The following is a 115,343-nucleotide window of genomic DNA, read 5'->3' as shown; positions in this document are numbered from 1 at the left end:
CGCAGGCCGTTTTCCCCTGGACCATCGTCGAAGACATGACCTAGATGGGAATCTGCTACTTTGCTGCGCACTTCTGTGCGAACCATCAAATGGCTGAGGTCCGTCTTTTCCTTCACGGCGTAATCGCGAATCGGACGTGTAAAGCTGGGCCAGCCACAACCGGAATCGTATTTATCCTGCGAACTGAATAATGCTTCACCAGATACGATATCTACATAAATGCCTTCTCCGTGGTGATCCCAAAAATCATTTCGGAAAGGTGACTCTGTAGCGCTATTCTGAGTGACTTCATATTGAAGTGGCGTCAGACGTTCTTTTAAGCTTAGTTTGTCTTCTTTATGTGTCCAGTGGGTTTCGATAAAATCCTCTCGGCCGGAACCCTTACGGTAACGTTTGTAGTGACCCGGGTTCTTACGATGGTAGCCCTGATGATATTCTTCGGCAGGATAGAAGGTTGCTGCCGGGAGGATCGGGGTAACAATCGGGCTAGCGAATCGGCCGCTTTCTTGCAAAGCTGCCTTGGAAGCCTCTGCTTGTTGCTTCTGCTCTTCAGAATGGGTGAAGATAGCCGTTCCGTAAGAGGTGCCGCGATCATGGAATTGTCCACCCGCGTCGGTTGGGTCAATTTGCTGCCAGAATAACTCAAGCAGCTTGCTATAAGGGAAAATTTCTGGATTGAACGTAATTTGTACGGCTTCAACATGTCCTGTAGTTTCGGAGCATACCTCTTCATAGGTAGGATTCACTGTATGCCCGCCAGTATAGCCGGAGACGACACTAATAATGCCTGGCAATTCCTCGAACGGCGAGACCATGCACCAGAAGCATCCACCTGCAAAGGTTGCTTTTTCCGCCTTGGAATTTATATGGTTAGTCTGATGTTCATTCATTAATATCCCTCCATTCATGTAATGCAATTAAATAGATCACAATCTAATTATAAAGCAAATAACCACAGCCTGCCAGCTTCCGCCAAATAAGCTCTCTGTTACCTAGTGTTTTTTACTTCCTGTGAACTGTAACGAAAGCTTAGTCCGGCTATAATAAGCACAATGGCATAAACAATAATGGCTATAATCGCATTACCTGGGTTCTGGAACAGTTGATCCCCAAGGAAGGCATACAAGGCGATGCCTGGGATTTTTCCAATAGCTGAGGCAGCAAGATAACCCCAGAAGGGCAGTCCGGCTGCTCCGGCATAGATGTTAACTGCTGTCTGCGGGATAATCGGCAAGAGACGTGCTAAGACAATAGAAGCAAAGGGCCGCCGTTCTATGCCTTTTGTGAATTTTTCGAGTAGGGGAATAGAAGTCAGATAAGCTCTCGCTTGATCTTGAAATAAGAATTTCACTACGCCAAAAAGGAATGCGGCAGCAAGGGTTGTAGCTACCCAGCAAATTAAAGCACCTGCCAAACTTCCGTATGCATAACCAAAAAATCCGATGACCGCTTTGTACGGTACAACTGGAAAGAGAGCCAGTAAAGTTGCGATCCCTATAGAGCTGAAAAGATTATGATCCTCTTTCATCCAGCTAAGGATGTCATATCTGTAGATAAACGCAAGGATTGTGCCCGAAACATAAAGAATAATCGAGAACCATTTTCTCATAGCTAATATACCCTTTCTTCCACTCATTCATCTCATCATACGGGATAAAAAGTAAATATTGAAGTGAAGATCATTGTCGGCGAACGCCAAGCAGGTATAATAGCATTTATAGAGAACAAAGAGAGAGATAAATTCTTGAATTATAAAGAGGGGAGTTAGATCATTGATCGTTTCTGCACGCAAAAGAGTCGCCATCATCGGGATTGGAAATATCGCCCGCAAAGTATATTTGCCACTGCTCTCTCAGCATGGACAAGTTGAGGTAGTGGGGGTTCTCAGTTACTCATCCACAACAGTAGAGCAAGCTGTTAAAGCCTACCGTTTTCCTAAAGGTACGACAAATTTGGACGAGCTGTTGTCTTGGGATCTGGATGCAGTATTTGTGCATAGCCCAACGACGACCCATTATGATATAGTAACAAAATGTCTCGAACATGGGATTTCGGTGTATGTAGATAAGCCGCTGTCCTATGATCTGGAAGAATCCAGAAGGATGGCAGAGCTGGCAGAAAATAAAGGGCTGCTGCTAGGCGTGGGCTTTAATCGGCGTTTTGCCCCAATGTATGTCACTGCCAAGAGTTGGCTCGAGGAAGCCGGAGGCATTAGCCATTGCCACGCGATTAAACATCGCACGAAGCTGCAGTTAGGCAGCAGCCGTGAGACTGTGCATGACGACTTGATTCATATGCTTGATCTGCTGTTATGGTTATGTGGAGATCAGTATGAGCTGCTTCGCAGTAATCTTCAATCCAATGGAGAGGGGCGACTTGTGCAGGCATCTGGAATGCTGGGTTGGGAGCAGGGCTCAGTGGGGATGTATAGCATGCTTCGTGAGGCGGGTGTTGATTTGGAGAAGCTGGAGCTGCACGGTAATGGACGTTCGGTGGAAGTAGCAGATCTGGACCAAGCCATCCTATATGAAAAAAATGCTTTGCCACGGACCCAGAGCTTTGGAAGCTGGGATACGGTGCTGGATAGAAGAGGTTTTGGTGGAGTGGTAGATCATTTCCTGAACAATATAAATACACCAGAGTTATGCAGTATTGCTGCTTCAGCAGTTCTGCCTAGTCATAGATTGGCAGCTCAGCTTGCTGAATGAGGTCTCTAAGAAAGGAGTAAAATATGGAAGACAACCGTAAATTAGTGGAGGAACAAATCATCGAAAGCTATAAGCGTGAGGAAGAGATGATGATCCTTGTATTCGCCCAGTGGTGCGTGAATCAAGGACTCGACCCGCACAGTTTGTATTTACAGGCGTATCCACAGCAAGAAGGGAATGAAGCCTTGCGAAAAGCGCTTGCCCTAACGGTTTCTGCGGAGGAAGCAGGGGATATTTCCGATGACACAGTTCTGGGCGTACTCTCCTTATTCGGAAATGATGACTTGGCGCAAATCGTGACAGAAGCGATCTCTAAAAGGGAATCTAAAGCACATACAGGGGATTGACAACGAGGATATAATGATAATGTCAGATGAACTTTTTTTAGTAAACGATGTTCATCAGGGATGAAATGTGTTAATATTATATATACTAACTAATAGTAAGTTTCGCTAGTGAGAGGTGAGAACAATGGAAGAACATCAAATTTCGATGTGTCCCAGATTTGAGACAGCCTTCTCTTTCTTAGGCAAACGTTGGAATGGACTTATTATTCAGACATTGATGAGTGGACCGAAGCGGTTTAAAGATATTTCCGGCCTCATTCCTTCAATGAGCGATAAGATGCTGTCCGAGCGGATGAAGGATTTGGAAGGTGAGGGTATTCTGGTTAGACATGTATACCCGGAAACACCTGTGCGTATTGAATATGAACTAACAGACAAAGGCCGTGCGCTGGAGCCTGTTATGCAGCAGATTCAGTCTTGGGCTGAGAGCTGGGTAGAGTAGAAATCAAAGTCGTGTTGTGGCCCTTTTTCCTGAAGAACGGAGGAGGGCTTTTCAATTTTTAAATAAAAACCTTGCACAGATCGAAAAAATCTGTAATATAATAGAAAAAACGTTGTATGTTCCTTGCATGGAAACGCTTGCAATATTGGTTTTTGCTCAAATCTACTCAGCTGGAGTACAGGCATAGCAAAACTATTAGGAGGCGAGGGAGATGAAGACCACCCTGTTTTCCCGGGAAATAACGTATGGAAAAAAGGATGTTGCTGAGCTGGAGAACGCTTCGATCAAAGTACAGCTCATCTATGACAAGACGTTGTTCATGCTGCATAGCCATCTTCCAGATTCCTTATGGGATGCGTGGATTGGCGTGCCTTACAGCATTATCTCTTCACTCTACAAAGGCAACAATGATAGCGGGACTATTTTTCAAAAATGGATTCAAAGTCCTTCTGGCTGGAAATGTATCGGCTGTGAACGGCATTGTCTGGAGTCGACGGAACCTCTTCAAGAAGTGAATGTGGCGAGTAATCAACGACAATATAAGTTCCATAATGGCATTCGCCAAAGCATGGTGCTACAAGCCCTAATTTGGTCTATGTACGAGAATACCGTATTATTCAAACCCTTTTTAGGGGATGAGCCCTTTTTTGATGAAGATGATTTGCATACGATATCCTCTTATTTCGTGCCAACTTACCTTAATGATCTACGTCTTCTGGAGCAGTCTAAGCCTTGTAAAGAGTACAAAGATCAGAATATACAGATTTATCAGGAATGGATATCCGCCCCTGACCTTGTCCTCAAATGGAACGGAGGCCTAACAGAAGGCAGATGGATGACTGGTGTTTATATGGATCACTCCCGCTTTGCTGGCTTAGGACCTTATTTGAAGGACGCAAAGGGTAAGCGAACGTATATGCAGGCTTATGTTCAATAGAAGATACAGATTTGGTGTGATCAAATAGATGCGCCTCTTCAGAAAATGTCTTAGGTATTTCGTACTAGGATATTATTATGAAGAGGCGTATTTTTGCTATATATTAGTAAATTTGGCTGTTGATAGGGGGTCTATAACAAAGAATTAGATGAAAAACGACAAAGTTCACAGTAATGACTATATCCAGTGATTCAGTTATAGGGTATTATTACCAAGCGGAGAATGCATTGTAAGTGGAGTAATGAATCTGTTTTCGATTTCCTTTAATAACCATTTGAATTAGAAAAGGCAAACCTGCACGAAAGTCAGGGACGCAAAGCCACGGGCCTTATTCGAGCATCTAAGGATGCTAAAGAATGGTAGCCGGGCCGCTTCTTCTAGTGGTTTTTTTGTGTGTTTTTTTATGGATACCATTTGAACTTATTCTTAAATCGGAGGACATTATGACAAAAAGAAAGAGATTAATAAGTAAATTATTATGCTTATTGTTGTTAATTCAGCTGTTTGCTCCTTTCCTTGGTGGGAGTTCCATGAAAGTCCTTGCGCAAGGAGAGACAATTAAAATTCAATTTCAACCTATGCAATCGCATACTCCAGAGGGTTTTCTCGCTGATTACGGAGAAGTATTCTGAGTGAAAAACAACTATGCCTACGGTTGGACTACAGATCATACAAATTCCACTGTTACAAGAGCTACTTATGATGACTTGCAAAACAAGTTTAATATGAGTCAGAGCTCGTACGGAAATCCTACTCTCGATACATTGACATTAATGCATCCTGACGGGATGTGGGAGATCCAATTAGACAATGGTATCTATGAAGTAGCTGTAACTGTGGGTGATTCAGTATATGGAAGTAGGAATGCGCTGGATGTGGAAGGCACTATATTCTGGGATGGTCTATCGTTAGACCCTGGAGAGCATTCTACATTGAAGAAAAGTGTTACTGTAAGGGATGGAAAGCTAAGCTTGAGTCAGATTAATAGTCCTAATGTAGAAACGGCATTAAATAATATCGAAATTTCTATGGTTAACATGTTCACTCCCACTCTTGCACAACCCCGTATCGCTTTGCCAGCAGAAGAAAATAAGATAGCCGGGAACAAGGTATTGATGTCAGGGACGATGGTCAATGTACATAATATAGCTATTGGGGTGAGGATAACAACCTATTAAGTCTGAATCTATATACGTATGCAAATAATGATCCGATACAATTTTTAGATCCGACAGGACATTGGGCCAAAGGCGATGAGGGCCTAAATATACAAGCGCAAGCGCAAATTATTGCTCTGACAAATGCGTATTATAAAGCTTCTACAGCAGTAGAACGTGAGGCTATAGCTGCCCAGGCTAACATAGTTAGAAAGGCACCAGCCCCACCAGCTACTCCTTTGCAGTTCCAAAGCAAAGAAATTACTAAAATCGTAGTTCAAGGAGTCTCCACTAGAGGTTTTGCGTCAGAGAAAGAGTGGAACCAAGCTCTTAAAAAAGTAAGAATCCTAACCTATACATCTAATTCACATACTGATACACTTCAGTCAGGCAAAAGTATAGAAACCGATTATAATCAGGTTAAAACAGTTATTGGCCGTACTAATATAGCTGTAACAACAAATTATTCATTAACGATCAACACAAAAACACAAAAAGGCACGGAAACGGCCAAAGCATCGCTGCAGATGAATTATAATGTGACAGCTGATGAGTATAGGTTTCTTACAAGCGTAGGTATACCTAGTTTGGAGCAGGCATTATATGTTTTGGACGCTGTGAAGGAGAACAAAGGAAAAGTAACAGCAGGTATATTGAAAGATGCTGGTCTCAAAGTGCATAAAGGTTTCTTGTGGACTAAAATAGGTGGCTCCGTGGATGGGGTCGCAATGGTCTATGCTTTAAGTACTAAAGGCCTGTCCCTTGCCGAAGCCCAAGAAATGTACAGACAAGAAGTGATAAATCCCAATATGCAACAGGCATTAGGCTTGGCTGCAATGGGGTTCACAAACGGCATGTTTAGTTTATCAAAAAAGAGCTCAACACCGAGTACTGTTAGTAAGGTAAAAGAGCCAGTTAAACCGAAGCAGTCAAATACTGCTAATAGTAATAAGATAGAGGTTAAGGCGAAAGAGGGCACGGGTAATGGTGCAGATAACATTGCTCAATATGCTAAGTACAAGGAGTTATTAAAAACAGAAGAAGCCGCAAACCCAGTAGTTGATAGTTTAAGGCAAACAGGTCAATTGCCTTCTAACTATATTACAAAATCTGTAGCTGAACAGAGTGGTTATAGACAAGGGAAAGCATTAAATAACTACGTTCAGGGTGGTCAAATTGGTGGAGACGTATTTGAAAGTTAACTTCATCGGAACTTATAAGTAAAGGAGTGAAGCAAATGAGCACACACGAAGATGATTTAAGAAAAGAAAATGTGACCTTACAAGTTAGCAATATTCAGGATTCAAGGGAACTTCATTTGCTCTTGAAAAGAGAACTTGATTTTCCTGATTTTTACGGAATGAATTGGGATGCTTTTTGGGATGCGATTACAGGGCTAGTTGAATTACCAGAAACTCTGAGTTTTAATGGGTGGGACAAGCTTACAACCGTCCTTCCTGATGACTCACAAACCCTGAGTGATTTATTACGCAAATTCAATGAAAAACATCCTTCTTGGCACTGTAAGGTAGTTTATAAATAAGCTTCACTGAGCCTTGAGTTTTTTCTCAAGGCTCTTGTTTCGGAGGGGCTACCCAGTGCCGAATGAACCCATCATTCAACCAATAACACACTTAACCCATCCAACTTCGTTCAACAAAGAGATACAATTTTCGTGAGTACAATCACAAGTCAAAACTCCTTTCAGGGTTAAGGTGAACAGGTAGAAAAGATTTTTCAGAACCTGATCACATATCCCGAGGAGGAACTATTATGGAAACTAAACAACCTAATGATAGAATTTCGGATTTACAGCATAAGCAATCGGTGCAACCTGGATTTACTCCAGATGCCCTGGTAAAAGATATTGTGCTGCAATTCCCAAAAGCTGCGGATTATTTCAAGTCCAAACGGATTGATTTCTGCTGTGGAGGCGCCAAACCTCTTGCTGAAGCAGCTGTAGAGCGTGGACTAGATCAAGAGATGATCATTAGTGATCTCAACAAGCTGTTCGAGGAATATCCGGTACCTCAAGAAGAACTCGCATGGAACACAGCACCTTCTGCAGAGTTAATCGAGCATATCGTGAGTAAACATCACCATTACCTGCGTGAAGAGCTGCCCCTGATTAGCCAAAATGTAACTAAGGTATACCGGGTTCATGGCGGAGATTCCCCTCATTTAGAAGAGTTATATAGTTTGTTTAATGCACTCAAGGAAGATCTGCTTCAGCATACAGCTAAAGAAGAGGAAGACGAGTTTCCAAAATTATTAGCGTATGATGCCAATCCAAGTGAAGAAGGGCTGACCATACTTCGTGAGGCATTAGTTGACCTTGAGAGTGAACATGACACAGCAGGCGAACTATTGAGACAAATACGCAAAATAACAGCTGATTTCACCCCACCGGCTCATGCTTGTACAACCTATCGTTTGACTTATGCCCGGCTAGAGGAGCTGGAGAGCATGACTTTTGAACATGTTCATCTGGAGAATAATATATTGTTCCCTAGATTCCAGTAGAAAAAATGAGTTTTCATAGAGTCCCTTAGGGGACTTTTTTTATATTTGAGAACAAAGCTTATTTACGTTATTCTTAAATAGACAGTATGCATAACTTACTACAAGCCTGAGACGCTGTGTGGTCATTAGGCGGGACAAGGCGGTGTCACTATGCCCACGAAATATATGTGGAGGTTGTTACTAGGATTAGTCATCGTATTCATAATAGGTGGGTGTTCCACTCTTGCTGACATTAATAATGAAGGGAATAATGGCTTAGCAGGATCAGACGGGCCTACGCTTTCGCTTATCGTTGCGGGAAATGACTTGCTTACCAACCCTTTGGACAAGCAGCTTAGCGAGAGCTACAGAAAAGGGATAACGATCTTTGACCTACTGAAAGGTAGTGGGAAGGCCACCTTTTCTGAGGATAACACAAGCATTCTAACGGTAAATAATATTTCACTCGGTCCAGGAATGAATTGGGAGCTGCAAATGGATGGGGAGACCATTGGACCTGAGGATTGGGGTCGAACAGTCGGGCATGAATCAAAATTAGTAATTACGGCGATGTCTAAGGAACAAGAGGAACCCCTTCAAATTGTGTTGTTGACCGTGAATGGTGGAAGTGAGCAAGTGAATTTGAATCATTCATATGTTATGGGATTTACTGAAGATTTAACAGTGAGAGGTTTGTTGAAGAACAGCAGTGTGGTGCAGTTGACCGAAGACAACAAAAAGGTGTTATCCATTGGTGATTATACTCCCCTTAGCAATGAAGTTTGGAAGATGAAGGTGAATGGGAAGCAGCTGCTTGAGAATGGAATGGACATGAAGCTTAGAGTGCAGGATGAATTGGAGATTTTATTGGCTATACGTTAAAAAAAGTACATAAATGCCAGATCTACGGTTGCTCAGAACCCGTGATCTGGCTTTTTTAATTGGAAGTTATAACCTAATAAAGTTGTCTTATTTTTATGTGAAAACATTCACATTTAATGTGACTGTAATCACAATCTCTCTTAAATTTTGAAATGTATAATTCCATTATGTAGAAGAGAAGTTGAAGCAAAGTTCAACAAGAACGGATAAGACTGAGGAGGCACCTAACCATGGCAGCGAAGAGAGAAAAATTAGTATTAGTCGGCAACGGTATGGCAGGCATAGGTACGCTAGAGCAGATATTGAAGCTAGGTGGAGCTTATGACATTACGGTCTTTGGAAGCGAACCTCATCCCAATTATAATCGGATCATGTTGTCCTATGTTCTCGAAGGCAGCAAAACCATCAATGATATCATCCTAAACGACTGGAATTGGTATGAAGATAACAACATTACCTTGCATACTGGAACAACAGTTACGCGAATTGACGAGCATTCCAAGCAAGTAATTGCGGATAACGGTATGGCTGTTTCTTACGATAAAGTGATTATTGCAACGGGTTCGAATTCATTTATTTTACCTGTGCCTGGTTGTGATAAGGAGGGCGTAGTGGGTTTCCGGGATATTGCAGATTGTGATGCGATGCTGGCTGCGGCTAAACAATACAACAAAGCAGCGGTAATCGGCGGGGGCTTACTTGGTTTGGAAGCGGCAAAGGGTCTTGTGAACCTTGGCATGGACGTTACTGTAGTGCATCTGATGGAAGATCTAATGGAGCGCCAGCTGGATCGTAATGCCTCCTCTATGTTGCAGGCTGAGCTAGAGCGTCAAGGCGTGAAATTTGCTATGGGCAAACAAACAGTAGAATTGACCGGGGAACAGAGAGTAAGTGGATTACAATTTAGTGATGGCACTTCACTTGCGGCTGATTTTGTAGTTATGGCTGTAGGCATCAAACCGAATATAACTGTGGCAAAAGAAAGCGGAATTGCTGTTAATCGTGGGATTGTAGTGGACGATTATCTGCAGACCTCTATGCAAAATGTATATTCCATTGGCGAATGTGCCGAACATCGCGGAGTTTGTTACGGATTAGTAGCGCCGCTCTTTGAGCAGGGGATGGTTCTAGCTAAACATCTCTGCGGAAGCGACACAAACCCATATGAAGGTTCTGTTGTCTCCACCAAATTAAAAATTTCCGGAGTGGATGTATTTTCTGCAGGTGAGTTTATGGATTCTCCTGAACATACTGTAATCTCAAGCAAAGATGAATGGAAGCGAACCTATAAGAAAATTCTGCTCAAAGACAATGTCATTGTTGGTGCAGTCCTGTTCGGGGATGTGACAGAGTCGGCTAACCTGCAAAAGTTAGTAAAACAAGGCGCTGTAATGACCGATGAAATTTATACAGAGGTTATGGGTACGGGCTGCTGCGGAAGTGGAGCCAAAAAGAGCACATCCGTAGAAGCGATGGCGGACGAAGAAATCGTTTGTGGCTGTAACGGGGTTACGAAAAAAGCGATTGTGGATGCGGTCATAGAAAATGGTTTTACTACTGTGGACGAAATAAAAGCATGTACAGGAGCGACGCGCTCTTGCGGAGGTTGTAAACCGGTTGTAGAACAAATTTTACAATTTGTCCTGGGTGATAGTTTTGAGCAGTCTGCCAAGCAAGGAATTTGTAGCTGCACAACGCTTAGCCGGGATGAGATTGTTGCTGAGATTACAGCTAAAGGTCTTAGTACTACTAAAGAGGTTATGCATGTACTGGGTTGGAAACAAGAGGAAGGCTGCTCTAAATGCCGTCCGGCGATTAACTATTATCTGGGGATGATAAATCCGGATACACATCAAGACGAGAAGGAATCACGCTTTGTTAATGAACGTATGGGAGCCAATATTCAGAAAGACGGAACCTATACCGTTATTCCACGCATGTACGGCGGGGTAACGACACCGGAGGATTTGAAGAAAATCGCTGATGTCTCCCTTAAATATGATGTGAAAGTTGTGAAGGTGACGGGTGGGCAACGCCTGGATCTAATCGGGGTGAAAAAAGAGGATCTGCCGAAAGTATGGGAAGAGCTCGATATGCCATCAGGTTATGGTTATGCCAAGTCGCTACGTACCGTTAAGACTTGTGTGGGTTCACAGTTCTGCCGTTTCGGCACACAGGATTCGCTGGGAATGGGCGCGCTCATAGAACGTAAGTATGAACGTCTTGATTTTCCTGCCAAGTTTAAAATAGCTGTCAATGGCTGCCCGCGTAACTGTGCGGAATCCTGTACGAAGGATATTGGCATCGTCGGTAATGATGGCGGTTGGGAAGTGTTTATCGGCGGTAACGGTGGGATCAAGCCACGGATCGCTGACTCCTTCTGCAAAATAAAGACCGATGAAGAGTTGATCGAAGTGTGCTCCGCTGTGATGCAATATTACCGTGAGACCGGCAATTATTTGGAGAGAACCTCCGAGTGGGTTGAGCGTATGGGACTTGAGCAGATTCAAATGGTCATTTTGAATAATGAAGATAACCGCAAAGAGCTGGCCGCACGGATTGACTTTGCTCTGACTCAGGTTACGGATCCTTGGAAAAAAATGCTCAATGACAGCAGCACTCGTACTGCGCTTTTTGAAGAAACAAGAGTCTAGCGGATATAACACACACAGAAGGGGAGAGACCAATGAATAAGACCACACAAACGTATGCAATAGGATCAGTACAGGATTTCCTGCTGCAAATTGGCCGCGTAGTGATTGCTGGAAATATTGAACTGGCAGTGTTCCGTGCCTCTGACGGAGCCATCTATGCAGTAGAGAATCGCAGTCCTCATCCTAAGGGGGGCCCGCTTGCTGAAGGGATCGTGTCAGGTCACTATCTGTACGATCCACTGTACGATTGGAAAATCGATCTGCGCACGGGTGAGGTGCAGGCACCAGACCAAGGTAGTGTGGTGACTTATCCAGTCACACTGGACGGAGAGAAAGTTACAGTGAGCGTGTAGACACCGAAGATTGTAGTAATAGATTTAATAGAAAACGGTGGGGTGGAGTATTATGTTTACGCAAAGTGTGGAGAGCATCGTAGAGACGGCAGTCAGTAAGCGGGACAAAATGAATGAAAGCTTGCCAAGATATTTTCTAGCAGCCCTATTGGCAGGTGCTTATGTAGGCATTGGGATTATCCTTATTTTCTCCCTAGGAGCACCGCTAGCGGCTGCCAAATCTCCTTTCCAACCGCTTATTATGGGCACATCCTTCGGCATCGCCCTGACGCTTGTAGTATTTGCAGGCTCAGAGCTGTTTACCGGGAATAATATGTTTTTTACTGTAAGTACACTGGCAGGCAGAACCAGTATCTGGGATACCGTTAAGAACTGGATTCTTGTATTCATCGGGAATATGGTAGGTGCAGTGATTTTAGCACTTTTAATTCGTGGGACTGGGTTGTTCAGTGCTGCGCCGCCGGAGCATTTGATTTTTACAGCCGCTGCTAAAAAAATGAGTCTCCCGTTCTCTGAGCTGTTTTTTCGTGGGATCCTATGTAACTGGCTGGTCTGTTTAGCGCTATGGATGTCCTCACGCGCTAAAAGTGAATCTGCTAAGCTAATCTTAATCTGGTGGTGTCTGTTTGCCTTTATCGCAAGCGGATATGAGCATAGTGTGGCTAATATGACTCTGCTTAGTGTTGCTGTGTTGCTTCCAAATCATCCGGAAACCATTACGATAGCTGGATGGCTGCATAATATGATCCCTGTAACTTTGGGGAATATCATTGGTGGAGGCGTATTCGTCGGTATGGCCTATTGGGTGATCTCACCAGTGCGTGGTGCTCGCAACAACCGTTAAGATCCATTATTAATTAACTATATTAGAGCTGAACCGATCTTGGGTTTAGCTCTTTTTTTGTTGAATATAAAAAAAAGACACCTGCATTAGGCGCCTTGGACCACTCTATTTTATATTATGCAGAATAATTGGGTCATGTATGTTTCATTGAGGTGAATAGAGGGTATATTATAACGGAATTAGATCCGGCAGATTTCGTTCGGACACAATTCGCAGTGGCAAATTTCTTGCAGCATGCCAAGGTCCTTGATGACAATCATACCGTTCTCATACTCAACAGCATCTTTTTTACGCAGGTCGCTCAGCATCCGGTTAACACTTTCACGAGTGGCACCGATCATGTTGGACAAATCTGTATGCGTAATTTTTTTGTTGATAAGGATATTCTCACCGTCGCTGCTCTTCTCACCGTAGGTGTTGCCAAGACGAATGAGCGTGGAGCAGAGTGCACCTGGTTTGCCGTACATCATTAGATCACGGAATTTAGTTTGGGTGAGACGGTGATGAATACCCATCCATTTCATAAAGTCGATAGCAAAGTCACAATGTTGGCAGATGAGAATTTCTAGATCCTTTTGTTCGATGACGCCAACTTCACTTTCTTCAATCACTTCGGCTGTAAAGCTATGCTTAGTGCTGAAGAATGGATCTGCTTGACCTACCATATCACCAGCTTGATACATATAAAGAATGAGTTCTTTACCTTCATCAGTAGATTTAGTTAATTTCACACGTCCACGTTTGATATAAAACAATTTATCCGAGTAGTCGCCTTCCCAGAATAGATGTGAACCCTCTGGAACTATGCGCTCTTTCATTGTAACTAGAAGTCTGTTGAAATTCTGTTCGGAGAAACAGTTTGTATTTCCGTGGGCTTCGATAACATTGTAATGTTCTTTTAGCATAATCGACATCCCCTTTATTCCCTCAGTTTTTCAGTAAATTTTAAATTAATTATACCTTGAAAATCCCTCGAATTGGTTATAAAAAATCGTTTAAAAGTGTCGAATTTTCAACATTGTGATAAATTTCACTTCTAAAGTGTTCGATGTAATATTCTTTTTAACTAAAAAAGAGTAAGTGATCTCACGTTTATGATATATGAACAGCGGCTATCCATTATTCTCAAATACTGGGTTAATCGCTGTTTTTTTGCGTCCCCGTTAGATTGTAACATATAACACAGTTGAAATTCATGTTCAAGAAATTAGTTTTATCTCAACTCCGTATAAATGCACACATCTTCATTACGGTCGGACATTGGCTCTACTGCTATGCAGCGATATCCTGAAATTGGAGCAAAAATCAGGAGAAGGAGAAATCATATATGGCAAAAGTAGCAGACAAATATCTTAAGGTTGATCCGTGGGCAATTATTGAAGAGGGCTTTGATCCAGAGCGAAACCGGACTTCGGAATCTATTTTTTCATTGGGTAATGAATATATGGGTGTACGGGGATATGCAGAGGAAGGGTATTCAGGTGACACCCTGCAAGGAAGTTATTTTAATGGATTAAATGAACAATTGGATATTGGCAATCACTACAAAGGGATTATTCGCTCGCTGAGATATATGGTGAATGCGGTGGACTGGCTGTATACACGTCTATCTGTAGATGGTGAACAGCTTGATTTAGCAAAAAGTAACGTAACGGATTATGTGCGTAGGTTGGATCTTCGTAAGGGTACGTATCGGAGAGAGCTAGTCTGGCATCTAAACGATGGCAAGTCGCTAAAAGTAGTCTTTACACGTCTGGTCAGCATGACTATGTCTCATTTGGGGTTGCAGCGGGTGGAATTTGAACCCCTTAATTTCTCGGGGAGCGTGGACATTTGTGCAGGTCTTGATTTCGGCATTATTCATGAAGAACGCGGCGAATGTATGTGGAACAGTCTCCGCAGCGGAGTAAGTGGAGCGTCCTCTGCTATTATGGCGAGTACCGTGAATACTGGGAACAAGCTGTTCTCAAGCTTTACCTTACAATCCTCGCAGCCGTTGCAGCTTACTGCTGTCGAGAGTGATAAGTTTGTTGGTCAAAATTTCACCCTGGACCTTACGAAAGGAGAAGTCTCCTATTTTACCAAACTGGTTATGAACTATTCGGATAGTGATTCTGCCCATACAGCTGAAGAGCTGTGGAGCAAAGGTCTGTCTCTTGCTGAAACCGCAAGCCAATTGACGGATACTCAAATAATCGCTGATCAGACAGCTTATTGGAAGGGCATCTGGGAGACAAGTGATATCCGAATTGAGGGCGATCCTGAGAATCAACAGGGTATTCGTTTCTGTATCTTCCAGCTTTATCAGACCTATCATGGCGATCATCCCGGTTTTAATATTGGTGCCAAAGGGCTGACGGGGGAAGTATATCGTGGGTTGGCTTTTTGGGATACAGAATCCTATTGCTTACCGTTCTATATGTTCAATAATCCAAAGGCTGCCCGGAGCTTATTGGAATTCAGATATAAAACATTGCCACAGGCTATGCAGCGCGCTAAAGAGGTGGATTGTGAGGGAGCTTGCTATCCTATTGCTACTATAGATGGAACAGAAAGCTGTGATCTCTGGCAGCACTCTAATCTTCAGCTTCATGTAGGGACTGCTGTTTCTTATGGCATTTGGCATTATGTCAAAAATACCGGTGATAAAAGCTTCCTGCATAGTAAAGGGGCTGAGATGCTGATTCAGATCAGCAGATTCTATGCTACACGTGGTCAATGGGGGCAACGCAGCGGGGAATATGGTTATTTTGGCGTAATGGGTCCTGATGAGTTCCAATTGATGGTCAATAACAACTGTTACATTAATCTGATGGCTCAACAATCTTTTGAATACACCCTAGAGACTCTTCGGGAGATGAAAGAACAAGCTCCTGCTGCTTTTGCAGCTGTGGTAGAGAAAACAGAACTTCATGACGAGGAACTCACCGATTGGAAAAATAAGGCGCAGCATATGCGGATTCCGGTTGACGAAGTGACAGGAGTTTATGAAGAGCATGATGGGTTCTTCGATATGCCACATATTGATATTCATTCGATTCCGGTAACAGAATTCCCATTATATTCGAACTGGTCATATGATCGTTTGTATCGCTATGACATGATTAAGCAGCCGGATGTACTTATGTTTATGTTCTTGTACAGCGGACAATTCTCTAAAGAAGCGAAGCTGGCGAACTACGAATACTACGAGCCTAGATGTATTCATGAGTCTTCGCTGTCACCTTCGATCCACTCCATTTTGGCAAGTGAAATCGGCAAACCCGAGGAAGCATATTCGTTTTTTGAATTTGCTACTCGACTGGATTTAGACAACTATAACCGCAATACCCGTGAAGGGCTGCATACTACCTCAATTGCTGCTGCTTGGATGAATATTGTTTACGGCTTTGGCGGAATGCGATCGGATGGAGCGCGTCTGTCCTTTCAGCCAACCCTGCCAGAACGCTGGGATGAATATAGCTTCCAAGTGTTGTATGAAGGAGTGCTTCTGAGAATTGTGGTCGACAAAAATTCAGTAACAATCACTGCGGTTAATGGTGGAAGTACCGAAATTATAGTGTACGGACAGTCGATTACAGTGGATGCTTCCGGAAAGACGCTTCCACTAGGTGAAGGGATGCTGGCAGGATGAACTGGATCGTAAAGGATAGTTGTTTTGATAAACAGCTTGTGACGACGAACGGTAACAAATATATGTTAGGCAACGGCTACATGGGATATCGCGGCACACTGGAGGAATTCAGTAAAACCGAGCTAGCAGCTGTCACCCTCGCAGGTCTATATGACAGAGCAGGAGACAAATGGAGAGAACCCGTTAATGCCCCTAATGGATTGTTGACCAAAATTTTCTGTAATGATCAGCTCTTAAGTGTGCTTGACCGTGAACCGGTCGCTCATACTCAGGAGTTAAATATCCGAAATGCCATTCATCATCGGAGCACTGAATTTGCTGTATCTGACGGAGGGACGTTGACGTTTACCGCAGATCGTTTCGTAAGCCAGGATAATCTTCACTTGCTCGTTAGTAAATACTCTATTCGCAGCACACAAGACTGTCGAGTAGCCATTGAGACGGGAATTGATGTAGATGTGTGGGATATCAATGGACCTCATCTCTACGGACAAACGGTGCAATTGAAGGACGAGGTGCTGATCTCTTCATCGGTTAGCGGAGAATTGAAGATTCCGGTGGTTGTGGCGGAGAGGGCGGTATTCAGTTTTGGTGAGGAGCTACTGGAAGATGGTGCTGCTGTTCGCCGGATTTCTTTTGATGCCCGTGCGGGTGAGACGTATGAATGGTTTAAGTATGTAGCAGTCTATACTGGACTTGATGCTGATCAGCCGGAGACGGAAGCTGTTAAATCTGTCCATGCTGCTGAGGCGCTGGGTTATGAGGCGTTATTTAAGTCTCACCGTCTGATATGGGATGAGAGATGGTCACACAGTGATGTAATCATCGAAGGTGATGAAGCTGCCCAATTTGCCTTGAGATATAGTATCTATCAGCTGTTAATCATTGCGCCTACAGTTTCGGAGAAGGTGTCTATTCCAGCCCGGGGATTATCGGGTCAGGTATATAAGGGAGCTGTATTTTGGGATACGGAAATGTTTATGTTGCCGTTTTTCCTGCACAGTGATCCTAAGGTAGCGCGGAACTTGATGATGTACCGGATTCATACATTGGATGGTGCTCGCCGTAAGGCAGCGGAATATGGATTTTTGGGCGCATTTTATGCTTGGGAAAGTCAGGATACGGGAGACGATGCCTGTACTTTGTTTAATGTGAATGATGTATTTACAGGCCGGCCGATGCGCACCTATTTCCGCGATAAGCAGGTTCATATCAGTGGTGACGTTGTGCATGGGATCTGGAAATATGTTCAATTCACAGGGGATGAAAGTCTGCTAACTAGTGGAGGAGCAGAGGTGATCTGGGAATGCGCTCGCTTTTTCTACTCTTACGCTTACTATAATTCGGTTAAACAGCGGTTTGAGATTCTGGATGTTACAGGTCCGGATGAATATCATGAGCGTGTGAACAATAATGCTTTTACGAATGCACTGGTTAAAGAGACGCTTGAGATTGCCTTGCGTACGGCAGCCTTGCTGCAAGAGAAGTATCCTGAGGACTACAGTCAATTGTCCGCTCAGTTTAGCTCAGGGCCATTCCTGAAGGAGTTCAAAACGATGCTGGATAGCTTTTATGTTCCACAGCCTGATCCTGCCAGTCTTGTTATTGAACAATTCGACCGGTACCTCACCTTGGAGGATGTAGAACTAACAGAACTGAAATCACGTGTGCTTAATAAAAATGAGTATTTTGGCGGCGGCAATGGCTTAGCTACCACCACAACCATACTTAAACAAGCAGACGTTGTGTTGATGCTGAATTTGTTCAAGCACTCCTTTAGCAAGGAAGTGAAACAAGCGAACTGGGAATTTTACGAACCGCGTACGGAACACGGATCAAGCTTAAGCCCTTGTATTTACGCTTTGGTAGCTGCTGATATTGGTTCACCGGATTGGGGCTATCCGTATTTTATGCGTACGGCTACCGTCGATCTCACCGGCGAATCTAAGCAATATGTAGGGGATCTCTACATCGGAGGGACTCATCCGGCTGCGAATGGTGGTGCTTGGATGGCTGCGGTTCTTGGCTTCGCTGGGTTGGACTACGATGGAGGGGTTGTGCACATCAATCCATCTCTGCCGCAACATTGGCAGTCCGTTCAGCTTCCGGTTACCCTGCGCGGCGATACCATCCAACTGCGGATCAGAAAGGATGAAGTCACTGTGATCACAGCTGCTGATTACAGTGGAGACTTAGTATTCTCGGTGCGAGGCGGAGAAGGCAAGTCTTGCTCCGCAGGTGAGACCCTTCGACTGGCCTTTGACGAAACGGGATTATAAATATTAATACACAACGGAGAGGAAGCAAATCAATGTTGGAAAATATGAAAGGCGCCATCTTTGATCTGGATGGCGTGATCGTAGATACAGCCAAATATCATTATTTGGCGTGGGCGAGTCTTGCAGATGAGCTTGGCTTTAAATTCACGGAGGAGGATAACGAACGGCTTAAAGGTGTGAGCCGGATGAGATCACTTGATATCCTGCTGGAAGTGGGTGGCCTGGAATTTAAGGAAGCAGAGAAGCTGGCAATGGCGGAGAAGAAAAACCGCCTGTACGTAGAATACATTTCTCGACTCGAGGAATCGGAGCTGCTGCCTGGAGTGAAAGAATACCTAACAGGATTGAGATCACGTGGGATTGGGATTGCGTTAGGTTCAGCCAGTAAGAACGCTGAGTTTATTTTGAATAAGCTGAACATTACAGACTTATTTGATGCAGTTATTGACGGCAACAAAGTGTCACTAGCCAAACCGGACCCAGAGGTGTTCCTGATCGCGGCTCAGGAGATAGGCTTGCAGCCGGATGAATGTGTTGTGTTTGAAGATGCTGAGGCAGGCGTTCAAGCAGGTAAAGCTGCTGGGATGGAGGTTGTAGGTATCGGCAAACCTGAGGTGCTGAAGGAAGCTGATCTGGTCGTAAAAGGATTGTATGAGCTGCTGACAGACTAAGGCTCTAAATGAACATGGGACCGACTCCAAAGTAGCGGATGACTTTGGGGGCGGTCTTTTTTTGTGCAAAGTCTCTGTATTTAGCTAGCTCAGACTTTCTATCGGACCCCATAGTCGCTATTAGCCATAAATCGGCTCATTTGCGAGCCTATCGGACCCCATAGTCGCTATTGGCTCGAAAAGTCCTCGTATCGCGCATGTTTGGAACGAATAACGCCTCTGGAGTCCGAACCTCCCCGTAAAAGCAGGAATTTGTTCAAATAGCTGCATCTGAGTCCGATAGCTTATCATGAAAATAGTGTGTGTTGGAATGCAAAACGTCGAATAAGTAGCTGAGCTGCACATTAAGTAATTCAGATAGTTAGTCTAAAGCTCAGACGGAGATCGGACCCCCATAGTCGCTATTAGCCGTACATTAAGTAATTCAGAAAGTTAGTCAAAAGCTCGGACAGTGTATCGGACCTCATAGTCGCTATTAGCCAAAATTACGCTCATTTGAGAAGATATCGGACTCCATAGTCGCTAATGGCTCGAAAAGTCCTCGTATCGCGTATGTTTGGAACGAATAACGCCTCTGGAGTCCGAACCTCCCTGTAAAAGCCAAAAATCAGCCCAATAGCTGCATCTGAGTCCGATCGCTCAACGTGAAGAGGGTGTGTGGGAATGTAAACGCTGAATAAGTAGCTGAGCTGCACATTAAGTAATTCAGATAGTTAGTCTTAAGCTCAGACGGTGATCGGATCCCATAGTCGCTATTAGCTGCATATTAAGTAATTCAGAACGTTAGTCAAAAGTTCGGACAGTGTATCGGACCTCATAGTCTTTATAAGTAATAATCCGGCTCATTTGAGAACCTATCGGACTCCATAGCCGCTATTGACTCGAAAAGCCCGCGTATCGCGCATGTTTGGAACGAATAACGCCTCTGGAGTCCGAACCTCCCCGTAAAAGCCAAAAATCAGCCCAATAGCTGCATCTGAGTCCGATAACTCATCGTGAAGAGGGTGTGTGGGAATGTAAAACGCCGAATAAGTAGTAAGTCGCACATCAAGCAATCCAACGCACAGTAAGCACCACCATCGCACATCAAGCAATCCAACGCACAATAAGCACCACCATCGCACATCAAGCAATCCAGACGCCCAACAGACAAAGCACATTCATGTATTGAAGTACTTGAGTATTCAAGTGTTCAAGAACATACATCGCACTTCTTCCATTTAGAGTTCATTCCTCCTAGCCCCACGCAGTGTCCTTTACGTCGGCCTCCCACTTTTTCTGTTTGCGGTTTTTAAGAGTTCCGTTGATGGAGTTGCGAAGTGGAGGTTTGGAGCTGGAGAAACGCCAGTGGTCGCCTTTATCCTCGGATTTCTACCGCTCAGCGGTATAAAATCAGGAAATCTGAGGATAACAGCGATCGTAAGCCCAAACGCTCTACGTAGTGGCGAACATATCATCGTGCTCTTTTTATCCGCCCAACAGAAAAAACTACATACAAATGAACATAAAAAACTTTAAAATAAACATATGTAAGCGTTTATCACTTTGATATAGTTATTGAACCCGGAGGTGTATCTCGATGTTGTCTAGGCTGATTAGGCCGATTTTGAAGCTAAACGTCAAACAACAGCTTATCCTGCTGTTTCTGATTATGATCTCGCCGATTCTGTTTTTGAACATTTACGGGAATATGAAGGCTGAGCAAATTCTGAAGCGCCATGTGACGAATGCTTATGTAGAGCTGAACAAGCAAAACTTCACCATCATTAACCGAGATATCGATACCGTAAATAAAATTACTACCACTGTAATTCAAAATCCTCTGATTCAACAGATTAATATGACGGGTTCGGATACCATTCTGGAGCGGGTTAAACGTTATGAGACGATAGAGAAGCTGTTGGTCAGTTACTCGCAGGGAGCGGAGCGTGGGGACGGCATCTATTATTCCCTTTATATATACGATCCCGAGGATTATTATTTTTTTGCACCCAATTTCCCACAGGTTAAGAAGGCGGGGGTATATTTCTTTTCCAAAGCGGAAGAGCCCTATTGGTTCGAGGAGGTTGTCCAGAAAAAGGGTCGCGGATCTCTAAAATTTACAGGGAAGCTAAGTGCACAAGCGGAAAACTTGAAGACTCTTACCTATATGAGAGCTGTCAATAACATCTCCAGAAAAGCTGAGACCATTGGGGTTTTAGTCATTACCAAAATGGACGCAAAAATCGGAGAATCCCTTAAATCCATATCGTTGCCTGATGGTGATATTTACTTAACAGATCTGGATAATCGTGTACTCGCTTCTACTACGAATAATACTGGTGAGATCATTACGCTGCCGGAGACGGTCGTTGCTGAGGATTTGGAGGGAACCGTGGATGTTATTACCTCGGATTTTATTTATGTGGTCAATAATAACCATGCCTTAGGACAGAAGCTAGTCTACAAAATCGCCGTAAAAGCGCTGCTGCAGCAACAAAACGAAATGAAAAGTGTGATTCAATACATAACTGTGGCCTATGCTGTTTTTGGATTAATCATGATTACTTATTTCTGGCGTTCATTAATGACGCCTTTGCAAAAGTTAGCTTTTTTCGTCCGGAAGTTTGAGCCAGGCAATCGTGTCCCTGAGACGCCAAAAAGAGGGAGTAACGATGAGGTCAGTGTGCTGATTGGCTCTACCTATGACATGGCCCGCAGGCTAAATGGACTAATTACTTATAAATACCAGATGGAGCTAAAACAGAAGGAATCACAGCTTCAACTGCTCTATCAGCAGATCAATCCGCATTTGCTCTACAACACTTTGGAGAGTATTTACTGGAAAAGCTCGCTGGAAGGTAACGTTGAATCCGCCGAGATGATCAAGGAATTATCCAAGCTTATGAAGATTAGCCTCAGTCGGGGAAGGGAGCTGATTAGCCTTGAAGAAGAGCTGGAGCATGCAACGGCCTACATCAAGCTGCAGCAGCACCGGTATGATTATATATTTCGTGTAGTAATGGAGATTCATCCAGATACGAAAAGAAATCTAATTCCTAAAATTACCCTGCAGCCGTTAATTGAGAATGCTATTATTCATGGTGTCAAAAATATGGGCGAAGATGGGGAAATCATCATTAGTGCAGTTTGTGTGGACGATACCGTCGAGATCACTATTGAAGATAACGGCTATAAGACTGTTGATTATCAGGCCATCGAAGCTGTGCTGAATGACGACAGTCCAAATCCGGCCAGCGGTTACGGGATTCGCAACATTAACCAGCGTATTCATTTACACTTCGGCTCTGATTATGGCATCAGCTATACCCCTCGTAAAGAGGGCGGTACATTGGTGACGGTTAAGCTTCCGAAATCAGAGAATCAGGACTAAGGAAGGGGAGCATACAGATATGTTCAATATATTAGTTGTGGATGACGAACCCTTGATTTGTAAAGGGCTGAGCAATTTATTAGCTTCTTCGGGGTTAAACATAGACCATATTTATACAGCAAACAGTGGTTTTGAAGCGCTGGACTGCATTCGGATGGAGGAAATAGACCTGCTCGTTACTGATATTCAGATGGGCGCAATGAGTGGGATTGATCTAATGCAGCATGCAAAATTGGCCAAACCCTGGGTACAGACCATCGTGATTTCTGCACACGAGACGTTTCAATATGCGCAAATGGCCGTTAGGCTTGGAGCGAAGGATTATTTGATCAAACCTTTGAACAGTGAGCAATTTCTGGATTCGGTGCGAAATGTGCTGCTTAAGATGGGGAAACCATCACCAGAATTGGATATTTTCATGTCAGGAATTAACGAAAGCTTTCGGCTGGAAGAGCCGCTTCCGGAATACAGCAAGTTATTGAATGAGCTGCTCATTGAGCCTGAAGGTGTACTGTGTGATGCAGAACGCTTGCAAAAGCTGGATAACCTGAAGCTGCAAGGGCCGTATTTTTCCGTCTTAAAAATTAAGGTACCTCTGGCTGGAATGAATCAGGAGAAGCACTACACCCTGCGGGACAGACGGCTTCTTTGTTATGCCGCGCTGAATATCGCCAAAGAGCTGATGGATCAGGAGTGGAACTCGACAGCCTTTTACGCAGAGGATGAAGAGATTACGATCATTATTCAGTGGGATGAAAAAAGCTATGAAGATTCGTCTGCCAGCCAAATTAATAGGCTAGATATCCTTGGCCGTAGTCTTCATTTTAATATTCAAAAATATCTGCACTTAAATGCAGTTATCGGCATCAGCCAGATTCTCAAGGGTCTTTCTTTTATGGCTGTATTGAACCGTCAAGCCTCCAAAGCCATTCTCTGGAATAATGAACACAATGACCATTATGTGTTTTACTACGGGGATTTTAATTGGAACAGCTACACAACCGATCCTTCAGTAGAAGAGCTTCATACACGCAGCAATCTGATTGTAGAGAAAGCGAGAGAGTATATTGACGAGAACTATGCGCAAAAAGGATTAACCATCCATGAAGTGGCTAAGAAAAACCATGTCAGCCCCAATTATTTGAGCTATCTGTTTAAGAAAAATACAGGTTACAACCTGTGGGAATATGTAATTAAGCTGCGGATGGAAGAAAGTCGGGAGATGATTTTGAACACAGATCTTCGCAGATACGAAATCGCCGAGCGTGTAGGTTATGAATCACCGGAGCATTTTAGTAAAATTTTCAAAAAATATTATGGGATTAGCCCCAGTGAATTGAAGAAGTAAAAACACATACTACTTCGGTAGATTTAGACATGTTCAGTACAACCCTCATTTTCTACAATTTAAGGTAGGAAGCATTTTGCGAAAAATGCTGAAAGAAAAATGGAATGAGGGAGCCTGATGAATCAAACCGCAGTTGTATCCGAAAATCCGCCGGCGCTGAAGGGTACACCTTACAAGCAAAACCGCTGGAAGAAAAACTTTTGGGGATATATGTTCCTCGTACCTGCTGTGATTATTTTTGTAATGTTCTTGTGGGTGCCAATTTTTAAAGGCTTGTTGTACAGCTTCTACCATGTTGATTTTGTAAAAGGGAATAGCTTTGTTGGCTTTGAGAACTATGCTAGAGCCCTTAGTGATCCGGATGTTTTGACCGCGTTAAAAAATACAGGGTATTACATGCTTCTATGTCTTATTATCGGGTTCTGGGTTCCGATTGCTTTTGCTATTATGATCTCGGAGCTGAGAAGGTTTGGGGGCTTTGTGCGGGTAGCGGCTTACCTACCTTTTGTAATGCCTGGTGTGGTGCTATATGGACTCTGGAGATGGCTTTATGATCCTGTGGGCCCAATCAATGCAGTATTAAGCTCGCTTGGTGTGGACCAGGTTGCCTTCCTGACAGATACAAGGTGGTCGATGATTTCCCTTGTTTTTATGGAGACGTGGCAGCAGTTTGGATCAGGGATGTTAATATACTTGGCTGCTGTACTCAGCATTCCGCGGGATTGGTATGAAGCAGCTGAGATTGATGGGGCGGGTGTGTGGGCACGTATAAAGTACATCACATTGCCTTCGCTACGTAATTTGATCATTTTGATGTTTATATTACAGATTATCGGGACTTCACAAGGGTATCAGTCACAAATGGCGCTGCTTGATGGTGGGCCGAATAATACTACGCTTACCTATGCGCTGCTGATCGTAAAATATGCTTTTACGCGACTCGATTATGGAACAGCGACTGCGCTTGGCATGCTAATGTTCATAGTCCTAGGTGGTTTGGGCATTTTACAGTTCAAGCTTAACAAGGAGGACAACTAAGATGAAGAGCGCAGATAGAGGGATTCTCTCAGAACATGATTTGAAAAAAACAAGCAATAAGATCGTTTATGGCTTGATGTGCGTGGTTATTTTGATTATGGTGTTTAGCATGCTGTATCCGATCTGTATGACGTTATTTAACGGACTGAAATCGAATCAAGAGGTGAACTCATTCCCACCGCATTTTTTCCCGCAGGAATGGCACTTCAGCAACCTTAAAGAAGCGATGAACTACATTGATCTGCTGATGTTCCTTAAGAACACTATTTATATTTTTGTGGGGAATATGGTCGTGACACTAGTCGTATTGGGAATGTCTGCTTTCAGCATTTCTCGTATGAATGTTCCTTACAGAAAGGCAATTTATTTCTTTTTCCTGATGACATTGTTTATTCCGGCGACCAGCTACATGATTCCCAACTTTGTCAATCTAAAAGAGCTTGGATTACTGAATCAGTACGCTGCCTTTTGGCTGCCGGCTGGTGCGAATACATTCTATTTTCTACTCTTAAAGAACTTTTTTGATGGGATACATCCTGAAATTTTTGAAGCCGCGCGGATTGACGGCTCCTCTGAGCCGAGAAGCTTTTTCTCCATTGCAGTGCCATTGTCGGTTCCGATATTTGCTACGCTGGCGATCTTTATCTTTTCTACTGCATGGAATGACTGGTTCTGGCCATCTCTGGTTATGCACAGTGAAGAGAAATATACGCTCGCGACAGCAATCTATAAATACGTTATTAATGTAAAGGCACTTAATACGAATATTAAATTCGCTATCCTATTTATCGTATCGTTGCCGCCGATCCTTGTCTTCCTGATCTTCCAAAAGTTCATTATGCGTGGCGTCGCATTATCAGCAGTTAAGGGATAAGCGCGGATCGACGAATTTAGTCACGGATCGTAAACATGCACATGAAAGGAATATAAATGCACCTCGTTTGTAAACGATTTCTCTTTTATGATCGATATGTAAGATAACTATGAATTGAAAAGGGGAGTTTCAATGCGTAAGTACTCTAGCGTGCTACTAAGCCTCCTTGTGGCCGGATCATTGTTAACCGCATGCGGCGGTAACAACAATAACGGAAACACAACAGGAAACAAGGAAGGGGAAGCGACTACTGCGCCAACGAATGCTGCAACAGATAATGCTGGCAGTGCTACAGCAGCGCCAACTGATGATATCACACAAAGAAAAGTGACCATCAAAATTCACTATCCAACCCCTGACCTAACCGAAGTTAGAGCACAGGAAGATGACAAGATCAAACGTTTCCAAGAGGAGTATCCGAATGTTGAAATCGTCAAAGACGATTGGCAGTACAATGTAAGTGAAATCGGCATCAAAATGGCAGCGAATGAAGCTCCAACCTTCTTTAACACTTACGCTACAGAAGCAAAATTCCTAGTTGAAAAAGGCTGGGTAGCTGACATTACGGATCTGTGGAATAAATACGAATTTAAGGATCAAATTAACCCGGTTCTCCAAAACCAATTTATCATTGACGGAAAAGTATTCGGCGTAACTCAAAAGGGTTATGTAACAACCACAATGATCAACAAAAAAATGCTGGATGAAAAAGGCGTTGCTGTTCCATCTATGGATTGGACTTGGGATGATATGCTGAATACCGCGAAAGGCGTAGCTGATACCAAAAAAGGGATTTCCGGTATTGCTCCAATGGGTAAAGGGAATGAAGCAGGCTGGAACTGGACCAACTTCCTGTTCGAAGCTGGCGGTGAAATTCAGAAGATTGAAGGCGGTAAGGTTGTAGCTACTTTTAATTCTGAGGCTGGGATTAAAGCGCTGGATTTCTACAAGAAACTTAGATGGGAAGCAAACGCGATTCCTCAGGATTGGGCACTGGGCTGGGGTGATGCTGTAGGCGCATTCCAACAAAGTCGTACAGCAATGGTAATGGCTGGATCTGACGGTGTTATTGAGCAAGCGTTGAATCAAGGCGGTCTGAAACCAGAAGATGTACTTACGTATCCAATGCCTGCGATGGAAAAAGGCGGAAAACACACTGGGGTACTTGGTGGTGACTACCTTGTAATCAATCCAAATGCAACACCAGACGAGCAAGAAATGGCATTCCGTTATATTACATTTGATTACTTCTCCGATAAAGGTCTAGAAGCACTGGATGCGGTTCTGCAACAACGTACAACGGATGGCAAATACTTTATTCCGCCGCTCTTAGATTACTATTCTGCAGATTCTGACTTCGGCAAGAAAACAAAAGCTGTGTATGATAAATATACAAATGTATATCAATACAGCCCTGATATTTTAGGCTTGCTGGACGGTAAACCGGAAGCACAATACAATACACAGGACTACTACGCAACCATGTCCAATGTAATACAAGAGCTGTTCTCCAAAAAAGGAACAGATTCCAAGACACAGCTTGAAGCTGCTGCCAAAACAGTGCAAGAGAAATTCTTCGATACAATTAAAGTAGAATAGGCAAGGAAGAACAGAACCGGCTCCTTTAGGAGTCGGTTTTTTTATGTTTATATTATTGATATTTTTATAAATCAACACGACGGATGGCTTCCGACTATTTTTTAGAGGGTCATGAGAAAAATAGAATGTCAACAAAATTAGATTTGCATTTTTAAAATATTTTTGCGAGCGGAAAGGTAGAAAATGGGTATCGGTTCTTGTCTTTTTAAACATAAACTTTAGATTTAAGGGATAATACAGCATAAATAATGGTAAAAAACCTATAATATGATCGAATGAAAGCGCTTTGAAAACAAATCAAAAAAACTTTATACTTTGTGAAAGATTTCACTATACAAGGTGGAAATGATGTGATAAGATAAATGTGTAGAGAAAAACAACCTAAAAATTGACAGGAGGACGAGGGAGATGGCAGTTAAGAACGAAGTCGCCGCCCAAGTTAAACAAACTACCGCTGAAGAGTATATTCAGACTTTGGTGGATAAAGCGAAAAAAGCACATGAGGCATTCATGGCGCTGGATCAAGAGCAAGTTGACACAATCGTTCATGCAATGGCGTTGGCTGGACTCGACAAACATATGTACCTCGCTAAATTGGCTGTAGAAGAAACTGGCCGCGGGGTTTACGAAGACAAAATTACTAAAAACATCTTCTCGACAGAATATATCTGGCACGGAATTAAATACGATAAAACAGTAGGCGTTATTGAAGACAATGCTTATGAAAGCTTCCAAAAAATTGCTGAGCCCGTCGGAATTGTAATGGGTATCACACCGGTAACCAACCCTACATCCACCACGATGTTTAAAGCGTTGATTTCGATTAAGACACGGAACCCTATTATATTCGGTTTCCACCCATCTGCGCAAGAGTGTAGTGCAGCAGCTGCTAGAATTCTTCATGATGCGGCTGTAAAAGCTGGCGCACCTGAGAATTGTATCCAATGGATTGAAATGCCAACGATGGACAAAACAAACGCTTTGATGAATAACCCTGACGTTGCACTTATTCTTGCAACTGGCGGTTCTGCAATGGTAAAAGCAGCTTATAGCTGTGGTAAACCAGCTCTTGGCGTAGGTCCTGGTAACGTACCTGCATTCATCGAAAAGAGCGCGGATATCGATCAAGCCGTAACGGACATCATTCTTTCCAAAACATTTGATAATGGTATGATCTGTGCTTCCGAGCAAGCTGTTATTATCGAAGAACCAATCTTCGATCAAGTGAAAAAGAAAATGATCGCTAATGGCTGCTACTTTGTTAACAAAGAAGAAGCTGCCAAACTGACTAGCGGCGCTATGAACGTTGATAAATGTGCAGTTAACCCAGCAATCGTAGGACAATCCGCAGTGAAAATTGCTGAAATGTGCGGCATTCAAGTTCCTGCCGGCACTAAGATTCTGGTAGCAGAACTTGAAGGTGTAGGCACTAAATATCCATTGTCCGCTGAAAAATTGAGTCCTGTGCTTGCTTGCTACAAAGTTAAAAACGCAGATCAAGGTATTGAACGCGCAGCACAAGTTGTTGAATTTGGTGGTATGGGCCATAGTTCGGCTATCCACTCCAACAACGAAGAAGTAATCATGAAGTTCTCCAACCGTCTGCAAACAGGACGTATTCTTGTTAACTCGCCTTCCACTCATGGTGCGATCGGCGATATCTATAACACTAACATCCCTTCGTTGACGCTGGGCTGCGGATCTTATGGTCGTAACTCCGTGTCGCAAAACGTTACAGCAATCAATTTGATCAACGTGAAAAGGGTGAATCGTCGTACCGTGAATATGCAATGGTTTAAAGTACCTGACAAGATCTATTTCGAAAAAGGCGCTACTCAGTACCTGACCAAAATGCCTGATATCACACGTGTCGCAATTATCACTGACCCAATGATGGTTAAGCTTGGATATGTTGAGAGAGTTGAACATTACCTGCGTCAACGCCAAACTCCTGTAGCGATCGAAGTGTTCTCGGAAGTTGAACCAGATCCATCAACAACTACAGTTGAAAAAGGTACAGCAATGATGAACAGATTCCAACCGGACTGCATCATCGCACTTGGCGGTGGTTCCCCAATGGATGCTGCAAAAGGAATGTGGTTATTCTATGAACATCCAGACGCAGACTTTAATGGTCTGAAACAAAAATTCATGGATATCCGTAAACGGGTTTACAAATTCCCTAAACTTGGAAACAAAGCTAAGTTTGTAGCGATTCCAACTACTTCGGGTACAGGTTCGGAAGTAACATCTTTCGCAGTTATTACCGATAAAACAACTGAACAACACACTAAATATCCTTTGGCTGACTACGAGCTAACTCCAGACGTAGCTATCATTGATCCAGAGTTCGTATATAGCTTGCCAAAAACTGCTGTAGCTGATACAGGTATGGACGTATTGACACATGCCATCGAAGCTTATGTATCTGTTATGGCGAGTGACTACACGGATGGTCTGGCAATTAAAGCAATCCAATTGGTATTCCAATACCTTGAAAAATCGGCTCTTGAAGGCGACAGAGTTGCCCGTGAAAAAATGCATAACGCATCAACACTTGCTGGTATGGCCTTTGCTAATGCTTTCCTGGGTATTAACCACAGCTTGGCGCATAAATGGGGCGGTCAATATCACACTGCTCACGGTCGTACTAATGCGATCCTTATGCCACACGTTATTCGTTACAATGCTAAGAAACCTACGAAGTTCGCTTCGTTCCCTAAATATTCACACTTCGTAGCTGACGAGCGTTATGCAGAAATCGCCCGTATTCTGGGATTGCCAGCTCGCACAACTGAAGAAGGTGTAACTAGCCTGATCAATGCTATTCGCGACATGAACAAGAAACTGGGTATCGAAGAATCCTTCCAACAATTGGGCTTTGATCCTAAGGATTTTGAATCCCGTGTAGATTACTTGGCTGACCGTGCATTTGAAGATCAATGTACAACTGCCAATCCTAAGCTGCCACTGGTATCTGAACTTGCAGATGTATACCGTAATGCTTTCTACGGAAGATTTGATAATTAATATTTGGTTAAGTAGATAATAGGATGGTTGTGGATTAGATATAAGTGACAAATATCACCCGAAAGGTGATATTTGTCACAGTCTATTTATAGAAAATAAACTAAAATGTTTATATAAACAACGGTCCCATATATGGAACAATGATTGTGAATTTTCGAACAACCATATTTTTCTTGGGATCACGAGACACGGGATCAACCTTCAAGCCCGCGATCTCTACAAATATAATATAAATATAGATGGAGGGATTTAGCATGTCGGTGATTGAAAAAGATGTACAAGAAGTGAAATCCGGTTGGAGAAGTTTTGCAAAAGGTAAATGGTCCAGAAAAGTTGACGTTAACAACTTTATCGCAAGCAACATTAAGCCTTATGAGGGAAACGAAGAATTCCTCGTAGGACCTACTAGTAACACAACTGAACTGTGGAAGATTATTTCCCAATTGAGCAAGGAAGAAAGAGAAAGAGGCGGCGTATGGGATGTTTCCCTAGATACTGTCTCCACAATCACTTCACATGCTCCAGGCTACATTGACAAGGACAAGGAACAAATTGTAGGCGTACAGACTGATGCTCCTTTCAAACGTTCCATCCAGCCATTCGGCGGGATCAAGATGATGGTTGATGCTACGAAGGCTTATGGCTTCGAGCTTCCACAAAACATCGTTGACATGTTTACGAACATTCGCAAAACGCATAACCAAGGCGTATTTGATGCATATACACCAGACATGAGAGCTGTGCGTAAATCCGGCGTAATTACAGGTCTTCCTGATGCTTACGGCCGCGGACGCATCATCGGCGACTACCGCCGCATTGCTCTGTACGGTATTGATTTCCTCATTAAAGACAAAAAACAACAACAAACTGAGCTTGAAGTAGATTCCATGACTGAAGATATCATTCGTTTGCGTGAAGAGCTGTCTGAGCAAATTCGTGCACTTGGCGAATTGAAAGAAATGGCAGCTGCTCATGGTATGGATATTTCCAGACCGGCGACCAACTTCAAAGAAGCTACTCAATGGGTATACTTCGGATATCTGGCAGCAGTTAAAGAGCAAAATGGTGCGGCGATGTCCCTGGGCCGTGTGTCCTCTTTCCTAGACATCTATGCAGAACGCGATATTGCTGAAGGTACTTTGACTGAAGAACAAGTACAAGAAATCGTCGATCATTTCGTAATGAAACTGCGTATCGTGAAATTCTTGCGTACACCTGACTATAATGATCTGTTCTCCGGCGACCCAACATGGGTAACTGAATCCATCGGTGGTATGGCTGAAGACGGAACAACTCGTGTTACCAAGAACAGCTTCCGTTTCTTGAACACCCTGTACAACTTGGGTCCAGCTCCGGAGCCAAACTTAACTGTACTGTGGTCCGAAAAATTGCCTGAAGCCTTCAAAAAATATTGTGCCAAGGTTTCCATCGAAACTAGTGCAATTCAGTATGAAAATGACGATGTAATGCGTCCATACTGGGGTGAAGATTATGCGATTGCTTGCTGCGTATCTCCAATGCGTATCGGTAAACAAATGCAGTTCTTCGGTGCTCGTGCCAACCTGGCAAAAGCATTACTGTATGCTATCAATGGTGGTGTAGATGAAAAATCCGGAGCACAAGTTGGACCGGAATTCCCAGCGATCACTTCTGAATATCTGGATTATGACGAAGTAATGAAACGTTTCAAACCGATGATGGAGTGGTTGGCTAAGACTTATGTTAACACTTTGAACATCATTCACTATATGCATGACAAATATTCTTACGAACGTATCGAAATGGCGCTGCATGACCGTGACATTCTGCGTACGATGGCTTGTGGTATTGCTGGGCTGTCCGTTGCAGCTGACTCACTAAGCGCAATTAAATACGCCAAAGTAAAACCTATTCGTAACGAACAAGGTATTGCGATCGATTTCGAAACCGAAGGCGAATTCCCTTGCTACGGTAACAATGACGATGCTGTTGACAGCATCGCAGTAGAATTGGTTGAAACCTTCATGACTATGATCCGTAAAAACAAAACATATCGTGATTCTGTGCCGACTCAATCGGTACTGACCATTACTTCGAATGTAGTGTACGGTAAGAAGACAGGTACTACACCTGACGGACGTAAGAAAGGTGAACCTTTCGCACCAGGTGCTAACCCAATGCACGGACGTGACAAGAAAGGCGCCTTGGCTTCCCTGAACTCTGTAGCTAAACTGCCTTACTCCGATGCACAAGATGGTATCTCTAATACGTTCTCCATCGTACCTAAGGCACTTGGTAAAGACGAGGATTCCCGTAAGTCTAACCTGGTACACATGATGGATGGATACTTCCATAACAACGCTCAGCATTTGAATGTTAACGTATTTAACCGTGAACAGCTGATGGACGCTATGGAGCACCCAGAGAATTATCCACAATTGACTATCCGTGTATCCGGTTATGCAGTTAACTTCATCAAGCTGACTCGTGAACAACAAATGGATGTAATCAACCGTACATTCCACGGTTCGATGTAATTTGTTCCTGTCATGAAGATCTTTGAATTAGTACTACTATTGAAATAATTGCAAGGAAGATACCGCCCTTGTCTCAAGGGCGGTAATATCTTGTTTGAGAATTGTTAAAATTTTAAATTTTATTGCCGCGATATAGGGATATGACAGTCTCAAGGACAGGGATCTTCATCGTTGAAAAAGGGACTGTTAGTCTGGCGTGGCGAAAGGATGACATCCTATGATTAAAGGTCGCATACATTCTTTGGAAACCTTTGGAACCGTTGATGGACCTGGTATTCGATTTGTCTTATTTATGCAAGGCTGCTTGCTGAAATGTCAGTATTGCCATAACCCTGATACCTGGGCTTTAGATGAAGGTAAAGAAATGACTCTAGAAGAAGTGCTTTCGGAAATCGAGCCATATATAAACTACTATCGTTCATCCGGTGGCGGGTTAACTGTATCCGGTGGAGAACCAACCTTGCAGGCGCAATTTGTAAAGCAGTTATTTACGGAAGTGAAGAAGCGTTGGAATTTGCACACCACATTAGACAGTAATGGTTACAACGAAGGTGACAAGATTAATGACTTATTGGATGTAACAGATTTGGTTATGCTTGATCTGAAGCATATTGATGAAGAAGCGCATATCAAATTAACCGGTAAATCCAATGATCGAACTTTGAAGCTTGCACGCTGGCTCTCAGACCATAATCGTAAGATGTGGATCCGACATGTATATGTTCCTGGTATTCATGATCGTGAAGAGGATCTCATTAACTTAGGTCGTTATATTGGAACCTTAAATGGCGTCGAGAAATTCGAAATCTTACCTTATCATCAGATGGGTATCTATAAATGGGAAATGCTCGGCAAAGCTTATGAACTGGATGGAGTACCTTCTCCAACAGAAGAAGAAGTGCAACGGGCATACCGCTTGGTCGAAGAAGGTCGTAAGCAAACGGCATTGGTATAATAGATATTTATTTTTAAGAGAGACCGTACCCTCAGTGGTTGATCACTGAAGGTGCGGTTTTTTGTTATGAGGAAGTAAAAAGGGAGGGGTTAAAGCTCCTCTGAGGGGGAATTTTATATTATTCCTAATAAAGACATGCTATAGTTACACGTGGTTTATGGGGTAGATAATAAATAAATATGTCAGGTAATATGACTAATTTAATATTTTAATTAAATGTTTTTAAAGAAAAACAAACTTTTGTGATGAGAAAAACAAATGAATAAAGCGATTTAACATTTTAATGTTATAAAATATAACTTATCATGTAGTTGATTCCGCTTACATTAGAGATTTTTATCCCTATAGTGGATGAATCTTAACCTTACGATAATGAAGTCTGTTTTCTATAATAAGAAGTGTAAAGCACATCAATATATAGGGAGGGTCACAAGAAATGAAAAAAAGTATGACTTTGCTATTGTCCCTGATTTTCGTATCATCAGCTTTACTGACTGGTTGCGGAGGCAACAACAATGCGTCTTCTAACAAAGGAGATGGAAACGCTACCGCGACTAACTCAGCCGCTACAAATGCTCCAGCAACAGAAGAACCGGTAAATAACGAGCCATTTGAAATGACGATTCGTCACACTCAAATCGGTGCAGACAAGCAGAAACGTCTGGCTATTCTCGAAGAAGTAGTTAACAAAGTACAAGAGGATGTACCGGGTCTGACCTTTAAACTCGATGGGGTAGATTCAGATGTAAACCGTAAAGAAAAATTGCGTGGTGAAATGGCTGCGGGTAATCCACCGGAAATCTTCGATCTGTTCGGTAGCCCTGACTCCAAGATCTATGCTAAAGAAGGTAAATTACTTGACCTGACTCCAATTCTTGAGGAACTTGGAATTAAGGATAAATTCTCAAATCTAGATCCTTTCACTTATGAAGGAAAAATCTATGGATTGCCTATCGGTGGTTCTGGTGAAGGTTTCTTCTATAACAAAGAATACTATACAAGCAAGGGCTGGAAGGCTCCAACAACATTTGCTGAATTGGAACAACAATTGGCTGATATCAAGGCTGATGGAAAAGTACCTTTGGCTGGTGCATCCAAAGCTGGTTGGGTACCACTTATGTTAGCTAACCACCTGTGGTCACGTTATGCAGGTCCGGATGTAACTGCTAAATTTGCAACAGGCGAAGCTAAATGGTCTGATCCAAATGTAGTAAAAGGATTTGCGAAATACAAAGAATGGGTTGATAAAGGCTACTTCAAAAAAGGCGAACTTGGCTTTGAATATGCTGAATACACAACACAATTCACTAGTGGTGAAGCGATCCTGCTGTATGATGGTACTTGGAAATCCTCCGTATTTAAAACGGGCCAATCTGGCGAAGGTTTGATTGGTAAAGTTGGATTCTTCAACATCCCAGCAGTTGAAGGCGGAGCGGGTGACCAAACTGCATTGATGCGCGATGTGAACAATGGTTATGGTTTCTCTGCATCTGCTGAGAAAGATCCACGTCAATTGGCTGCTGTGAAATCTTTTATTAAAAACTTATTTAATGAAGAAATGCAATTGCGCGGACTTGTTGAAGATGGTGTATTGCCAGCAATGAAGATTGACCAAAACGTATTGAATGAGAATATTACTGATGATCTGATGAGCGAAATCGTAGGTGTACTTAACAACTCACAATCTTCGTTCCCAGCATTTGACTCTCTTGTTCAAGCTGATGTAACTACAGAAATCAGTAACATTCAAATTCAAAAACTGATTGGCGATCAGACGACTCCTGAGAAAATGGGCGAAGCTTTGCAAAAGGTACAAGAAGAAGCAAACGCAGCAGTTGAATAAATAGCTGCAAACTGAATGTACCCTGGTGCTAAATCCAGGGTACATTTTTAAAATCAAAGAAAATATGTGTTTGCACTTGATCTGAAGCATTCACTATTCGCCAGATGTCAAAGCAACCGGAGGTAGTCATGAATAAAGCATTAAGAAATCCAGTGGTATTTTTCCTTTTCGTTCTTCCAGCATTGATATTGTTCACGATGTTTTTCATTTACCCCATTTTTAGTTCTATTTATTACAGCTTTACTAGTTGGAACGGTGTATCGGAGACGGTTAAATCAGCCGGATTAAGTAATTATGAGAAAGCACTAGGAGATGAACGATTCTGGATATCCGTTAAAAACAACGGTTGGTTTATTCTTTTCTCCGTATGTATACAGGTACCGTTGATCGTATTCTTCTCGTTATTAATTTCTAATGTGAAGAAGTTAAAGGGCTTATATAAGACAGCAGTCTTTATGCCTTCCATTATGTCTACAGCGGTTATCGGTATTCTCTGGGGGTTTATCTATGAGCCCAACATTGGACTTTTTAATAAGCTCCTTAGTCTAGTAGGAATTAATCCTATTTACTGGCTGTCAGATGAAAGATTTGCAATGCTTTCTATTTTGTTGACGAATGCTTGGCAGTGGACTGGATTTTATATCGTTATGGTCCTAGCGGCGATTCTAGCTATTCCTGGTGAATTGGATGAAGCTGCAGCCATTGACGGCGCAACTGGATTTCAACGCGCTACTCGTATCACGCTTCCACTAATCGTACCGATCATCTCGGTTGTAATTATGCTATCCATTGCTGGAGCAATGAAAGCTGCGGATATCGTCATCGTTATGACTAAGGGGGGACCTGCAGGTTCAACCGATGTAATGGCAACATACATGATTAAATATGCGATCACGAACTTTAAGTATGGATACGGAAATGCCATCGCTGTCCTGATCTTTGCGTTTACACTGGTGGTTACAGTCCTTTATCAGCTGCTGATTGCACGTCGTACAGAAAGGATTGAATACTGATGCCACGCGCCCTGAAAAAGAGTCTGCCACATATTGCCCTTTTATTCTATTTGTTAGTGATCCTGTTTCCTTTCCTATTCGTATTATTCTCTTCTGTGAAAAAGGATAACAATGAGATTGCGCTTAATCCTTTCGGTATTCCAAAGGAATTCGTCTTCAACAACTACGTGGAAGCTTGGGTAAATGCCAAGATCAGTACTTACTTTTTCAACAGTTTGTACATTTCGATCCTTGCCTCTGTAGTGTCCATTCTGCTTGCGTCTATGTTTGCTTTTGCGGTTACACGGATGCGTCAGGGGAAATGGAATACTATTTTGTTCTCACTGGTTTTAGTGGGAATGCTCATTCCGAATAATGCTTTAATGCTGCCGATTTATACGATTGTACGTAAGTTAGGAATACTGAACACCCACTGGGCGTTGATCATTCCTTATATCGCCAATGCGATTCCATTTACCATCATTATTTTAGCAGCATTTATGCGAAATTTACCTAGAGAAATAGAAGAAGCTGCGGTCATGGATGGCTTGAAGGCACCGGGTATCTTTGCTAGAATTATTGTACCTCTAACGGTTCCGGCTATGGTTACTGTATTCATTGTTAATTTCCTGGGAAATTGGAACGAGTTCTTGCTAGCTAACTACTTCCTGTCGAATGACGAGCTGCGAACGCTTCCAGTAGGTATGGTCCAATTCCGTGATCAATACCAGATGAACTATGCACAAATGTCAGCCGGTATCGTCTTCAGCGTACTGCCGGTAATTATCATTTATGCAATTCTTCAGGAGAAGATTATTGAAGGTGTGACAGCGGGCGGCGTAAAAGGATAACTTTATTCTCAGTCAGGAGCACTAGCCGATGAATTTGCGCTATAAATTATTTACGGCATTTTTGGGCCTGATTATCATTCCTTTATTTATTCTAGGCATGCTTATGTTTTTTGTGACTTATAATTCTATTGAAAAAAAGTACAGCCAGCAGTCGGAATACTCACTTAAAGCGATTAGTTACAGTATTTCTAATGTATTAAAAGATATGGATAACGTTACAGACAACGGAATTGCTACCTCGGTGTTTCATATGGCCCTTAGTGCAGATGATCCTAACAACCAGGATTTGACTGATGCTGAGCAACTGAATCTGAATGCGAGCCAGCGCAATTTCCGTAGTCTGTTGTTTAATCATCCATCGATCAGTTATGCATTTTTGTACAATTTTAACGGTAGAGGTAACTCTGAAATCGTGTCGCTTTTTAACAAGGAAAATTTCCGAACGCTACCCTATGATACATTCAAAAAAAGTGATCTGTACCAGGAAGTTATGGACTTAAATGGTGTGCCGAAATGGCTGGCTCCTCACGAGTATCCCGAGCTTACGGGTACTGAACCTGTGTTTACACAAATTCGGCTAGTGAAGGAATTGAGCTTCTTTCAGAACATAGGTATCCTAGTTGTGCAGATCAAGAATTGGGAGTTCGAATCCATATTTCGCAATTTAAAAATTGGGGATAGCAATCAGGATGTTTCCTTTATGCTTGTAAATGATGATGGAATGATTCTTTTTGACCCAGATCAAAAGCTGGATGGACAGGACTTCCAGTCTTTCGCGGATAAAGAGATTACCTTTAAAAAAGGGTTTCAGAGTTTCAAAACAGAGTACAACGGGGAGAAAAGCATTCTTTCCATGTATCATTTGAAGGACTATCCATGGAGTCTGGTATCTGTGACTTCTTGGGATACGTTGTCTCATGAAGTTACAGTATTTGCTCGCTGGTTCGTCGCTGTGATTTTCCTTTGCTTATTGGCAGCTGTGATCTTCAATTTATTTTTTATGAACCGGATTACCGGCGGCATCGCTGTCATTGTTCGTTTTATGCGCCGGGTTGAAGACGGAGATCTGACCACTAGGGTAGAAGTTAAAGGGAATGATGAGCTAACGCTGCTTGCTAAGGGTTTTAATGATCTTATGGATAAAATCAATGGATTGTTTAACAGAATTCATGTGGAGCAGCGTCGCAAGAATCAAGCTGAGATGCGTGTTCTGCAGGCACAGATTAAACCACATTTTTTATTCAATACATTAGAATCAATCAATGTTCTCGCTATTCAGAATGAAGGCAAAAAAGTTAGTGAGATGGTCTACAGGCTGGCTAGTATTTTGCGAATCAGCATTCAGGATCGGGAAGAGATTACGCTGGATGAAGAAGTTAAACATTTACGCAATTATTTGGATATACAAAAATTCCGCTTTGAAGATTTGTTCGAATACGAGATCGATATTCCGAATGAATTGATGAGTTGCGGTATCCTTAAACTCACGTTACAACCGCTTGTAGAGAACAGCATTCAACATGGATTTGAGGGCATTGATTACAAAGGTCATGTTTCTGTGAAAGTTTGGGAGAAGCAGGGGGATTTGATTTTACGTATTGAAGATAATGGTATTGGTATTACACCTTCTCAGTTGGCTATTTTTCAATATATTGTGAATGATCCTGTGGAGCAAGAAGTTAAGGCTGAACGGGATAACCGGATGAATCTTGAACGCAGAGGTCTTGGTATTCGCAGTGTAGCAGATCGCATCCGCATTGAATACGGTGACAGGTACGGAATATTTATCTGTTCTAGTCCAGGTCATGGTACTATTATCCAATGTGTCATACCTAAATACGAGCAGGGGGAAGATCATTATGCTAAAAGTATTATTGGTTGATGACGAAGCCCCAATTCTGAATAATCTGAACAGGGTGTTGCCTTGGCAGGAGATGGGGATGGAGGTTGTCGGTATGGCGCGAAGCGGAATGGATGCTTTGCGTATTGCCGAGGAGAAACAGCCTGATCTTGTGTTATGTGACATCCGTATGCCAGTGATGGACGGGTTAACTTTTATCGGTAAGTTGCGGGAGATGGGATTGGATAGCGAGGTGCTGCTTCTTACCGGATATCAGGAGTTTGATTATGCACGGGAAGCGATTCGGCTAGGTGTTAAAGAGTATATTTGTAAGCCGATACATTATGAAGAGCTTGGCAATAAGGTACGGGAGATTGGGGCTAAGATCCGTAGTAAGCAGTTTAAGAATAAACTGTATAATAGCATTCCAATTTTTCAGGAAATCCCTGAAGGTGAAGATGATTCTGGCAAAAAAACACCGGATCAGCTGATGAACCAAGCAGCTAAGTACATCACAGAACATCTCCATTCTGATATTGGGATTGAGGAAGTGGCGAATAAGATCGGGATTAGTGGCAGTTATTTCTGTCTCTTGTTTAAGAATCGTTTTGCTATGACTTTCGTGGAATACGTGACCCTACAACGAATTGAAGCTGCTAAGTTTATGCTAACTAACAGCGATAAGAGTATTACGATGATTGGCTCGGGAGTTGGCTATCAGGAGCGGCGTTATTTTACCAAGGTATTTCAGAAGCAGACAGGGATGTCGCCTAAGGAGTATCGCGACCGATGCCGGACCGAAGTGCAGTGAGGTTAGCTGCTGAGTGGTGAGGTTAGCGTCGCTCCAAGGAATGTTTGGACTTCCGGTCGCTGTTATCCTCAGATTTCTTGATTAGATACCGCTATTAGCGGTTGAAATCCGAGGATAAAGGCGAACGCTACGCTCCTACAGTTCCAAACTTCCTCTCCGTTCCTTCTCCCTCACCCCTCTTCGTAGTATAGGGGCCGTCCCACACCTGCGGATGTGGGCCTCTCTGGGAACACAAGGACTGATTGCCTAGTTAATTTAAGGCAGGAATTATCAACCAGCCTTTGGCTGTGATAAATGCGATTAAGGTACATAAGCTATGATTAATTAAATTTTTTGCCTCTATATAGAGGCTGAAGAGATGGTTTTCCTCGATTTTCGAGGATAATCGTCTCTTTTTTTATAGAAATATAATATGTTTCCTATACTCCCATAAATTATCATATGTTTTAATTAGAGTGTAAGGAGGATACACAAAACGTTAGGCAAGCAAGAGTAATTGGGGCTTAAGAATGGGATGATGGAGAATGGGGGAACCAAAAATGAGTGTGACGAATCCTTCCGTCAGCTTGTCAGAAGTAAAGAAACCAGGCAGGGGAAGAACGCCGAATTTTCTTAGAGTAATGAAGAAATATTGGGTGTTCTATTTGATGATGTTACCTGCGATAGTGATTCTAATCATCAATAATTACATACCGATGTTAGGGACGGTAATTGCATTTAAGGATATCAATTACCAAAAAGGGATTCTGGGTAGTGATTGGGTCGGGTTAGCGAACTTTAAATATTTAATCTCGACGGAGACGGCCTGGATCATTACGAGGAATACGTTATTGTATAATACAGCGTTTATTATACTGACGCTATTTTTTTCGCTGGCTTTCGCAATTATGTTTAACGAAATGCGCAGCAGATGGCTATCGAAATTCCATCAAAGCGCTATGTTTCTCCCTTATTTTCTCTCTTGGGTCGTCGTAAGTTACTTAGTATACGGCTTTCTGAGTGCAGAGCATGGGTTCATGAACAAGACATTACTCCCGTTCTTTGGGGTAGATCCTATCGAATGGTATTCACAGTCCAAATATTGGCCTGGGATTCTAGTAATTGTGAAGATATGGAAAGAGATTGGGTATACAACGGTTATTTATATGGCCGCTATTATTGGAATAGATAATGAATATTATGAGGCTGCACTAATTGATGGAGCTTCTAAATGGAAGCAGATTCGAAAAATCACACTGCCGCTAATCAGCCCAGTTATTATAGTAATGACGCTGCTGCAGATAGGTAGGATTTTTAACGCAGACTTCGGATTATTCTTTCAGGTTACGAGAAATGCAGGAGCGTTATACTCGACGACGCAGGTTATCGACACATATGTATATCAAACCTTCCTCGCAATCGGTGATATAGGAATGTCTTCAGCCGCGGGTCTCGTTCAATCTGTTGTAGGATTTCTATTGATTTTCTTAGCGAATCTAGCAGTGCGGCGAATCAGTAAAGATGATGCTTTATTCTAAAGGGAGGTGGGAGTGTTGAGCCAGACAGAAACAGCAATAGGGTCGTCACGGCGTACAGGGAAGCGCACAAAACGGCAAAGACAACCCAATGAAATATCTAATATATCTAATTTGCTAATTAATATATTCTTTTGGATATACACAGCGATTTGTGTGGTGCCGCTGATCCTCGTAGTTATTGTATCGTTTTCGGACGAGAATTCCGTTATCCAGAACGGCTACAGCTTTTTTCCTAACAAGTGGGATATTTCTTCTTATGAATTTCTGTTAAAAGATTATTGGCAAATTATCGATGCAGCTTCCGTTTCGTTATTTGTGACTGTGGTGGGCACGATTCTGAGTCTTATCATTATGGCTATGTACGCTTACCCTATCTCACGTGGAGATTTTCCACATCGTAATTTCTTCTCATTTTTTATGTTTTTTACAATGTTGTTTAATGGGGGCCTTGTGCCTTGGTATCTGGTCTACACGCGAATGATGCATATGAAGGATACGTTATGGATTCTAATTATGCCGCTGCTGGTTTCTGCTTTCTTTGTTATCATCTTACGGACCTTTTTTGCCAATACCATACCGCCAGCTTTAATCGAATCTGCGAAGATCGATGGGGCACCAGAATTCCGGATCTTCGTTCAAATTATTTTGCCTTTGTCTATGCCAGTGTTAGCTACAGTAGGTTTGTTTCAGACCCTGGCCTATTGGAATGATTGGTACCTTAGTTTGATCTTTATCTCACCCGAAGGTCATGTCAATTTACAATACCTAATGTATAAGACGATGCTGAATGTTCAATTCCTGACAGCAAGTCCTCAGGCGATGGCTGCCTTGGCTGCACAGGGTGTAGAAATCAATATTCCAACAGAAACGGTAAGAATGGCGATGGCTGTTATTGGTATCGGACCTATCGTGTTTGTATATTCCTTCTTCCAGAAGTATTTTATTAAAGGGCTTACCGTGGGTGCTGTCAAAGGTTAAGGACGATTGTAATGGCTTAATTCGGCCGCTTTATGCTAAGGTGTGAACGGCCGATTCAGCATATATAAATATTTTGAGGGAGGTTATGGTGTATATGAAAGCTGTTAGAAAAAGCGCACTAATGACACTATTGCTAACGATGGTACTGAGTCTTAGTTTAGCAGGCTGCGGTGGGAATAACGGGAATAATGAAGCAGCTTCACCTGCTCCAAGCGAAAATGCAACCGCTACCAATGCTGCTGCTACGGATGAGCCAGCCGCGGATCCTACTGCCGAACCGGCAAAAGAATTGGAGCCTTATACCGTCAAGTTAATTTATGTCGGTGCCGTGCAAAAGGATGAAAAAGCTGTAGAAGATGAAATCAATAAGTTATTGGAACCTAAAATAAACGCCAAATTGGATATCGCACCGATCGATTGGGGTCCATGGGACAATGATGTCAATCTGAAAATTGCGAGTCAGGAAAAATTCGATATCATCTTTACAGCTCAATGGAAGAACTACGTAACGAATGCAGCTAAAGGCGCTTATCTCCCGATTAATGACGATAGCGGCAAATATGGTAATCTCCTAAATGAATACGGCCAAGGGATTCTAAAAAATCTGGATCCACAATTCTTAAAAGGTTCAGCGATCAATGGTGTGAATTATGCTGTTCCTACAAACAAGGAGCTGGCTGCACAAGGTGGGGTTGTCTATCGCTCCGATATTGCGGATGAACTGGGCATCGATATGTCGAATGTGAAATCCATTCAAGATCTGGATGCAGTTCTCAAAGTAGTGAAGGAGAAAAGACCTGACCTGACTCCATTGTATTTCAAACAAGGTGAGACCTTTAACTCACAATACATGGCACAATACGATACCCTTGGTGATGCTGCCATTCCTGGTGTTCTGCTTAAAGATTCCTCAGATACTAAGATTCAATCGATGATTGAGATGGATCGTTATAAAGAAATCATTAAACTTACTCGTGAGTATATGAAGAAAGGTTACATTAACAAAGACGCAGCTGTTGCTACGAATTCGACTCAGGATGCAATGAAGGCTGGCAATGTCTTTATGACAGTGCAATCGCTTAAACCGGGTAAAGATAGTGAGCTGGCTAACGCTACCGGCTTGGTTGGCAAGCTGAAACAAATTGCATTCAATGATCCAACGATTTCTACAAGTGATGCGGCTGGATCGATGCTTGCGATCTCTGCTTCCTCTGGTGATCCGGCCCGGGCCATGATGGTGCTAGATATTCTGCACACAGATAAAGATATCAACAATCTGCTTGTTTTCGGTATAAAAGGTGTGCACTATGAAGTCGTAAGTGGTGATACGATCAAAGCTACAGATAAAACAGCTGATTATAATACGGCTGCAGCTTGGATGCTTGGAAGTCAATTCCTGAACCCCGTGTGGGAAAGTGAAGCTCCAGACAAATGGGAACAATTCAAAGCCTTTAACTCTAAAGGTAAAGCCTCTGTAGCGCTTGGTTTCAACTTCGATGCCTCCTCAATGAAGACTGAAATGGCTGCTTGTAAAGCTGTAATGGATGAATACGACATCAGCTTGGATACGGGTTCTGTTGATCCTGATACCGTACTGACTAAGTATGCTGATAAGCTGAAAAAGGCAGGGCTCGATAAGATTATTGCAGAGAAACAAAAACAGCTGGATGCTTTCCTGGCTGCGCAAAAATAAAGCGAAAATGAATTCAAAAAAGGCTCTCCCCGGCAGGCTGATTTAGCCGGGGAGAGCCTTTTTATGATAGTACTTAGCGGAAGGAGCTGTCTATTCGCTTTGCGGCTTGAACAGCAAGGGTCCAAGCCAGTTCAGGAGTTAGCTCGCCTTTTTCAGCTTTGGTCAAGTATTCGAGCATGCTTGTCTCCACGTCAGCGTGATGAGGGCCGTAGTAGGTCGGAATTACTGCTTTTGCTGCTGACGAAAGGGTCAGACCAAGCTCTGAATTAGGAAAATAGGGATCGTGCAGATCGTGGATCTCTGGGTCATCATAGATTTCGGGGGTGGAAGGGAAAGCCCCTTGTACCTTGAAAGAAACCAATTGCTGCGTTGGTTCGGTTAGCCATTTAATAAGAGCAAAGGATTCATCAGGATGATTACCTGTCTTTGGTAAGGTCAGAACGGAACCTCCGCGATTAGCGCTGTTTTCTGGGATTTGTGTTACATTCCATAAACCGCTGGCAGTTGGAGCACTGCTCTTGATATGACCAATCATCCAAGCCGGACAGAGCATGACTGCAAAATCTCCGTTGAGCAGGCCTGCACCCCAGCGTTGGGTATCCACTGCAATACTGGCGGACAGATTTAGCTTAAGGGCTTGAATTGAGAAATCCCAGGCTCGTTTGACCGCTGGATTATTGTCGAGGATCAATTCTTGTGTTGTGGGACTGTAATATTGAAGCTTGGACTGACGTAGAAGGGTGAGATAGAGGTTCTCCAAGTCATTTACAAAAGCTTTTCCTGTTCTCTCCTGTACTTTGGTGCCCGCTTCAAGGAATTGATCCCAAGTTTGGATTTCTTTAGCCACTTCTTCTGGTTTAGTAGGGAGGCCTGATAATGCGAATATATCCGTTCGATATAACATGGCATAGGGACCAATTTCCGTTGGTAATCCAAAAATAAAATCATTACCCAGCACCTCCTGCCACTTCCAATTCAGAAATTGGTCCTTCAGATTGTCAGCATCAAAAGTGTTTAGATTATAAAAATAATCAGGAAACTGTTTGAAGCGATCCAAATAGCTAATATCAATGGCAGCCACATCCGGCGAACTGTATCCAGCTGCGAATGAGGTCTGTAGCTTGGCTGGAAGCTGCGTGGAGGTGGAGGTCTGAATATGAATCTCTAGCTCGGGATGCTGGGATTGATACTGGTCAATGAGCGACTCAAGACCTGATCCAGCAGTGAGCCAGATGTTCAGCTGTATCGGGTCTTGTAAAGCGGTATCTTCCTTGGAAGGGGAGAGCTGACAACCACTTGTATTAAGTAACAAGCCAAATGTTAATAGGACAGTAATCAACTTACCATTTACATTCAAGAGAAACACACCTCTGCTTTATTTGTTGTGCTTCTGAAATTCCTGAGGAGTCATCCCCATGTATTTCTTAAAAATGAGGCTGAAATACGCAGGATCCTTAAAGCCTACTAATTCGCTAACCTCATATACCTTGAGAGTAACATTCTCTAATAATTCAGTAGCTTTTTGAATACGAAGTTTGGTAAGAAAGCTAGAGAATGGTTCCCCTACATCATCTTTAAACAATCGGCCGAGATAGGTAGGATTCATATACAGTTCGTCTGCGATCATCTTGAGGGAGAGATTTTCTTGGAGCCGGGAATTCATAACCTCAATCATCATAGAGATTACCCTGCGCGTTGCCTTTACTTGTAGTTGTTCAGTGAGCTGTGGAGAAGCCGAATGCATGGAGAGGTCTCTGAAAAAGATAACGGATGGCGTACTCTCTTTTTTGACCTGCTGACAAGCTTCCAGACTCTCATGATAGGCGGTTGCGAGTGCCCCCAATTGATAGTGAGGGTTAGAGACCCCTGCACAGAATGGCGATTTCAGAATGCCCGATAGCTTATGCAGCAGCTCTTGTGTCAATACCTCATCAACGCGGTTAGGCTGCTCAAGAGGATAGAATAATAGCATGATGGCTTCCTGCTCCTCTTGAATGCCAACAACGTTGGCATACAGCGCAAAACATTCTTCTAATATATTTATAACCGCTGCATACATGGCTTGTTCCGACCAGTTCTGTGGCATGCCCACTCCAAGATGGTTTACGGTTACGACTACAAAGGAATGAAAAGGAGGAATAAGTTGTTCTTCAAAATAGGGTAACGGGATGCCGTAAAGAAGATCAGATAAGCGTTTCTCCCGAAGGTTTTTTTCTCTTAGCTGCGTTAATTGCCTCTGCTGTTTCTTCAATTGAAGACGTTCATATACGCCTGTTGCGACTTCAAGAATATGTTCTACTGAATTTGGTTTAACCAAATATTCCTTTACACCATAACGGATGGCTTGACTGGCATAGGTGAAGTCCTGATAACCTGTGAGCAGCACGGTTTCAGTGTCTGGATAACATTCATGGATATGCTTTGCGAGTTCCAGCCCATCCATGCCGGGCATTCGGATATCGGATATCACCAGATCAACCATATGCTCTTTTAACAATTGCACAGCCTCTAAACCGTTCTCTGCCGAGCCAATAATGCTAAAGTTGTGATTCGCACTTCCCAGCATTTCTGACAGAGAACGGCGAACAAAACTTTCGTCGTCCACGATTAACACATTCATCGTTGTGCCCCCTTAACTTTGATCATACTGTAATGGAACAGTGACCTTCACAAATAAGCCACCAAGCTCGCTTGTTGATAGCTGTAGACCAAATTCCTGTCCGTAGATCAGCTCTATGCGATGATTTAGATTGGATAGTCCAATTCCGGTATGAAGCAGCTTCTCCGGATTAACCTCACCGCCGACTAATGCGTCTGCCATACTTTCCTCGCTCATGCCGTCCCCGTTGTCTTCTACAGTTAACACCAGAGATGTTCCTTCACTATAGGCGCGTATGCGAATTAGCCATACTTCCCGAAGTGTGGGTTCAAGTCCATGAGTAATGGCATTTTCGACAAGTGGCTGAAGGGTTAATTTCATAAGCTGGCCATTCATAACCTCAGGATTTACAAAAAGATCAATCTGCAATTTGTCCTCGTAGCGCAGCTTCTGGAGAAAAATGAACCGTTCTAATTGCTTTAAATCCTCCTCAACAGTAACGAATTCGGATCCGCGGTCAATACTATAGCGGAGCAGGTCACTTAGAGCGAGTACCATTTGGGACTCTTCCTGCATGCGTTTGTTGGCGAGCGACCAATAGATTGTATTCAAAGTGTTATAAAGAAAATGCGGGCGGAATTGCGCTTTGAGTGCTACGATCTGAGCTTGCTTTTCACTGATTTGTTTGCTGGATAGGTCAGCGATAGTATGATCCAGGTTTTGGAGCATCGAATTATAGCTTGAATAAAGGATAGCCATTTCTTTGTTCATGGTTGTTTTTACAAAAGGTAAAGTAGTTCCCCGTTCGACATTGCTCAGCTTGGTTGCCAGATTACGAAGGGGCTTGGATAGGGTCCAAGAGAAAAAGAAAGTGAATAGTAGGGCAGCACCCATCCCCAGCAGGCCAATTAAAATTATATTCCGGCGGATCGTATTTAAATCTTTAACAGCGTCTTTAGAATCAATGTAAGCAAAAACGCTCCACTCGCTATAGTCGGAATAGGCATAGGATACGAACAGATTGCGTGAGTTTATTTTTTGTGGAATGATTCTGGCTTTATGATTGCTGAATTGTTTTAGAAGCCCGTCGTTCATATAGAGTCCAATTTCTTTTGGATCTGTGGAATAGACAATGGTATTAAATGAATCAACGACTTGGATTTTCTCGTTTTTGCCGAGGTGAAATTGGCTGACAGCGTTATGGATAACCTCGACAGGGAGGACAAGAAACAGGGTTCCTAACCGGTTTAGATCATTCCAATCATTAATTTGTCTGGCTCCCATCACCACAGGGATATTACCGTTCTGCCATACATCTACACCGAACCAGACCATTCGGCCTTTATTCTGTGCTATAGCCGGGAACCAATAAGCATCGCGGATTTCCTTTTCGCTGTCCCATATGACCTTTAAGGAACTGCTGTTGGTATACACCTGATCATCGGACAGCCCGAGCAGCTTGAACTGGATGTCAGAGTTTATGGAACGTGTCTGTTGATCTATGTAACGAGTAATTTCCATGGCGTCTGTACGAGGTGAACGTGACAACGCTAAGGCTCCCAAGGTTTCTTGAATCAAGGGACTGAACATGATCGTAGAAGAAAGCTTATCGTTATCCTGAAGAATTGCGTCCATTTTACCTTGAAGTTGCTTGACGGATTCCAGGATATATTGGTTGGAGCGGTTTAGAACAGCTTGAGAGGAAGAGCGGTAGGACAAAAAAATGGTGAATCCTACGATGGTGAAGATGATTAGAGAGAAGCCCATGATTAATTGAACGAGGATGGAGATTTTTTTGGACATGTTATCCCTCGCATGTAAAAGATATTCTTCCATACATTGTAACAAAAGCAAATGAAAGCGAATATAGTCAGACGAAAAATAAACATATTTATAGAAAAAATCTCATTTTTTTCAGGGGAAACAGCGTGGTTGTCCAACAATATTTAATACAGCGTTAATCTTTCTTTACTTAATAATGAAACTTTTTATGGTGGCATGCGTCTAATACTATGTTTGTTATGACGATCGTGGCAAAAGCTTTTTGCCGCCCTACCGTGGGTGGCAGCATTTTGCGGGGAATATAAGAGGAGTATGAAAAAGACAGAGACCTACTTATATTTACAAATAGGAGCAGAGGAGTTATATCATGGATTTGAAAAAGTTAACGTTAGTTGCTGTTTTGGCCGTATCTCAGGCCGCCGCGGCAGTGCCGGCTTTTGCTGAAGCTGTCAATAATACCCCAAGTAATACTACTGTAGTTGGGACAGTTGTTTCAGCTGCGCCGGAGGTAATGCCAGAATCTACCGATCCATTGCCGCCATTGCCGACGGAGACGCCAGGAGGAGTAGTGTCACCAACACCAACACCAACTCCAATTCCTGCAGAGACAGTTGATCCTACGGCTACTGTTGAACCTACAGCAACAATTGCACCTACTGCAACACCGCTTCCAACTGCAACACCTGGAGTTACTACAGATCCTGCTACAACAACAGATGGTGCTCGTGCTGCGGCTAGCAATCAACTTATCCTTATGATGAACAGCAACAAAATGTATCAGAACGGCCAAGAATATTTAGCTAATCAGCCTATGGCAGTGAAAAACGGCGTGTCCTACGTTTCGATCCGGGCTATGGTAGAACGTGTAGGCGTGAAATACGTTTATGATTATAAAACGAAAGAAACCATTGTTACCAAGGGAAGCGACGTTATGCGCTTTAAGACCGACAGCAAGGTCTATACAGTTAATGGTGAAAAGAAGACAATGAAAGGTCCAGCTTACCAATACAAGGGGACTTTCATGGTTCCATTGACATCCATAACTGGGGCACTGGGCATTCCTTATACCGTTGATAATGTGCAAAAAAGAGTAATCCTTACATTAAACAACAAACCTAAAGCTTCCTTCACAGTGCCAACTGAAATTTACGCCGGTGAACCAGTGACCTTCGTAACCTCCAGCTCGTCACCAAATGGTGTAGCTATTGTGGATGAAAGCTGGGGAGGTAACAAGCAGGATATCTATGATCAACCAGGATATTATGTAGTAACCTATTCTGTAATGGATGCGAATCAACAGTGGAGTGATCCTTACACCATGACCATCACAGTGCTTAAACCTAATACACCTCCAGTTGCTAATTTCACTACAGACAAGGATTCATACAAGATGGGTGAAATGATTACTTATACCGATCTAAGTAGCGATCCTGATGGTGATGAAATTACCGTAACTTGGACGAACAAAGCCGAGGCTTTCTTTACTCCGGGTCCAGCGACAATTGCGGTCCAAGTAAAAGATTCACACGGCGCGATCAGCACCTTTGAGAAAACCGTTAATATTTCGGATGAAATCTTGTACAGTAAAGAAGATTTCAACAGATTATTTGCATCTCCGGGCAGTGTGTTTAGCATCGATGGATCAATGGTTCCGACTTGGCAGCAAGTAGCTTATAATCTTTCTTCCGAGCCTTATAAACTAATTCGCAGCAACAGCCCAGAAACGGTGTATACAGAAGGTGTTACTTACCGTGAGACTTCATTGGGTAAAACCCGCTTCTTGATCCACCACAAGAATAACCTGAATATTAAAGCTAAAGTGTATGTGATTGCTACGAATAACAATTTGTACCCAACGACGCTTACAACCGAATATGTGGGCTTTGCAGGCCCAAGCACATATCCTGAAGGTACTGGTAAAATGTCTGTAGAACGTTATTGGAAATCTATGCTTACAAATGAGCATTATAAAACGATTGTTCTGCAACCAGGGGAAAGTGTCTCAATTCTGACCGATCTAAACCAAATTGCTATGAAACCAAGTGAAATTGTTTCACTTCAAGCGGACTTATTTAGTGATTATCCAATCGATTATAATGTCATGTTGATTGATGCGAATAAAGATCCACTGACTACACTTCCAACACTTCCAGTTCTGGATCGAGACGGAGTGCATAATCGGGGAACTTACGAAGATTCTACTCGTATTATCACGGTTACCGATGAGGTAGGAAAAACTCCTGCAAAACTTCTGCTAGGCGATAATTCCAGTGATAAGAACCTGGCTGGCGTAGACCCAATGGCAGGTACGGAAGCTTCCAATGCCGGTAATTTCGGGGTATTATACAAGATCAGATTCGAAAATGTTGCACCAAACTCATTGATTACGTTTAATCCACGTGGCGGTAACTATATGGGACCGGTTATGGTTAATAACCAAATCGTGCATATGCCAAGCGTGGGAAGTCTCTCGAACGCTGACATGAACAGTGTGGTTTATCGTAGTGGTGAGTATGGCGGTTCTGTGGAGATTTTGTTCACAGCAGCCTCAGGCAGTAACTTGCCGGTCAATTTCCTCATCACTCCACTTCCAGCAAAGAAATAACAAATAGGAATATCCCTATAAGCTCTATTGGGGAATTATCTACAATAAAAGCCCGGCTGAATATTCCGTAAAGGAATACGCAGCCGGGCTTTTGTTTAAATATAATAATTCAGAGGTTGCGTAGGGGTGCTTCATGGTGCTTCATTGACGGGGCATTTATTTTGGGGCATTATTAAGAGAGTGAAATATAAATGAACTGATCTTATGGGAGATGAGCGTATGCTGTCGACAGAACAAATATTAGAAGTCATGTCGGGGCAAGGACTGCGAATCACCGACCAACGCAAAACGCTTGCCCAGTTATTCGGCGAGAATAAGGGATATTTGTCAGCGAAGGATGTATATGAGCATATGGGCCGCAAGTATAGTGGTCTTAGCTTTGATACGGTGTACCGCAATCTTCGTGTAATGGAAGAGCTTGGTGTGCTTGAACAGATTGTCTTTGAAGACGGAGTGAAGTTCAAGGGAAGCTGCAATCATCAGGATCATCACCATCATATGATCTGCCTTCAATGCCAAAAGACCTACCCGATTAATTTCTGCCCGATGAATTTAACGGATACACCCGATCAATTCCGGGTAGTCAAGCATAAATTTGAGGTGTTCGGTTATTGCAAAGAATGTGAAGAGAACCGGGAAGAAGAATTAGTTGCAGCATCAGATAAACAAAAGGGACTTTAGAAATGGTGACCCTACGCAGAACGATTCAGGCGCCTATTCGGGTGTACCGCAGGTACATTTCCCCTATTAAACCTGCAACCTGCCGCTTCTATCCAACCTGCTCCGCCTATGCCCTGGAAGCCATTGAAGTCCATGGTCCACTGAAAGGCTCATGGCTTGCAGCTAAGCGGATTGCCAGATGTCATCCCTTTCATCCTGGAGGACTTGATCCTGTGCCGCCTCTTCTAGATGAATCTGCTGAGAAGGATTCTGCCCCTGCAACTTGACATGGGGCCTTACCATTGGGTATATTCACAAGTAATAGTATGAATTCCGAAGAACGGATAAGTAAATCGTTACGTCCATTACAGAGAGCCGGAATGTGCTGAAATCCGGTATGGAGCGTTAGATTGAATATGGTCCGGGAGGAACTGTGTTCGAGCGGGAACTGCAATTGTGGTTCACGTAAGATAACAGCGTGATCCAGCGTTAATGGACAGTTCCCAGGAGGGAACTGGCGAAGCCTGTGCTCTGTGAAGAGACAGGAAATTTGGGTGGTATCGCGTGAGTTATACTCTCGCCCCATTATGGGGGCGGGAGTTTTTTGTTTTTTAATAAGAAAGGATGATTACTGAATGAGTGAGAAAAAAACGTTTTACCTAACGACACCAATTTATTATCCGAGTGACAAGCTACATATCGGACATGCTTATTCAACCGTGGCAGGAGACGCAATGGCCCGTTACAAACGTCTGCGCGGCTACGAAGTGCGTTATCTAACTGGTACAGACGAACATGGACAAAAGATTGAGCGGAAGGCAGAGGAAGCAGGAAAGACCCCTCAGCAGTTCGTAGACGACATTGTTGTTGGTATTAAGGAGCTATGGCGCAAGCTGGACATTTCGAACGATGACTTCATTCGTACTACGGAAGAGCGTCATAAAAAAGTGGTACAGGATATTTTTGATCGGTTGCTGCAGCAAGGAGATATCTATAAAGGTGAATATGAGGGCTGGTATAGTATCCCAGATGAAACCTTTTACACAGAAACGCAATTAGTTGATATTGTGCGTGATGATAACGGCCTGATTACTGGTGCAAAAAGCCCAGATAGCGGTCACCCGGTTGAGCTGGTGAAGGAAGCAAGTTATTTCTTCCGGATGAGTAAATATGCGGATCGTTTGCTGCAATTTTACGAGGAGAATCCAGAGTTTATTTTGCCGGAATCCCGTAAGAACGAAATGATTAACAATTTCATCAAACCCGGACTGGAAGACCTTGCAGTTTCCCGTACAACCTTTGATTGGGGCGTAAAAGTTAAGGGCGACGAGAAGCATGTCGTGTACGTGTGGATTGATGCGTTGACTAACTATATTACAGCTCTGGGGTACGGTTCCGAGGATCGCAGCTTGTATGACAAGTTCTGGCCTGCGGATGTACACATCGTTGGTAAAGAAATCGTTCGTTTCCATACGATTTACTGGCCGATCATTCTGATGGCGCTTGGTGAACCCCTTCCGAAAAAGGTGTTTGCCCATGGCTGGTTGCTCATGAAAGATGGAAAAATGTCGAAATCTAAAGGTAACGTAGTTGATCCTGTGACACTGATTGATCGTTATGGCTTGGATGCATTGCGTTATTACCTGCTGCGCGAAGTACCGTTTGGTTCGGATGGCACGTTCACACCGGAAAGCTTTGTAGACCGGGTTAACTATGATCTTGCCAACGACCTTGGTAACCTGTTGAACCGTACAGGGGCTATGGTTGAAAAGTATTTTGCAGGCGAGATTCCGGCATATGAAGGAAATGTAACAGCATTTGATGGTGAGCTTCAAGCTGCGGCTGAGAATACTTATGCCAAAGTAGAAGAAGCTATGGAAAAAATGGAGTTCTCCGTGGCGTTGACAGCTATCGGAATATTCATTAGCCGCACCAACAAATATATCGATGAGACACAACCTTGGGTGCTTGCCAAAGATGAAAATAGAACCGCCGAGCTGGCTTCTGTGATGAGACATCTGGTGGAAGGTCTGCGTACCGCTTCAATCCTGCTGCAGCCGTTCTTGACACAGACACCAGCAAAGATCTGGGAACAGCTGGGTATTGAGCCTGGTGAGTTAACGACTTGGGATAGCGGTAAGACCTTTGGCCTGATTCCGGCAGGAACAAAGCTGGTGAAAGGCAATCCAATCTTCCCACGTCTAGATGTGGAGCAAGAGGTAGCTTATATTGCCGAGGCTATGGGCGCTGGTAAAGCTGCGGCTGAAGTGGCGGAAGCGGCTGCTCCTGTTGCTGCGGACTCCGAGCCAGTGGAAGAGCATAAAGAGGAAATCGGCATTGACGATTTCGCTAAAGCAGAGCTGCGGGTAGCTCAGGTTATTGCTGCAGAGCCAGTGAAAAAAGCTGACAAGCTGCTGAAGCTGCAACTGGATCTGGGTTATGAACAACGTCAAGTGGTTTCTGGTATCGCGAAATTCTATACACCGGAAGAGCTGGTGGGACGTAAAGTGATTTGTATCGTAAACCTTAAACCGGTGAAGCTGCGTGGGGAGTTGTCCCAAGGGATGATTTTGGCGGCTTCTAAAGATGACCAGCTAACGATCGCTACCGTGCCGGACAGTATGCCAAACGGAGCAGTAGTGAAATAAGACAATACTGTTGTAGAAATTTTTTAATGAGGTTGCTTGAACAAGGGAATGCTCCTTCAGCCGGGTTGGTTGTGGGAGCATTTCTTTTTTATAAAGGACGATACCGTCTTTCTTCTGAGTGAGGTTTCTTTGTTGACTTATCGTAACGATTACTATTATACTACTAATAGTAAAATTTACGATTTGAGGGGTAGATCAATATAATGGCGGCAATGAAATCACGTATAAGTTTGCTCGTCCTTGCACTGGTACTTGTATTTACACTAAGTGCATGCGGACCTAAGAGCAGTGGAAGTATAGTTGAAGGGAAAGTAAATGTAGTTACAACCTTTTATCCTATTTACGAGTTTGCTAAGGAGATTGGCGGGGAAGATATCAATGCTATTAACCTGCTTCCAGTGGGTGTGGAGCCACATGATTGGACACCGCGCAGTCAAGATATTATCAACACTTCTAAGGCACAGCTATTTCTATATAACGGTGCAGGCTTAGAAGGCTGGGTTCCTAACTTTTTAAAAGGCCTTGATAGCAGCAGTAAAGTTAAGGCGGTTGAAGTAAGTCAAGGTATTGATTATATCATGACCGATGAAGATGACGGGCATGATCATGGGGCAAGTGAGGAAGAGTCTCATCAAAATGAGGACACGGATCATAACAGTAATGCCTCAGGAGACAGCTTGCATACAGACCCGCATACTTGGGTAAGTCCAAAATCAGCCATTGTCATGGCTCAGAATATTAAAGAAAGCCTTCAGTCCGTGGATCCTGAGCATAAAGAAGGTTATGAAGAGCGTTACAATAAGCTTGCGGAACGTTTGCAGGCGTTAGACAGTAAATTCAAAGAGGAGCTTGCTAAGCTGCCCAACTATAAGATCGTAGTATCGCATCAGGCTTTTTCTTACCTTGCCCGTGACTATGGATTGGATCAGCATGCGATTATGGGACTTTCGCCAGACGCTGAGCCGCGCGGACAGGATTTAGTGAAGCTTGCGAAAATGGTAAAAGATGAAGGGATTAAGTATATCTTTTTTGAAGAGCTTGTCTCCGATAAACTGGCTAAGACTCTGGCCGCCGAAGCGGGCGTTTCCACTATGGTGCTTAATCCGGTAGAGGGACTTACTGCGGAGCAAGAGAAGAACGGCGATAATTACTTCACTCTGATGGAGAAAAATTTGCAAAATCTGATTATGGCCTTACAATAATAAGGAAAGTATAAGGGAAAGGCGGTACTTAAGCATGCAATCGGTATCCTTGGACTGCCATCAGCATATCATCGATATACAGGATCTTTCTTTTTCATATGGGGAACAGAAGGTGATATCGAATCTTAACTATAGTGTAAGAGAACGAGATTTCCTTGGTATCATTGGTTCTAATGGTGCTGGTAAAACAACATTGATGAAAATGATCGTCGGCTTGCTTCCAGCGAGCTCTGGTGAAATTAAATTATTCGGAACGCCTGTCCGCAAGTTTAAAGACTGGGAACGGATCGGATATGTTCCGCAAAAAAATGCCTTCAACCCATTGTTTCCAGCAACGGTGCGTGAAGTAGTTCTGTCAGGTCTATATAATAACAAGAATCTGATCCGCAGAGTATCTAAGGCTCAGCATCGTCAATGTGAGGATGCACTTGAAGTCATGCGGATACAAGATATTGCGGAGAAAAGAGTAGGCCAGCTGTCAGGCGGTCAGCAGCAGCGTGTTTTTCTGGCTCGGGCGCTGATTAACCATCCTGACCTGCTGATTTTGGACGAACCTACCGTGGGTATTGATGCCGAATCACAAGCGGGATTCTTTGAATTAATTACCCATATGCATGCTCATCATCATATGACCTTCCTGATGGTGTCGCATGATATCGACATGATCAAAAATTATTTAGGTCATGAGCCCGTGCAGACGAATGGTAAAATCAACTTTTACTCCCGCCACTCACATGATCTCCAGAATTGCACAGAAGAGAATCTGCAGCACACGCTCTCTTAAGTCATAATTAAACTCTGAATCGCAGCTTTCTCTGCGATTAGAGCTATACATAGTGTGTGAGTGTGGAAGTCGGGGACTCAATTCTAGTTGATCTTAATCTTTCTCGTATCTAAGCACCGCCAGTCTGCAAGCGTGTCCCTCTAGGGACGAAAGCGATCTTTCCCCAACCTAACTATGTTCAGTAACACTAACTCCTACGCTAGTTGCACTTAACGGGTGTCCAGAGGGCAGAGCCCTTGGGGCCCTCCCTTGGAAGGGAGGGTTTGGGAGGGATCGAAAAAGGTTTGAAAAAGGTTTTTAATGTTCGAATGGTTCGAAAAGGTTCCGAAAGAAGGAGAGTTTAAGTTGGAAATACTATTTAGCGATTTTTTTCAGCGGGCGCTTGCGGGCGGACTGCTGATTGGTATAACAGCGCCGCTTATAGGCGTTTTTCTTGTGCTTAGACGATTATCCATGATCGGAGATACGCTGGCTCATGTTACTATAGCGGGGGTGGCACTCGGTTTTCTAACAGGATTTTATCCGCTGGGCGCAGGCCTTATCTTTGCAGTGGTAGCGTCCTTCGCGATTGAAAAGCTTCGCAAGGCTTATAAGAGTTATGCGGAGCTGTCGATTGCCATTATAATGTCAGGCGGAGTGGCGTTGGCTTCACTCTTTTTCACCTTAGGAAAAGGGTATAATGCGGACGTAATGAGTTATTTGTTCGGCAGCATTTATACGCTCGATAATACCGATTTGATCGTTGTAGGCATAGTGACTATAGCTGTTGTAGTGGTAGTTTCGATGTTCTTTAAAGAGTTCTTTTTGCTTAGCTTTGAAGAGGATGCAGCAAGTGTAAGTGGGCTTCCGGTGAAACTGCTTAACATGCTGATCACCATTCTGACAGCACTTGTGATTAGCACAGCCATCAAGATCGTAGGCTCGCTGTTGGTATCTGCTTTGTTGACTATTCCGGTCGCAATCAGCTTATTGCTATCCCGTAGCTTTAAATCCTCGGTCATCCTGGCGGTTATTATTTCGGAGATTGCCGTTGTAGGCGGACTAGTGGTAGCTGGAGTCTGGAATTTGGCTCCCGGTGCAACTATTGTGCTTTTGCTCATATCATTATTGGTATTAACCTTGATCGGTAAAAAGGGATTGCCAGCATAAACAGCGAATTAAGTAATCGGTATCACATTAGGCAAGCATAAACGCCTTCGGTGTCCTTGTAAGGACGATAAGCGAAAAAAAGGAGCCATAAACAGCTCCATGAAGTGACTCGAATGCCGGAAGGAGAGCCGCTATTTTGTCTAATATCAATGCAGGAATTGCTTTAGCCGCAGGGGTGGCATCGTTTATATCGCCATGCTGTTTACCGCTGTACCCCTCTTATTTATCGTACATTACCGGGTTATCCGTTCAACAATTAAAATCAGGCAGCAACTCTAAAGAGGTTCGTGTACGCACCCTAACTCATACATTGGCATTTATATTAGGTTTTTCTGCAGTTTTTTACACACTTGGTTTTGGGGCTGGGTTATTCGGGCAATTCTTTAATGGCCAGCGTGATCTGATCCGGCAATTGTCGGCGATTCTAATTATTGTAATGGGTTTGTTTTTGCTTGGGATTTTTCAGCCGCAGTTTTTACTTCGTGAACGTAAGCTTGATTTAAAATGGAAACCGGCGGGTTATGTGGGCTCCTTTATTTTCGGAATTGGTTTTTCTGCGGGTTGGTCACCCTGTATCGGGCCGATTTTGACGGCAATTATTGCTCTTTCGGCAAGCGACCCAGGCACTTGGTTTACATTGATTACCGCGTATAGCATCGGATTTGCTTTGCCATTTTTTCTTTTAGCCTTTTTCCTAGGCGGAGTGAAGCGTATCCTCAAGTATTCGAATCTGCTGATGAAGATTGGCGGCGTCCTTATGGTATTTATGGGTATTTTGCTGTTCACGGATCAAATGTTCAGGATCACAGTGTGGCTACAAGGAATAACGCCGGATTGGCTGATTTTTTAGGTGAAGTAATCAATACCTGCTTCCGGAAAATGCTCGAAAATCCGCTCTGTGATAAATTCTCGCAGGGCGGTTTGCTGTTCATCCGGATAGACATATTTGTTCTGTCCCCAGCGGCCCCATTTCTTTTTGCGTTTCTCCATGTCCATTTCTAGTTTAGATTTCGGGTAACGTTTCTCAATTACAGTCTTGGCTGTTTTGGTGAATCGGTGCTGAATCATTTCAAAGGTTAGACCTTTTCCTATTTCTGGCGGAAGGGTCTTGGCTAATTTGGCCAGCAGCTCCGCATAGCCTTCCTGCCAGCCGTCATACCAAATAATTGGGGCAATGATGAAGCCCAGTGGATAGCCGGCGCGGGCAACCTTTCCAGCCGCTTCAATTCGCTCTTCAAACCGCGAGGTAGCAGGCTCGAAATTTTTGATCACATAGTCAGCATTCACGCTAAAACGAATTCTGGTATGTCCGTTATGCTGCAAATCGAGCAGAGGTTCAACATGTTGGTATTTGGTCACAAAGCGCAGGCGGCCAAGGGGCTCCGCTGCCATGAATGTGATGAGTTCTGACAGAGACCCGGTAATATGCTCCAGTCCTAACGGATCTGAGGTACAGGCTGCTTCAAAAGTCGTGATTTCAGGGCTGCGCTCCTCGATATATTTTTTGGCGGCGTCAATGATGTCTTCGGTGTTTACATATACACGAATGTAAGGCTTTGCACCTAAAGTAGTCTGCAAATAACAATAATGGCAGTGGCCCATGCAGCCAGTTGCGATCGGAATTGCATAATCTGCGGAGGGTTTGGATTGGTCAAACTTTAAGGTTTTGCGCAGGCCGACTACAAGTGTTCTTTTGGCAATTTTATATTGCTCGACCTCTGTGTCACCCGGGAAATTCATTATACGGTTATGCGATGTAGTCATGCGATAGGGAATATTGTTAGCCTTCACCCATTCCATGATTCGTTCACCTTTCGGGTAATTTAAAGCTTCCGGCTCGAAGAAAACAAGCTCGGGGACAAAAAGGGCTGTAGCTTTTCTGGTTCTCTTTACGGGAGGGGTCTCAGGTGTCACTATAGTCATGAATTCACGCTCCTTCTGAAAGATGAGTACGTTTATTATGCCTAACTGAGTCTCATTAGAAGCATGGCAATCATGGGTAACTCCTCCCCATGTTCTCTTGAAGGACTTGCCAAGGGGCGTTAGAAACATGTATCATTGTTAGAGCAAGGTTTGGCTCGGCGCCAGGTTCATTATAGAAAAGAGGTAAATTTTAATGCCAACACCCAGCATGGAGGATTATTTGGAGCGCATATATAAGCTCATTGATGAGAAAGGTTATGCGCGGGTCTCGGATATTGCCGAGGGACTGGAAGTACACCCCTCCTCTGTGACCAAGATGATCCAAAAACTGGATAAGGACGAATATCTCATCTATGAGAAATATCGTGGGCTTGTCCTAACCAACAAAGGGAAAAAAGTAGGGAAACGTCTTGTTGATCGTCATCAACTATTGGAAGAATTCCTCGGTTTGATCGGAGTACAGCAGGAATTTATCTATAATGATGTTGAAGGGATCGAGCACCACCTGAGTTGGGATTCGATTACACGTATCGAAACGTTGGTGGAATATTTCCGCCGCGATGAAGAACGTCTGCAGACTTTATATGCTATTCACAATGAACTGGCAAGCGATTCTTGAAATGTTTTTTCCCGAAACGGATACCGTCCTTAAAGTTATGCCCAGCAAGGCTTTGGTGAGCATAAACTACTTGATGGTATAGCCGTTTCTATTTTGTTTAGTGCAACCTTTCCCAGTTTTTAGCGTCAAAACGGATAAGTCCTTTTTCTGGCTGAGACTGATACCGCTCTTTTGAAGGGTGGAATCGGTACATCAACTTGGAGGATTGATCCGTTTTTTCTTTTTTTATAGGATACATATTATTTAGATTTGGGGAGGAATTATGAATTATCGTAAATGGATGTTGGGATTGCTAGTATTAGTATTGTTTCTGCCTTTATGGTCTCCTGGGGCACGTGCGGCAGCTGTGCAGATTACCATTGAACTGGATGGCGAGGCGCTGGCAAGCGATGTGCCGCCGTATATCACAGCTTCGAATGTAACGATGGTGCCAATTAGCGTCATTAGTAAAGGGTTGAATGCTGGAGTAGTTTGGAATCAAAGCAGTAAGACAGTAACAATCACGCAAGGAGATACAGAGATCAAGCTGACCAGTGGCCAGAAAAGTGCATTAGTTAATAATGCTTCTGTAGCCCTCGACACCTCAGTACAGATTAAGCAGGGACGGGTTATGGTGCCGCTTCGTTTTGTAAGTGAGCAATTGGGGTTACAGGTTATCTGGGATCAGGCTACCAAACATATTTCTTTGTACTCTAATACAGAGCCGCCGCAGGCTGCTGATCCGGAAACACCAGCAGTACCTACAGCGACTCCAGTCGTTACGCCGACCCCAACCCCTACAGCGACTCCAAAACCGACCTCGCCAACAGTTCCAAGTATTCCTGGTGCGTCGGCTAACAAGGAGATGAAGGGAGCCTGGATCTCTACAGTATTTAATCTGGACTGGCCTTCAGTAGCTTCTGCAGGTAACGAAGCGAAACAAAAACAAGAATTTGATAATCTGCTGGACAAGCTAAAAGCTGTTGGTTTTAATGCTGTTTTTGTACAGGTTAGAACCTCAGCAGACAGCCTGTACCCTTCTGTTCTAGTTCCTTGGTCTAAGGTGCTGACCGGCACACAAGGAAAAAATCCGGGTTATGACCCGTTGAGCTATATGGTCAGCGCTGCACATTCACGCGGTATGCAGTTCCATGCATGGTTCAACCCATTCCGCGCGACAACGGATGCTTCTACATCCGCATTAGCAAGTAATCATGTGGCTAAGTCAAATCCGGAATGGATTGTAGACGCAGGAGGTAAAAAATACATCAATCCAGGGATCCCAGCAGCCCGCCAGCACATTATCGATACAGTGTTGGAGGTCGTCAAAGGCTATGATGTAGATGGTGTCCATTTGGATGATTATTTCTATCCTTCAGGTGTATCTTTTGCCGATGATACTGCTTATAAGACTTATAACACGAAGAACCTGTCTTCTAAGGCGGATTGGCGCCGCGATAATATTAATGAATTCGTCCGTCAATTGGGAGAACAGATTCATAAGGTGAAACCGAAGGTTTCTTATGGAATTAGTCCGTTTGGTGTATGGCGTAATATCAAAAAAGACAGCACAGGTTCGGATACCACAGCTGGAGTTACCGCTTATGACGATATGTACGCCGATGTTCGGACATGGATCAAGCAAGGCTGGATTGACTATGTCGCACCGCAAATTTATTGGAGTCTGTCCTTTAGTACTGCCCGTTACGATAAGCTAGTAGATTGGTGGGTTAAAGAGGTAGAGAATACGAATGTTAAGCTCTATATTGGACAAGCTGCTTATAAGGTTGGAGCAAGTGACCAGAAAGCAGAATGGCAAAGTGGCGACCAAATCATCAACCAGCTTAAGTATAATGAGAAATATAAAGAGGTTGCAGGCAGTATTATGTTCAGAGCAAATGACATTGTTGTCCGCAATCCGTTTGGATTATCAAATTTGCTGACCTTTTATTTTCAGTCCAAATAAGATAACTGTTCTAGATAAGGAGTCATGAATGCTCCCCCGTGCTCATAGATAAGCAATAGAATCTATGGGAAACGGGGGGTTTTTGTGTATGGAGATTAACGCTGTGTTTGAAGGAGGGGGAGTAAAAGGGATTTCTCTCGCTGGAGCAGTTGAAGCCACGGAAAGGGCGGGGCGAACCTTTAAAAAGGTCGCTGGCACCTCCTCAGGCGCAATTGTAGCGACTTTACTGGCTGCGGGTTATGAAGGTGAGGAAATGAGTCGGATGATCCAAGGAACTTCTTTTTCATCGTTTATGAAGCGAGCTCCCATCTATAATACGGCTTGGGTAGGTCCTGCACTGCGAGTGTTATTGAAGAAGGGATTGTATTCGGGTGAAGCCTTGGAATCGTGGATGAGATCGCTTTTGCTAAAAAAGGGAATTATCACTTTTCGTGATCTGCCTCCAGGCAAACTATCTATAATTGCTTCCGACATTACCAATGGCCGGATATTGGTCTTACCAGATGGGTTAGAACAGTATGGAATCTCTCCTGAACATTTTGAGGTGGCTAAGGCTGTGCGCATGAGCTGCAGTATTCCTTATTTTTTTGATCCAGTGATGCTCAGGTTAAATGGACAATCTGCTAGAGGGAAGTCTTTTATTGAGCAATTTGTATACGTTGTGGATGGAGGGTTATTAAGCAATTTTCCTTTATGGCTATTTGACGGGATGAATGAGAATAGTAAAGTGCCGGGGAGAAGAATCCCTACGGTAGGGTATCAAACAGTAGGTAAAACCGACCCGCAGCCCCACAGGATTAGGGGGCCGTTCAGTATGCTGCAAGCTATGGTAAGCACCATGCTGTCTGCTCATGATGAGAAATATATTGAAGATGATAAATATGTCCGCACGGTAACCATCCCAACGCTTGGTATAGGCACGACCCAATTTAATATTACGAAGATGCAAAGCGACGAATTGTATGCCGCCGGACTGAAGGCAGGGGAAGACTTCTTTAAGGAGTGGCGCCCCAGATAAAAAGCAAGCTTTATAATATCAGAAAAAAAGCATCCCACACGTTATTTTGAAACGTGGAGATGCTTTTTGGTGTTTGTTTTTATTTAGTTAATGGTACTTCGGAAGCTGATCATCGTTTTTCCCTTTATTTCCTTCGATGACTTGGAAGGGATAACTTTTACGTTTGCCCGGTGCTGCTTGTGTCTTGCGAATCCCAGCAACCTTGGTCATGGTTTTCTGCGAAGGTTTGACTTTGATTCTAGATCCATTACTGCTGCGAGCGTATTTCCCTGGTCCCATTTTGTAAGCATAATAGATAATCACTAACAGTACTAAGGGGAGAATCAGCTTCGACAGCGTATAGAAAGGCTCAGTCAAGACTCCAATCACAAAACCGAATATTGCAAGAATTACTGAAATCCAAAAAATTAAAGCATGCCTGATCATAGGACACTCATCCTTTCGCAGGATCCAATATGCCGCCTGACACACTTGCCTCCGTATATCCTCTGGCTTCAATCTCTGCATCAAGCTCACGCATACGATTGAAAGAGGCGATGGATACTTCTACCTGATCATCCTTTGGTTCTTTGGTAGTGAGCAGCTGCAGCCATAGTCCAGGGTATCCCAAGTATTTGAGACCTGGAATTTCTCTTACTGCGTTGGTACCCTTCAGAACCTCAAACGAAACACCGATTACGACAGGCAGCAGAATAATCCGTTGGATCACACGTTCCCAAAGATTATCCCAGGGTACTACGGAGTAAATAATAACGCCGAGGATAATCGTCAGCATCATAAAACTGCTTCCGCAGCGGTAATGCAGACGGCTGTATTTCTGAACGTTCTGGACAGTCAGCTCTTCACCTGCTTCAAAGGCGCTGATGACTTTGTGTTCCGCACCGTGATACTGGAATAGCCGCTTGATCACAGGTGTTTGCGAAATCGCCCATAAATAGACCAGCAAGAGAACCATTTTAATGCCGCCTTCTATGAGGTTGTGCAGTACATAGTTATCAAATGCATTCTTGAATAAAAAATCTTCGACAAATACTGGTACAAGCGTAAAAATGAGCTTTCCGAATAAGAAGGAGAGAATACCCATAACAGCAACGCCAAAAATCATTCCGAGGCTCCAGCCTTCGTCCTTTTTCTTCGGCTTAGCTTTCTCTTTCGCCAGTTCTTCGGGTTCCAATTCATCTTCGGCATAGGATTCAGCCGAATAGTTCAAGTGCTTAGAGCCTTTGGCGCTGGCATCTATAATACTGACAAGGCCGCGAAGCAGCGGAATCTTGCGCAGTTTAGTGACCCAGCTCTTATCGCTTCTTGGCACCTCCAAAAATGTAATCTCCTGATTCTTTCGTCGCACGGCTGTTACATTAATATGCTTGCCGCCGAACATGACGCCTTCAATGACGGCTTGGCCGCCATAGCTGGGAGTTTCCTGGGACAACCAATTCACCTTCCCGTAATTAATATGATTTATATAATACATTGTAACTAATTTTTGAAGACATTACTAGTTGGATCGCCTTTTGCTGCACATACTACCTTATATGGACAAGGAGAGACAAATCGTTATTAAAAATACGGAAAGAGAGGCAATTCTATGAGCAAATCACATCAACAACAATCAGATCATACTAATATTTGGTTTTTTGCGCTCGAATTAGGTTTTTTCGCAGGTTTGATTTGGGGAGGGCTGCACTGGTTAATCTACTGGTTCAGCTTTACCAAGGTTAGTCCCGGTTATTTAGCAGAGCCGTTTTTTAAACATACTTTTCTGACAACAATGTATGGACATCTCGTGGGTTATTTGTTTTTCATCTTATTTTCAGTGATAGCCTCACTGCTATATGTGCTTATTCTGCGCAAGCTGAAGGGACCTTGGCCAGGATTGGTTTATGGTGTTTTGTGGTGGGTAGTTATATTTATTCCCGGCTCGCAAATGTTTCTTATGCAGCCGCCTTTTAAGCTGCCGTGGAACACTGTGATTAGTGAGTTCTGCCTTTTTTTACTTTGGGGGATGTTCATTGGATACACAGCGGCGATTGAGTATACCGACGAACGAAAGCGTGAGCAAGCGACTGCACTTGCCTAACGGCTCGAAAAAACTTCTCAAGGGGATATCCCTATGTTAAAATACAATGTGGCTATTTCGAGAGGAGAATGAAAATGGGTAACGAGCGCGTCTCCAAGCTGCGTAAGGTTTTGCAGGATAAAGGATTGGAAGCAATGTTGATAACCAGCGGTTATAACCGCCGCTATTTAAGTGGATTTACCGGATCGTCCGGTTATGTATTGGTGACAAGCGATGATTGTTATCTGCTAACTGACTTCAGGTACATGACACAGGCTGCGGATCAAGCGGTAGGAGTTAAGGTTGTAGAGCATGGTCCTAAATTTATTGATACAGTACGCGAGTTGCTGCCAACAGGCAGTGAGGTACGTGTTGGTTTCGAACAGGATGATGTCTCATTCAGCGCTTATACCTCATATGCGGAAGCCCTTAAGCCGGCAGTGTTAGTTCCAGTTTCCAAAGCCGTGGAAGACCTCCGTATGTTCAAGGATGCTGAAGAGCTTGCTGTTATGCAACGTGCAGCTGATCTGGCTGATGCTACATTCAATCATATTCTGAATGTGATCAAACCAGGCATGACTGAAAGAGACGTCGATTTGGAAATGGAATTCTATATGCGTACCCACGGGGCAACTGCGTCATCGTTTGATACGATTGTTGCTTCAGGTGAACGTTCGTCCATGCCGCATGGCGTAGCAAGCAGCCGTGTAATTCAAGGTAATGAATTTATTACGCTTGATTTCGGTGCATTACTCGATGGATACTGCTCAGATGTGACTCGTACCATTGCACTCGGAGCTCCAGATCCGAAGCTGAAAGAAATCTATGATATTGTGCTGGAAGCTCAGCTACATACGTTGGCACATATCAAACCGGGTATGACTGGACGGGAATGTGATGCACTGGCACGTGATATCATCGCTAGCTACGGATATGGTGATCAATTTGGACATAGCACGGGTCATGGACTTGGAATGGAAGTTCATGAATGGCCGCGTTTGTCCAAGCTGAGTGACGATATCATGCAGCCGGGAATGGTCGTTACTGTAGAACCAGGTATCTATTTGCCGGGGATTGGCGGAGTACGTATTGAAGACGATATTGTGATCACCGAGAGCGGAATATCGCTGCTGACCCATTCGTCCAAAGAATATACAGTACTGTAAGTAAGAAAAGTAGTAGTTTAATTATCGAATTCAGGAGGGATTTTTAGTGATTTCAGTAAACGATTTTAAGACAGGCTTGACCGTAGAGGTGGACGGTGATATTTTTACCGTTCTTGATTTCCAGCACGTTAAACCAGGTAAAGGTGCAGCGTTCGTTCGCTCTAAGCTGAAAAACCTGCGCAATGGTAACACTGTTGAGCGTACTTTCCGTGCTGGTGAAACTATTGGCCGTGCTATTATTGAGAACCGTGGCGTGCAATATTTGTATGCAAGCGGATCGGAGCATGCTTTCATGGACAACGAAACTTATGACCAATTCGAATTGTCCAGCAAGCAGCTTGAATGGGAATTGAACTTCCTTAAAGAGAACATGACTGTAAACATCATCAGTTACCAAGGTGAAATCCTTGGGATTAACCTGCCTACCAGCGTAGAGCTGAAGGTTGTTGAAACTGAGCCAGGTGTGAAGGGTAATACTGCTCAAGGCGCTACTAAATCGGCCAAGCTTGAAACAGGTCATTCTGTACAAGTTCCTCTGTTCATCAATGAAGGAGATGTGCTGCTTATTGATACTCGCGAAGGTAAATATATCTCCCGCGCGTAGGAAGCATCATACTTGCCGAACTTATAACCAATCAGCCTCCCCCGTTATTACGGTGGGGGGTTTTTGGTATATAAACGAGGATGCATGAGGAACAGTATGGGTGAGAATGTTATACTTACGAATTAAAGGATCAGAAGGAGGCGCATATGAGAAAATTAATTATATCTGAGTTCATATCCCTTGATGGTGTTATGGAAAATCCACAATGGACCTTCTCATTCGGAAGTGAAGAACAGGAGCATTTCAAGTTTGCTGAACTGAAAGCTGCTGACGCTCTAATGTTAGGACGGACAACCTACGAAGGTTTTGCAGAGGCTTGGCCAAATATGGTTGAGCAGACAGGTGAGTACGGTGAAATGATGAATGGATACGCTAAGTACGTAGTCTCCACAACTCTCGAAGAAACAACATGGAGCAATTCAAGCTTGATCAAGGGCGATCTTGCTCAGGAGGTGTCCAAGCTGAAGGAGCAGCCGGGGAGAGATATTCTCGTTTTTGGCAGTCGTACGCTTGCGCAGAGCCTGATGCAGCTTGGCCTTGTCGATGAATATCAGCTTCTGGTCTTCCCGATTCTGCTGGGTAGCGGTCAGCGCCTGTTCGATAACGTTGGTGAAGAGAAGACGTTGGAGCTAGTGGACTCCAAAAGATTCAGTTCTGGAGTGATGGCCCTGACTTATCGACCAGCTTCTCAATAAAAAACTGGAAGACGAGTGAAATGAGGTCAGCTAGTGTCTTGAAGCTGACCTTATCTTTTTGTTAGCTTCTGGAAAATCAATAATTTTTTAATGAAATCATTAACGCATTACGCTATTTTCGTATTATACTGGTTTAAAGCGGGAAACCGATTAGAAGCAACTACATAGACCGATATGGGGAGTGAGTGGGACTTTGTCACTTTATGTTATGAAATTCGGAGGCAGCTCCGTCGGCGACACAGAACGCATGCAACGTGTTGCCAAGCGCATCGCAGACAAGCAGGATGAGGGACATCGCTGCGTTGTAGTTGTATCTGCTATGGGGGATACAACAGATGATTTGATCGATACGGCGAGGCAATTAAACGGGCAGCCGCCTGCACGTGAAATGGATATGCTGATGACAACAGGAGAGCAGATTTCCGTTGCTCTTTTGTCCATAGCTCTTCATGGGATCGGGCGGAATGCAGTATCTTATACAGGATGGCAGGCCGGGTTCCGTACAGACGAAACCCACGGTAGAGCTCGTATCAATGATATTGATCCACACCGTGTAGTAGCGTCTTTGGAACGCGAACAGATCGTTATCGTTGCCGGTTTCCAAGGGATGACTTTGGATGGTGAGATCACTACCCTGGGCCGCGGAGGATCGGACACGACAGCTGTAGCCCTTGCGGCTGCTATTCAAGCAGATGTATGTGAGATTTATACCGACGTTGATGGTATCTATTCTACAGATCCACGCATTGTGAAAACAGCCCGCAAGCTGAACGAAATCTCATACGATGAGATGCTAGAGCTTGCCAATCTGGGAGCGGCGGTACTACATCCGCGTGCAGTGGAGTATGCTAAGCGTCATCAAGTTAAGCTGGTCGTTAGATCGAGCTTTAATCATAATGAAGGTACTGTTGTGAAGGAGGAAGCAAGCATGGAGCAAGGAGTCGTAGTTAGTGGGATTGCTTATGATAAGAATGTAGCACGTGTCAGTATTCTAGGAGTACCTGATGTACCGGGTGTACTCGCTCAAGTCTTCGGCAAGCTGGCTGAAGAAGGCGTAAACGTAGATATCATTGTACAAAGTGGTGTGCAGAATGAGCAGGCTGACTTCTCATTTACAGTTTCACTTGATGAACTGGACCGTGCGAAGGAAGTCATTAAAGAAATCCATAAAACTTTACCTTACCGTGAAGTAACGTCCGAGGATAACCTCGTTAAGGTTTCTATTGTTGGCGCGGGTATGGTTAGCCATCCTGGTGTTGCGGCTCAAATGTTTGATGTGCTCTCCCAAGAGGGCGTAAGCATTAAGATGGTCAGCACGTCTGAGATTAAGGTTTCTTGTGTAATCGAATCCGGCAATTTGCCATCGATCATTCAGGCGCTTCACACCGCTTATAATCTGGATACAACTGAGCAGGCCTTTGTTGGTGGTCCTAAGGATCGTCGTTAAGAGCCGTTCAATCAATAAAAAGGGAGATCCTACAGCTATTTAGCTACGGGGTCTCCTTTTTGGGCATCAGCAATAAATGAAAAGGAACGCTGCAGGTTTGAATGCAGCGTTCCTTTTTACATCTATATGGGTATTTATCCTAAACGTCTAAACCGGCCTAGAATTTCAACAGTCTCAAGTACATTGACGAAAGAGCTTGGATCCGTCTCAAGGATAGTCTTACGCAGCTCTGACAGCTCATAGCGGGTCGTTACGGTCATCAGCATTGTATTGCCCTCGTGACTGTAACCGCCCTCTGCGTTGACTACTGTGATGCCATGAGGCAGCTCTCTAAGACGATTCAGCATTTTATCCCGTTCCTTGGTAACAATGAAGCAGGTTAGCTTAACATGACGAATATGAATCATATCAACCACTCTGCTTTTCACAAAAATACAGAGCATAGCGTATAAGGCTGAGTCCCAGCTTTTAAAGAAGCCTAAACTCAGAATAACGATCCCATCCATTACGAAGAGTACATTCCCAATAGGAATATCCCGCTTACGTGTAATAATCGAGCCTAATATATCAAATCCTCCAGATGAACCCCCGGCACGGAGAGAAAATCCAACCCCGCCAGCAATAATTACGCCGCCAAAAATACTAGCCAAAATCGGGTCTTTGGTCACTTTCACCGCAGGAATAATTGTCATGAACCAGGTGGTAGCTAAAACGGAAAGCATGCTTAGTAAGATGTACTTTTTCCCCACTGCAATAAATCCCCAGATCAGAACAGGAAGGTTTATCGCAAAATAAATGATTGAGATGTACTTCGGATTAGTTACATACCCGATGACTGAAGCCACCCCTGCTACCCCGCCGCTTAGCAGTTGATGAGGAATTAGAAATAATCTCATCCCTGCGGCGACTAAAAAAGCTGAAAAAATAATGATTGCCGCTTCTCTTACTGGTCTGACTACGGACCGCATGCTGAGCGGTAGCCCGTAATTTCGTACGTGCATGACACAAATCCCCTCTTTTTCTTATGTCTTTTTAGTTTGCCTTTTTTTGAAAATATAAACTCACTATATTTCCAATTAAAAAGGATACCACAGATGAAGGCGTTCGTAAAAATTATTTTATCGTACTGATTATATTTATTTATGAACCCACTCACTATGAATTCTTTCACAGTCTGATCTGCAAATCTGTCATTTCTCATTGTCTAAAGTGAAAAAGCCACGCATATCCATGAATAATAGAAAGCTAAACAAGCCTCAGATCTCTTTTGGTATGAATGAATTAGTAAAAGGAGTGGAGTAGATTGGACAAGTATGTAAGCTGGATGGCGACTCTGCGGTTGTTCTCGGGCAGTGCAGAGATTATAGCTGCGCTGATAATGCTCAGATTAAATCAGGTCGATAAGGCGCTGGCTGTCAATTCTGGACTGGCTTTGGTAGGCCCGACCATATTGATATTGACGACAGCTATTGGTCTGACTGGGATGGCACAGCAGCTGTCATGGAGCAAATTAGGCTGGGTGGGCTGCGGTGTAGCCTTTCTCTTAATCGGGATTTTGAAAAAATGATAGATGATAGGCATATTGGGCGCGTACAAGCATAAATATGGAATAAAGCAATTAAGTAGAGGACAGCTTGGGGGTACTTTGTATGGCAGATGATTGGCTGCAATTGTTTCCTGAAAAAGTAAGAGCGCTGTTAAAGTGCCTTCCCCTTCCGCTGCTAGGAATGGTGGAGGAGATTCGTGTCCGTGAAGGTCGTCCGCTGGAAATTAACTACTCTGGTAAATATCACTTTCTAAGAGTGAATGGCAGTTTGACGCAGAGGCCTGAAGAAGCTTACAAGCCGGATCGGGAAGACACTCATCGACTGCTAGACCTGATCAGCAACCATTCGCTATATACGATGGAAGAAGAGCTGAGAAAAGGATTTATTACGATTCCCGGCGGTCATCGGATAGGACTTGCTGGCCGGACAGTACTGAGTGGCGGAGGTGTAGAGCATCTTCGTGATATCACTGGCTTTAATGTCCGTATTGCTCGAGAAGTACCTGGAATCGCAGATGGAGTGCTGCCTTATTTACTGGACAAGGGGCGGCAGCGAATGATGCACACCTTGATTCTCTCCCCTCCACAACATGGCAAGACTACCCTGCTCCGCGATCTTGCAAGACAAATCTCCTTAGGGGAATTGGGCAAGCGCGAAGGGATTAGACCGGGGCTGAAGGTGGGAATTGTTGACGAACGGTCTGAAATTGCTGGCAGCCGGCGTGGTGTTCCCGCTTTTGACGTGGGTCCGCGGACTGATGTTCTTGATGGCTGTCCCAAGGCAGAAGGCATGATGATGATGATCCGGTCGCTATCGCCAGATGTATTAATCGCGGATGAGATTGGGCGTCCTGAAGATGCCGAAGCAGTTACCGAGGCCCTGCATGCCGGAATATCTGTCATTGCTTCCGCTCACGGAAAAGATGTAACAGAGTTGGCTCGTAGGCCGGGTCTTGGAGGACTGCTGGAACAAAAGATGTTCGAGAGATATGTCATACTCCATCGTTCAGAAGCAGGCCTCACGTTTCGTATTCTGGATGGCCAGAAAAGAGGAATGCTGCTTATCTCTCCCGGGGATCGACTAGGTGGTGATTTGCATGCTTAAGCTGTTCGGTGCTGTGCTCATTGTGGTGGCTGGTACGCTTGCAGGTCTCCAGTTTGCTCGTCAATATGCAGACAGGCCCAGACATATCAGAGGTTTAATAGCAGCACTACAGCGGTTGGAAACAGAGATCATGTACGGCTTCACCCCACTGCCGGAAGCCATGCGGCGGATTGGGAATCAGTCGAAGGACCCGCTGAAATCGTTGTTTGTCAAAACAGCGGAGGAGATGAGCCCTCCCTATGACAGAAGCGCCCAGGATGCCATCCAGCGGGCGATGGAAGCATATTGGAAGTCTACCGCTATGAAGGGGACAGAAAGAGAGATTCTTCGCCAGCTCAGCTGTACTCTCGGCACAAGCGATAGGTCGAATCAGAGCACTCATATCGCGTTAGCATTGCAGCAATTGAAGCAGGAGGAGTCGGTGGCCAGAGAGGATCAAGGCAAATATGAAAAGTTAAGTAAAAGCCTGGGTCTGCTGCTTGGAGTACTGATCGTCATTTTGATCTTTTAGCGAGGTGCCAGGAATGAATATTGAAGTCAATGCGATTTTTCAAATTGCCGGCATTGGCATAATTATCGCCATGATACACACGGTGCTCAAACAGATGGGAAAAGAGGATTTCGCACATTGGGTCACCGTGATCGGGTTCGTAGTCGTGCTGTTCATGGTGATTCGTATGCTGGACGGGTTGCTGCAGGAAATAAAAACGATCTTTCTTTTTCAATAGGCGTGCCATGGAGATTATTCAAGTTGTTGGGATTGGGCTGATATCGACCATATTGATTCTCGTACTGAAGGAACAAAAACCGATGTTCGCCTTCCTTCTTGCTACTACAACAGGAATTCTAATTTTTATGTTTCTCATCGGCAAGATCGGAATGATCCTCTCTACACTGGAGCGGGTGGCTGAGTCATCGGGGATGGAAATGATTTATTTGAAGACTGTTTTCAAAATCATCGGCATTTCCTATATCGCGGAGTTCGGTGCACAGATTGTACGAGATGCCGGTCAGGAATCGATTGCTTCCAAAATAGAACTCGCCGGCAAAGTGCTAATTATGGTACTAGCCGTACCCATCATCAGCATCATTATCGAAACCGTCATGAAACTACTGCCTGCTTAAAGCAATCGTAAAGAGAGCTGAGCAACGAATCGGGAGGAGAAATTATGCAAGAGCGCAGTGTTTTCCGTCCTCCAAAACTAAAAATAATACTGCTGCTGCTTCCATTCTTTTTCATTCTATGGTTTGCAGGTACAGCTCAGAGTGTGCAAGCTTCCTCAACACCAGAATCCGGCAGTTCCTCCCCGGTAGACCAGTGGGTCAAGAGCCAGGTGAATAATTTGCCAAAAGATAAAGTCGAGTCGTACTGGGATCAGCTGATGAAGGATTATGGTGGTTTTTTCCCGGACGGGGCCACACCCACGCTAATGGACATGCTGCTTCCAGGAGATAAGGGGCTCAGCTTGAAGGGTGTGTTATCTGGGCTTCTAGGCTTTATGTGGCATGAGGTGCTGTACAACGGAAAGCTGCTCGTGACGATTGTGATGATCAGTGTGCTCAGCATGATTCTGGAGACGCTGCAAACCGCTTTTGAGCGAAAAACGGTCAGTAAGGTCGCTTATACGCTCTGTTATATGGTGGTGCTGGTAATTGCCGTGAACAGCTTCAATATCGCTATTGGTTATGCAAAGGATGCTATCGATCGGATGATCGATTTCATGATGGCGATGATTCCACTGCTGTTCGCGCTGCTGGCTTCGATGGGGAATATCGTTACGGTCTCCGTCACCCATCCGTTAATTGTTTTTATGATTCATACGGTTGGCACCATGATCCACACCCTTGTTTTTCCGCTTCTTTTCTTCTCGGCAGTGCTGCATCTGGTCAGCGCATTGTCAGAGAAATATAAACTAACCCAGCTGGCTAACCTGCTACGAAACATCGGTGCTGGACTGTTAGGTGTACTGCTAACTGTGTTCCTAGGTGTAATTTCCGTTCGAGGGATAACAAGCTCAGTAACGGATGGGGTCACCATTAGGGCCGCTAAATATATTACAGGGAATTTTGTTCCGGTCATCGGCAAAATGTTCGCGGATGCCACAGACACAGTAATCTCAGCTTCACTGCTGGTGAAGAATGCGATCGGGTTATCGGGTGTCATTATCATATTGTTCCTGTGTGCTTTTCCGGCAATCAAAATCCTGGTGCTTGCCCTTATCTACAACATAGCCGCCGCTGTGATGCAGCCGCTGGGAGAGACACCGATTGTAGTCTGTCTCCAGACGATTGGAAAAAGCATGGTGTACGTATTCGCTGCTTTGGCTGCTGTTTCCTTAATGTTTTTTATGGCGGTTACGATCATGCTGACTGCGGGCAATTTGACCGTAATGATGAGGTGAAGCAACAAAACCTTTAGGAGGGAAACCATGAGCTGGTTAGGCGGTTGGCTGCGGGAGATCATCCTGGTTGTGCTGTTGGCGTCATTTGTTGAATTGCTGCTCCCAAGCAAATCCATGGAGCGTTATGCAAGATTGGTGCTAAGTCTCCTAATCCTGCTCACGATGCTCAGCCCTATCGTCTCTCTCCTGAAAGGTGATGCAATCTCCGAACTGAGTGTCGCTATGGGACAGCAAGAGAAAGAGGGCGGTTTGTTCACTGGCGGAGGGAAGGGAGACCCATCCTTGGAACAGATTCTGGCAGATGGGCAAAAGCTTGCACAAGGCCGTCAGGAACAGAGTCTGCAGCTCGCTGCCGAAGAGGTGGCGGGTCAGATGAAAGAGCAGATTATCAGTGAGACCGGCAAACGCGGGGTTAATGTCACCGTAACGCTGGGCATGGGGAAGTCTGGCGGCACTGGTAACGAAGACGTTCCTGTCATTTCCAATGTAAGGGTCTCTATGCCTCAGACAACGGCTAACTCCCCGGGTACTTCCGGAGCTTCCAGCACAGCGACTACAGCACCCATTACAATCTCTCCTGTAGCATCTGTAGAAGTTAAAATTGGCGCTAATCCGGCAGATAACGTAGGGAGTGAAGCAACATCATCAGCTGAACCTAATAAAGCAGTGAACGGAACTGTAGCTGAAGACAGCGCGTCCTCGAGTGAAATGGAGTCCATTGTAAAGCTGCTGGAACTGAAGTGGGATTTGGATCCCAAAGTCATTCAGGTGGATGGCAGCGTGGCTAGTAACGTCAAATCATGAGCTTGATGTTTCTAAGAAACTATAATTTTTAGGAGGGATGGGAGTGAGCAATTGGCTGAAAAAGCTTGAGCAGTGGGCTGGGGGTGGGGCCGGCAGTCCGAAGAGAAGCCATACCTTTCGCTGGCTGATCATTCTGGGTCTGCTGGGCGCAGCGATCATGCTATTCAATTCCTTCGTCAATGTGAAGAGGATTGATAACGAGAATACAGGGCGTGAGCCGCCGGTGAATCAGTCCTCTCAAACGGCGCTGGTGCAGAGTGATCCAACCACAACGACCAATTCGTTCGACAGCATCGAACTAGCGATGGAGAACCGGATGAAGGAAATTTTGGAGAAAATCGTTGGCGTCGGTACAGTCGATATCATGGTTACAGTGGAGTCTACAGAAGAAATTGTCGTGGTGCGTAATATGAATGACTCCCAACAGCTTAGTGAAGAGACGGATGCCAGTGGGGGGAAACGTCATACGACACAATATACGAGGGATGGCGAAATCGTAACCTACTCGCAATCAGGGGACGAGACACCCATCGTGACGAAGCGGATCAAACCTCAGGTACGCGGCGTACTGGTAGTTGCCAAAGGGGCAGAGAACAAGGTTGTTCGTGGACTTGTCGAGCAGGCTATAGAAAAAGGCTTGAACGTCCCAATCCAGCGCATTTCAGTAGTACCACGCAAACAAGAATAGCAGGAGAAAGTCAATAAGTGAGTGCTTCCGAAGCAGCCACTAGATTAAATTTTAGGAGGAATTAGGAATGAACGGCAAAAGACAAACGATATGGTTGGTTTCTATGCTCAGCTTGATGGTGGTCCTCTCTGCATACTATTTATTCACTGAAGACTCAGGTGCTTCGATTCCAAAAGACACGGCTGGCACAATGCAGGTTGATTCCCTGAAAGACACAGCAGGTGCAGCGTTGCCAACGGTTGGCGACAAAGGTGTTGTTGTGAACGAAGTTGTTAGTCAAGGCGATGTTGTTGCCGATGAAGGCGTTGTAGATAGCACTACTGGCGCCGCTACTACGGACGACAGCGCTACTGCCGCCAAAACGGATGACAGTGCTGCTACCGCTAAAACGGATGATAGCACTACTACTGCTAAAACGGACGAAAGTACAACTACAGCTGCTAAGGACGATAGCAGTAAAGCTGCCGCAAATAGCAGTGACTCAGAGAAGGCAACAACCGACACTGTTGCTAAAGATGCCGCGAAAACAGATACATCTGCTAAAGATACAGCCGCAAATACAACAACCAAGACTCCAGCCAAAAATGACAAAGAAATTCTCGATGAAGTAGCTTCTCAAAGTGTATCGGCGAGCAGCATGTTCACTAACTACCTTTATGAACGTGAGCAAAAGAATCTTAAGAACCAACAAGACTTGCTTGCTTTGATTAATGACATGGATAAAACACCTGCTGATAACGCAGTCGCTCAAGAACAACTTCTTAATCTTGAAGAAAAAGAATCCAAAATTACCGGTATTGAAGAACAGCTTCAACAAAAATATGGAGAAGCGATTGTAAAGGAAGAAGCTGGAGACAGCTACAAAGTAGTCGTTCTCAGCGACAAACTGGATGTAAAGCAAGCGGTTAGCATCGTGGATCTCGTAATGAAGGAACTGAGTGTATCTCAAGATAAAATTAGTGTACAATACGTTTCTGAGCAATAATAAGCTGTAAAATTAAAAGAAAAATGACGAAAGAGCTCGGGTTGCCCCGGGCTCTTTCCATTTTTACCGATTGTGATATAATACATAAAGTTATCTTGTCCGCTTAAGAAGTGGCTTCGAGAGAAAGCTGAAGGAGTGAACTGATATATGTTCAAGTTGAGCGAAATTAAGGAATTGATTAAATTGCTGGACCAGACCTCCTCTGTACATGAGTTGGAGATCGAAAGCGAAGGAATGAAGCTTGCAATTCGCAAACCGGATCGCCCTGAAGCTGATGGAACAGCAGTACAGGCGACTCCTTATGCTGCCTATCCCTTTACGCCTGCCCCGCAGCCGCAGAGCGTACCGCAAGTATCCTATCCGGTAGTAGGTGAAGTTCCTCCAGCGCAGCAGCCACAAGCAGCTGCAGAAGGCAAACTACATAAAATTGTGTCTCCAATGGTGGGGACCTTTTATAGTGCCGCTTCTCCGGAAACGCCTTCGTTTGTTAATGTTGGAGACCGTGTAAGTGAAAAATCAACGGTTTGCATTATTGAGGCGATGAAACTGATGAATGAGCTGGAAGCGGAGATCAAAGGTGAAATCGTGTCTGTGCTTGCTGAGAACGGTCAGCTTGTAGAATACGGTCAACCACTATTCTTGGTTAAACCGGAATAAATACCGCAGACTACTTAAGGAGCGGAAGCTTCGCAAAACTTTGGGAGGAAACGCATGAACATTCAAAAAGTGTTGATTGCCAACCGCGGCGAAATCGCGGTCCGCATTATTAGGGCCTGCCGTGAACTGGGCATTTCCACCGTCGCGGTCTATTCAGAACCCGACCGGGATTCACTGCATGTCCGGTTGGCTGATGAAGCTTACTGCATCGGTCCGATGCCGGCCAAGGACAGCTATCTGAACTTTACAAATATTATGAGTGTAGCCACCTTAACGGAATGTGATGCCATCCATCCTGGCTATGGATTTTTAGCTGAAAATGCGGATTTTGCAGAGATTTGTGAATCTTGCAATATTATCTTCATAGGACCTTCTCCAGATGCCATAAACCGTATGGGTGACAAGGCTGTGGCGAAGGAAACCATGAAACTGGCTGGAGTTCCGATTATCCCGGGCTCAGATGGTCTTGTAGGCGATGTAGAGGAAGCTGTCATGCTGGGCCGCGATATTGGTTACCCGATCATCGTTAAGGCTACTGCAGGTGGCGGAGGTAAGGGAATACGGATTGCTGAGGACGAGGAATCTTTGGTGAAGCAGATTACTGCTGCACAACAGGAAGCACAAAAGGCGTTTGGTAACGCTGGTGTATATCTGGAGAAATTCCTAACAGGTATGAAGCATGTGGAGATTCAGATTATTGCAGATAAACATGGCAATGTAGTGCATTTAGGTGAACGGGACTGCTCCGTGCAGCGTCGTCGCCAAAAGCTGATTGAAGAGGCACCTTGTTCAGTGCTCACACCGGAAATTCGGGAAGCAATGGGTAATGCAGCAGTTCGAGCAGCACTTGCCGTGAATTATTCGGGAGCCGGAACACTTGAATTCCTGCTTGGACCGGATGGACAGTTCTACTTCATGGAGATGAATACCCGTATTCAGGTTGAACATCCAGTAACAGAAATGGTTACAGGTGTGGATTTGATTAAGGAAATGATCTCTGTAGCAGAAGGCAATCCGTTGTCATTCACTCAGGAAGATATCGTGATTAATGGCTGGTCCATTGAATGCCGTATAAATGCTGAAGATCCTGAGCGTAATTTCATGCCTTCACCAGGAAAAATCGGCTTTTATTTGCCACCAGGAGGCCTTGGCGTTCGTGTAGATAGTGCGGCGTACCCAGGATATACGATTTCCCCTTTCTATGATTCTATGATTGCAAAACTGATTGTCTGGGCTCCTACACGTCAGGAAGCGGTTGCGAAGATGAAGCGCGCCTTGGCTGAATTCGCCGTGGAAGGCATTCATACCACCATCCCTTTCCATCAGAAACTGTTGGAGCATCCTGTATTTTTGGATGGTAACTTTGACATTAAGTTTCTTGAAGAGTATGAAATTTAGGACGACTTCGGTTTGTTTGTCATAAAGTTCGTCAAATGATATAGTATGTTTAATAAGAGACGTGCTTTACGCTTGAAATCATGAACAATCTTTCTTGAAAGGTGTGAAGTCTAAAATGAGTACATTGCCGACAGAATACGAACGGACGGAAATCGGTGAAATCCAGATTGCTCCTGAAGTAATCGAGGTTATTGCAGGTCTGGCGACCGTTGAGGTTAAAGGTGTAGCAGGTATGAGCGGCGGATTCGCCGGTGGTATTGTTGAACTTCTTGGACGTAAGAATCTGTCCAAAGGAGTTAAAGTAGAGGTTGGACAACGTGAAGCTGCGGTGGATGTTTCTGTAATTATTGAATATGGCAATCGCCTTCCTGAAGTGGCTGCTGAAATTCAACGTAATGTTAAGCGCTCCATCGAGACTATGACTGGTCTGACTGTTGTGGAAGTGAATGTGCATATTCATGATGTGCAATTCAAGAACAACAACACTGTAGACAAGAACGAAGAAACAGAAACGATTCTTCGTGTGAAATAGCAGTCATCGTTCTTCCATAAACCCCCGACAGCAAAGTCGAGGGTTTACTCTAATTTAAGGAGGTTATGAGACTCGTGGCAAAAATTTTGGACAGACTTTTGCTGTTTGTCTACAGCTTAAGTATCGGAATACTATCTGTTATTGCCATCCTCCTCTTAAGCGGTGCGATTCCTAGAACTTTGGAGATTGAGAATGGACCAGCAGCTTATATTACAGCAATAATAGTAGCAGTTGTCTTGTTCCTTCTGAGCATCCGATTTTTCTACATCTCTCTGCGCCGTGATCGCGCTTCATTGCCTTCGGTCGATCAGCGTACAGAGTATGGGGATATCCAGATTTCAATGGAAACTATTGAGAATCTGAGTCTTAAGGCTGCCGGTAAAGTGAAGGGAATCAGAGATCTCAAGTCACGTATTCGTGTCTCGCAGGCTGGCCTTGAAATTACAATTCGTGCAGTAGTCGACGGTGAGCATTCATTACCGCTGCTTACCACAGAAGTACAACGTCAGGTGCATGATTTCGTGCAGGAGACAACCGGCATTCCGGTTGCTGATGTGTCTGTATATATTGCTAACCTCACGCAGTCTCCAAGCTTCAAAAGTCGAGTGGAATAGAGGTGAGTTTCCCTTATGTCTTGGAAAGAAGTATGGGAAAGTCACGGGGGTAGAATCGCCGGAGTGACTTTCGGCATTGGTCTGGGTTTGATTTATTTAATTTGCGGTTTTTGGGATATGCTGTTCTTTGCACTGGTAGTGTTCATCGGATATACGCTCGGCAAAAGAAAGGATACCGCGCAAGCGCCCCTGTTTCAATGGCAGGAGTTGGTTTCGCGATTATCCGGACGCTGGCGTCCCTTTAAGTGAACCGCGATAGTCTTTTTCCCGGAGCAGGAAACCGTAAGTTTGTGTTGTCCGTTGCCCCCGGAAGAAAGGCTTTGCGGTTTTTTTGCGACAAGGGATAGGTATATTTGCGAGCTTCCTCTGAAGGTATCTTCGCTTTGTGCAATAATCCTCACAGGATTAGGGAAAGAATGAATAAGTGTGAAGCGATATTTGGGTTGTAGACGTTGTTGCAGTACAAGTGAATATTTTAATGCGATATAAGATTTTAGGAGGAACACATGAAAAGACGTATAGCTAGAGAGATTATTGTCCAAAGCCTGTATCAGATGGAAATGAACGATGTGGAAAGCGCGGAAGCCGTAGAAATGCTGCTCGAGGAAGCTTCAGAAGAGAATGAAACCGAACGTGTAATCACGGACGAGATTCAGCTTAAACACTATGTGGTAGAGCATGTGAATGGGGTATGGGAGCACAAGGTAGCGATCGACGATATACTTGAACATTACCTGAAGGGCTGGCAAATGAGCCGTCTGTCACGTGTGGATCGTCAGATTCTACGTTTAGCAGCGTATGAAATGGTGTTCGCCAATGATGTGCCTGCGAAGGTTGCGGTGAATGAAGCGATCGATTTGGCCAAGCATTTTGGAACGGATGATTCCGGGAAGTTTGTTAACGGAGTACTCGGAAAGATGATCCAAGAGATAGATACTATTAAAGCTGACCATTCTTAATTTATAAACCATAGTAAAGTATATAAAAGGGGAGAGACTAACATGACAGCAGCAATCATCAGTGGTAAACAAGTATCCGAGGAAATTCGTATTAGCATTGCCCAAGAGGTTGCTGAACTGGCGAAACGCGGCGTAAAGCCCGGTTTGGCTGTTATTCTAGTAGGTGAAGACCCGGGATCTCAGGTTTATGTTCGCAATAAGGAGAAATCTTGTATCAGCTTAGGATTCCATTCGGAAGTGCATAAATTGGATGAATCCACTTCTCAAGAAGAACTTCTGGCACTGGTAGCAGAGCTAAACGGACGCGATGATATCGACGGAATTCTGGTTCAACTCCCATTGCCTAAGCATATCGAGGAGAAGGCTGTTATTGATGCAATCTCCGTGGAAAAGGATGTAGACGGCTTTCACCCTGTCAATGTAGGCAACCTGGTCATCGGTGCCGACAGTCTTCTTCCATGTACTCCTGCAGGAGTAATCGAACTGATCAAACGTACAGGAACAGGTATGGCAGGTAAACATGCCGTTGTAATTGGTCGTAGCAATATTGTAGGAAAGCCAGTTTCCCTCTTGTTGCAACGCGAAAATGCTACCGTAACTATGTGCCATTCCCGTACAGCTAATATGCAAGAGATTAGCCGTCAAGCGGATATTTTGGTTGTAGCGATCGGACGAGCTAATTTCATTGATGCTTCCTATGTGAAGCCGGGTGCTGTTGTCATTGATGTGGGCATGAACCGTCTGGATAACGGTAAACTCGCAGGTGATGTTGATTATGAAAGTGCAAAAGAAGTTGCCGGATACATCACGCCTGTTCCAGGCGGGGTTGGTCCGATGACTATTACAATGCTGATGAGCAACACGCTGATTGCGGCTAAACGCCGTCACGGCCTGGAATAGGGGTAAGATTCATGGCGGCAGAGCGGCAGGTTTATTCGATCAAAGAACTCAACCGTTATATCCGCATGAAGCTAGACTCGGATAATTTACTTTCGGATGTGTGGATTCGCGGAGAGATATCCAACTTTACACATCATGGCAGCGGGCATATGTATTTTACACTTAAGGACGAGAGCAGCCGCATTAAAGCGATTATGTTCGCTTCTCATAACCAGCGGCTGCCTTTTATTCCGAAGGAAGGCGCTCGGGTAATTGCCAGAGGTAATGTGACCGTCTATGAACGGGATGGGCAATATCAGTTCTACGCCACACATATGCAGCCTGATGGGATTGGCAGTTTATATCTGGCCTATGAGCAGCTGAAGAGCAAGCTTGAAAAAGAAGGCCTTTTTGCAGAAGCTCGCAAGCGTTCGTTACCGCGGTTCCCGAAGTGTATTGGTGTGATTACTTCCCCAACAGGAGCAGCTGTACGAGATATTGTAATTACGCTTCAGCGGCGGTTTCCGCAGGTAGCTATTGTAATCTATCCCGTACTGGTGCAAGGCAAAGGAGCTGCGCCTTCGATAGTGAAGGCGATTGGTGCGCTGAACGCCATGGGTGAAGCCGACGTGCTTATCGTCGGCCGCGGCGGCGGTTCGCTGGAGGAGCTGTGGGCGTTCAACGAGGAGGAAGTCGCGCGAGCGATATCGGCATCAAGGATTCCGGTCATCTCGGCCGTCGGCCACGAGACCGATTTCACGATTGCCGATTTCGCCGCCGACCTCCGCGCGGCTACGCCCACAGCGGCCGCTGAGCTGGCCGTGCCTCATGCCGGCGAGCTAGCTGCGCAGCTTCGCCAGCTGCAGCAGCGGCTGCGCCAGGCGCTGCAACAACGCGCCCAGCGTGGACGCGAGCGCCACTCGGTGCTGCAGCGCTCGCTGGCGCTGGCAGGCCCGCGCCGCACGCTGATTCAGCACACGCAGCGGCTGGACATGCTGCGTGAGCGGCTCCAGCGCTCGGCGGATGCACGGCTCAGCCGTTCCCGCGAGCGCAAGGCGGTGCTGCATCACAGTCTGCAGCGGTTCCATCCGCGCGACAGTGTTGCTGCAGCACGTCAGCTCACAGACAGTCTGCGCCGTGAGTTAATGGGCGCTATGCAGGCTCGTTTGCAGGAGAAGCGATCTCGCTATGTGGCGGAGATCCGCCATTTGGATGCGCTTAGCCCGCTTAAAGTAATGTCACGAGGCTACAGCTTAGTGTATGACGAGGCGGAAGAACATTTAATCAAATCGCTGACCGAAGTGCAGCTTGGCGATCTTGTGGTGATAAAGATGAATGACGGACAGCTGAACTGCCAAGTATGGGGGATGAAGGAGGATGGCAAAGACGATGACGAAGGAAGCGGAACTTGATTTTGAAGGCGCTATGGACCGACTGGAGGAAATCGTTCGTGAGCTTGAACACGGCGACGTTCCTCTGGAGAAGGCCATCGATTTATTTCAGCAGGGCATGAAGCTGTCGCAGCTTTGCGGCAGCAAGCTGGAACAAGTAGAGCGTAAGATCGAAATGATTACCCAAGAGGACGGAGAACTGCGCAAAAAGCCGTTTGGTGCACGTCTGGAAGGGGACGCCGATGAATCGCTTTGAGAATGATCTGGAGGGAAGCTCCGCAAGTGAAAGCATGCGGCAGCCGCTGGAGGATTACATCGCATCGATAAGTGATTTGCTCTCACATGAGCTTGAGACTATTCTTCCCGCAGCGTGGACGGTTCCAGAAAATTTACAGCAAGCGATGAAGTATTCGCTAATGGCAGGGGGCAAACGCCTCCGGCCGTTGCTTGTGATCGCTGCTTGTGAATCACTGGGAGGCAGCCGTGAAGCAGCCTTGCCTGTTGCAGCTGCGATTGAGATGGTACATACCTACTCGTTGATTCATGATGATCTGCCTGCCATGGATAATGATGATTATCGGCGCGGCAAGCTGACGAATCATAAAGTCTTTGGTGAAGCATCAGCTATTCTTGCGGGTGATGCGCTTTTGACCCATGCTTTTTATAGTGTGGTACAAGCCTCCCGTAAATTTGGCATTCCTGCTGATAATGTTTTATCCATAGTGGAGGATCTGGCGGAAATGGCAGGTCCACGCGGCATGGTCGGCGGTCAGATTGCAGATATGGAAGGCGAGCAAGGACTAACAGATCTTGCGCAGTTGAAGTATATTCATCTGCATAAAACCGGAGATTTAATTATCTTTTCGTTGTTAGCCGGCGGACGTATCGCAGGGGCAACAGAGAAGCAGCTTGAAGCTCTGCGTGATTTTGGTACAAGCATCGGACTAGCTTTTCAAATCCAGGATGATATTCTTGATTTGGTTGGTGATGAAGGAAAGCTTGGCAAAAAAACAGGCAGCGATATCAAGCAGCAGAAGGTAACCTACCCTTATTTTATTGGGTTGGAGGAATCTCGTGCTGAGGTGAAGCAGCTTACAGAAGCAGCCCGAAATGCTGTGCTGAATGGCGGTTTTTACGACAACCAGCGCCTGCTGGAAATTGCAGATTATTTAATGGCACGTGATCACTAAGTATGAACTTTCGAAGCGGCTGTATTTCGACAGCCGTTTCGTTTGTGTTATAATGGTTTTTATATATTTTACAACATCTAGGAAAGCGGGGAACTATTCGTGCTGCTTCCACAAATAAATGATCCACAACAACTGAAATCACTGTCAGTCGAAGAATTAACTACTCTTGCAGAGGAGATTCGACGATTTCTGATTGAGAAGCTTACAGCAACCGGCGGGCACCTCGGTTCTAATCTGGGGGTGGTGGAGCTCACGCTGGCCTTACATTATTGCTACAACAGTCCTCGTGACAAAATGATCTACGACGTTGGCCACCAAGCCTATGTCCACAAAATACTGACCGGCCGTCAAGATCGCTTTGATACCCTACGCAAATATCAGGGATTGTGCGGCTTTGTTAAGCGCTCTGAAAGCGAACATGATGTGTGGGAGGCTGGACATAGCAGCACCTCTTTGTCGGCAGCTATGGGGATGGCTATGGCTCGTGATCTAAAAGGCGAAGACAACAAGGTGATTGCCGTGATTGGTGACGGTGCGCTTACCGGCGGGATGGCTTTTGAAGCGCTTAACCACATTGGTCATGAGAAGCGCAAGCTGATGGTCATTTTGAACGATAATGAAATGTCGATTGCTCCGAATGTAGGGGCGATGCACAATTATTTAAGCAAAATTCGTTCGGACCGTCATTATTTGCGTGCCAAAGACGAGGTTGAAGGGCTGCTTAAGAAGATTCCGGCCATCGGTGGACGATTAGCGAAAACCGCTGAACAATTAAAAAACAGTCTTAAATATATGATGGTTCCTGGAGTATTGTTTGAAGAGCTTGGCTTTACGTATCTTGGGCCAGTGGATGGACATGATCTGGAGAAAATGATCGACACCTTCCATCAAGCAGATAACGTGGCGGGTCCTGTGCTTGTGCATGTGCTGACGACCAAAGGCAAGGGCTATAAACCGGCTGAGACTGATTTTTATAAATCGCATGCTATTTCCCCTTACAAAATTGAGTCAGGTCAGGCACTTAAAGCTGTAGGTCCTCCAATGTACACCGAAGTATTTGGTAGTACACTGATTGAGCTAGGACGTGAAGATTCGCGTCTGATTGCAGTTACCCCTGCGATGCCAGGCGGTTCAGGTTTGTTTCCTTTTGCGAAGGAATTCCCGGATCGTATGATTGACGTGGGGATTGCAGAGCAGCATGCAGCAACCTTGTGTGCAGCTTTGGCTATGGAAGGGATGAAGCCGGTATACGCCGTGTATTCTACCTTCATGCAGCGTGCCTATGATCAGATCGTCCATGATATTTGCCGCCATAATGCCAATGTTATGTTCGCCATTGACCGTGCTGGATTTGTGGGTGCGGATGGTGAGACTCATCAGGGTGTGTACGATGTTGCTTTTATGCGCCATATCCCTAATATGGTTATGATGATGCCAAAAGACGAAAATGAGCTGCGTCATATGATGAAGACGGCACTTGAATATAATGACGGTCCAATTGCTTACCGCTATCCGCGTATTAACGGAACAGGTGTGGCATTGGACGCTGAACTGCATACCCTTCCTATAGGATCATGGGAACGACTGCGTACAGGAGAAGGATATGCTGTAGTGGCATGTGGTCCTATGGTTCAAGTGGCTGAAGAAGCCGCTGATTTGCTGAAGCGGGAAGGGATTCAGGTGGGCGTTGTGAATGCGCGTTTCCTGAAGCCGCTTGATAATTCCATGCTTCTGGATTTGGCTCATGCTGGAACCAATATGGTTGTTATTGAAGAGGCTTGCCAAGCGGGAAGTCTCGGCAGTGCGGTATTGGAGTTCTACGCGGAGCATGAAATTTATGACGCTCGTGTACATCTGATGGGTGTGCCCGACATCTTCGTGGAGCATGGCTCCATTAAAGAACAACGTCAGCAAACAGGTCTTACCGTAGAAGCGTTATGTGCACGTATCAAGTCCATGATGGCTCTAAGTGCTTATAATTACAAAACGACTTCGTCTTCCTAAGTGGAAGCCGGAAATTAGTAACCCTTGAACGATCGGGAGATGACCATGGAACACCGTAAAGAACGGATTGATGTACTGCTTGTGGAGCAAGGTTTTTATGAAAGTCGGGAGAAAGCTAAAGCTGCTATTATGGCAGGGTTGGTGCTCGCGGATGAGGAACGTATTGAAAAAGCTGGCATGAAGGTCTCGCGGGAGTCTACCCTTAAGGTTAAAGGCTCTGTGCATCCGTATGTCAGTCGTGGAGGCCTAAAGCTGGAGAAGGCTCTTCGCCAATTTAATATTGATCTTACCGGTCGGAACATGCTGGACATTGGTGCTTCCACTGGCGGCTTCACAGATTGTGCGCTTCAGAATGGTGTAAGCCATGTGTACGCCATTGATGTTGGCTATAACCAGCTGGATTGGTCACTGCGGAATGATGAGCGAGTGAGCGTTATGGAGCGTACGAACTTCCGGTATATGACACCTACAGATTTGCAGGGTCCTGTTCCGGACTTTGCCAGTATTGATGTATCTTTTATATCCTTAAAAATAATTCTCCCACCCCTCAAAGCCTTGCTGCAACGTCCAGCAGATATCGCTGCACTCATCAAGCCGCAATTTGAGGCTGGACGTGAGAAGGTTGGAAAATCAGGTGTGATTCGTGATTCCGCTGTCCATAAAGAGGTTTTGATTAATGTACTGACTATGGCTGCTGAGTTAGGATTCGGTCTCCATGGATTGACTTTTTCGCCAATTACAGGCGGGGAAGGCAATATTGAGTTTCTTGCTCATTGGAGACTGACGCCAGAAGTGGCGGAAGGCGAAGAATCATCCGTACAGCCGGCAGCTGCTGTTGCAGCAGTCATTCCAGTGGAGGACTTTCCATCCCTTGCTGATGAAGTGATTAAGCAGGCTACGGGTACTTTTAATGTGAGTTCTACTCATGGAAACTCCGCGCGCCGTTAGAGCTTTATGAACACCCCGTCAACCTCAAATGGTCAGCGGGGTGTTTTTTTTGAGTGGGAAGTCTGAAGAGTTCAACCTTGAAAATTCCTCTTCATCTGTTAAGATTGAGGGAGCAGATTTGCTCAAAGGGATTGAATTTATTAAAATAAAGACCCGGTATAAAATCCGGGTCTTTATATTTTGAATCTTTTTTGGATTTACTGTGCTCGTTGTAATTGTAAATTGCTGAATTAGCGAATAATATCAATTATGCGGAAAGCTTATAAAAAGACAGCTTAGAAGCAGGATTTACCAGGGCTTCACGCGAATAAATCACCGAGGTGATTGATAGTGGCGGGTAGCTCTGACAAGGTCGTTATGGCGTTTATTGGGGTAGCATTATCGATTTTTATAATATATCGGATATATGTATGGCTGCAGAGTTCTCCGCGTTCTTTTATGAAGGATCAAATTCCGTTCAATAAAGTGATTATTCCACATCCCTCTATTGATATACTTGAGGATGAAGGATATGAGGTCGTTGGAGGGAAATTAAAAATCCCCTTGTCTTTCAACGTAAATGGGGCGCAGATGTATAGCCGGTTATTTATAGATTATGTGGCGACAAAAGAGGAAGGATCTTTATATTTAGTTATCCTTTCCAGACCACGCAAGCCTTTGGATTTCACTGGCAGTGGCTTACGTGATACCTTGCTTCCCTACCTGCTGATCTATCCGGAATGCAGCGGCGTTCTATATGTTAATGTAGCAACAGCATCGATCCATGTCATTAAGCTTGGCAAAGACGACGGAGAATCAAACTGAGTCCATATTTTTTATATACCAGGAGGCAACAATGAAGGGACAACGACATATTAAGATTCGTGAAATTATTACACAAAAGGATATCGAGACACAGGACGAGCTTGTGGAAGCCTTGCGGGAATCAGGTTTTCAAGTTACTCAAGCCACAGTATCTCGAGATATAAAAGAGCTGTTGCTCATCAAGGTACCCATGGATGATGGAAGATATAAATATTCACTTCCAACGGATCAACGGTACAATCCCATTCAGAAGCTTAAGCGCGTTCTTGTGGATAATTTTGTGCAGATCGATTCCTCGGCTAATCTTGTGGTGATGAAATGTTTACCAGGTACGGCTAACTCTGTCGCTGCTTTAATTGATAATATTGACTGGCCGCAAATTATGGGAACCCTTTCTGGTGATGATACAATCCTTATCATTTGCCGTTTACCTGAGGACAGCAAGACCGTAATTTCACAAATCATGGGTTATATTTCTTAATTATAATTAATCAGATGCCTGTCATCTTCTCGGAGGTGCTCTATTAGTGTTAGAAACCTTGTCTATACGCAATCTTGCCGTCGTTGAGGCGGTAGATGTGCATTTTTATCCTGGCTTCCACGTGCTTACGGGGGAGACCGGGGCAGGTAAATCCATTATTATTGATGCGCTTGGATTGATTGTTGGAGGCCGCGGTTCTGCGGATTCCATTCGTTATGGTTGTGAAAAAGCGGAGATGGAGGCGCTCTTCAGTCTTCCCAGCGGTCATCCCGTTTGGGAGACTTTGGAGCGTCTTGGCATTGAGGCCCAGCGCGAGGAGCATCTTATTATACGACGCGAGCTTACCTCTCAAGGTAAAAGTACATCACGTGTAAATGGGCAGATGGTCAATCTTACCATGCTTCGCGAGATCGGCGAGCAGCTGGTTAATATACACGGCCAGCATGAGCACCAGAACTTGCTGAAGGCGGAACGGCATCTGGGACTGCTGGATACATACGGAGAACCGATTATTGGTCCGCTAAAGGCAGTTTTTCAGGAAAGGTATTCTGCCTTCGCGAAGGTGGAGAAAGAGCTGCGAGAGCTGCAGGAATCCAGCCAGAAGGCATACCAAATGCTTGACTTATATCGTTTTCAGCTTGAAGAAATTTCATCCGCCGGATTAAAACCGGGAGAAGATGAATTACTTACCGAAGAACGGGTCAAACTATCCCACAGTGAGAAAATGATGGATTCCGTATCGGGTGCATATGAGCTACTTTACGACAGACAAGGCTTGGAATCGATCGGTAATGTTATTTCCAGACTTGAGGATGCAGTTCGTTACGATGAGAAGGGTCTGCGAACAGTGCTCGAACAGCTGCAGTCCTCATATTACCAGCTAGAGGATGCTGCTTTTCAGCTTCGTGATTACCGGGAAAATATCGAGTTCAATCCGATGCGACTTGAAGAAATAGAGAATCGTTTGGATTTGATCACTGGACTCCGACGTAAATATGGAGAAAGTGTAGAACAGATTTTGGCTTATTATGAACAAATTCACCGGGAAACTGATTTGCTTGAGAATAAAGATGAATATCTGGAGAAACTGACGGCGAAGCGCGATTCGTTGCTGTCTGTATTAATGGAAGCAGCTACGGAATTAAGTGAAGCACGAAAGCTTTGTGCTGCTGATCTGGCCACCCAAGTGGAGGGTGAGCTCAAAGACCTTCAAATGGAAAGAACCTCGTTGCAGGTCAAATTGGACAGGCTGGAGGACCCGCGTGGAGTCGAATACAATGGTCGGCGTATTCGCCTCACAAGACAAGGGATAGACAGCGCAGAATTTATGATATCCCCTAACCCGGGCGAACCCCTGAGACCTCTTGGCAAAATTGCCTCTGGTGGTGAGCTGTCGCGTATTATGCTGGCAATGAAAAGTATTTTTGCGCGCCATGATGCAATTCCAGTTCTAATTTTTGACGAAGTGGATACTGGTGTCAGCGGCAGAGCTGCTCAGTCCATCGCAGATAAGCTGTTTAAGCTGTCCTCTACCTGTCAGGTGTTCTCCATTACTCACTTGCCGCAGGTGGCTTGTATGGCTGACCATCAGTACTTAATCCGCAAAAAGGTTGAGGATGGAAGAACCATGACTGAAGTGGAATCCCTAACGAACGATGGACGTGTAATGGAGCTGGCCAGGATGCTGGGTGGCGTAGAAATTACCGAAAAAACATTGCACCACTCGCAGGAAATGCTTAATCTGGCCGAGGCAAGTAAGGCTGCAACAAGCTAAGCGGAGCAATGATTGACAGTAATAAAAGCCTGGGGGCAAGGTTATCTTATAGGTACGCAATTGGCGACCACCTTTTTCGTCAAGCGAAAGAAGCAAAAGGGAGCGTGACAGCCATTGAAGCCTAACCTCAGGAAGTTAATGCCAGGCCTTTTATTTGCCTTCTTTCTTAGTTTATCGGGCATAACGGGAACAAACCTAAGTTCTGCTGCACCACTGCAAGGTGAACCAGCCAAGGTGACTGCACAAGGAATTCATTCCGAGCTTAAGGTGATCCCGGGAGGTCAAACGATCGGTGTGAAAGTGAAATCAGCAGGTGTTTTGGTTGTTGGTCATCATCTGATTGAAGTATCCGAGAAAACTAAGCTTTCCCCAGGAGAGGTCAGCGGTTTAGTGCCGGGTGATCTGATGATCTCCATGAATGGTGAGAAATTGGACGAGTTGTCCAAGGTGGCCAAGCTGGTGGATCGTGCTGGTAAAGCGAATAACCCCTTGACCATTGTCTTCAAACGCGGAGGTAAAGAGCATACAGCTAAGTTAAAGCCCGCGTATGACATTCATGACAAAGTGTGGCGGTTAGGCCTGTACATTCGTGATTCAGCAGCGGGTGTTGGCACATTAACTTTTTATGCTCCAGAGCAAGGTGTATATGGAGCTTTGGGACATGTGATTACAGACATGAATACCGGTACTCCAATTGTTGTAGGCAGTGGTCATATCGTTCAGTCCAGTGTCACCTCCATATCCAAAAGCCAGGATGGCGATCCGGGCGAGAAACGAGCGCATTTTTTGAAAGAAAGCCAAGTGCTTGGAAATGTGGAGAGCAATACTGACTTCGGCATCTTCGGTAAAATGAGCTCCAATCCCGAGCACAGTCTTTACAAAGAACCTATCCCCGTGGCGATGAGCGATCAAGTCAAGGAAGGTCCTGCTGAGATCCTAACTGTAGTTGACGGACAGCAGGTGGAGCGGTTTAAGGTTGAGATCATTCATGTAGCACATCAGCAAACGCCAGCCACTAAAGGAATGGTGCTGCGGATCACCGATCCACGTCTTATCGATAAGACAGGCGGTATCGTTCAAGGCATGAGCGGAAGTCCTATCGTACAGGATGGCCGTCTCATCGGAGCCGTAACTCATGTATTTGTAAATGATCCTAAGTCCGGTTATGGATGCTTCATCGAATGGATGCTTCAAGATTCAGGTGTGACCAAACAGGAGAATAGGTATTCATTAAATCTTAAGGCGGTTTAGCCTTAAGATTTTTTGTCGAACGATTACGAAGAACCTCGAACATTGAGATAAAATATTTAATTATAATCCAACACAGAAAAAAAATAAAGAAAAATAATTTTCGACAGAAGGGAATTCGATCTCCATGTCGAAAACGTAAGAGACAAGAAAAAAATGTTATTTTCGAATAGCAGATATAATTAAGGAGGAAGCAGCCAGTGCAGAATATTGAAGTGTTGTTGGCCGATGATAACAGGGAATTTACGAATTTGCTTTCCGAGTACATTTCTGAGCAAGAAGATATGACCGTAACGGGTATCGCCTACAATGGTGAAGAAGTGCTTCAAATGCTTAGCGAAGCGCGTAAAATTCCCGATGTTCTTATTCTTGATATCATTATGCCGCATTTAGACGGCCTAGGTGTATTGGAACGTCTACGTGATATGGATCTGAATCCTCAACCGAAGATCATCATGCTGACTGCTTTTGGTCAGGAGAACATCACTCAAAGAGCTGTACAGCTTGGTGCATCCTATTATATTTTGAAACCGTTCGATATGGAGGTCCTGGCAAATCGTGTACGTCAGCTTGTCGGCTCTCAAGGCAGCATGAGCTCCTCCTCCAACATGTACAATTATTCGTCGACGTCCAGATCGAATGTAGTGCCGCTCTCTAAGGGCAAGAACCTCGACGCTAACATTACCTCGATCATCCATGAAATCGGTGTCCCAGCGCATATCAAGGGCTATCAGTACCTGCGTGAAGCGATCACCATGGTATATAACAATATCGAGATCCTTGGTGCGATTACGAAGACACTCTACCCAGCAATCGCTGAGAAGTTCAAAACCACGCCTTCACGCGTAGAACGCGCGATCCGCCATGCGATTGAAGTGGCTTGGACACGTGGCAACATTGACTCCATTAGCCATTTATTCGGCTACACCATTAATATCTCCAAATCTAAGCCTACTAACTCGGAATTTATTGCCATGGTAGCGGACAAGCTGCGGATTGAGCATAAGGTTAGTTGAAAGGGTTAGGGGCAGTGCGGGGTAAGGGATTTTGAATTGTTGGAAGGTGTTTACAGGTAACGTAAGGATACCGATAAATATCCGAAATGGTGCGTTTTAAACCGATAAATATTTTTGAGAAAAGCTATTTATAACCGCTGTTTATTGGGTTTCCAAAAATCCAATGAATGGTGGTTTTTTCTTGTGACGGACTTCGATTTTCAAGTGGACAATTTCATGTTATTTTGTTCCTCCAAGAATCTTTCGCGTAAAACAATGGCAAGCTATGAACAAGCGTTAAAGCTCTTTGGTCAATATTTAAAGCAGCAGTTCAAGATTGAGGAAGTTACAAAGGTTCAGACTGGTCATATACGTCAATACATCAAGTACTTAAGGGAACGTGGTAAGTATACTGTCGTAAGCACTGAAGAATCAAAAGAAGTTAATCATCCTGAAAGTCGTTCAGATTTCAAAAAAGACATCTCAACGGCAACCATAGCTAACTATGTGCGGAATATCAAAGTGTTTTTCAATTACCTTCATGATATCGAAAAGGAAATACCGAAGAACCCATTAACCAACGTGGAAAGTCCAAAAATCGAAAGGAAAATAAAAAAGACTTTAGCCCCCGAGCAATTAAAAAAAGTCCTCTCCCAATTTGATCTTTCAACTTTTCATGGTTATAGAAATAACGTTATAATGCGGCTTTTGCTTGATACTGGGATGAGAATCGGAGAATGTCTATCGCTTCTACCAGAAAGCATCGATTTTAAACATAAAAGCATTCACGTAATCAATACTAAGAATAAGCAGGAGCGATTTGTATATTTTTCTTATAAAACCGCTAATGAAATAAAGAGATGGATGAAGTATCGAGACAGATACTCGGATTCTCCATTCCTTTTTCCCACTATTAGAGGTACACAACTAGAGGTTAGAAATTATGAAAAAGCACTGCGTGACGCAGGTGCTAAAGTGGGAATATCTATTCATCCACACCAACTAAGAAACAACTTTGCTAAGTATTATATATTAAACAATGGTGATTGGTTTAGTTTGTGCAGAATACTTGGACATTCATCAGTAGAAGTTACGCAGAAAGCTTATCTTGATTTTTCAGACGAAGAGATTGGGAAGAAATATCAGAAACATAGTCCGCTGACCTTCATGGATATATAATGCCTCTGAATGTCATAAGATTTGACAAGGTAATGGTTTGATCAAGAATGATAATTCGAATGCTCTCACGTTATTCAGCTAGTGTTAGAAACAATGTGAAATGTGAATCATTAAAAAAGACATAAAACATACCATGTTCGACGATTTAGAATGGCAACGCAAGACATGTCAGCATATCATTAGGCTGATTAAGGACGAGCAGATATTGTTAAATGAGGCATTACATCCAAATAATCGTTGAAGCTACTCTTAGATTTATAGAAATACTCTTAAAAATGATCCAAAAAGAGGTGCAGAAAGATCAATAAATAGCTAGGATTCAGAATTATTCCCATTGAAGAATCATAATGATAAAAGAAAGTCAATAGGTTTTTCTGGAATTTTACAGAAAAAATGGTATAATCATTGAAAGGAATATTTTAGGTGACATACCGAACAAGGCTCTGGAATTGAGCCTTGTTTTTAATTTACTCTTTTGTATCAGGAGACGAACCTTTGTATTTTGAAATATGAAACCAAACCAGTTTATCTAAGTAGAATAGATATTGTTCTTATCTATGATAAAAAGGGGAAATAGTATGAAACTGCTGACGAAGACCAAAATTAAGGACATGAGTGAGGAAGAAATTAAAAAGAAGATTAAGCAGCTGGTTATAATGGAGAAACCTCTAAAAAAATCCTTAAGCAATTATCAAAGAGCTATTAAACAAGTTGTAGATGACCTGAAGTATTTAGGTGAAATATTTGAAATAGAAGAAGTAGTTGATTTCTTAGCGAGAATCAAAAAGAAAAAACAGAAAATTGAAGATAAATTGATGTCTATTCAAGTAAATAAACAATTCCTAAAAGCTTCCTTAGACCCATATGAGGGTGAATCTGATTTAAGTTATGCATACGAGGGTTTTATTGAACCTTTTAATAAAAAACTTGAAAGTTATTTTTTAGAAGATGATGATGTTGTTTTACAATATGAATTTTTTGACCCAAATAAGGCTTGGATAAGTTACAAGTCATATCAATTTGATTTGCGGCTGCTTAATAAAGCGGAAAAAGAAGATGATGTACTAGAAGATAAGCAGGAAATGAGTTCAAAATATGAGAATTATGCAAGAGTTGTTGGGGACAATTAAATTTCAATTCAAAGTGCCGAAAATCCAATAACTTATTACATATTTACAATATTTGACAAATGACCGAGAATATGTTATAATACTAGTATGGTGAGAAACAGGAAATGTCCTACTGGACCTTTTCTGTTTTTTAATTCACGGGGGATATTTTTTATCTCCTTGCTGTGTGCTGTTTAAAAATGAAAGGGAAATGAAAAATGTCAGAAAGAGAAAAATTTAGATTACTCCGTTTATCTAAGAGAATTAGATTACGGGAACTTGCTGCACTACTTAATTGTCATAAAGCACATCTAAGCAATTACGAGAATAATCGTACTGGCATGGATGTAGGGAAAATCGAGCTATACAAAAAATATATCCTAGAGAAAAGAGTTGAGGAAAAATGAGTTTATGTATCGCGGTTAACAACCCAGAGAAATTCGTGATTATAGGAGGGGACGGGCGCATCACCAAAGCTAGTGAAATTGTAAGCGATTCACATAAGAAGCTAACTAAGCTTACCAATCACGTATCTATGTTTTGTTCTGGAGTACAGGATTATTGTGAGATGTTACGTTCACTGGTAGTAAAGCAAGTAAATGAATCAACACCTATTGAACAGATTGCAAGAATCGTAGAGAGAGAGTCATTAAAAGTTCATGTGCAATTTCTTATGAATTACCCTACCTACTACGATGTAGTACCAGATGGAGCATGTTTGGCTACTGTTTTAGCTTTTTATGATTTAGATAAGGGGGAATGTGGCATGATCGAATATTGCCATAGAAGTGGTTTTGATCCTCGCATTGTAGTCGGATCTGCGATGTCTGCAAGAGGGATTGGACAGGATAAGGCGTTAATCTACCTGCCAAAGCATTTCAATCCTCAGAATCCAATAGAGAGTGTTCTGGATACGTATAGGATTATAGGTGAGGAAGAAGAAAGTGTGGGTGGGGATATTAGCATACACGTAATATCTGAGGTAGGAACTAAGGAATATGTACTGGAGGTCACAAAATGAATGTCGCAATGAATTTAAATGATATAACTAGTAATTCTAGCGGTACGACCTATGCGACGTATAACGGTGGAAGTAAAGCTAGAACATTGAGGGGGATTGATAATTTTCAGCTTGGTAGAAATGTGTTCATGGGGCCTGAGGCGACAATAAGTTGGACGCAAGTAACCAATCAACCGAATATTCCGACTCTACCAAGCTATATATCCGCTACTAAGATTACTCAAACAACAATCGAATCGCCAAATATTTACGGTGGGACAATTGCCATAGGTAGTGGCAATAACGTTTTGAAAGCGGATTCTAATGGAGTTTACTTAGGTAACGCTTCGTTTTCTAATGCGCCCTTCAAGGTAACGATGGATGGGAAGCTGACCGCATTAGATGGTACTTTTAAAGGCACAATTGATGGTTCTATAATTACAGGTGGTCTAATTAGAACTGCGGATTCAGCCGCAAGCAGAATAGAATTGTCTAAGAATGGCTTAGTTTCGAGAAACGAGTTGAATGAAAAGAATGGAGTAGTCATTGATTCTGGGAACTTTTCTTCTCTTGACTTTTATTACAAAGATCAATATCGAGGGGGCTTACAGCAGGTAGCGGGTGATCTATCTCTCACTACTACACAAGGTTCTATAATTGTGGAAGCTGCTTTGTATAGTAGCACTTTGTTTAGAGGTAAGGTGGATTTTTCTGGTGCTACCGTAATCGGCGTATTTGCAACGTTTGGATGATTTATCAAATATATAAAGGAGAATATTAATGAAAGAGAGTATAAAGGTATGTAATAGATGTGATCTGTCTTTTCCGTTAGGTAATTTTTATAATCAATCCAATACAAAGGATGGGAAGGGCAACTACTGCAAGAAGTGTAAAAGCGAATATCAAAAAGAACAAACAAAGATGTTGAAAGAAAAAAATCTTTCGATGTATTTATTAAGAGAATCATGCTATGCGGCTTTCGAGAGAGGAAAGCCCACTTATAAGCGTAAAGGTTATGAGAACGTTAGATGCAGCTTTGACAATGCAAGAAGCTTTTTAGAAGCGTTGTGGAATGATGAGATTTTCATGAATGAATGGATTGCACAAACGGATGTGTATGTTGCAAATAATTATAATTATAAGTATCGTCCCACATTGGACAGGATCAATCCTGAACTTGGTTATGAAAAAGGTAACATTAGAATGTTACCACAACACATAAACGTCTCCAGAGATAAAGCTGTTTGATAATTAAGTCAATAGCGAGAGGGCTTTAGTATGAAATATTAGTAACTCCAACATGTTTCCGTGAAGAGAACGGAAGCTTATTTTATTTGGACATTTATGAAAGGAGATAAGACATGTTTTCAGAAAATGAGTTTTTTTATTGCTATAGCATGAAGCTATTCAAGTTTCTACGTATGGATAGAGAGTTTAGTTTTATTTGTTCAGGGCTTCATGAGAAGACGATGCAGAAATTTTGGCAGTTCAAACGAACTGAAGAATTGAATAGAGCATTGTTGGAGTTCAGTCAGCGCCATTATGGTGCTAATGAACAATAAGGTTAAGGACACAGTGTTAAATTATATTCGTGTTAAATTATAAGGAGAAGTGAAAAATATGAACAAAGAGCCAGAGACAAAGCAAGAACAATATGTAGGGTTTCCAATGAAGATGAACGCCTATGCACATGAAGGTTTATTTGTCGTGCAGAAAGATGAGAATGCTTTCATGCTATATTTCATTCTAGGAAAGATGTCGCAAAACTATTGGACTTGGGGAAGTTTTGAAACAACAGTTGTGACGCTTAGTAAGCAATTTCAAATCAAGACCAAGGAGAGCGATAACAGGAAAGAGATTAGACGTCTACTAATGGTTTTGAATGATAAAGGTTGGATTAAGATTACCTTCGATGAAGAATCGTTTGAATACGATACACTACTTACTATTTATATGGTTGACTTGAAAAGTCCACTTGTTATGGATAGTGTGGATAGCGACAATTTTAAACACCTAGGGTATCAGAAAGTAACTCAGGAAATGTTTGATGCTTGCAAGGGCGACTCAAGGCATTTTAGAGCCATGATCTACGCTGAATGGCGTATGTTTCGTGATAAAGAGAATGAAGGTACGTACCGTATTTCTCTTGGTGAATGGGAAAAGACAATGAATATATCTCACGCCACAGCAGTGAAATTGATCAAGGAACTTGATGAACTAAACCTAGTGGATAAAAAACGTGGTGCAATGTATCAAGATGTCTACGGCAAGCCAAAACGTGAAACTAATCAGTTTTCCGTAGTGAGCGAAAAGGAGCGAAAAAAGCGTGAGGAAAATACTAATGAGAGGGAAGAAACTTTGGCTAAAGAAGTGAATCGTCACTTGTCTTCTGCTGAAGCAATGGGAAATATTACAGATGAACGCGTTCATAAAACAAACCTATTAAACCCCGACAGAAGCGTTTACTTAGATGCTTACGACATGTACGTATTCGTGACTACAAAATGCAAAGTTACTTTAGACCATGTGAATAAGCGATTAGACAAAATGGATGAGTCAAAGCCAGGAAAACGTAAAGAACTTATCGACTTAGGCAATAAGGAGAAATCGAGGCGTGACAAGGAAACATCAGCCATTAAGAGAGCTCAAGAAATGAGTAAATGCTATGTTAACCCTGTAGACTTCATTTCTGATGATGATTATTCTGAACGTTATGATCGTTCTAAAGCAAATCGAGAAGCCAAGGAAGTAGAAGCAAAGAAACAGAAACTGGATGAGTCAGCATCTTCATTAAGGGACGAAGACGATGAAATAGCAAGTTAGCATAATAGAATTGACAGATAGTAGAACTAGAGTAGTTTTGGCTACTTTATATTGTTAATTCACATGAGACATGTGATGTGTGCTGTGTGCGTAATGGTTCGATTGATTACCTGAGTATAGTTTTGAGTTAAATCTGACAAGAATTTATTTTTCAAAGTATAATTTCTTGTCAGATTTAACTTCGTTTTATACTCAGGTGAGTATAATTTTTGGTCAATAATGACATCGATTTATACAGTATAAACAAAAGAACTAAGAGAAAGAAAAAAACTTACCTAGAAACCCCTTCGGGGAGGGTTTGGTTTATTCTCGCTTACGCTCCCTGAAGGTCAAGACCTTAAAACCCTGTCGCTTCGCTCCTGTCGTGCCGTTGGCACTCTTGCTTTAACACACAGTTTAATTTTTACGTTACAGTGAATCTAAATATTCGCGTTTCTTACTTAGTGGAATTCGGTTGTTAATTGCTAAGGACTCTCCATTGTACCAAGCCTCCATATCGTAGCCTAAATTTATTAGAAACTGGTTTTGCTCTTGAGTTATTTCTAGCTCAGCATACTTGAGGTAAGCAAAAAGCTGAACTTCGTTATTATTTATATATTTAATTTTAAACCCAGTTCCATTTTTAGAAAGTATAGTGCGAGGTCTCGGAAATGGTTCATGTGCTTGATGATTTATAATTGAGTCAAATGTCATAACATTAATATCATGAGTGTTTTTTTGATTGAACATATTAATATGTTCTTGAGTAAGTTTTTCGCTGTTTCTACCTAATACAAGTAAATACTTGAATTCCAAAGGGTTATTTGCCATTTTTAGAGGTCGGAAAAGCTTATTGAGTGAATCTTTTACTTCTCTTATATGCTCAGTTATATATGCCCTCCAAGACAAGACTTGATCATAAGCATTATTAAATTCGCTTGAGAAGTGAATACTACGACGATTATTAGTGAAGATTTTCTTGTGTTGATTCTCTATTTCAATACACACGACTTGCCATCTATCAGATGATTTTGTCATGTATAAAAAATCGGTTGTCAAGCTAGTTGAAATTGGGAATTTTGAGATAACGATATTAAAATGTAGTCTGTGATTGAGCAAAAAGGGCAATGGAATAAGTGATGAATTTTTTTCTAAGAATGTTTGGATATCGTTTTCATTTTTTGTTTGGTCATTCAACAAATGCTCAAAAGATTCAATAACAGAGGTCATATCAGTCATTCAACTCTTCTCCCATATCGTTAATTTTCTAATATTAATTCGTTACAGTTATCTGACTTACCTTTCTCAGTCTGGAAAAAGACTTCTTGTGTACTGTTTCTAAATCTAAAATGAATGCATTTCATCGACGATGTGTTACTAAATTCTAAGTGTCGTACGTTTTAACAATGGCAACCATTTCGAAGCAATATACCTAGCTTAGACTATCAATTTTCCTTTTCAGGGTACGTAGCTAAGTCTTTAAGTACTTTAGCGATATAATCAAACTCATCTTCACTGAAAGGTTCATTGTGTTCAAGGAATAAATCCTCTCCGTTTGCATTTACATAAGATAAGAATGCTTCTTCATATGTATTGTTAAAATGATTATCTGATTCTTTGATCTTTTTGAATGTAAGAGAACTAAAGCCAAACTTGCTTCGATTTGACTTGATGTTGGAAAAGTGAATTTTGAGACCATCATAAGAGTAAATAACTGAAATTTTATCAGAAAGTTGGAAACAAAATACCACGAGAAAATCTATATAACCCAGTAAATCAACTTGAGTAAGTATTTCTTCAAACATTTCTCTATCAATGTATTGGTTCTTAACTACATCAATTACTGAAGGTAACATTTTTTTGTTTTTCATAAAGGATTGATAATGAGAAGAGTAGAACTCGGTATGTTTATAAGCTTCAATATTATCCAAACCAATGTATCTTTCTACAAATACTTGGGAGTATGGTTCAGTCAACATATCTCCAGTTCTTGTATAAATTTCTTCATCCATAAGTAACACTGGAAATGGGTCGATAGCAAGTCTGAGTACAGCTATAGCTCCAATGCTTTTTTCAGTAAGTTTCGTAAATTCACTATGGAACCTTGTCTTGTCTTTATTTTGATTTAAAGCATGATTTCGTGAAACGTAAAAGGTATTGAAGCCTAACTTGTGGACTATCTTGTTAAGGTGTTCTTTTACACTTTGAAGCTCTACGAAGTAACTAACCATTTGATTTCTCATGTCGGCAAAAACATTTCCATTTGTGTTCAAGAACTTTATCATCTGATTAAACATTGGAAATGTACTTTGAGCCTTCCATTTCTTCAATTCTTCTTCACGTTTCTCAGTTTCCAATTCCATTAGATAGACCATAGAGGTTGAAATTTCTATAGACTGCCTCAAGGAATAATAGGCACAATCAAAATAACCCATTTCATAAACAGATATCGAATTAACGATTAGTTGTACAGCTTCATGAATGAAGGTATTAGCAATTTGAGCATCAATACGACCTGTCCAACTACCTTCAATGTTGGAGAGATCACTAAAATATTGCTCTTTTTCATGAAGTTGATATGGAACCAGATTGATTTTTTCTCTATGTTCAATGAAAAAAGGCATTGCCGTACTCCTATCCACTTGAATTATGGTAGTATATGTATAGGTCATTATAACTATCTTTGTAGAATTATGGAATACAAGAAATCACATATATTAGCAGAATTTGAGGGTATAACCTCATGCGTGATCCATTTACGGAAACTCTTTGCTTCTGGCTTTCGACTAGCCATGATCAAGGAGTATAGTCCAGATTCATTAATCGCTGACAATTGTTGATTCCCTCCAAGGGTGTCCATTAATACCGACCCCCTTTCGTCATTGTCCAGTCTACTTACAGCGTCACGATATTTCGATATTTCTAAAATATCGCAAACATCTTTTGCTACAAACCAAGGTTCATTGTTAATCATTACGGTTCTAACATTACGATCACCGTAAGAGAAGACATTAGATAATACTAATATTTTTAAAACGAATAAGGAGAATTCCAGATGACAATTCCACAGGGAATAACGCGTGAACATGTAATTAGCGCTATAAATGAAGTTAAAAACAACGGAGTTCCTAATCATAGGCATTCTATGAGATATATTCTTGTCTACGAAGGGGAAACATACCCACCTAAATATATAGTTGGACTCGCCAACAAGTATGCGAATGGATATGAATTAGATCGAAAAGATCATCATAGTGGTGCTGAGACTAACCAATTTCTTGAGAGTTTGGGATTTGAGGTAATAAAAAAAAGAACTCCAAATAATTGGCTATTACCAGGAGAGTTGCTCGAAAATAATACTTATGTAGAAGGTGCTAAAAAATCAATACTCGTGAATGCTTATGAAAGAAATCCTGCGGCAAGGGAGGCTTGTCTTAAACATCATGGTTATAATTGTGTAGTTTGTGAATTTAATTTCGAGGATGTATACGGGGAAATAGGTGAAGGATTTACACATGTGCATCATTTAAAACCGTTACATGAACTGAAAGGGGAGTACAAAGTTGATCCTGTAAATGATCTTCGACCCGTATGTCCTAATTGTCATGCTATGTTACATAAAAAAGAACCAGCATATACTATTGAAGAGTTGAGGACAATAATTAATAGAAAATGCTAAAGTAGTCGCAGATAGTCTAGTAATAGTGGAAGTGTTTGGGAAAAGACATGCAGATGTATTACGTAGCATTGAAAACAGGAGGCTTTAATGAAGCGATTTCCAAGTAAAGGGCAGATGTACCGTTATGCGATGAGGAAAGCTAGGCGTGATTGGGTGAAAGAATTAAATAAATCACAGCGCAAGAATAACTATACATACGGTAATCCCAAAGATAAACTAGTTACCCCTAAAAAATCTGATGATGGTGCAATTTTTATATTTATTATGATCCTTGTTGCATTGATTTTTGGAATTGTATTCAAGATTACTTGGTTGTGGTTATCAATTACTTTATTATTTTTATTAACGATCTTGATTAGTTTTCCTGTTCTATTACCTATCTTGTTGATATTAGGTGCGGTTGTAGTTTTGTCGATAATAACCAAGTAAGTAGTAAAGAGTAAAAAGGTATAAGGGATTCAATTTAGTGAGGACTTTATTGATGTTAACTCCGAATAATTTACGATAGAATAAAGCGGATTTATCCAAAACTATTACATACGCTGGAAGTGATTTGTATCAAAAGTAATAAGGTGAAATCTAAAAAACAATTTATCATACATATTGTTGTGTATTTTATTGAAATTGTATTGTTCACAAGTTTGATAATATGGATAATCGAAGGCTTGAATTTCAATAATAGAAGCTTCATTGATATTATAAAGCAATATGTTTTTGCATATACTCTGTATCAACTAATAATAATTGCTATCTTTAAGTTTAAAGACTCTGTAGAAATTGATGCTTTGACTTCAATTAAAAGTCTTATAGATAAGTTTCAAATTTATGCTGAATTTAATATTGAAATTCCTGAAAGTAATATAGAGGACGTTAGAGTGAAATTATTAGAGAATGATAAGGTAACTATGAAAAATGAACATAAAGTATTAGTTGGGGAAATAATAAAACAGGTTGAAAAATATAAAAAAGGAGATATAGGGAGGGATTATTTCAGATTTATTATGAAACAAGAGTCGAGAGAGGTTGAAACTAAACTAAAAATATTTAGTTTCCATTGGATGAACTCGATTTTCTTACGTGTACTTAAGTGATTAGCGAATAATTGAAAATATAAATAGCCCACTGTATACTTGATCAGCATATGAGGGCTATTTTTTTGTCTATAGTTTAATAAGTCCACTTGTAACAATATCAAATCCAGGTTCTATCCATTGAAAGAGACCATCACTACACTCTACCAGTTCTGGTATCTCAACCTCATCTACGCATGACCACCACAATAATTCATCACTACGTGCTAATCTATAGTTTTCATGTTGTTGAGCTTCCTGTTTGTCGAATGTGATAGTTAGCTTCTTAGACTTGATCCATGCTCCATTGTGGAGAATTTCCTTCAAAGAGCCCTCATAGGCATAAGCTGTTTTTACATTAGAAAATGTGATCGTTATGTCCAACTTAGTTTCGGTATTTATCATTATTTAATCCTCCATTTCAATTGTTGCCCCGTATGTATCGGCTATATTACTAAACTTTGCGATTAGATAAATAAGAATGTATACTAGGGCTGGCTGCAACAATATACCGACATCGGTATATTGTCAACTGCATATTTTCATGGAAAATCGAGGGGAAAACATATGAAATTAAGGATTAAGCTTCAGGATATCCTTGCTGAAAGAAAAATGACTCAGGTTCAGTTGTCCAAGATATCTAATGTGACTCAAGCTAAGATATCTAATTTATGTAATAACAAATTCAAGGAACTCAACATTGGTATTATTGAGCGAATAGCGGAAGCATTGGGGATAGATGACATTTCGGTGCTCATGCAATTGGAGGAGTGGGAGTAGTTAAGGGAGATATTTAGGGGATGTAGTGTTCAACCGCGCTGTAGTGTTATATATTCACGTTAACCTGTCTTATTTTGAAAAATAAAAATGTTGGAAATTCAAAAAAAATTTGCACTCTTACGTTAGCGATTCAACGGCAGAGTGCATTTTTTCGTTCTCCAAGGATTCTGTAGATTCAGCGAAGAATATGGGATATGGTTGACTCGCCAGAGTAGATAAAATTCAAGTTTTATCTATGTTCAATTATACATTAATCTCTATATATTCAGTGAATACATAAAAGCTTACGAAATTTATCTATTTGATATTATGTTATAATGTGGAAATGTTGAGAAAAATGGATATGTTTGATTCTAAAAAATTCATTAAAATTAAGGAGTCGGATGATGTATATTATAAACTCTTTGTTGGTAGAAGAAATCAAAGATTATTACATCTTAGAATCTGAAGAAGAGCGTGAACTCGAAATTTTGGATAATTTATCTAAAATAAATATTTTTGTAGGGTCTAATAATTCAGGTAAAAGTAGAATGTTAAGAGAAATATTTAAAATTGGAACTAATTATATAAAAACAAATTTTAATTTATTAGAGTTTAATCATTTAGTTGAGGCTTTGAAAAAGAATATCCACGAGATTATCCTGAAATATAATATTGCTGATTACAATGGATTTTTGCAAGATTGTAATAATTTAGAAGAGATTGATTTTATTCAAGAGGACATCAATTTTTTACAACCTATTTTATCTTTTATAGTTAGATTGATCAATATGCAGGGACAAGGTTCTATTACGACTAGTAGTTACACTTCGACCTTTTATCAACATGAAAATTTAAATCGTGATCTTAATGAGTGTGGTATTAAATTCAAACTGGAACTTGAAAAAATTATAGGTGATGAACCTGAACAGTACAATTTTAAGAAAATATACATTCCTACGTTACGTGGCTTAAGACCGTTTGAGTCTGAAGATGATATATATCATCTTCGAACTAAAAAAGATTATTTCCGTGATAAAGAGCAACTTGATATATTTACTGGACTTAGTTTGTATAATGATCTAAAAAAATTGCTTCTTGGGAAATTAGCGGATAGAGAAGTGGTTTCGAAATTCCAAAAATTTTTAGGAGATACTTTCTTTGAAGGAAAAGAAGTTACCCTAATTCCATATATAGATTCAGATGTGGTTTCTGTTAAAATTGGTGATGAAAATGAAAAGTCAATCTACAACTTAGGTGATGGCATCCAATCTATTATTATTTTAACATTTCCATTGTTTTTAAATGAAGGTGAAAATATGCTTATTTTCATAGAAGAACCAGAATTGTATTTGCATCCAGGACTTCAAAGGAAATTAATTGAAACCTTTATGAAATTTGAAAATTTTCAATTTTTTATTACCACGCATTCTAATCATTTCCTTGATATGACTTTAGATATTCCTTATGTTTCAGTGTATACGTTTAAAAAAGAATTTGATGAATCTGTTAATTCCCGAGAGAAAGAAGCTAAATTCATAGTTGATAACGTTAGTAATGAGGACAGTAATGTATTGGAACTACTAGGGGTTAAGAATTCTTCAATGTTTTTAGCGAATTGTACTATTTGGGTTGAAGGAATTACTGATAGATTTTATCTGCGTAAATACTTGCAGATTTATCAGGAGTCTTTAGGTGCTGTAGACAATGATAAATTTCGTGAGGATTATCACTATGCTTTCGTTGAGTACAGTGGAAATAATATAACGCATTGGTCATTTCTTGATGATGAGGAAGCTGATGTCGAAAATATAGTAAAATCAATGAATGCTGAGAAAGTTTGCGGAAAGCTATTTCTTATTACAGATAAAGATAGTGACGTAAAGAAAGATAGGCAGGATAGGCTAAAAGAAAAGCTTGGAGAAAGATTCTATTGTTTAGAATGTAAAGAAATTGAAAACCTTCTTAGTGTTGATGTTCTGAAGAAAGTTGTAAGTGATTATGAGAGAAAATCAGCAGTATTTAATCGTAATATTAGTGAAGCAGACTACAAAAATAAATATATTGGTAAATATATAGACGACCATCTTGTTGACAAAAAAAGAAGAGGTAATTATGGAGATAAGTCAGGAACTATTAAAAATAAAGTGAACTTTTGTGAGAAAGCTTTGAGCCATATACACAGTATTGAGGATATGTCTGAAGAGTCGATAGCACTCGCTAGAAAAGTATATGAGTTTATTAAGGATAATAACCAATAATCAAGTATCATTTTTAATTTAAAACGAATGTAAAAGAGGGGAAGAAAAAAATGAGTTTATCAATGTCAGAATGTAAGGTTTGTAATGGATACACAGAATTTGTTATCTATACTGGAAAAGCTTTTAATTCACTTGATGATATATATTCATCGATTTTGGTTGGTTGCAATTTTTGCGAAAAAAGAGGGACAATAGATGAAAAGTTAAATACTGATTTGCGAGCAGATTTCTTTAAGGATCAAATAAAAGAGGAATACGGAGTATCTGCATACATTAGAGCGTTTGAACCTAAATATCCAACATTCAGGCATTATTATCTAACTATGATTCAACCAGCTATCCAAGCAGGCATTAGGAGCAAGCTAGAGTATGATAAATGGTATTCGGATAAGGATAATACTAAATAAATGAATAATAAGTATAAGGGAGTGATCATGTGTTAAGGGTAGTTCATCTTTCTGACTTCCATTTCTCAAAAGATTCTAAGCGTGACTTTGAACTATATTGTATCAAACCCCTAATTGAAGATTTAGCGAGAATAAATCAGGATAAAAAGATAGATTTAATTATTTTTTCAGGAGACTTGATAGATAAAGGTGGATTAAGCTTTGGGCAAGAAAAGATAGATTTAGCATTTTTAGAATTTGAAGACTATGTTATTAAACCAATATTAGAAGAATTAAATCTTTCAAGAGACTCTTTTTTATTTGTACCTGGTAATCATGATATTGATAGAAAAGCAGATACAGAGCGTATGGAGAAAGCTCTTAATGTAACTTTGACATGTACAGAAGATGTGAACAAATACATTGATGATGATGATCTAACAGACGGATCAAAACGAATCATAAAGTTCAAAGAATTTGAAAAGTCATACTATTCTGGAACAAGGCATGATATTAGTAATTTTGCATCGACCTTTAGATTTAATTTTGATGGTTTAAGAGTGGGGGTAAGCTGCTTCAATTCTTCATGGAGATGCTGGGACAGTGATAAAGATAAAGGCAAAATATTGTTGGGTGAGAGACAAGTTGAAAATGCTATTGAAAAATTAGAAGGACTTGATTTGAAACTAGCAGTAATTCACCATCCACTTGATTGGCTAAACCAGTTTGAGAAGAAAAACGTTGAGAATCTAATTCATAAATATTACAACTTAATGTTTTGTGGTCATGTACATGAAGGAGAAAGCGAATACAAAACTAATATGTTTGGAGGGACTCTCTTAGTATCTGTGGCTCCAGCAAACTGGAGTGGTGGAATTCGTAGCGACGATCGTGCGTATTCCAATGGTTATGCATACATAGACTATACATCCGATAAAGTTGTTCTTACTAATAGAACATATTTTCATACAAAGAAATCTTATGGTCCCAACATAGCGTTAGGAAACGATGAAGGAAAGGCTATTTACTATTTACCTAATACCACAGTATTAGAGTCATTGAATAGTGCTAAAGAGATATGTGAGACTATTCGTAATGAGCAATTTTCTCAGACTAGTGAACATTTACTAAGTTTCCGTACTGAAACTTTGGCACCTAAAGAGATAAATAAACTATTTGTATTGCCTTTACTTACTACACAACTGAGCAAAGATAAACAAAAAATCTATACGCTAGATGAAATATGTTCTTTAGAACATCATACGCTTCTCTCAGGACCTAAGGAATCAGGTAAGACAATACTTCTAGATAAGCTTATGATGGAATTCACTGATAATGTATTTAAGTATAAAAAAATACCAGTTTTTATTGATTTGGAAAATTCTTCTAGTCGAATTGAGACTGAGATTAGTCGTTTTTTGAATATAAAAATAAGAAAAGTTGAAGAACTCTTAAATAATCATGAAATTGTATTATTAATTGATCAATTATCTACAATACCAAAAATAAAGACGAAATTAAATGCATTAAATCGATTTTTGGAAGAACACAAAAGTGTCCGTGTTATAGCAACTACTACTTCATTAATTAGTAGCGATATACCTATAGAATTTAAAAGCTATTCGGTACTTTCTCGTATGTTTTCAATACAAATCAATTTGTTTAAGTCTAAACAAATTAGAGAATTGACCAGTAATTGGTTCTCATTAAATCCTCATTATAATAATCCTGACAGTTTAGATGAAATAATTAAAGTTTTCAACAGATTAGATATTCCTAGAACTCCCCTTGCAGTCTCTATGTTTTTATGTATTTTTGAATTTCAACCTGGCATTTCACCTATAAATAACTCAGTATTATTAGAGAATTTTATAGAAATTCTTTTTGAAAAACATGCACCTAAGGAAATGTTTTCAGAAGAATTTAACTATAAAAATAAAATAAGACTCGTTTCAGAAATTGCCTACTTAATGTATGAGCTCAATGATCAAAACAAGAGGATTAACAGGATTCAACTTATTTCTTTTATACAGACCTACATGATCAACAGGAGGTTTGATTTTAAGGCAGATGAAATATTGATAGGATTAGAGAAGGTTGGATTATTTACTGAAGAATTTGATAAAGGTGAATATTATTTATCATTCCGATTCAAATGTTACTATAGTTTCTTCCTTATGAAGAACATGACCTTTAGAAGTGGATTTAAAGAAAAAGTATTTTCACAGGAAAGATATTTACATTTTATGGATGAAATAGATTATTACACTGGCGTGAAGGGTGACGAAGAAAATCTTTTATTAGAACTAAAGGACAGAATGCTAGAAAAATTCAAAGGCATTGTAGAAGCATATACTCCTTTAAAGAATCTTGATAGTATTTTTTTGAATTCAAACAATATACTTGCAGCAAACTTAAGTGAAGAATTTTTAGAAGTAATAGATACTACAAAAGATGATACAGAAGATTCTTTAGACGAAATAAATGATACAAGGCTGGAAATGTCAGCTTCTCTCCAAGTCTATAGTGAAAAAGAAAATATGGAGTTAACTCCATATCAACAAATCGAAAGGTCATTGATGATAGTTGCAAGAGTCTTAAAGAATACTGAAGAAACAACTGATGGTAATTTGAAATCATCTTGCTATAAAGAATTGATACATTGTTCTTCTGTTTTTATAAGTTTAGTAAGGTTATTATTAGAAGATAATAAATCGCAAAATACTGATGTTATAAATGATGAAGTGAAATTAAGTGAAATTGAGAATTTTTTAATAGATTATTTACCAGTAGGTTTGCAAATTTTCTTGCAAAATTTAGTTTCTTGCTCAAAGCTCTATGTAGTAATGGAGGATGATGTTAAGGAAAAGCTAAATTCACCTAATTTATACTCGGAACTTGAGACTATGATTTCTATTCTTTTATACTCGGATTCAAAATCAACTGCTAATTTGAAGTACTTAAAAGAGTTTTTGAAATTGCATAAACACAAATATATTAAAGAAAATCTTTTAATGAAATTGTTATTTAATTTCCTTACCAAGCCCAAAAACAGTGTGCAGGAAAACGAGTATCTGAATATGTTAGGTGAATTGGCTTCAAAGGGGCAGAGTCAGATAAATAAAGGTATAGTAAAAAGTAGAATAATGAATAAATATAGGGAAGACAAACTTAAAAGAATTCAGAATAATGAGTTAGATCAAGATTTTGAGCAGTGAAAAACCAAATGATTTTCTGAGAACATTATAATTACCGATTAGCTTTTTTGATAGATTACAAGAAAGGATCGTTTTTTCAAAAACGAATATTTATAAGACTTTTCAACCCACTCCATAATTGCTAGTCATATGGATTGATATTTAGTCCGAAACTCATCTCCTTATCAATGTAAATTTAGACTGGACTTTCCATCTTTTGAGATGTACAGTCTGGGCTAAGAACATGATGGGAGTTTTTTTTTATGGCTTTAATCGGATATAGCAGAGTCAGTACCCAAGACCAATCGTTAGATTTACAAACGGATGCGTTGACTAAAGCAGGTTGCATAAAGATATTTGAAGAGAAAGCATCGGGCAAAAACGATGAACGTACGGAACTTGCTAAAGCTTTAGAATATCTTCGTGAAGGAGATGCGTTAGTGATTTACAAATTAGACCGTTTGGCTAGATCAACCAAAAAACTCATTGAATTGAGTGAACTGCTTGAACAAAGAGGGATAGAATTAATATCCATACGTGACAACATAGATACTACTACGGCAGTTGGAAGAGCTATGTTCAAGATGCTTGCGGTGATTGCGGAGCTTGAACGTGACATTATTAGTGAAAGGACAATGGCAGGATTAGAAGCTGCTAGAGCAAGAGGACGTTTGGGGGGAAGACCTCGAACTGACAAAAAGAAATTGGATCAAGCAATAAAGCTATATGAAAGTAAACAATATACACTTAAGGAAATAGTAGAACTGACAAGTGTGTCGAAACCAACGTTGTATAGGGAATTAGACAAGATGAAGAGAAAAGTATTACAAATTATTTAATAAAGGTAGAGAAGGAGGGACATTATATGGATGAATACTTCCAATACATTGTAGAAAACTTAGATGCTCAAGACATTCAAATGCTAAGGTTATTATCGAATGAAGGTGCTACCGCTAAATATAAGAGTATATTTAATAAGATATTATTAGAGAAAAGCGGTATGTCTGAAGCAAAATATAGAAATGTGACGGTCCGATTAATGGCTATGAAGTTTATTGAGGCTAATACTACCTTTAAAGACCATTCATTATTTATTAATAGTTATGGGGAGAAAGCATTGAAAATAATCATTGAAAGAGAGTCGTAGCAATTTTGGAGTCATTATTGCAATTCCTCCATAAATTATTTATAGAGCCTTCATTATGAGGGCTTTTTTATTTTTAGCAGATAAGGGGGGGCTAATTAAAACTTTTAAAACTGATTTGAATATCCGTCAGGTAGGGGGCACTTCAGGAAGGCGCAGATCGATACATTGCATTGGTTATATTTACAATTAAATATTTTCTGATATAATGTAGCTATAAAATCAAATATCAATTCCAAACGCAGAAGCACTGCTGAATCTTAGACTTTTAGTCTTTGATTTAGTATGTGCTTTTTTTTCGTTTGTAAGGAAGGAGTGACAAAAATGATAGGTCAGAAGATTACAAGCTATAACGAGTTGCTACGATGTAAAGAACAGCAACAGATTTTAGAAATATGGATGAATGGCGAACTAGAGGAGAGATGCTTAATCGCCAGCTTTAACGAGGAAACAATTAAAACGATGCAAGGATGTTATTATCCGCGGAGTAATATTACTTTGCTAAAAGGTAGAGCGACGAAGGTCTATGAATTCAAAAAATGATAACATATTGAAACGCTGGATAAATATTGTACGTAAGATAGGCATGGTTAACTTTAACAGTGGAGGAATGAAAATGGATAAACAATTAACCCCTAGAAGAATTGTTGCTTTGATTATGATATTAGTAGGATTGCTTCTTTATTTTGATGGTAGGGATTTGAAAGTTACAGCAGACAATACTATGAGTTATATAATGTCACCAGCAACTGAAATCATCAATAACCCTGAGGCTCTTCCAAACTTTGATGCTGAAACATATCTCAATACTTCAATATCTGGGATGGTGGGGCTGAGTGTTGATATGATTCAATTCGCTGGTGAAGCAGAAGCAGGTATAGGGGCAATTGTTGTAGGCTCTATTTTATTATTTGTACGTACAATGGAGTGGGAAAAAAAGTTTTATAAAAAAGTAGCTTCGGTTTTCTTACCATAGAGAGATTCGAAAAAAGGAATTTGGGAAAGGCATTCGTTTTTAACATCCGAATGCCTTTTTTATTCAATTTTGTGTCCTATTGTTTTGATTCTGCATTTCAAACTCAATCTCCACAAGTCTCACTAAATCGGATGGCTTTATGTCCAAGCCCCTAGCAATATCAAACAAGCTAGTCAAAGTAGGTTGGTATTTACCATTCTCAAGTTCTGAGATATAGCTGCGTTCCAATGTGCTATCTACAGCAAGTTGGGCTTGGGTGATATTCTTATTAATACGAATACTTTTTATTACTTTTCCGAATACAGCTTCAAGTGGCAAAGGAAAGACTCCTTTTACACCTATTATCCGAAAAAATGAATAGATATAATGTCTGGTAAGCTCGACATAAAGGGTTTTTATGGAATATAATTGCATTACAATAACACTAAAGGTGGGATTAACATTACATCAATGTATTTTGTAAGGGAAAATGAAGATAAGGTCGAAATTTATTGTCAAGAGTGCGGAAAAATACATTTAATTCCATCAAATCATTGTAAGGGGCAACGTATTGACACTTATGTATATTGTTCTTGTGGGAGTGTTGGTGATTTTTTAGTCGGTAGAAAAGCAAATGATAAGGGTAAAAGTTATCTTATATTATCAGGAGGTGTAATAATATCTATTTTGATATTTAGCCAATCAAGATTTTGGGGTTGGACTACATTAATAGTTACACTGATCATCTTTTTATCGTCGCTAGTAGATGAAAGCAAAATACCAAAGGTTAAACAGATGCAACTATTCGACAGTTTTTACAGGCATAGAGCCAAATTAGTTAATTCTAATCAGTACTATATATCAAGTAGTAATGAAGCAGGTATTATTGTCGATGATGAAAATAACGCGATTTGTATCATGTACAACGATTTACAAAATAGTAATGTATATAATGCTAATGATATTATTGAGATTGAATTAATTGAAGATGGAAATTCTATAATTAAAACCTCAAGAGGAAATCAACTTGGCGGAGCTTTAGTAGGAGCTGCTGTTGCAGGTGGAGTGGGGGCAATAATAGGAGGATTATCAGGCAAGGGCGTACAACAAGACACTGTCACCCAACTCAGCTTGAAGATCATTGTGAATAATATTAAAAATCCTGTTGTAATAATAAATTTTCTGTCGATTGGTAAAAACAAAGAAGGTATTAAAAAAACTAGTGAAAAATATAAGAGATCAAATAAGCTTGCTACACATTGGCATGGAGTCTTAAGTGTGATGATTAGAAGAGCAGATGAAGCAGAATAAAAATATGGAGATATCAAGTACATATAAATAGATTTAGATATTTAGAGCTATGGATGATTCCATGGCTTTTTTGTATTGAAGTGAGGTGTATCGTTCTTATATCAAGGCGAACAAGCACCACTTTGGTAAATATGAAAGCCGATTAAAGAACTTCTCTCTCTTTTCAAACAGTAATGGATAGTATTAGGGGACTGGATTAAAAACATGTGATATGATACTCTGGTTTTGTAAATCGATTTAGGCAATAAATGTTAAGAAGGAAACCCGATAAATAGTGGAAATAGCTCAAAATAATATCGGTACGAAGACACTCTACCCAGCAATCGCTGAGAAGTTCAAAACCACGCCTTCACGCGTAGAACGCGCGATCCGCCATGCGATTGAAGTCGCTTGGACACGTGGCAACATCGACTCCATCAGCCATTTATTCGGCTACACCATTAATATCTCCAAATCTAAGCCTACTAACTCGGAATTTATTGCCATGGAGCCGACAAGCTGCGGATTGAGCATAAGGTTAGTTGAAACGCTGGTGTTACGCGGAATAAGGACGTTTGATAGAACATTTGTTCACGTCAACTTGTACGTTCGTTGAACGGAGATTCCGATAAACTATCGGTGTGCGACTCCGTTAAACTTTCCGTATTCGCCTAATGTAGTAGCGCTAATTTATCGGACGTTTAGCTAAAGTAAATCTTAACGTAAGTTCACGGTATATACAAACATGCGTCAATCTCTCCGGAGATTGGCGCTGTATTTATGTTAGGGGTTGTCGTCAAATTTAACGACATTTATAAATATCAGGAGGCGGAGGTGGGGATACTAATAATGTCACCTATAAAACGTTCAAATCCAAAAAGTAATCGTCCGTTGTTTGAGCTTCTCGATGAGTTTATGGAGACAAAGAAGTTACAAGGAATTAGTCCACATACATACGACGACTACGTACGTAATGTTAATTTGTTTATTAAACGATACCCCAGCGCATGGAGTTCTCACATCGCTCTTAAGGCGTCTTTAATAGAACACCTTTCTCAAGAAGGAATTGCCCCCTCAACATTTAATAACCGACTTGTCTATTTAAGGACATTCTTTAAGTAGTGTGTTAGTGAAGGGTACCTTAAAGAAAACCCTTTAGGTACTTTAAAAAAAGCGTAAAGAATGCTCTCGAATTGTAGCTATCGATTTAGAGGTGTTCAGGAACTTCTGAGTGTGCCTGATCAATCTACTTTTGTAGGTATGAGAGACTACACTCTTATATTGTTAACTTTGGATACGGGAATAAGGCCTTCTGAAGCACTCGGATTGTTACCAGACAACCTTAATTTAATGACGGGGAGTATTTATATACCTGCAGCAAAAGCTAAATGAGGGTAGCGCGCACATTAAGCATTTCCGAAGTAACAAAAAATGCACTAATAAGACTCGTTCAATTACGTCCGAGGTTTTGGGCAAATAAAGTACCCATATTTTGCACCGAGTCAGGAAACAAGCTTAACCGTCACGTGTGGGGT

General features: G+C 42.3%; 107 protein-coding genes, 1 pseudogene, 1 riboswitch and 1 other annotated feature (1 of these 110 only partly in view). Of the genes and pseudogenes, 93 read left to right on the top strand and 15 right to left on the bottom strand.

Features of this window, described 5'->3' with window-relative positions; translation table 11 throughout:
* Together msrA and MHH46_RS22685 are read right to left on the bottom strand one after the other, a co-directional pair.
* On the bottom strand, positions 1–890 hold the 5' portion of the coding sequence (gene msrA / locus MHH46_RS22690) for a peptide-methionine (S)-S-oxide reductase MsrA (protein WP_076193056.1). 97 nt of this gene lie to the left of the window's left edge; only the first 890 of its 987 coding nucleotides appear in the window; the start codon lies at positions 888–890; its stop codon lies beyond the left edge, outside the window.
* 98 nt (positions 891–988) lie between these two features.
* A complete protein-coding gene (locus MHH46_RS22685; RefSeq protein ID WP_076193058.1) occupies positions 989–1,609 on the bottom strand; it encodes a TVP38/TMEM64 family protein in 621 nt (206 codons plus the stop codon).
* A 166-nt stretch (positions 1,610–1,775) separates the two neighbouring features.
* On the opposite strand from MHH46_RS22685, the gene MHH46_RS22680 reads away from it, so the two are divergent.
* The 12 genes from MHH46_RS22680 (at position 1,776) to MHH46_RS22625 (ending at position 12,826) form a co-directional block, all read left to right on the top strand.
* Entirely contained in the window at positions 1,776–2,708 is a 933-nt protein-coding gene (locus MHH46_RS22680) for a Gfo/Idh/MocA family protein (RefSeq protein ID WP_405132630.1), read from the top strand.
* 23 nt (positions 2,709–2,731) lie between these two features.
* Positions 2,732–3,055: a hypothetical protein gene (locus tag MHH46_RS22675; RefSeq protein ID WP_076184188.1), complete on the top strand. Its 324-nt coding sequence runs from the start codon at positions 2,732–2,734 to the stop codon at positions 3,053–3,055.
* Positions 3,056–3,179: 124 nt separating this feature from the next.
* Positions 3,180–3,497, top strand: coding sequence for a helix-turn-helix domain-containing protein (locus tag MHH46_RS22670; RefSeq protein WP_036682958.1), 318 nt, complete (start codon positions 3,180–3,182; stop codon positions 3,495–3,497).
* Between the two features lie 211 nt (positions 3,498–3,708).
* On the top strand, positions 3,709–4,434 hold the full coding sequence (locus MHH46_RS22665; RefSeq protein WP_076130692.1) for a hypothetical protein: 726 nt from the start codon (positions 3,709–3,711) through the stop codon (positions 4,432–4,434).
* Positions 4,435–4,711: 277 nt separating this feature from the next.
* A riboswitch (cyclic di-GMP riboswitch) is annotated at positions 4,712–4,810 on the top strand.
* Positions 4,811–5,066: 256 nt separating this feature from the next.
* Complete coding sequence (locus MHH46_RS22660; protein WP_076193063.1) at positions 5,067–5,612, top strand: hypothetical protein; 546 nt, start codon at positions 5,067–5,069, stop codon at positions 5,610–5,612.
* A 218-nt stretch (positions 5,613–5,830) separates the two neighbouring features.
* Positions 5,831–6,793: a hypothetical protein gene (locus tag MHH46_RS22655; RefSeq protein ID WP_076193065.1), complete on the top strand. Its 963-nt coding sequence runs from the start codon at positions 5,831–5,833 to the stop codon at positions 6,791–6,793.
* 35 nt (positions 6,794–6,828) lie between these two features.
* A complete protein-coding gene (locus MHH46_RS22650; protein WP_076130687.1) occupies positions 6,829–7,134 on the top strand; it encodes a barstar family protein in 306 nt (101 codons plus the stop codon).
* Between the two features lie 284 nt (positions 7,135–7,418).
* The gene (ric, locus tag MHH46_RS22645) at positions 7,419–8,114 is read left to right on the top strand and encodes an iron-sulfur cluster repair di-iron protein (protein ID WP_076130703.1); all 696 of its coding nucleotides are present in this window, start codon (positions 7,419–7,421) and stop codon (positions 8,112–8,114) included.
* A 150-nt stretch (positions 8,115–8,264) separates the two neighbouring features.
* On the top strand, positions 8,265–8,975 hold the full coding sequence (locus tag MHH46_RS22640) for a hypothetical protein (protein WP_076130686.1): 711 nt from the start codon (positions 8,265–8,267) through the stop codon (positions 8,973–8,975).
* Positions 8,976–9,205: 230 nt separating this feature from the next.
* The gene (nirB, locus tag MHH46_RS22635) at positions 9,206–11,629 is read left to right on the top strand and encodes a nitrite reductase large subunit NirB (RefSeq protein WP_076193067.1); all 2,424 of its coding nucleotides are present in this window, start codon (positions 9,206–9,208) and stop codon (positions 11,627–11,629) included.
* 32 nt (positions 11,630–11,661) lie between these two features.
* Positions 11,662–11,982, top strand: coding sequence for a nitrite reductase small subunit NirD (gene nirD / locus MHH46_RS22630; protein ID WP_076193069.1), 321 nt, complete (start codon positions 11,662–11,664; stop codon positions 11,980–11,982).
* Between the two features lie 52 nt (positions 11,983–12,034).
* Positions 12,035–12,826, top strand: coding sequence for a formate/nitrite transporter family protein (locus tag MHH46_RS22625; protein WP_076193071.1), 792 nt, complete (start codon positions 12,035–12,037; stop codon positions 12,824–12,826).
* Positions 12,827–13,005: 179 nt separating this feature from the next.
* On the opposite strand, the gene MHH46_RS22620 is transcribed toward MHH46_RS22625, so the two are convergent.
* Positions 13,006–13,731, bottom strand: coding sequence for a Crp/Fnr family transcriptional regulator (locus tag MHH46_RS22620; RefSeq protein ID WP_036682945.1), 726 nt, complete (start codon positions 13,729–13,731; stop codon positions 13,006–13,008).
* A 422-nt stretch (positions 13,732–14,153) separates the two neighbouring features.
* Here MHH46_RS22620 and MHH46_RS22615 point away from each other — a divergent pair, with 422 nt between their 5' ends.
* From MHH46_RS22615 to MHH46_RS22525, 19 genes are all read left to right on the top strand, one after another.
* Entirely contained in the window at positions 14,154–16,460 is a 2,307-nt protein-coding gene (locus MHH46_RS22615) for a glycoside hydrolase family 65 protein (protein WP_076130682.1), read from the top strand.
* Entirely contained in the window at positions 16,457–18,739 is a 2,283-nt protein-coding gene (locus MHH46_RS22610; protein ID WP_076193073.1) for a glycosyl hydrolase family 65 protein, read from the top strand. Before MHH46_RS22615 ends, MHH46_RS22610 begins: the two co-directional genes overlap by 4 nt.
* A gap of 32 nt (positions 18,740–18,771) precedes the next feature.
* A complete protein-coding gene (gene pgmB / locus MHH46_RS22605; protein ID WP_076193075.1) occupies positions 18,772–19,410 on the top strand; it encodes a beta-phosphoglucomutase in 639 nt (212 codons plus the stop codon).
* 1,579 nt (positions 19,411–20,989) lie between these two features.
* On the top strand, positions 20,990–22,783 hold the full coding sequence (locus tag MHH46_RS22600) for a sensor histidine kinase (protein ID WP_076193077.1): 1,794 nt from the start codon (positions 20,990–20,992) through the stop codon (positions 22,781–22,783).
* Between the two features lie 19 nt (positions 22,784–22,802).
* Positions 22,803–24,131, top strand: coding sequence for a response regulator (locus MHH46_RS22595; protein ID WP_076134518.1), 1,329 nt, complete (start codon positions 22,803–22,805; stop codon positions 24,129–24,131).
* A gap of 210 nt (positions 24,132–24,341) precedes the next feature.
* Positions 24,342–25,169, top strand: coding sequence for a carbohydrate ABC transporter permease (locus tag MHH46_RS22590; RefSeq protein WP_370510708.1), 828 nt, complete (start codon positions 24,342–24,344; stop codon positions 25,167–25,169).
* Between the two features lies 1 nt (position 25,170).
* A complete protein-coding gene (locus MHH46_RS22585) occupies positions 25,171–26,043 on the top strand; it encodes a carbohydrate ABC transporter permease (RefSeq protein ID WP_036682930.1) in 873 nt (290 codons plus the stop codon).
* A gap of 132 nt (positions 26,044–26,175) precedes the next feature.
* Positions 26,176–27,642 (top strand): ABC transporter substrate-binding protein, encoded by a 1,467-nt coding sequence (locus MHH46_RS22580; RefSeq protein ID WP_076129626.1) that lies wholly within the window; start codon positions 26,176–26,178, stop codon positions 27,640–27,642.
* 408 nt (positions 27,643–28,050) lie between these two features.
* Positions 28,051–30,672, top strand: a complete 2,622-nt coding sequence (gene adhE / locus MHH46_RS22575; protein ID WP_038572553.1) for a bifunctional acetaldehyde-CoA/alcohol dehydrogenase — start codon at positions 28,051–28,053, stop codon at positions 30,670–30,672.
* Between the two features lie 254 nt (positions 30,673–30,926).
* Positions 30,927–33,188, top strand: coding sequence for a formate C-acetyltransferase (pflB, locus tag MHH46_RS22570; protein WP_076184179.1), 2,262 nt, complete (start codon positions 30,927–30,929; stop codon positions 33,186–33,188).
* 217 nt (positions 33,189–33,405) lie between these two features.
* Entirely contained in the window at positions 33,406–34,143 is a 738-nt protein-coding gene (pflA, locus tag MHH46_RS22565; RefSeq protein WP_036682920.1) for a pyruvate formate-lyase-activating protein, read from the top strand.
* Positions 34,144–34,579: 436 nt separating this feature from the next.
* A complete protein-coding gene (locus tag MHH46_RS22560; protein WP_076129628.1) occupies positions 34,580–35,986 on the top strand; it encodes an extracellular solute-binding protein in 1,407 nt (468 codons plus the stop codon).
* A gap of 128 nt (positions 35,987–36,114) precedes the next feature.
* A complete protein-coding gene (locus tag MHH46_RS22555) occupies positions 36,115–36,999 on the top strand; it encodes a carbohydrate ABC transporter permease (protein ID WP_036682917.1) in 885 nt (294 codons plus the stop codon).
* Complete coding sequence (locus MHH46_RS22550; RefSeq protein ID WP_036682912.1) at positions 36,999–37,829, top strand: carbohydrate ABC transporter permease; 831 nt, start codon at positions 36,999–37,001, stop codon at positions 37,827–37,829. The genes MHH46_RS22555 and MHH46_RS22550 overlap by 1 nt, the downstream gene beginning before the upstream one ends.
* A gap of 28 nt (positions 37,830–37,857) precedes the next feature.
* The gene (locus MHH46_RS22545; RefSeq protein WP_076129629.1) at positions 37,858–39,711 is read left to right on the top strand and encodes a sensor histidine kinase; all 1,854 of its coding nucleotides are present in this window, start codon (positions 37,858–37,860) and stop codon (positions 39,709–39,711) included.
* Positions 39,689–40,480 carry a response regulator gene (locus MHH46_RS22540; protein WP_036682908.1) on the top strand — a complete coding sequence of 264 codons (792 nt, stop codon included), beginning with the start codon at positions 39,689–39,691 and terminating at the stop codon, positions 40,478–40,480. The genes MHH46_RS22545 and MHH46_RS22540 overlap by 23 nt, the downstream gene beginning before the upstream one ends.
* A gap of 524 nt (positions 40,481–41,004) precedes the next feature.
* On the top strand, positions 41,005–41,997 hold the full coding sequence (locus MHH46_RS22535) for a sugar ABC transporter permease (RefSeq protein WP_305953563.1): 993 nt from the start codon (positions 41,005–41,007) through the stop codon (positions 41,995–41,997).
* 15 nt (positions 41,998–42,012) lie between these two features.
* Positions 42,013–42,975 (top strand): carbohydrate ABC transporter permease, encoded by a 963-nt coding sequence (locus tag MHH46_RS22530; RefSeq protein WP_235219483.1) that lies wholly within the window; start codon positions 42,013–42,015, stop codon positions 42,973–42,975.
* Between the two features lie 94 nt (positions 42,976–43,069).
* Positions 43,070–44,668, top strand: coding sequence for an ABC transporter substrate-binding protein (locus MHH46_RS22525; RefSeq protein WP_076193080.1), 1,599 nt, complete (start codon positions 43,070–43,072; stop codon positions 44,666–44,668).
* A 73-nt stretch (positions 44,669–44,741) separates the two neighbouring features.
* Here the strand turns inward: MHH46_RS22525 and MHH46_RS22520 are convergent, their stop codons facing one another.
* From MHH46_RS22520 to MHH46_RS22510, 3 genes are read right to left on the bottom strand one after another with little or no spacing between them, the layout of a single operon-like run.
* Positions 44,742–46,025: an ABC transporter substrate-binding protein gene (locus MHH46_RS22520; protein WP_076193082.1), complete on the bottom strand. Its 1,284-nt coding sequence runs from the start codon at positions 46,023–46,025 to the stop codon at positions 44,742–44,744.
* Between the two features lie 18 nt (positions 46,026–46,043).
* Positions 46,044–47,288, bottom strand: coding sequence for a response regulator (locus MHH46_RS22515; RefSeq protein WP_076193084.1), 1,245 nt, complete (start codon positions 47,286–47,288; stop codon positions 46,044–46,046).
* Positions 47,289–47,300: 12 nt separating this feature from the next.
* Positions 47,301–49,070 (bottom strand): sensor histidine kinase, encoded by a 1,770-nt coding sequence (locus tag MHH46_RS22510; RefSeq protein ID WP_076193086.1) that lies wholly within the window; start codon positions 49,068–49,070, stop codon positions 47,301–47,303.
* Positions 49,071–49,416: 346 nt separating this feature from the next.
* Here MHH46_RS22510 and MHH46_RS22505 point away from each other — a divergent pair, with 346 nt between their 5' ends.
* From MHH46_RS22505 to MHH46_RS22470, 8 genes are all read left to right on the top strand, one after another.
* On the top strand, positions 49,417–51,654 hold the full coding sequence (locus MHH46_RS22505) for a copper amine oxidase N-terminal domain-containing protein (RefSeq protein ID WP_076193089.1): 2,238 nt from the start codon (positions 49,417–49,419) through the stop codon (positions 51,652–51,654).
* A 219-nt stretch (positions 51,655–51,873) separates the two neighbouring features.
* Positions 51,874–52,335 (top strand): Fur family transcriptional regulator, encoded by a 462-nt coding sequence (locus tag MHH46_RS22500; protein ID WP_036682896.1) that lies wholly within the window; start codon positions 51,874–51,876, stop codon positions 52,333–52,335.
* A gap of 2 nt (positions 52,336–52,337) precedes the next feature.
* The gene (gene yidD / locus MHH46_RS22495; RefSeq protein WP_076129634.1) at positions 52,338–52,601 is read left to right on the top strand and encodes a membrane protein insertion efficiency factor YidD; all 264 of its coding nucleotides are present in this window, start codon (positions 52,338–52,340) and stop codon (positions 52,599–52,601) included.
* A 40-nt stretch (positions 52,602–52,641) separates the two neighbouring features.
* Positions 52,642–52,902, top strand: a binding site (T-box leader).
* Positions 52,903–52,949: 47 nt separating this feature from the next.
* The gene (metG, locus tag MHH46_RS22490) at positions 52,950–54,962 is read left to right on the top strand and encodes a methionine--tRNA ligase (protein WP_076193091.1); all 2,013 of its coding nucleotides are present in this window, start codon (positions 52,950–52,952) and stop codon (positions 54,960–54,962) included.
* 203 nt (positions 54,963–55,165) lie between these two features.
* A complete protein-coding gene (locus MHH46_RS22485; RefSeq protein ID WP_076193093.1) occupies positions 55,166–56,164 on the top strand; it encodes a metal ABC transporter solute-binding protein, Zn/Mn family in 999 nt (332 codons plus the stop codon).
* A gap of 34 nt (positions 56,165–56,198) precedes the next feature.
* Complete coding sequence (locus MHH46_RS22480; RefSeq protein ID WP_036682888.1) at positions 56,199–56,948, top strand: metal ABC transporter ATP-binding protein; 750 nt, start codon at positions 56,199–56,201, stop codon at positions 56,946–56,948.
* Between the two features lie 345 nt (positions 56,949–57,293).
* Positions 57,294–58,097 (top strand): metal ABC transporter permease, encoded by an 804-nt coding sequence (locus MHH46_RS22475; RefSeq protein ID WP_036682884.1) that lies wholly within the window; start codon positions 57,294–57,296, stop codon positions 58,095–58,097.
* Positions 58,098–58,233: 136 nt separating this feature from the next.
* Entirely contained in the window at positions 58,234–58,947 is a 714-nt protein-coding gene (locus tag MHH46_RS22470) for a cytochrome c biogenesis CcdA family protein (RefSeq protein WP_076129637.1), read from the top strand.
* Here MHH46_RS22470 and splB read toward each other — a convergent pair.
* Positions 58,944–60,020 (bottom strand): spore photoproduct lyase, encoded by a 1,077-nt coding sequence (gene splB, locus MHH46_RS22465; protein ID WP_076129638.1) that lies wholly within the window; start codon positions 60,018–60,020, stop codon positions 58,944–58,946. The two genes, MHH46_RS22470 and splB, sit on opposite strands and share 4 nt — an antisense overlap.
* A gap of 193 nt (positions 60,021–60,213) precedes the next feature.
* Here splB and mntR point away from each other — a divergent pair, with 193 nt between their 5' ends.
* The 3 genes from mntR (at position 60,214) to MHH46_RS22450 (ending at position 63,602) form a co-directional block, all read left to right on the top strand.
* Positions 60,214–60,639 (top strand): transcriptional regulator MntR, encoded by a 426-nt coding sequence (mntR, locus tag MHH46_RS22460; protein ID WP_036682880.1) that lies wholly within the window; start codon positions 60,214–60,216, stop codon positions 60,637–60,639.
* Positions 60,640–60,901: 262 nt separating this feature from the next.
* The gene (locus MHH46_RS22455) at positions 60,902–62,584 is read left to right on the top strand and encodes a family 10 glycosylhydrolase (protein ID WP_076193095.1); all 1,683 of its coding nucleotides are present in this window, start codon (positions 60,902–60,904) and stop codon (positions 62,582–62,584) included.
* Between the two features lie 88 nt (positions 62,585–62,672).
* Complete coding sequence (locus tag MHH46_RS22450; RefSeq protein ID WP_076193098.1) at positions 62,673–63,602, top strand: patatin-like phospholipase family protein; 930 nt, start codon at positions 62,673–62,675, stop codon at positions 63,600–63,602.
* A gap of 87 nt (positions 63,603–63,689) precedes the next feature.
* On the opposite strand, the gene MHH46_RS22445 is transcribed toward MHH46_RS22450, so the two are convergent.
* Together MHH46_RS22445 and MHH46_RS22440 are read right to left on the bottom strand one after the other, a co-directional pair.
* The gene (locus tag MHH46_RS22445) at positions 63,690–64,028 is read right to left on the bottom strand and encodes a hypothetical protein (RefSeq protein ID WP_076193100.1); all 339 of its coding nucleotides are present in this window, start codon (positions 64,026–64,028) and stop codon (positions 63,690–63,692) included.
* A 7-nt stretch (positions 64,029–64,035) separates the two neighbouring features.
* Entirely contained in the window at positions 64,036–64,983 is a 948-nt protein-coding gene (locus MHH46_RS22440; RefSeq protein ID WP_094901946.1) for a DUF1385 domain-containing protein, read from the bottom strand.
* Between the two features lie 207 nt (positions 64,984–65,190).
* Between MHH46_RS22440 and MHH46_RS22435 the strand changes: the two genes are divergently transcribed.
* From MHH46_RS22435 to MHH46_RS22415, 5 genes are all read left to right on the top strand, one after another.
* A complete protein-coding gene (locus MHH46_RS22435) occupies positions 65,191–65,682 on the top strand; it encodes a YqhR family membrane protein (protein ID WP_036682865.1) in 492 nt (163 codons plus the stop codon).
* Positions 65,683–65,756: 74 nt separating this feature from the next.
* Complete coding sequence (locus MHH46_RS22430) at positions 65,757–66,827, top strand: Xaa-Pro peptidase family protein (protein WP_036682862.1); 1,071 nt, start codon at positions 65,757–65,759, stop codon at positions 66,825–66,827.
* A gap of 46 nt (positions 66,828–66,873) precedes the next feature.
* Positions 66,874–67,431, top strand: a complete 558-nt coding sequence (efp, locus tag MHH46_RS22425) for an elongation factor P (protein WP_038572538.1) — start codon at positions 66,874–66,876, stop codon at positions 67,429–67,431.
* A gap of 146 nt (positions 67,432–67,577) precedes the next feature.
* Complete coding sequence (locus tag MHH46_RS22420) at positions 67,578–68,126, top strand: dihydrofolate reductase family protein (protein WP_076193103.1); 549 nt, start codon at positions 67,578–67,580, stop codon at positions 68,124–68,126.
* A gap of 193 nt (positions 68,127–68,319) precedes the next feature.
* Positions 68,320–69,573: an aspartate kinase gene (locus MHH46_RS22415; protein WP_076129643.1), complete on the top strand. Its 1,254-nt coding sequence runs from the start codon at positions 68,320–68,322 to the stop codon at positions 69,571–69,573.
* Positions 69,574–69,707: 134 nt separating this feature from the next.
* Here MHH46_RS22415 and MHH46_RS22410 read toward each other — a convergent pair whose 3' ends face one another.
* Positions 69,708–70,574, bottom strand: coding sequence for a YitT family protein (locus MHH46_RS22410; protein WP_081382367.1), 867 nt, complete (start codon positions 70,572–70,574; stop codon positions 69,708–69,710).
* 302 nt (positions 70,575–70,876) lie between these two features.
* Here MHH46_RS22410 and MHH46_RS22405 point away from each other — a divergent pair, with 302 nt between their 5' ends.
* The 33 genes from MHH46_RS22405 to MHH46_RS22245 all read left to right on the top strand — a co-directional run bounded on the left by MHH46_RS22405 (position 70,877) and on the right by MHH46_RS22245 (position 99,088).
* The gene (locus MHH46_RS22405) at positions 70,877–71,140 is read left to right on the top strand and encodes a YqhV family protein (protein WP_371915730.1); all 264 of its coding nucleotides are present in this window, start codon (positions 70,877–70,879) and stop codon (positions 71,138–71,140) included.
* Between the two features lie 82 nt (positions 71,141–71,222).
* Positions 71,223–72,224, top strand: a complete 1,002-nt coding sequence (spoIIIAA, locus tag MHH46_RS22400) for a stage III sporulation protein AA (RefSeq protein ID WP_076129644.1) — start codon at positions 71,223–71,225, stop codon at positions 72,222–72,224.
* Positions 72,217–72,735 carry a stage III sporulation protein SpoIIIAB gene (gene spoIIIAB, locus MHH46_RS22395; protein ID WP_076104383.1) on the top strand — a complete coding sequence of 173 codons (519 nt, stop codon included), beginning with the start codon at positions 72,217–72,219 and terminating at the stop codon, positions 72,733–72,735. Before spoIIIAA ends, spoIIIAB begins: the two co-directional genes overlap by 8 nt.
* A 13-nt stretch (positions 72,736–72,748) precedes the next feature.
* Positions 72,749–72,952 carry a stage III sporulation protein AC gene (gene spoIIIAC / locus MHH46_RS22390; protein WP_036682849.1) on the top strand — a complete coding sequence of 68 codons (204 nt, stop codon included), beginning with the start codon at positions 72,749–72,751 and terminating at the stop codon, positions 72,950–72,952.
* Positions 72,953–72,959: 7 nt separating this feature from the next.
* Positions 72,960–73,349: a stage III sporulation protein AD gene (gene spoIIIAD, locus MHH46_RS22385; protein ID WP_036682847.1), complete on the top strand. Its 390-nt coding sequence runs from the start codon at positions 72,960–72,962 to the stop codon at positions 73,347–73,349.
* 44 nt (positions 73,350–73,393) lie between these two features.
* Positions 73,394–74,626 (top strand): stage III sporulation protein AE, encoded by a 1,233-nt coding sequence (spoIIIAE, locus tag MHH46_RS22380; protein ID WP_036682845.1) that lies wholly within the window; start codon positions 73,394–73,396, stop codon positions 74,624–74,626.
* Positions 74,627–74,653: 27 nt separating this feature from the next.
* Positions 74,654–75,430 (top strand): stage III sporulation protein AF, encoded by a 777-nt coding sequence (gene spoIIIAF / locus MHH46_RS22375; protein ID WP_076129645.1) that lies wholly within the window; start codon positions 74,654–74,656, stop codon positions 75,428–75,430.
* A 43-nt stretch (positions 75,431–75,473) separates the two neighbouring features.
* Positions 75,474–76,118, top strand: coding sequence for a stage III sporulation protein AG (spoIIIAG, locus tag MHH46_RS22370; protein WP_175617305.1), 645 nt, complete (start codon positions 75,474–75,476; stop codon positions 76,116–76,118).
* A gap of 67 nt (positions 76,119–76,185) precedes the next feature.
* Positions 76,186–77,103, top strand: a complete 918-nt coding sequence (locus MHH46_RS22365) for a SpoIIIAH-like family protein (RefSeq protein ID WP_076129647.1) — start codon at positions 76,186–76,188, stop codon at positions 77,101–77,103.
* A gap of 147 nt (positions 77,104–77,250) precedes the next feature.
* Positions 77,251–77,760, top strand: coding sequence for an acetyl-CoA carboxylase biotin carboxyl carrier protein (accB, locus tag MHH46_RS22360; RefSeq protein WP_076098642.1), 510 nt, complete (start codon positions 77,251–77,253; stop codon positions 77,758–77,760).
* 54 nt (positions 77,761–77,814) lie between these two features.
* Entirely contained in the window at positions 77,815–79,158 is a 1,344-nt protein-coding gene (gene accC / locus MHH46_RS22355) for an acetyl-CoA carboxylase biotin carboxylase subunit (RefSeq protein ID WP_076129648.1), read from the top strand.
* Positions 79,159–79,273: 115 nt separating this feature from the next.
* Positions 79,274–79,690 carry an Asp23/Gls24 family envelope stress response protein gene (locus MHH46_RS22350; RefSeq protein WP_076129649.1) on the top strand — a complete coding sequence of 139 codons (417 nt, stop codon included), beginning with the start codon at positions 79,274–79,276 and terminating at the stop codon, positions 79,688–79,690.
* 74 nt (positions 79,691–79,764) lie between these two features.
* The gene (amaP, locus tag MHH46_RS22345) at positions 79,765–80,304 is read left to right on the top strand and encodes an alkaline shock response membrane anchor protein AmaP (RefSeq protein ID WP_036682827.1); all 540 of its coding nucleotides are present in this window, start codon (positions 79,765–79,767) and stop codon (positions 80,302–80,304) included.
* 15 nt (positions 80,305–80,319) lie between these two features.
* Positions 80,320–80,553, top strand: coding sequence for a DUF2273 domain-containing protein (locus MHH46_RS22340; RefSeq protein ID WP_036682825.1), 234 nt, complete (start codon positions 80,320–80,322; stop codon positions 80,551–80,553).
* A gap of 257 nt (positions 80,554–80,810) precedes the next feature.
* Positions 80,811–81,263 carry a transcription antitermination factor NusB gene (gene nusB, locus MHH46_RS22335; RefSeq protein WP_036682824.1) on the top strand — a complete coding sequence of 151 codons (453 nt, stop codon included), beginning with the start codon at positions 80,811–80,813 and terminating at the stop codon, positions 81,261–81,263.
* Between the two features lie 42 nt (positions 81,264–81,305).
* On the top strand, positions 81,306–82,163 hold the full coding sequence (gene folD / locus MHH46_RS22330; protein WP_036682821.1) for a bifunctional methylenetetrahydrofolate dehydrogenase/methenyltetrahydrofolate cyclohydrolase FolD: 858 nt from the start codon (positions 81,306–81,308) through the stop codon (positions 82,161–82,163).
* 11 nt (positions 82,164–82,174) lie between these two features.
* On the top strand, positions 82,175–83,554 hold the full coding sequence (gene xseA / locus MHH46_RS22325; protein WP_076129650.1) for an exodeoxyribonuclease VII large subunit: 1,380 nt from the start codon (positions 82,175–82,177) through the stop codon (positions 83,552–83,554).
* On the top strand, positions 83,532–83,789 hold the full coding sequence (gene xseB / locus MHH46_RS22320) for an exodeoxyribonuclease VII small subunit (protein ID WP_036682818.1): 258 nt from the start codon (positions 83,532–83,534) through the stop codon (positions 83,787–83,789). Before xseA ends, xseB begins: the two co-directional genes overlap by 23 nt.
* Positions 83,776–84,723 (top strand): polyprenyl synthetase family protein, encoded by a 948-nt coding sequence (locus MHH46_RS22315; RefSeq protein ID WP_076129651.1) that lies wholly within the window; start codon positions 83,776–83,778, stop codon positions 84,721–84,723. Before xseB ends, MHH46_RS22315 begins: the two co-directional genes overlap by 14 nt.
* A 99-nt stretch (positions 84,724–84,822) precedes the next feature.
* The gene (gene dxs / locus MHH46_RS22310) at positions 84,823–86,727 is read left to right on the top strand and encodes a 1-deoxy-D-xylulose-5-phosphate synthase (protein ID WP_076129652.1); all 1,905 of its coding nucleotides are present in this window, start codon (positions 84,823–84,825) and stop codon (positions 86,725–86,727) included.
* A 45-nt stretch (positions 86,728–86,772) separates the two neighbouring features.
* Positions 86,773–87,675 (top strand): TlyA family RNA methyltransferase, encoded by a 903-nt coding sequence (locus tag MHH46_RS22305; RefSeq protein ID WP_076129653.1) that lies wholly within the window; start codon positions 86,773–86,775, stop codon positions 87,673–87,675.
* Positions 87,676–88,005: 330 nt separating this feature from the next.
* Positions 88,006–88,479: a hypothetical protein gene (locus tag MHH46_RS22300; protein WP_232061423.1), complete on the top strand. Its 474-nt coding sequence runs from the start codon at positions 88,006–88,008 to the stop codon at positions 88,477–88,479.
* 31 nt (positions 88,480–88,510) lie between these two features.
* Positions 88,511–88,960 carry a transcriptional regulator AhrC/ArgR gene (gene ahrC, locus MHH46_RS22295; RefSeq protein ID WP_036682813.1) on the top strand — a complete coding sequence of 150 codons (450 nt, stop codon included), beginning with the start codon at positions 88,511–88,513 and terminating at the stop codon, positions 88,958–88,960.
* Between the two features lie 46 nt (positions 88,961–89,006).
* Complete coding sequence (recN, locus tag MHH46_RS22290) at positions 89,007–90,734, top strand: DNA repair protein RecN (protein ID WP_076129654.1); 1,728 nt, start codon at positions 89,007–89,009, stop codon at positions 90,732–90,734.
* A gap of 138 nt (positions 90,735–90,872) precedes the next feature.
* Positions 90,873–91,985 (top strand): SpoIVB peptidase, encoded by a 1,113-nt coding sequence (gene spoIVB, locus MHH46_RS22285; protein ID WP_081383394.1) that lies wholly within the window; start codon positions 90,873–90,875, stop codon positions 91,983–91,985.
* Between the two features lie 197 nt (positions 91,986–92,182).
* A complete protein-coding gene (gene spo0A, locus MHH46_RS22280; protein ID WP_036682806.1) occupies positions 92,183–92,998 on the top strand; it encodes a sporulation transcription factor Spo0A in 816 nt (271 codons plus the stop codon).
* 183 nt (positions 92,999–93,181) lie between these two features.
* Positions 93,182–94,156, top strand: a complete 975-nt coding sequence (locus MHH46_RS22275) for a tyrosine-type recombinase/integrase (RefSeq protein ID WP_076193105.1) — start codon at positions 93,182–93,184, stop codon at positions 94,154–94,156.
* A gap of 578 nt (positions 94,157–94,734) precedes the next feature.
* Entirely contained in the window at positions 94,735–95,286 is a 552-nt protein-coding gene (locus MHH46_RS22270) for a hypothetical protein (protein WP_076193107.1), read from the top strand.
* 382 nt (positions 95,287–95,668) lie between these two features.
* Complete coding sequence (locus tag MHH46_RS22265) at positions 95,669–96,286, top strand: hypothetical protein (protein WP_076193111.1); 618 nt, start codon at positions 95,669–95,671, stop codon at positions 96,284–96,286.
* On the top strand, positions 96,283–97,017 hold the full coding sequence (locus MHH46_RS22260) for a hypothetical protein (protein WP_076193113.1): 735 nt from the start codon (positions 96,283–96,285) through the stop codon (positions 97,015–97,017). Before MHH46_RS22265 ends, MHH46_RS22260 begins: the two co-directional genes overlap by 4 nt.
* Before the next feature lie 28 nt (positions 97,018–97,045).
* Positions 97,046–97,513, top strand: a complete 468-nt coding sequence (locus MHH46_RS22255; RefSeq protein ID WP_076193115.1) for a hypothetical protein — start codon at positions 97,046–97,048, stop codon at positions 97,511–97,513.
* Positions 97,514–97,662: 149 nt separating this feature from the next.
* Positions 97,663–97,827 carry a hypothetical protein gene (locus MHH46_RS22250; RefSeq protein ID WP_405132514.1) on the top strand — a complete coding sequence of 55 codons (165 nt, stop codon included), beginning with the start codon at positions 97,663–97,665 and terminating at the stop codon, positions 97,825–97,827.
* A gap of 58 nt (positions 97,828–97,885) precedes the next feature.
* Positions 97,886–99,088 (top strand): hypothetical protein, encoded by a 1,203-nt coding sequence (locus MHH46_RS22245; RefSeq protein ID WP_076193119.1) that lies wholly within the window; start codon positions 97,886–97,888, stop codon positions 99,086–99,088.
* A 408-nt stretch (positions 99,089–99,496) separates the two neighbouring features.
* On the opposite strand, the gene MHH46_RS22240 is transcribed toward MHH46_RS22245, so the two are convergent.
* The 3 genes from MHH46_RS22240 to MHH46_RS22230 all read right to left on the bottom strand — a co-directional run bounded on the left by MHH46_RS22240 (position 99,497) and on the right by MHH46_RS22230 (position 102,155).
* A complete protein-coding gene (locus tag MHH46_RS22240) occupies positions 99,497–100,306 on the bottom strand; it encodes a Shedu immune nuclease family protein (RefSeq protein WP_076193122.1) in 810 nt (269 codons plus the stop codon).
* 206 nt (positions 100,307–100,512) lie between these two features.
* Complete coding sequence (locus tag MHH46_RS22235) at positions 100,513–101,691, bottom strand: hypothetical protein (RefSeq protein WP_076193124.1); 1,179 nt, start codon at positions 101,689–101,691, stop codon at positions 100,513–100,515.
* Positions 101,692–101,744: 53 nt separating this feature from the next.
* A complete protein-coding gene (locus tag MHH46_RS22230) occupies positions 101,745–102,155 on the bottom strand; it encodes a Bro-N domain-containing protein (protein WP_081387878.1) in 411 nt (136 codons plus the stop codon).
* Here MHH46_RS22230 and MHH46_RS22225 point away from each other — a divergent pair.
* The 3 genes from MHH46_RS22225 (at position 102,123) to MHH46_RS22215 (ending at position 103,837) form a co-directional block, all read left to right on the top strand.
* On the top strand, positions 102,123–102,746 hold the full coding sequence (locus MHH46_RS22225) for an HNH endonuclease (RefSeq protein ID WP_076193128.1): 624 nt from the start codon (positions 102,123–102,125) through the stop codon (positions 102,744–102,746). The two genes, MHH46_RS22230 and MHH46_RS22225, sit on opposite strands and share 33 nt — an antisense overlap.
* 87 nt (positions 102,747–102,833) lie before the next feature.
* On the top strand, positions 102,834–103,175 hold the full coding sequence (locus tag MHH46_RS22220; protein WP_076193130.1) for a hypothetical protein: 342 nt from the start codon (positions 102,834–102,836) through the stop codon (positions 103,173–103,175).
* Between the two features lie 143 nt (positions 103,176–103,318).
* Entirely contained in the window at positions 103,319–103,837 is a 519-nt protein-coding gene (locus MHH46_RS22215) for a hypothetical protein (RefSeq protein WP_076193133.1), read from the top strand.
* A 69-nt stretch (positions 103,838–103,906) separates the two neighbouring features.
* Here MHH46_RS22215 and MHH46_RS22210 read toward each other — a convergent pair whose 3' ends face one another.
* Positions 103,907–104,221 carry a hypothetical protein gene (locus MHH46_RS22210; protein WP_076193135.1) on the bottom strand — a complete coding sequence of 105 codons (315 nt, stop codon included), beginning with the start codon at positions 104,219–104,221 and terminating at the stop codon, positions 103,907–103,909.
* Positions 104,222–104,383: 162 nt separating this feature from the next.
* On the opposite strand from MHH46_RS22210, the gene MHH46_RS22205 reads away from it, so the two are divergent.
* From MHH46_RS22205 to MHH46_RS22170, 8 genes are all read left to right on the top strand, one after another.
* A complete protein-coding gene (locus MHH46_RS22205; RefSeq protein WP_076193137.1) occupies positions 104,384–104,596 on the top strand; it encodes a helix-turn-helix transcriptional regulator in 213 nt (70 codons plus the stop codon).
* Between the two features lie 386 nt (positions 104,597–104,982).
* Positions 104,983–106,836, top strand: a complete 1,854-nt coding sequence (locus MHH46_RS22200; RefSeq protein WP_076193140.1) for an AAA family ATPase — start codon at positions 104,983–104,985, stop codon at positions 106,834–106,836.
* Positions 106,837–106,886: 50 nt separating this feature from the next.
* The gene (locus MHH46_RS22195) at positions 106,887–107,243 is read left to right on the top strand and encodes a hypothetical protein (protein ID WP_076193142.1); all 357 of its coding nucleotides are present in this window, start codon (positions 106,887–106,889) and stop codon (positions 107,241–107,243) included.
* 29 nt (positions 107,244–107,272) lie between these two features.
* On the top strand, positions 107,273–110,440 hold the full coding sequence (locus MHH46_RS22190) for a metallophosphoesterase (RefSeq protein WP_076193145.1): 3,168 nt from the start codon (positions 107,273–107,275) through the stop codon (positions 110,438–110,440).
* A gap of 242 nt (positions 110,441–110,682) precedes the next feature.
* Positions 110,683–111,258, top strand: a complete 576-nt coding sequence (locus MHH46_RS22185) for a recombinase family protein (RefSeq protein WP_076193148.1) — start codon at positions 110,683–110,685, stop codon at positions 111,256–111,258.
* A 26-nt stretch (positions 111,259–111,284) separates the two neighbouring features.
* Positions 111,285–111,566: a hypothetical protein gene (locus MHH46_RS22180; protein WP_076193150.1), complete on the top strand. Its 282-nt coding sequence runs from the start codon at positions 111,285–111,287 to the stop codon at positions 111,564–111,566.
* 321 nt (positions 111,567–111,887) lie between these two features.
* Positions 111,888–112,106 carry a hypothetical protein gene (locus MHH46_RS22175; RefSeq protein WP_076193152.1) on the top strand — a complete coding sequence of 73 codons (219 nt, stop codon included), beginning with the start codon at positions 111,888–111,890 and terminating at the stop codon, positions 112,104–112,106.
* Between the two features lie 73 nt (positions 112,107–112,179).
* Positions 112,180–112,539 carry a hypothetical protein gene (locus tag MHH46_RS22170; RefSeq protein WP_076193156.1) on the top strand — a complete coding sequence of 120 codons (360 nt, stop codon included), beginning with the start codon at positions 112,180–112,182 and terminating at the stop codon, positions 112,537–112,539.
* Positions 112,540–112,602: 63 nt separating this feature from the next.
* On the opposite strand, the gene MHH46_RS22165 is transcribed toward MHH46_RS22170, so the two are convergent.
* The gene (locus MHH46_RS22165; RefSeq protein ID WP_076193158.1) at positions 112,603–112,857 is read right to left on the bottom strand and encodes a helix-turn-helix domain-containing protein; all 255 of its coding nucleotides are present in this window, start codon (positions 112,855–112,857) and stop codon (positions 112,603–112,605) included.
* A gap of 90 nt (positions 112,858–112,947) precedes the next feature.
* On the opposite strand from MHH46_RS22165, the gene MHH46_RS22160 reads away from it, so the two are divergent.
* Together MHH46_RS22160 and MHH46_RS22155 are read left to right on the top strand one after the other, a co-directional pair.
* The gene (locus tag MHH46_RS22160) at positions 112,948–113,829 is read left to right on the top strand and encodes a hypothetical protein (protein WP_405132513.1); all 882 of its coding nucleotides are present in this window, start codon (positions 112,948–112,950) and stop codon (positions 113,827–113,829) included.
* A gap of 301 nt (positions 113,830–114,130) precedes the next feature.
* Positions 114,131–114,354, top strand: a pseudogene (locus MHH46_RS22155) (sporulation initiation factor Spo0A C-terminal domain-containing protein); the annotation flags it as partial.
* Positions 114,355–115,343 lie beyond the last annotated feature (989 nt).

The sequence above is a fragment of the Paenibacillus sp. FSL H8-0175 genome, assembly GCF_045040615.1.
Lineage (GTDB): Bacteria > Bacillota > Bacilli > Paenibacillales > Paenibacillaceae > Paenibacillus_AQ > Paenibacillus_AQ odorifer.
The sequence above is the reverse complement of the archived record's forward strand: the minus strand, read 5'-3'. Positions and strand labels throughout refer to the sequence as shown.

Coding starts and splice junctions, on each gene's coding strand:
- MHH46_RS22685 (WP_076193058.1), bottom strand. CDS start 1,609: ATGAGAAAATGGTTCTCGATTATTCTTTATGTTTCGGGCACAATCCTT.
- MHH46_RS22675 (WP_076184188.1), top strand. CDS start 2,732: ATGGAAGACAACCGTAAATTAGTGGAGGAACAAATCATCGAAAGCTAT.
- MHH46_RS22670 (WP_036682958.1), top strand. CDS start 3,180: ATGGAAGAACATCAAATTTCGATGTGTCCCAGATTTGAGACAGCCTTC.
- MHH46_RS22665 (WP_076130692.1), top strand. CDS start 3,709: ATGAAGACCACCCTGTTTTCCCGGGAAATAACGTATGGAAAAAAGGAT.
- MHH46_RS22650 (WP_076130687.1), top strand. CDS start 6,829: ATGAGCACACACGAAGATGATTTAAGAAAAGAAAATGTGACCTTACAA.
- MHH46_RS22640 (WP_076130686.1), top strand. CDS start 8,265: ATGCCCACGAAATATATGTGGAGGTTGTTACTAGGATTAGTCATCGTA.
- nirB (WP_076193067.1), top strand. CDS start 9,206: ATGGCAGCGAAGAGAGAAAAATTAGTATTAGTCGGCAACGGTATGGCA.
- nirD (WP_076193069.1), top strand. CDS start 11,662: ATGAATAAGACCACACAAACGTATGCAATAGGATCAGTACAGGATTTC.
- MHH46_RS22625 (WP_076193071.1), top strand. CDS start 12,035: ATGTTTACGCAAAGTGTGGAGAGCATCGTAGAGACGGCAGTCAGTAAG.
- MHH46_RS22620 (WP_036682945.1), bottom strand. CDS start 13,731: ATGCTAAAAGAACATTACAATGTTATCGAAGCCCACGGAAATACAAAC.
- MHH46_RS22615 (WP_076130682.1), top strand. CDS start 14,154: ATGGCAAAAGTAGCAGACAAATATCTTAAGGTTGATCCGTGGGCAATT.
- MHH46_RS22610 (WP_076193073.1), top strand. CDS start 16,457: ATGAACTGGATCGTAAAGGATAGTTGTTTTGATAAACAGCTTGTGACG.
- pgmB (WP_076193075.1), top strand. CDS start 18,772: ATGTTGGAAAATATGAAAGGCGCCATCTTTGATCTGGATGGCGTGATC.
- MHH46_RS22600 (WP_076193077.1), top strand. CDS start 20,990: ATGTTGTCTAGGCTGATTAGGCCGATTTTGAAGCTAAACGTCAAACAA.
- MHH46_RS22595 (WP_076134518.1), top strand. CDS start 22,803: ATGTTCAATATATTAGTTGTGGATGACGAACCCTTGATTTGTAAAGGG.
- MHH46_RS22590 (WP_370510708.1), top strand. CDS start 24,342: ATGTTCCTCGTACCTGCTGTGATTATTTTTGTAATGTTCTTGTGGGTG.
- MHH46_RS22585 (WP_036682930.1), top strand. CDS start 25,171: ATGAAGAGCGCAGATAGAGGGATTCTCTCAGAACATGATTTGAAAAAA.
- MHH46_RS22580 (WP_076129626.1), top strand. CDS start 26,176: ATGCGTAAGTACTCTAGCGTGCTACTAAGCCTCCTTGTGGCCGGATCA.
- adhE (WP_038572553.1), top strand. CDS start 28,051: ATGGCAGTTAAGAACGAAGTCGCCGCCCAAGTTAAACAAACTACCGCT.
- pflB (WP_076184179.1), top strand. CDS start 30,927: ATGTCGGTGATTGAAAAAGATGTACAAGAAGTGAAATCCGGTTGGAGA.
- pflA (WP_036682920.1), top strand. CDS start 33,406: ATGATTAAAGGTCGCATACATTCTTTGGAAACCTTTGGAACCGTTGAT.
- MHH46_RS22560 (WP_076129628.1), top strand. CDS start 34,580: ATGAAAAAAAGTATGACTTTGCTATTGTCCCTGATTTTCGTATCATCA.
- MHH46_RS22555 (WP_036682917.1), top strand. CDS start 36,115: ATGAATAAAGCATTAAGAAATCCAGTGGTATTTTTCCTTTTCGTTCTT.
- MHH46_RS22550 (WP_036682912.1), top strand. CDS start 36,999: ATGCCACGCGCCCTGAAAAAGAGTCTGCCACATATTGCCCTTTTATTC.
- MHH46_RS22545 (WP_076129629.1), top strand. CDS start 37,858: ATGAATTTGCGCTATAAATTATTTACGGCATTTTTGGGCCTGATTATC.
- MHH46_RS22540 (WP_036682908.1), top strand. CDS start 39,689: ATGCTAAAAGTATTATTGGTTGATGACGAAGCCCCAATTCTGAATAAT.
- MHH46_RS22535 (WP_305953563.1), top strand. CDS start 41,005: ATGGGGGAACCAAAAATGAGTGTGACGAATCCTTCCGTCAGCTTGTCA.
- MHH46_RS22525 (WP_076193080.1), top strand. CDS start 43,070: ATGAAAGCTGTTAGAAAAAGCGCACTAATGACACTATTGCTAACGATG.
- MHH46_RS22515 (WP_076193084.1), bottom strand. CDS start 47,288: ATGAATGTGTTAATCGTGGACGACGAAAGTTTTGTTCGCCGTTCTCTG.
- MHH46_RS22510 (WP_076193086.1), bottom strand. CDS start 49,070: ATGTCCAAAAAAATCTCCATCCTCGTTCAATTAATCATGGGCTTCTCT.
- MHH46_RS22505 (WP_076193089.1), top strand. CDS start 49,417: ATGGATTTGAAAAAGTTAACGTTAGTTGCTGTTTTGGCCGTATCTCAG.
- MHH46_RS22500 (WP_036682896.1), top strand. CDS start 51,874: ATGCTGTCGACAGAACAAATATTAGAAGTCATGTCGGGGCAAGGACTG.
- yidD (WP_076129634.1), top strand. CDS start 52,338: ATGGTGACCCTACGCAGAACGATTCAGGCGCCTATTCGGGTGTACCGC.
- metG (WP_076193091.1), top strand. CDS start 52,950: ATGAGTGAGAAAAAAACGTTTTACCTAACGACACCAATTTATTATCCG.
- MHH46_RS22485 (WP_076193093.1), top strand. CDS start 55,166: ATGGCGGCAATGAAATCACGTATAAGTTTGCTCGTCCTTGCACTGGTA.
- MHH46_RS22480 (WP_036682888.1), top strand. CDS start 56,199: ATGCAATCGGTATCCTTGGACTGCCATCAGCATATCATCGATATACAG.
- splB (WP_076129638.1), bottom strand. CDS start 60,020: ATGACTATAGTGACACCTGAGACCCCTCCCGTAAAGAGAACCAGAAAA.
- mntR (WP_036682880.1), top strand. CDS start 60,214: ATGCCAACACCCAGCATGGAGGATTATTTGGAGCGCATATATAAGCTC.
- MHH46_RS22455 (WP_076193095.1), top strand. CDS start 60,902: ATGAATTATCGTAAATGGATGTTGGGATTGCTAGTATTAGTATTGTTT.
- MHH46_RS22450 (WP_076193098.1), top strand. CDS start 62,673: ATGGAGATTAACGCTGTGTTTGAAGGAGGGGGAGTAAAAGGGATTTCT.
- MHH46_RS22445 (WP_076193100.1), bottom strand. CDS start 64,028: ATGATCAGGCATGCTTTAATTTTTTGGATTTCAGTAATTCTTGCAATA.
- MHH46_RS22440 (WP_094901946.1), bottom strand. CDS start 64,983: ATGTTCGGCGGCAAGCATATTAATGTAACAGCCGTGCGACGAAAGAAT.
- MHH46_RS22435 (WP_036682865.1), top strand. CDS start 65,191: ATGAGCAAATCACATCAACAACAATCAGATCATACTAATATTTGGTTT.
- MHH46_RS22430 (WP_036682862.1), top strand. CDS start 65,757: ATGGGTAACGAGCGCGTCTCCAAGCTGCGTAAGGTTTTGCAGGATAAA.
- MHH46_RS22420 (WP_076193103.1), top strand. CDS start 67,578: ATGAGAAAATTAATTATATCTGAGTTCATATCCCTTGATGGTGTTATG.
- MHH46_RS22410 (WP_081382367.1), bottom strand. CDS start 70,574: ATGCACGTACGAAATTACGGGCTACCGCTCAGCATGCGGTCCGTAGTC.
- spoIIIAA (WP_076129644.1), top strand. CDS start 71,223: ATGGCAGATGATTGGCTGCAATTGTTTCCTGAAAAAGTAAGAGCGCTG.
- spoIIIAB (WP_076104383.1), top strand. CDS start 72,217: ATGCTTAAGCTGTTCGGTGCTGTGCTCATTGTGGTGGCTGGTACGCTT.
- spoIIIAC (WP_036682849.1), top strand. CDS start 72,749: ATGAATATTGAAGTCAATGCGATTTTTCAAATTGCCGGCATTGGCATA.
- spoIIIAD (WP_036682847.1), top strand. CDS start 72,960: ATGGAGATTATTCAAGTTGTTGGGATTGGGCTGATATCGACCATATTG.
- spoIIIAE (WP_036682845.1), top strand. CDS start 73,394: ATGCAAGAGCGCAGTGTTTTCCGTCCTCCAAAACTAAAAATAATACTG.
- spoIIIAF (WP_076129645.1), top strand. CDS start 74,654: ATGAGCTGGTTAGGCGGTTGGCTGCGGGAGATCATCCTGGTTGTGCTG.
- MHH46_RS22365 (WP_076129647.1), top strand. CDS start 76,186: ATGAACGGCAAAAGACAAACGATATGGTTGGTTTCTATGCTCAGCTTG.
- accB (WP_076098642.1), top strand. CDS start 77,251: ATGTTCAAGTTGAGCGAAATTAAGGAATTGATTAAATTGCTGGACCAG.
- accC (WP_076129648.1), top strand. CDS start 77,815: ATGAACATTCAAAAAGTGTTGATTGCCAACCGCGGCGAAATCGCGGTC.
- MHH46_RS22350 (WP_076129649.1), top strand. CDS start 79,274: ATGAGTACATTGCCGACAGAATACGAACGGACGGAAATCGGTGAAATC.
- MHH46_RS22340 (WP_036682825.1), top strand. CDS start 80,320: ATGTCTTGGAAAGAAGTATGGGAAAGTCACGGGGGTAGAATCGCCGGA.
- nusB (WP_036682824.1), top strand. CDS start 80,811: ATGAAAAGACGTATAGCTAGAGAGATTATTGTCCAAAGCCTGTATCAG.
- folD (WP_036682821.1), top strand. CDS start 81,306: ATGACAGCAGCAATCATCAGTGGTAAACAAGTATCCGAGGAAATTCGT.
- xseA (WP_076129650.1), top strand. CDS start 82,175: ATGGCGGCAGAGCGGCAGGTTTATTCGATCAAAGAACTCAACCGTTAT.
- xseB (WP_036682818.1), top strand. CDS start 83,532: ATGACGAAGGAAGCGGAACTTGATTTTGAAGGCGCTATGGACCGACTG.
- MHH46_RS22315 (WP_076129651.1), top strand. CDS start 83,776: ATGAATCGCTTTGAGAATGATCTGGAGGGAAGCTCCGCAAGTGAAAGC.
- MHH46_RS22305 (WP_076129653.1), top strand. CDS start 86,773: ATGGAACACCGTAAAGAACGGATTGATGTACTGCTTGTGGAGCAAGGT.
- ahrC (WP_036682813.1), top strand. CDS start 88,511: ATGAAGGGACAACGACATATTAAGATTCGTGAAATTATTACACAAAAG.
- spoIVB (WP_081383394.1), top strand. CDS start 90,873: ATGCCAGGCCTTTTATTTGCCTTCTTTCTTAGTTTATCGGGCATAACG.
- MHH46_RS22270 (WP_076193107.1), top strand. CDS start 94,735: ATGAAACTGCTGACGAAGACCAAAATTAAGGACATGAGTGAGGAAGAA.
- MHH46_RS22265 (WP_076193111.1), top strand. CDS start 95,669: ATGAGTTTATGTATCGCGGTTAACAACCCAGAGAAATTCGTGATTATA.
- MHH46_RS22260 (WP_076193113.1), top strand. CDS start 96,283: ATGAATGTCGCAATGAATTTAAATGATATAACTAGTAATTCTAGCGGT.
- MHH46_RS22255 (WP_076193115.1), top strand. CDS start 97,046: ATGAAAGAGAGTATAAAGGTATGTAATAGATGTGATCTGTCTTTTCCG.
- MHH46_RS22250 (WP_405132514.1), top strand. CDS start 97,663: ATGAAGCTATTCAAGTTTCTACGTATGGATAGAGAGTTTAGTTTTATT.
- MHH46_RS22245 (WP_076193119.1), top strand. CDS start 97,886: ATGAACAAAGAGCCAGAGACAAAGCAAGAACAATATGTAGGGTTTCCA.
- MHH46_RS22240 (WP_076193122.1), bottom strand. CDS start 100,306: ATGACTGATATGACCTCTGTTATTGAATCTTTTGAGCATTTGTTGAAT.
- MHH46_RS22235 (WP_076193124.1), bottom strand. CDS start 101,691: ATGCCTTTTTTCATTGAACATAGAGAAAAAATCAATCTGGTTCCATAT.
- MHH46_RS22225 (WP_076193128.1), top strand. CDS start 102,123: ATGACAATTCCACAGGGAATAACGCGTGAACATGTAATTAGCGCTATA.
- MHH46_RS22230 (WP_081387878.1), bottom strand. CDS start 102,155: ATGTTCACGCGTTATTCCCTGTGGAATTGTCATCTGGAATTCTCCTTA.
- MHH46_RS22220 (WP_076193130.1), top strand. CDS start 102,834: ATGAAGCGATTTCCAAGTAAAGGGCAGATGTACCGTTATGCGATGAGG.
- MHH46_RS22210 (WP_076193135.1), bottom strand. CDS start 104,221: ATGATAAATACCGAAACTAAGTTGGACATAACGATCACATTTTCTAAT.
- MHH46_RS22205 (WP_076193137.1), top strand. CDS start 104,384: ATGAAATTAAGGATTAAGCTTCAGGATATCCTTGCTGAAAGAAAAATG.
- MHH46_RS22200 (WP_076193140.1), top strand. CDS start 104,983: ATGTATATTATAAACTCTTTGTTGGTAGAAGAAATCAAAGATTATTAC.
- MHH46_RS22195 (WP_076193142.1), top strand. CDS start 106,887: ATGAGTTTATCAATGTCAGAATGTAAGGTTTGTAATGGATACACAGAA.
- MHH46_RS22185 (WP_076193148.1), top strand. CDS start 110,683: ATGGCTTTAATCGGATATAGCAGAGTCAGTACCCAAGACCAATCGTTA.
- MHH46_RS22180 (WP_076193150.1), top strand. CDS start 111,285: ATGGATGAATACTTCCAATACATTGTAGAAAACTTAGATGCTCAAGAC.
- MHH46_RS22175 (WP_076193152.1), top strand. CDS start 111,888: ATGATAGGTCAGAAGATTACAAGCTATAACGAGTTGCTACGATGTAAA.
- MHH46_RS22170 (WP_076193156.1), top strand. CDS start 112,180: ATGGATAAACAATTAACCCCTAGAAGAATTGTTGCTTTGATTATGATA.